Annotated in this window: 113 protein-coding genes and 1 tRNA gene (1 of these 114 running past the window's edge); 59 read left to right on the top strand and 55 right to left on the bottom strand. The window is 55.3% G+C overall.

The annotated features are described in order from the left end of the window. The 6 genes from AK59_RS0101995 to coaD all read left to right on the top strand — a co-directional run. Positions 1-948, top strand: partial view of a glycosyltransferase family 4 protein gene (locus tag AK59_RS0101995; RefSeq protein WP_013094900.1) — the 3' portion only. Its footprint begins 180 nt before the window's first position; only the last 948 of its 1,128 coding nucleotides appear in the window; the start codon falls outside the window, past its left edge; its stop codon occupies positions 946-948. Between the two features lie 2 nt (positions 949-950). Beyond that, complete coding sequence (locus AK59_RS0101990) at positions 951-2,051, top strand: glycosyltransferase (RefSeq protein WP_029881896.1); 1,101 nt, start codon at positions 951-953, stop codon at positions 2,049-2,051. A gap of 11 nt (positions 2,052-2,062) precedes the next feature. Then, positions 2,063-3,052, top strand: coding sequence for a glycosyltransferase (locus tag AK59_RS0101985; protein ID WP_013094898.1), 990 nt, complete (start codon positions 2,063-2,065; stop codon positions 3,050-3,052). 66 nt (positions 3,053-3,118) lie between these two features. Further along, entirely contained in the window at positions 3,119-4,393 is a 1,275-nt protein-coding gene (gene waaA, locus AK59_RS0101980) for a lipid IV(A) 3-deoxy-D-manno-octulosonic acid transferase (protein ID WP_013094897.1), read from the top strand. Beyond that, on the top strand, positions 4,393-5,163 hold the full coding sequence (locus tag AK59_RS0101975; protein WP_029881895.1) for a glycosyltransferase family 2 protein: 771 nt from the start codon (positions 4,393-4,395) through the stop codon (positions 5,161-5,163). Before waaA ends, AK59_RS0101975 begins: the two co-directional genes overlap by 1 nt. Positions 5,164-5,166: 3 nt before the next feature. Continuing rightward, positions 5,167-5,646 carry a pantetheine-phosphate adenylyltransferase gene (coaD, locus tag AK59_RS0101970; RefSeq protein WP_013094895.1) on the top strand — a complete coding sequence of 160 codons (480 nt, stop codon included), beginning with the start codon at positions 5,167-5,169 and terminating at the stop codon, positions 5,644-5,646. A gap of 2 nt (positions 5,647-5,648) precedes the next feature. Here coaD and mutM read toward each other — a convergent pair whose 3' ends face one another. The 4 genes from mutM to radC all read right to left on the bottom strand — a co-directional run bounded on the left by mutM (position 5,649) and on the right by radC (position 7,845). After that, complete coding sequence (mutM, locus tag AK59_RS0101965) at positions 5,649-6,458, bottom strand: bifunctional DNA-formamidopyrimidine glycosylase/DNA-(apurinic or apyrimidinic site) lyase (protein WP_013094894.1); 810 nt, start codon at positions 6,456-6,458, stop codon at positions 5,649-5,651. A gap of 74 nt (positions 6,459-6,532) precedes the next feature. Next, complete coding sequence (rpmG, locus tag AK59_RS0101960; RefSeq protein ID WP_013094893.1) at positions 6,533-6,700, bottom strand: 50S ribosomal protein L33; 168 nt, start codon at positions 6,698-6,700, stop codon at positions 6,533-6,535. A 22-nt stretch (positions 6,701-6,722) separates the two neighbouring features. After that, positions 6,723-6,959, bottom strand: a complete 237-nt coding sequence (gene rpmB, locus AK59_RS0101955; RefSeq protein WP_002436699.1) for a 50S ribosomal protein L28 — start codon at positions 6,957-6,959, stop codon at positions 6,723-6,725. A 217-nt stretch (positions 6,960-7,176) separates the two neighbouring features. Further along, positions 7,177-7,845, bottom strand: coding sequence for a RadC family protein (gene radC / locus AK59_RS0101950; protein ID WP_013094892.1), 669 nt, complete (start codon positions 7,843-7,845; stop codon positions 7,177-7,179). A 172-nt stretch (positions 7,846-8,017) separates the two neighbouring features. On the opposite strand from radC, the gene coaBC reads away from it, so the two are divergent. The 3 genes from coaBC (at position 8,018) to slmA (ending at position 10,382) form a co-directional block, all read left to right on the top strand. Next, positions 8,018-9,229, top strand: a complete 1,212-nt coding sequence (coaBC, locus tag AK59_RS0101945; protein ID WP_029881894.1) for a bifunctional phosphopantothenoylcysteine decarboxylase/phosphopantothenate--cysteine ligase CoaBC — start codon at positions 8,018-8,020, stop codon at positions 9,227-9,229. Then, positions 9,207-9,665 carry a dUTP diphosphatase gene (gene dut, locus AK59_RS0101940; RefSeq protein ID WP_015570042.1) on the top strand — a complete coding sequence of 153 codons (459 nt, stop codon included), beginning with the start codon at positions 9,207-9,209 and terminating at the stop codon, positions 9,663-9,665. Before coaBC ends, dut begins: the two co-directional genes overlap by 23 nt. Positions 9,666-9,785: 120 nt before the next feature. Beyond that, positions 9,786-10,382: a nucleoid occlusion factor SlmA gene (slmA, locus tag AK59_RS0101935; RefSeq protein ID WP_013094890.1), complete on the top strand. Its 597-nt coding sequence runs from the start codon at positions 9,786-9,788 to the stop codon at positions 10,380-10,382. An 83-nt stretch (positions 10,383-10,465) separates the two neighbouring features. On the opposite strand, the gene pyrE is transcribed toward slmA, so the two are convergent. Then, positions 10,466-11,107: an orotate phosphoribosyltransferase gene (pyrE, locus tag AK59_RS0101930; protein WP_013094889.1), complete on the bottom strand. Its 642-nt coding sequence runs from the start codon at positions 11,105-11,107 to the stop codon at positions 10,466-10,468. 67 nt (positions 11,108-11,174) lie between these two features. Further along, a complete protein-coding gene (rph, locus tag AK59_RS0101925) occupies positions 11,175-11,891 on the bottom strand; it encodes a ribonuclease PH (protein WP_013094888.1) in 717 nt (238 codons plus the stop codon). Between the two features lie 125 nt (positions 11,892-12,016). Between rph and AK59_RS0101920 the strand changes: the two genes are divergently transcribed. Together AK59_RS0101920 and AK59_RS0101915 are read left to right on the top strand one after the other, a co-directional pair. Next, complete coding sequence (locus tag AK59_RS0101920) at positions 12,017-12,880, top strand: YicC/YloC family endoribonuclease (RefSeq protein ID WP_013094887.1); 864 nt, start codon at positions 12,017-12,019, stop codon at positions 12,878-12,880. A gap of 205 nt (positions 12,881-13,085) precedes the next feature. Next, on the top strand, positions 13,086-13,703 hold the full coding sequence (locus tag AK59_RS0101915; protein WP_013094886.1) for a trimeric intracellular cation channel family protein: 618 nt from the start codon (positions 13,086-13,088) through the stop codon (positions 13,701-13,703). A 2-nt stretch (positions 13,704-13,705) separates the two neighbouring features. Here AK59_RS0101915 and ligB read toward each other — a convergent pair whose 3' ends face one another. Continuing rightward, positions 13,706-15,376 (bottom strand): NAD-dependent DNA ligase LigB, encoded by a 1,671-nt coding sequence (gene ligB / locus AK59_RS0101910; RefSeq protein WP_029881893.1) that lies wholly within the window; start codon positions 15,374-15,376, stop codon positions 13,706-13,708. A 251-nt stretch (positions 15,377-15,627) separates the two neighbouring features. Here ligB and gmk point away from each other — a divergent pair, with 251 nt between their 5' ends. The 5 genes from gmk to recG are packed head-to-tail and all read left to right on the top strand — an operon-like array spanning position 15,628 to position 21,494. Beyond that, positions 15,628-16,251 (top strand): guanylate kinase, encoded by a 624-nt coding sequence (gene gmk / locus AK59_RS0101905; RefSeq protein WP_013094883.1) that lies wholly within the window; start codon positions 15,628-15,630, stop codon positions 16,249-16,251. Between the two features lie 54 nt (positions 16,252-16,305). Next, positions 16,306-16,581 carry a DNA-directed RNA polymerase subunit omega gene (gene rpoZ / locus AK59_RS0101900; RefSeq protein ID WP_000135058.1) on the top strand — a complete coding sequence of 92 codons (276 nt, stop codon included), beginning with the start codon at positions 16,306-16,308 and terminating at the stop codon, positions 16,579-16,581. A gap of 19 nt (positions 16,582-16,600) precedes the next feature. Continuing rightward, positions 16,601-18,715 (top strand): bifunctional GTP diphosphokinase/guanosine-3',5'-bis pyrophosphate 3'-pyrophosphohydrolase, encoded by a 2,115-nt coding sequence (gene spoT / locus AK59_RS0101895; RefSeq protein ID WP_013094882.1) that lies wholly within the window; start codon positions 16,601-16,603, stop codon positions 18,713-18,715. Between the two features lie 4 nt (positions 18,716-18,719). Next, on the top strand, positions 18,720-19,409 hold the full coding sequence (gene trmH / locus AK59_RS1000000125100; RefSeq protein WP_020686483.1) for a tRNA (guanosine(18)-2'-O)-methyltransferase TrmH: 690 nt from the start codon (positions 18,720-18,722) through the stop codon (positions 19,407-19,409). A 3-nt stretch (positions 19,410-19,412) separates the two neighbouring features. Beyond that, a complete protein-coding gene (gene recG / locus AK59_RS0101885) occupies positions 19,413-21,494 on the top strand; it encodes an ATP-dependent DNA helicase RecG (RefSeq protein ID WP_014830141.1) in 2,082 nt (693 codons plus the stop codon). Positions 21,495-21,496: 2 nt separating this feature from the next. Here the strand turns inward: recG and gltS are convergent, their stop codons facing one another. Then, positions 21,497-22,699, bottom strand: a complete 1,203-nt coding sequence (gene gltS / locus AK59_RS0101880; protein WP_013094878.1) for a sodium/glutamate symporter — start codon at positions 22,697-22,699, stop codon at positions 21,497-21,499. Positions 22,700-22,924: 225 nt separating this feature from the next. On the opposite strand from gltS, the gene xanP reads away from it, so the two are divergent. Continuing rightward, a complete protein-coding gene (gene xanP, locus AK59_RS0101875) occupies positions 22,925-24,316 on the top strand; it encodes a xanthine/proton symporter XanP (protein WP_014830139.1) in 1,392 nt (463 codons plus the stop codon). 119 nt (positions 24,317-24,435) lie between these two features. Then, positions 24,436-26,139: an AsmA family protein gene (locus AK59_RS0101870; RefSeq protein WP_029881892.1), complete on the top strand. Its 1,704-nt coding sequence runs from the start codon at positions 24,436-24,438 to the stop codon at positions 26,137-26,139. Positions 26,140-26,199: 60 nt separating this feature from the next. Here the strand turns inward: AK59_RS0101870 and yicI are convergent, their stop codons facing one another. Beyond that, positions 26,200-28,518, bottom strand: a complete 2,319-nt coding sequence (yicI, locus tag AK59_RS0101865) for an alpha-xylosidase (protein ID WP_029881891.1) — start codon at positions 28,516-28,518, stop codon at positions 26,200-26,202. 328 nt (positions 28,519-28,846) lie between these two features. Between yicI and AK59_RS0101860 the strand changes: the two genes are divergently transcribed. The 6 genes from AK59_RS0101860 to AK59_RS0101830 all read left to right on the top strand — a co-directional run bounded on the left by AK59_RS0101860 (position 28,847) and on the right by AK59_RS0101830 (position 33,786). Further along, positions 28,847-28,941 (top strand) — tRNA-Sec (locus AK59_RS0101860). Positions 28,942-29,094: 153 nt separating this feature from the next. Beyond that, positions 29,095-31,464, top strand: a complete 2,370-nt coding sequence (locus AK59_RS0101855; RefSeq protein ID WP_029881890.1) for an ATP-binding protein — start codon at positions 29,095-29,097, stop codon at positions 31,462-31,464. 299 nt (positions 31,465-31,763) lie between these two features. Beyond that, entirely contained in the window at positions 31,764-32,060 is a 297-nt protein-coding gene (locus tag AK59_RS0101845) for a SymE family type I addiction module toxin (protein WP_029881889.1), read from the top strand. Positions 32,061-32,341: 281 nt separating this feature from the next. Further along, positions 32,342-32,827, top strand: a complete 486-nt coding sequence (locus AK59_RS0101840; protein ID WP_029881888.1) for an Hcp family type VI secretion system effector — start codon at positions 32,342-32,344, stop codon at positions 32,825-32,827. A gap of 9 nt (positions 32,828-32,836) precedes the next feature. Further along, on the top strand, positions 32,837-33,202 hold the full coding sequence (locus AK59_RS0101835) for a tlde1 domain-containing protein (protein WP_072007017.1): 366 nt from the start codon (positions 32,837-32,839) through the stop codon (positions 33,200-33,202). Further along, on the top strand, positions 33,199-33,786 hold the full coding sequence (locus tag AK59_RS0101830; RefSeq protein WP_231501483.1) for a hypothetical protein: 588 nt from the start codon (positions 33,199-33,201) through the stop codon (positions 33,784-33,786). Before AK59_RS0101835 ends, AK59_RS0101830 begins: the two co-directional genes overlap by 4 nt. A gap of 38 nt (positions 33,787-33,824) precedes the next feature. Here the strand turns inward: AK59_RS0101830 and AK59_RS0101825 are convergent, their stop codons facing one another. From AK59_RS0101825 to AK59_RS0101805, 5 genes are all read right to left on the bottom strand, one after another. Continuing rightward, a complete protein-coding gene (locus tag AK59_RS0101825; RefSeq protein ID WP_029881885.1) occupies positions 33,825-34,262 on the bottom strand; it encodes a GNAT family N-acetyltransferase in 438 nt (145 codons plus the stop codon). A gap of 90 nt (positions 34,263-34,352) precedes the next feature. Next, positions 34,353-35,351, bottom strand: a complete 999-nt coding sequence (locus AK59_RS0101820) for a class I SAM-dependent methyltransferase (protein ID WP_029881884.1) — start codon at positions 35,349-35,351, stop codon at positions 34,353-34,355. Between the two features lie 85 nt (positions 35,352-35,436). Then, entirely contained in the window at positions 35,437-36,324 is an 888-nt protein-coding gene (locus tag AK59_RS0101815; protein ID WP_029881883.1) for a GlxA family transcriptional regulator, read from the bottom strand. 238 nt (positions 36,325-36,562) lie between these two features. Beyond that, the gene (locus AK59_RS0101810; RefSeq protein ID WP_013094867.1) at positions 36,563-37,045 is read right to left on the bottom strand and encodes a hypothetical protein; all 483 of its coding nucleotides are present in this window, start codon (positions 37,043-37,045) and stop codon (positions 36,563-36,565) included. Between the two features lies 1 nt (position 37,046). Then, positions 37,047-37,838 carry a winged helix-turn-helix domain-containing protein gene (locus tag AK59_RS0101805; protein WP_029881882.1) on the bottom strand — a complete coding sequence of 264 codons (792 nt, stop codon included), beginning with the start codon at positions 37,836-37,838 and terminating at the stop codon, positions 37,047-37,049. Between the two features lie 710 nt (positions 37,839-38,548). Between AK59_RS0101805 and AK59_RS0101800 the strand changes: the two genes are divergently transcribed. The 6 genes from AK59_RS0101800 to AK59_RS0101775 are packed head-to-tail and all read left to right on the top strand — an operon-like array spanning position 38,549 to position 44,581. Continuing rightward, positions 38,549-39,151, top strand: coding sequence for a LuxR C-terminal-related transcriptional regulator (locus tag AK59_RS0101800; protein WP_029881881.1), 603 nt, complete (start codon positions 38,549-38,551; stop codon positions 39,149-39,151). A gap of 52 nt (positions 39,152-39,203) precedes the next feature. Continuing rightward, on the top strand, positions 39,204-39,788 hold the full coding sequence (locus tag AK59_RS0101795; RefSeq protein ID WP_013094864.1) for a fimbrial protein: 585 nt from the start codon (positions 39,204-39,206) through the stop codon (positions 39,786-39,788). 53 nt (positions 39,789-39,841) lie between these two features. Beyond that, the gene (locus AK59_RS0101790) at positions 39,842-40,519 is read left to right on the top strand and encodes a fimbrial biogenesis chaperone (RefSeq protein WP_023621016.1); all 678 of its coding nucleotides are present in this window, start codon (positions 39,842-39,844) and stop codon (positions 40,517-40,519) included. Positions 40,520-40,542: 23 nt separating this feature from the next. Next, positions 40,543-43,065, top strand: coding sequence for a fimbria/pilus outer membrane usher protein (locus tag AK59_RS0101785; RefSeq protein ID WP_032618349.1), 2,523 nt, complete (start codon positions 40,543-40,545; stop codon positions 43,063-43,065). Then, positions 43,056-43,571 carry a fimbrial protein gene (locus AK59_RS0101780; protein WP_023621018.1) on the top strand — a complete coding sequence of 172 codons (516 nt, stop codon included), beginning with the start codon at positions 43,056-43,058 and terminating at the stop codon, positions 43,569-43,571. The genes AK59_RS0101785 and AK59_RS0101780 overlap by 10 nt, the downstream gene beginning before the upstream one ends. Then, positions 43,571-44,581: a fimbrial protein gene (locus AK59_RS0101775; RefSeq protein ID WP_029881879.1), complete on the top strand. Its 1,011-nt coding sequence runs from the start codon at positions 43,571-43,573 to the stop codon at positions 44,579-44,581. Before AK59_RS0101780 ends, AK59_RS0101775 begins: the two co-directional genes overlap by 1 nt. Positions 44,582-44,584: 3 nt before the next feature. On the opposite strand, the gene AK59_RS0101770 is transcribed toward AK59_RS0101775, so the two are convergent. Then, positions 44,585-45,109 carry a lipocalin family protein gene (locus AK59_RS0101770; RefSeq protein ID WP_029881878.1) on the bottom strand — a complete coding sequence of 175 codons (525 nt, stop codon included), beginning with the start codon at positions 45,107-45,109 and terminating at the stop codon, positions 44,585-44,587. Positions 45,110-45,226: 117 nt separating this feature from the next. On the opposite strand from AK59_RS0101770, the gene AK59_RS0101765 reads away from it, so the two are divergent. The 5 genes from AK59_RS0101765 to AK59_RS0101745 all read left to right on the top strand — a co-directional run bounded on the left by AK59_RS0101765 (position 45,227) and on the right by AK59_RS0101745 (position 49,605). Continuing rightward, the gene (locus AK59_RS0101765) at positions 45,227-45,952 is read left to right on the top strand and encodes a MerR family transcriptional regulator (protein ID WP_020686466.1); all 726 of its coding nucleotides are present in this window, start codon (positions 45,227-45,229) and stop codon (positions 45,950-45,952) included. Between the two features lie 99 nt (positions 45,953-46,051). Further along, entirely contained in the window at positions 46,052-46,462 is a 411-nt protein-coding gene (uraH, locus tag AK59_RS0101760) for a hydroxyisourate hydrolase (RefSeq protein WP_013094857.1), read from the top strand. Between the two features lie 102 nt (positions 46,463-46,564). Further along, positions 46,565-47,524 carry a YbgA family protein gene (locus AK59_RS0101755; RefSeq protein WP_029881877.1) on the top strand — a complete coding sequence of 320 codons (960 nt, stop codon included), beginning with the start codon at positions 46,565-46,567 and terminating at the stop codon, positions 47,522-47,524. A gap of 145 nt (positions 47,525-47,669) precedes the next feature. After that, positions 47,670-48,758 (top strand): AAA family ATPase, encoded by a 1,089-nt coding sequence (locus AK59_RS0101750; protein ID WP_029881876.1) that lies wholly within the window; start codon positions 47,670-47,672, stop codon positions 48,756-48,758. A 115-nt stretch (positions 48,759-48,873) separates the two neighbouring features. Next, positions 48,874-49,605: a carbonic anhydrase gene (locus AK59_RS0101745; RefSeq protein WP_013094853.1), complete on the top strand. Its 732-nt coding sequence runs from the start codon at positions 48,874-48,876 to the stop codon at positions 49,603-49,605. Between the two features lie 60 nt (positions 49,606-49,665). Here AK59_RS0101745 and AK59_RS0101740 read toward each other — a convergent pair whose 3' ends face one another. From AK59_RS0101740 to AK59_RS0101675, 14 genes are all read right to left on the bottom strand, one after another. After that, positions 49,666-50,643, bottom strand: a complete 978-nt coding sequence (locus tag AK59_RS0101740; protein ID WP_029881875.1) for a GlxA family transcriptional regulator — start codon at positions 50,641-50,643, stop codon at positions 49,666-49,668. 25 nt (positions 50,644-50,668) lie between these two features. Continuing rightward, complete coding sequence (locus AK59_RS0101735) at positions 50,669-51,448, bottom strand: MBL fold metallo-hydrolase (RefSeq protein WP_029881874.1); 780 nt, start codon at positions 51,446-51,448, stop codon at positions 50,669-50,671. 89 nt (positions 51,449-51,537) lie between these two features. After that, positions 51,538-52,788: an HlyD family secretion protein gene (locus tag AK59_RS0101730; RefSeq protein ID WP_013094850.1), complete on the bottom strand. Its 1,251-nt coding sequence runs from the start codon at positions 52,786-52,788 to the stop codon at positions 51,538-51,540. A 6-nt stretch (positions 52,789-52,794) separates the two neighbouring features. Beyond that, on the bottom strand, positions 52,795-53,544 hold the full coding sequence (locus tag AK59_RS0101725; RefSeq protein WP_014830094.1) for a hypothetical protein: 750 nt from the start codon (positions 53,542-53,544) through the stop codon (positions 52,795-52,797). Next, the gene (locus AK59_RS0101720) at positions 53,541-55,637 is read right to left on the bottom strand and encodes a peptidase domain-containing ABC transporter (protein WP_020686461.1); all 2,097 of its coding nucleotides are present in this window, start codon (positions 55,635-55,637) and stop codon (positions 53,541-53,543) included. Before AK59_RS0101720 ends, AK59_RS0101725 begins: the two co-directional genes overlap by 4 nt. Positions 55,638-55,701: 64 nt before the next feature. Further along, complete coding sequence (locus AK59_RS0101715) at positions 55,702-55,887, bottom strand: hypothetical protein (RefSeq protein ID WP_013094847.1); 186 nt, start codon at positions 55,885-55,887, stop codon at positions 55,702-55,704. A 22-nt stretch (positions 55,888-55,909) separates the two neighbouring features. Beyond that, positions 55,910-56,104 carry a hypothetical protein gene (locus AK59_RS0101710; protein WP_013094846.1) on the bottom strand — a complete coding sequence of 65 codons (195 nt, stop codon included), beginning with the start codon at positions 56,102-56,104 and terminating at the stop codon, positions 55,910-55,912. Between the two features lie 72 nt (positions 56,105-56,176). Continuing rightward, a complete protein-coding gene (locus tag AK59_RS0101705; protein ID WP_013094845.1) occupies positions 56,177-56,830 on the bottom strand; it encodes a hypothetical protein in 654 nt (217 codons plus the stop codon). A gap of 6 nt (positions 56,831-56,836) precedes the next feature. Continuing rightward, complete coding sequence (locus AK59_RS0101700) at positions 56,837-58,435, bottom strand: hypothetical protein (RefSeq protein WP_029881873.1); 1,599 nt, start codon at positions 58,433-58,435, stop codon at positions 56,837-56,839. Beyond that, the gene (locus AK59_RS0101695) at positions 58,413-61,007 is read right to left on the bottom strand and encodes a CS1-pili formation C-terminal domain-containing protein (RefSeq protein ID WP_029881872.1); all 2,595 of its coding nucleotides are present in this window, start codon (positions 61,005-61,007) and stop codon (positions 58,413-58,415) included. The genes AK59_RS0101700 and AK59_RS0101695 overlap by 23 nt, the downstream gene beginning before the upstream one ends. A 6-nt stretch (positions 61,008-61,013) precedes the next feature. After that, the gene (locus AK59_RS0101690; RefSeq protein WP_020686458.1) at positions 61,014-61,691 is read right to left on the bottom strand and encodes a fimbria/pilus periplasmic chaperone; all 678 of its coding nucleotides are present in this window, start codon (positions 61,689-61,691) and stop codon (positions 61,014-61,016) included. Between the two features lie 45 nt (positions 61,692-61,736). Then, positions 61,737-62,360 carry a common pilus major fimbrillin subunit EcpA gene (locus AK59_RS0101685; protein WP_013094841.1) on the bottom strand — a complete coding sequence of 208 codons (624 nt, stop codon included), beginning with the start codon at positions 62,358-62,360 and terminating at the stop codon, positions 61,737-61,739. A 229-nt stretch (positions 62,361-62,589) separates the two neighbouring features. Further along, positions 62,590-63,075, bottom strand: coding sequence for a hypothetical protein (locus tag AK59_RS0101680; RefSeq protein ID WP_013094840.1), 486 nt, complete (start codon positions 63,073-63,075; stop codon positions 62,590-62,592). Positions 63,076-63,079: 4 nt separating this feature from the next. Beyond that, positions 63,080-63,880, bottom strand: a complete 801-nt coding sequence (locus AK59_RS0101675) for a winged helix-turn-helix domain-containing protein (RefSeq protein WP_023620608.1) — start codon at positions 63,878-63,880, stop codon at positions 63,080-63,082. A gap of 374 nt (positions 63,881-64,254) precedes the next feature. Between AK59_RS0101675 and AK59_RS0101670 the strand changes: the two genes are divergently transcribed. From AK59_RS0101670 to AK59_RS0101655, 4 genes are read left to right on the top strand one after another with little or no spacing between them, the layout of a single operon-like run. Further along, positions 64,255-64,839: a fimbrial protein gene (locus tag AK59_RS0101670; protein ID WP_013094838.1), complete on the top strand. Its 585-nt coding sequence runs from the start codon at positions 64,255-64,257 to the stop codon at positions 64,837-64,839. 52 nt (positions 64,840-64,891) lie between these two features. Further along, a complete protein-coding gene (locus AK59_RS0101665) occupies positions 64,892-65,584 on the top strand; it encodes a fimbrial biogenesis chaperone (RefSeq protein ID WP_029881871.1) in 693 nt (230 codons plus the stop codon). A gap of 15 nt (positions 65,585-65,599) precedes the next feature. Further along, entirely contained in the window at positions 65,600-68,095 is a 2,496-nt protein-coding gene (locus tag AK59_RS0101660; RefSeq protein WP_029881870.1) for a fimbria/pilus outer membrane usher protein, read from the top strand. 12 nt (positions 68,096-68,107) lie between these two features. After that, complete coding sequence (locus tag AK59_RS0101655; protein ID WP_029881869.1) at positions 68,108-69,172, top strand: fimbrial protein; 1,065 nt, start codon at positions 68,108-68,110, stop codon at positions 69,170-69,172. Positions 69,173-69,213: 41 nt separating this feature from the next. Here the strand turns inward: AK59_RS0101655 and AK59_RS0101650 are convergent, their stop codons facing one another. Further along, on the bottom strand, positions 69,214-69,879 hold the full coding sequence (locus tag AK59_RS0101650) for a LuxR C-terminal-related transcriptional regulator (RefSeq protein ID WP_029881868.1): 666 nt from the start codon (positions 69,877-69,879) through the stop codon (positions 69,214-69,216). A gap of 448 nt (positions 69,880-70,327) precedes the next feature. Between AK59_RS0101650 and AK59_RS0101645 the strand changes: the two genes are divergently transcribed. Together AK59_RS0101645 and AK59_RS0101640 are read left to right on the top strand one after the other, a co-directional pair. After that, on the top strand, positions 70,328-70,939 hold the full coding sequence (locus tag AK59_RS0101645) for a helix-turn-helix transcriptional regulator (RefSeq protein WP_080348043.1): 612 nt from the start codon (positions 70,328-70,330) through the stop codon (positions 70,937-70,939). A gap of 69 nt (positions 70,940-71,008) precedes the next feature. Continuing rightward, positions 71,009-71,689 (top strand): EAL domain-containing protein, encoded by a 681-nt coding sequence (locus AK59_RS0101640; protein WP_029881866.1) that lies wholly within the window; start codon positions 71,009-71,011, stop codon positions 71,687-71,689. A gap of 12 nt (positions 71,690-71,701) precedes the next feature. Here the strand turns inward: AK59_RS0101640 and nlpA are convergent, their stop codons facing one another. The 4 genes from nlpA to AK59_RS0101620 all read right to left on the bottom strand — a co-directional run bounded on the left by nlpA (position 71,702) and on the right by AK59_RS0101620 (position 73,852). Next, positions 71,702-72,502 (bottom strand): lipoprotein NlpA, encoded by an 801-nt coding sequence (gene nlpA, locus AK59_RS0101635; RefSeq protein WP_029881865.1) that lies wholly within the window; start codon positions 72,500-72,502, stop codon positions 71,702-71,704. A gap of 140 nt (positions 72,503-72,642) precedes the next feature. Then, positions 72,643-73,041 carry a type II toxin-antitoxin system VapC family toxin gene (locus AK59_RS0101630; protein ID WP_020686448.1) on the bottom strand — a complete coding sequence of 133 codons (399 nt, stop codon included), beginning with the start codon at positions 73,039-73,041 and terminating at the stop codon, positions 72,643-72,645. 3 nt (positions 73,042-73,044) lie between these two features. Further along, positions 73,045-73,305, bottom strand: a complete 261-nt coding sequence (locus tag AK59_RS0101625) for an antitoxin (protein ID WP_020686447.1) — start codon at positions 73,303-73,305, stop codon at positions 73,045-73,047. 127 nt (positions 73,306-73,432) lie between these two features. Further along, the gene (locus AK59_RS0101620; protein ID WP_020686446.1) at positions 73,433-73,852 is read right to left on the bottom strand and encodes a GNAT family N-acetyltransferase; all 420 of its coding nucleotides are present in this window, start codon (positions 73,850-73,852) and stop codon (positions 73,433-73,435) included. Positions 73,853-74,040: 188 nt separating this feature from the next. Between AK59_RS0101620 and AK59_RS0101615 the strand changes: the two genes are divergently transcribed. The 4 genes from AK59_RS0101615 (at position 74,041) to AK59_RS0101600 (ending at position 80,354) form a co-directional block, all read left to right on the top strand. Then, entirely contained in the window at positions 74,041-74,610 is a 570-nt protein-coding gene (locus tag AK59_RS0101615) for a TetR/AcrR family transcriptional regulator (protein ID WP_013094828.1), read from the top strand. 148 nt (positions 74,611-74,758) lie between these two features. Next, the gene (locus AK59_RS0101610; protein WP_029881864.1) at positions 74,759-75,880 is read left to right on the top strand and encodes an efflux RND transporter periplasmic adaptor subunit; all 1,122 of its coding nucleotides are present in this window, start codon (positions 74,759-74,761) and stop codon (positions 75,878-75,880) included. Next, a complete protein-coding gene (locus AK59_RS0101605) occupies positions 75,880-78,990 on the top strand; it encodes an efflux RND transporter permease subunit (RefSeq protein ID WP_029881863.1) in 3,111 nt (1,036 codons plus the stop codon). Before AK59_RS0101610 ends, AK59_RS0101605 begins: the two co-directional genes overlap by 1 nt. Further along, positions 78,990-80,354 (top strand): efflux transporter outer membrane subunit, encoded by a 1,365-nt coding sequence (locus AK59_RS0101600; protein WP_029881862.1) that lies wholly within the window; start codon positions 78,990-78,992, stop codon positions 80,352-80,354. The genes AK59_RS0101605 and AK59_RS0101600 overlap by 1 nt, the downstream gene beginning before the upstream one ends. A 100-nt stretch (positions 80,355-80,454) precedes the next feature. On the opposite strand, the gene AK59_RS0101595 is transcribed toward AK59_RS0101600, so the two are convergent. Further along, positions 80,455-81,405 (bottom strand): LacI family DNA-binding transcriptional regulator, encoded by a 951-nt coding sequence (locus AK59_RS0101595; protein ID WP_013094823.1) that lies wholly within the window; start codon positions 81,403-81,405, stop codon positions 80,455-80,457. Between the two features lie 293 nt (positions 81,406-81,698). Here AK59_RS0101595 and AK59_RS0101590 point away from each other — a divergent pair, with 293 nt between their 5' ends. From AK59_RS0101590 to AK59_RS0101565, 6 genes are all read left to right on the top strand, one after another. Further along, on the top strand, positions 81,699-82,013 hold the full coding sequence (locus AK59_RS0101590; protein WP_013094822.1) for a PTS sugar transporter subunit IIB: 315 nt from the start codon (positions 81,699-81,701) through the stop codon (positions 82,011-82,013). Between the two features lie 11 nt (positions 82,014-82,024). Then, positions 82,025-83,350, top strand: coding sequence for a PTS cellobiose transporter subunit IIC (locus AK59_RS0101585; RefSeq protein WP_013094821.1), 1,326 nt, complete (start codon positions 82,025-82,027; stop codon positions 83,348-83,350). 17 nt (positions 83,351-83,367) lie between these two features. Then, entirely contained in the window at positions 83,368-84,741 is a 1,374-nt protein-coding gene (locus tag AK59_RS0101580) for a glycoside hydrolase family 1 protein (protein ID WP_029881861.1), read from the top strand. A gap of 11 nt (positions 84,742-84,752) precedes the next feature. Then, entirely contained in the window at positions 84,753-85,055 is a 303-nt protein-coding gene (locus AK59_RS0101575; protein ID WP_008500136.1) for a PTS lactose/cellobiose transporter subunit IIA, read from the top strand. A gap of 134 nt (positions 85,056-85,189) precedes the next feature. Then, positions 85,190-86,569 (top strand): carbohydrate porin, encoded by a 1,380-nt coding sequence (locus tag AK59_RS0101570; protein WP_013094819.1) that lies wholly within the window; start codon positions 85,190-85,192, stop codon positions 86,567-86,569. A 135-nt stretch (positions 86,570-86,704) separates the two neighbouring features. Then, entirely contained in the window at positions 86,705-87,610 is a 906-nt protein-coding gene (locus AK59_RS0101565; protein ID WP_023620617.1) for an EamA family transporter, read from the top strand. A 48-nt stretch (positions 87,611-87,658) separates the two neighbouring features. Here the strand turns inward: AK59_RS0101565 and nepI are convergent, their stop codons facing one another. The 3 genes from nepI to AK59_RS0101550 all read right to left on the bottom strand — a co-directional run bounded on the left by nepI (position 87,659) and on the right by AK59_RS0101550 (position 89,990). Beyond that, complete coding sequence (nepI, locus tag AK59_RS0101560; RefSeq protein WP_013094817.1) at positions 87,659-88,849, bottom strand: purine ribonucleoside efflux pump NepI; 1,191 nt, start codon at positions 88,847-88,849, stop codon at positions 87,659-87,661. 64 nt (positions 88,850-88,913) lie between these two features. After that, a complete protein-coding gene (locus tag AK59_RS0101555; protein WP_029881860.1) occupies positions 88,914-89,441 on the bottom strand; it encodes an SRPBCC domain-containing protein in 528 nt (175 codons plus the stop codon). Positions 89,442-89,537: 96 nt separating this feature from the next. Next, positions 89,538-89,990, bottom strand: a complete 453-nt coding sequence (locus AK59_RS0101550) for a DUF1198 domain-containing protein (protein ID WP_014830062.1) — start codon at positions 89,988-89,990, stop codon at positions 89,538-89,540. Positions 89,991-90,089: 99 nt separating this feature from the next. Here AK59_RS0101550 and AK59_RS0101545 point away from each other — a divergent pair, with 99 nt between their 5' ends. Beyond that, on the top strand, positions 90,090-90,992 hold the full coding sequence (locus AK59_RS0101545) for a LysR family transcriptional regulator (RefSeq protein WP_029881859.1): 903 nt from the start codon (positions 90,090-90,092) through the stop codon (positions 90,990-90,992). Here AK59_RS0101545 and AK59_RS0101540 read toward each other — a convergent pair. From AK59_RS0101540 to AK59_RS0101500, 10 genes are all read right to left on the bottom strand, one after another. Continuing rightward, positions 90,980-91,984 carry an alpha/beta fold hydrolase gene (locus AK59_RS0101540; RefSeq protein WP_032618346.1) on the bottom strand — a complete coding sequence of 335 codons (1,005 nt, stop codon included), beginning with the start codon at positions 91,982-91,984 and terminating at the stop codon, positions 90,980-90,982. The genes AK59_RS0101545 and AK59_RS0101540 overlap by 13 nt on opposite strands. Positions 91,985-92,144: 160 nt before the next feature. Next, complete coding sequence (gene uhpT / locus AK59_RS0101535; RefSeq protein ID WP_013094812.1) at positions 92,145-93,536, bottom strand: hexose-6-phosphate:phosphate antiporter; 1,392 nt, start codon at positions 93,534-93,536, stop codon at positions 92,145-92,147. Between the two features lie 140 nt (positions 93,537-93,676). Further along, complete coding sequence (locus tag AK59_RS0101530; RefSeq protein ID WP_013094811.1) at positions 93,677-94,996, bottom strand: MFS transporter; 1,320 nt, start codon at positions 94,994-94,996, stop codon at positions 93,677-93,679. After that, on the bottom strand, positions 94,989-96,494 hold the full coding sequence (gene uhpB / locus AK59_RS0101525) for a signal transduction histidine-protein kinase/phosphatase UhpB (protein ID WP_029881857.1): 1,506 nt from the start codon (positions 96,492-96,494) through the stop codon (positions 94,989-94,991). The genes AK59_RS0101530 and uhpB overlap by 8 nt, the downstream gene beginning before the upstream one ends. Then, positions 96,491-97,084: a transcriptional regulator UhpA gene (gene uhpA / locus AK59_RS0101520; protein WP_029881856.1), complete on the bottom strand. Its 594-nt coding sequence runs from the start codon at positions 97,082-97,084 to the stop codon at positions 96,491-96,493. The genes uhpB and uhpA overlap by 4 nt, the downstream gene beginning before the upstream one ends. A gap of 82 nt (positions 97,085-97,166) precedes the next feature. Then, on the bottom strand, positions 97,167-97,454 hold the full coding sequence (ilvN, locus tag AK59_RS0101515; RefSeq protein WP_001171659.1) for an acetolactate synthase small subunit: 288 nt from the start codon (positions 97,452-97,454) through the stop codon (positions 97,167-97,169). Between the two features lie 3 nt (positions 97,455-97,457). Further along, positions 97,458-99,146, bottom strand: a complete 1,689-nt coding sequence (gene ilvB, locus AK59_RS0101510; protein ID WP_029881855.1) for an acetolactate synthase large subunit — start codon at positions 99,144-99,146, stop codon at positions 97,458-97,460. A 104-nt stretch (positions 99,147-99,250) separates the two neighbouring features. Beyond that, complete coding sequence (gene ivbL / locus AK59_RS1000000124880) at positions 99,251-99,349, bottom strand: ilvB operon leader peptide IvbL (protein WP_071830013.1); 99 nt, start codon at positions 99,347-99,349, stop codon at positions 99,251-99,253. 146 nt (positions 99,350-99,495) lie between these two features. Continuing rightward, positions 99,496-99,912, bottom strand: a complete 417-nt coding sequence (locus AK59_RS0101505; RefSeq protein WP_028027984.1) for a helix-turn-helix domain-containing protein — start codon at positions 99,910-99,912, stop codon at positions 99,496-99,498. Then, positions 99,912-100,226 carry a type II toxin-antitoxin system HigB family toxin gene (locus AK59_RS0101500; protein ID WP_020684666.1) on the bottom strand — a complete coding sequence of 105 codons (315 nt, stop codon included), beginning with the start codon at positions 100,224-100,226 and terminating at the stop codon, positions 99,912-99,914. Before AK59_RS0101500 ends, AK59_RS0101505 begins: the two co-directional genes overlap by 1 nt. 488 nt (positions 100,227-100,714) lie before the next feature. Here AK59_RS0101500 and tisB point away from each other — a divergent pair, with 488 nt between their 5' ends. From tisB to emrD, 4 genes are all read left to right on the top strand, one after another. Next, entirely contained in the window at positions 100,715-100,804 is a 90-nt protein-coding gene (gene tisB / locus AK59_RS1000000124125) for a type I toxin-antitoxin system toxin TisB (RefSeq protein ID WP_020684667.1), read from the top strand. Positions 100,805-100,868: 64 nt separating this feature from the next. Beyond that, positions 100,869-101,315: a GNAT family N-acetyltransferase gene (locus tag AK59_RS0101490; RefSeq protein ID WP_013094803.1), complete on the top strand. Its 447-nt coding sequence runs from the start codon at positions 100,869-100,871 to the stop codon at positions 101,313-101,315. A 62-nt stretch (positions 101,316-101,377) separates the two neighbouring features. Beyond that, the gene (locus tag AK59_RS0101485) at positions 101,378-102,211 is read left to right on the top strand and encodes an EamA family transporter (protein WP_029881854.1); all 834 of its coding nucleotides are present in this window, start codon (positions 101,378-101,380) and stop codon (positions 102,209-102,211) included. Between the two features lie 175 nt (positions 102,212-102,386). Beyond that, positions 102,387-103,571 (top strand): multidrug efflux MFS transporter EmrD, encoded by a 1,185-nt coding sequence (gene emrD, locus AK59_RS0101480; RefSeq protein ID WP_032618354.1) that lies wholly within the window; start codon positions 102,387-102,389, stop codon positions 103,569-103,571. On the opposite strand, the gene AK59_RS01000000123510 is transcribed toward emrD, so the two are convergent. Beyond that, positions 103,474-104,562, bottom strand: a complete 1,089-nt coding sequence (locus AK59_RS01000000123510) for a glycoside hydrolase family 5 protein (RefSeq protein ID WP_032618344.1) — start codon at positions 104,560-104,562, stop codon at positions 103,474-103,476. The two genes, emrD and AK59_RS01000000123510, sit on opposite strands and share 98 nt — an antisense overlap. A gap of 84 nt (positions 104,563-104,646) precedes the next feature. Continuing rightward, the gene (dsdC, locus tag AK59_RS0101470) at positions 104,647-105,573 is read right to left on the bottom strand and encodes a DNA-binding transcriptional regulator DsdC (protein WP_029881851.1); all 927 of its coding nucleotides are present in this window, start codon (positions 105,571-105,573) and stop codon (positions 104,647-104,649) included. Positions 105,574-105,777: 204 nt separating this feature from the next. On the opposite strand from dsdC, the gene dsdX reads away from it, so the two are divergent. Next, on the top strand, positions 105,778-107,115 hold the full coding sequence (gene dsdX / locus AK59_RS0101465) for a D-serine transporter DsdX (protein WP_029881850.1): 1,338 nt from the start codon (positions 105,778-105,780) through the stop codon (positions 107,113-107,115). A gap of 17 nt (positions 107,116-107,132) precedes the next feature. Further along, a complete protein-coding gene (gene dsdA, locus AK59_RS0101460; protein WP_029881849.1) occupies positions 107,133-108,419 on the top strand; it encodes a D-serine ammonia-lyase in 1,287 nt (428 codons plus the stop codon). Between the two features lie 32 nt (positions 108,420-108,451). On the opposite strand, the gene AK59_RS0101455 is transcribed toward dsdA, so the two are convergent. From AK59_RS0101455 to AK59_RS0101440, 4 genes are all read right to left on the bottom strand, one after another. Then, positions 108,452-108,799, bottom strand: a complete 348-nt coding sequence (locus AK59_RS0101455) for a DUF202 domain-containing protein (RefSeq protein WP_029881848.1) — start codon at positions 108,797-108,799, stop codon at positions 108,452-108,454. Next, positions 108,789-109,136: a YidH family protein gene (locus AK59_RS0101450; protein WP_013094795.1), complete on the bottom strand. Its 348-nt coding sequence runs from the start codon at positions 109,134-109,136 to the stop codon at positions 108,789-108,791. Before AK59_RS0101450 ends, AK59_RS0101455 begins: the two co-directional genes overlap by 11 nt. A gap of 92 nt (positions 109,137-109,228) precedes the next feature. Then, entirely contained in the window at positions 109,229-110,551 is a 1,323-nt protein-coding gene (locus AK59_RS0101445; RefSeq protein WP_013094794.1) for a 6-phospho-alpha-glucosidase, read from the bottom strand. Next, on the bottom strand, positions 110,548-112,170 hold the full coding sequence (locus AK59_RS0101440) for an alpha-glucoside-specific PTS transporter subunit IIBC (protein ID WP_013094793.1): 1,623 nt from the start codon (positions 112,168-112,170) through the stop codon (positions 110,548-110,550). Before AK59_RS0101440 ends, AK59_RS0101445 begins: the two co-directional genes overlap by 4 nt. Before the next feature lie 222 nt (positions 112,171-112,392). Between AK59_RS0101440 and AK59_RS0101435 the strand changes: the two genes are divergently transcribed. Beyond that, positions 112,393-113,139 carry a GntR family transcriptional regulator gene (locus tag AK59_RS0101435; RefSeq protein WP_013094792.1) on the top strand — a complete coding sequence of 249 codons (747 nt, stop codon included), beginning with the start codon at positions 112,393-112,395 and terminating at the stop codon, positions 113,137-113,139. Here the strand turns inward: AK59_RS0101435 and AK59_RS0101430 are convergent. After that, on the bottom strand, positions 113,107-114,768 hold the full coding sequence (locus AK59_RS0101430) for a putative transporter (RefSeq protein WP_013094791.1): 1,662 nt from the start codon (positions 114,766-114,768) through the stop codon (positions 113,107-113,109). The genes AK59_RS0101435 and AK59_RS0101430 overlap by 33 nt on opposite strands. Positions 114,769-114,935 lie beyond the last annotated feature (167 nt).

The following is a 114,935-nucleotide window of genomic DNA, read 5'->3' as shown; positions in this document are numbered from 1 at the left end:
AAATGGGGCCGCATCAGCCGCGAGCGCGGATTTGCGCATGCCGCACGTGCGCTCTGGCAGCAGCAGCAGTTTGATATTGTGCAAAGCCACGAGCGCATTCCGGGCTGTGACATTTATCGTGCAGGCGACGGCGTACACCGACGCTGGCTCCTGCAGCGCGCACGCATTCTGCCTGCCTGGCGTGCAAAACTGCTGATGCATGATCGCTATCACCGCTATGTGATGAATGCCGAACGTGAAATGTACCAGGCGCCGGAGTTAAAGGCGGTTATCTGTAATGCGGAGATGATCAAGCGCGAAATCGTCGAAGACTTTGATATTGACGCAAAAAAAATACATGTGATTTATAATTCAATTGATTCCACCCGTTTCGTTCCGGCAGAAGAGGCACAACGTATTGCATTGCGTCAGCAGTTTGGTTTGCCGACCGATGCCGTCATTTTCTGCTTCGTAGGGTCAGGATTTGAACGAAAAGGATTGGCCAGCGCTATACGCGCCGTTGCGGGTACTGCGGCGTGGCTGATTGTGGTTGGGCAGGATAAAGCAGAACGTCGCTATCGCGACCTCGCCCGTTCATTAGGCTGCGAGGGGCAAATCCGTTTTCTGGGGATGCAAAAAGAGACGCTGCCATTTTATCAGCTATCTGATGGTTTACTGCTACCAACGCTGTATGATCCTTTCCCTAACGTCATTCTTGAAGCGATGGCCTGCGGTTTGCCGGTCATTACATCAGAGAGTTGCGGTGGGGCAGAATTTATTCAGCAAGGCCAGAACGGATTTTACTGTGACGCACTTGATATCAGCACCCTGAAGGAGGCGGTAGCGGCCACCCCTTCGCTGGAAAAAAATAACGATATGGGACGAGCGGCACGGGAACGTGTAAAAGACGCCACCCCCGAAAAACTGTCAAGTCAGCTTATTTCGCTTTATCAAAAATTACTGGATTAAAAATGCGCATCCTAATGATTATTGATGGTTTACCCGGTGGAGGAGCTGAAAAAACGGTTCTTACACTCTCCAGCGGATTAACAGAGATGGGGCATCAAGTCTCTCTCTTCTCGCTGCGGAAAGTGTGCGACTACGCCATTCCGGAAGGCATCGATTATCAGGTCGTTCAGGATACCTGCAAAAAACCGTGGCGGAAGCTGACGGAGATCCCACGCCGCGCCAGGCTGCTGGATCAGGCTATCGAGCGGGCGGAGCGCAGCGGCAAATTTGATGTGGTGTTCTCGCATCTGCACAAAACTGACCGCATCGTGGCGCACTGCCGCGCCCTGGAGCGCGATAAAGTCTGGTTCTGCGTGCATGGCATGTTCTCATTCTCCTACCTTCGTCATCGCCGTGGGCTTTCACGCTGGTTTAAACACACTAAAATTCGCCATACCTACGAAAACCGCAACGTGGTCGCCGTCTCAGGCGCCGTGTTGAAAGATCTTTCAGAAACGCTGGCCCTGAATCTCCGACGCACAGCGGTAATCCATAATCCTTTTGATATTCCTGAAATCCAGCGTCTGGCGGACGCCCCCTTTGAGATGCAGGGAAAGGATTACATCATTCACGTCGGCCGCTTCCATGAGCACAAGCGCCACGATCGCCTGCTACGGGCGTTCGCGCTGAGTCAGCTCAATACCACGCTGGTTATGATGGGCAATGGCTCTGAGGCTAAAATTCAAAAGCTTAAGCAGCTTGCCCGCGAACTGGGCATTGAAGACAAAACGGTTTTCCGTCCGTTCGAACCTAATCCTTATCCCTGGATTAAAGGGGCACGCCTTTTAGTGTTAAGTTCTGACTGCGAAGGTTTTGGTAATGTGCTGGTTGAATCCATTATCTGCCAGACGCCACCCGTCAGTACACATTGTCCAGGTGGCCCCGCCGAAATCCTCAAGGGAGACTTATCCCGCGGTCTGGCAGAGATGAATGACGAGTCTCTGGCAAAAACGCTGGCGGATATTTATACCTCTCCACCGGTCGTTGATCGCGCAACCATTGCATCGTTCGGTATCAAGGCCATTTGCCAGCAATATATTGCTTTGGTCGACAATCAAAAATAATCAGGTTTCTTATGCAAAATTCAGCGCCATTATTAAGCGTAGTGGTAGCCGTTTATAACGGTGAAGCGTTCCTGGATCAGTTCTTTACCTGCCTTGTGGATCAACGCATCGACAGCATGGAAGTCATCATCGTCAATGACGGCTCCACAGACCGTTCGATGCAGATCGTCGAAAACTGGCGCGAAAAGCTGCCGCAGATGCAGGTTATTGAGCAGCAAAATCAGGGTGTATCCATCGCGCGTAATACCGGTCTGGCCGTCGCGACGGGCCAATATCTCTCTTTCCCTGATATTGATGATGTCTTTAAACCCGGCATGTATCAGCACCTGCTTGATATGGCTGTTACGCAACGTCTTGATGTCGCTACCTGTAACGGCAACTACGTCTGGGAAAATAATAAGAAGCCTTCACGCCCTATTTTCCCTGAAGACAAACTGGCATCAACGGGCGTCATGTCCGGCCCTGCATGGCTCAAAATGGCGCTCGACTCCCGTAAGTTCCTGCACGTGACCTGGCTGAACATCTATCGTCATGACTTTATTCGCGAGCACGGTTTTCACTTTGAACCGGGGTTGCGCCATCAGGATATTCCGTGGACCACAGAAGTACTGCTGGCGGCGGAGCGGGTGCAGTACACCAGTGAACGTTACTACGACTACTACATTCACTCTGCGTCGGTGTCTCATATGCCGGACAATGACGACACGCTCATTCGCTCGGCGCGTCACTACATGAAAATCCTGCAGATGCTCGATGCCATTAATCAGCGCTACCCCGATAAAGTGAAAGGGATCCCTGCTTGCCACTGGCAAATTGCCAAAGAAGGGCTGGGCATCATTCATACTTTCGACAACATGAAAGATGAGCAGAAAAAGGCATTTATTATCAAAGAGTTTTTCGATAAAGGGATCTGGAAACTCATCTGGAAAAATGCAAAAAGTCCCCGACTGCGCTGGCGACTGGGCCGTCGTTACTTCCGTTTGAAGCGCTATGTGGCATAAGAGATAGCTTTACCTGGCCCAAATGCTTAGAATTTGCCCGCCGAAACTAAAAAGACGGATAATCGCTTGGAATTGTTGTATACCGCCCTGCTCTATATCATTCAGCCACTGGTGTGGCTGAGACTGCTGCTTCGTAGCCGTAAAGCGCCTGCGTACCGAAAACGCTGGGCTGAACGCTATGGCTTCTGTCGCAATAAAGTTGCCCCGGACGGTATTCTGCTGCATTCCGTTTCTGTTGGCGAAACGCTGGCAGCGATCCCGCTGGTTCGCGCCCTGCGTCACCGTTATCCGTCGCTGCCGATCACCGTCACGACCATGACCCCGACCGGCTCTGAGCGCGTGATGTCCGCCTTCGGTAAAGACGTGCATCACGTCTATCTGCCTTACGACCTTCCCTGCGCCATGAACCGTTTTCTGGAAACCGTTCGCCCTAAACTGGTGATCGTGATGGAAACCGAGCTGTGGCCGAATATGATTTCCGCTCTGCATGCCCGTAAGATTCCACTGGTGATCGCGAACGCGCGTCTGTCTGAGCGGTCGGCGAAAGGCTACGGCAAACTGGGGAAATTTATGCGCCGCCTGCTCAGCAAGATCACACTGATTGCTGCGCAAAACGAAGAAGACGCAGCGCGCTTTATCTCGCTTGGCCTGAAACGCAACCAGCTGGCGGTGACAGGCAGCCTGAAATTCGATATCTCCGTCACGCCTGAACTTGCGGCCCGTGCTATCACGCTGCGCCGCCAGTGGGCACCGCGTCGCCAGGTCTGGATTGCGACCAGCACCCATGATGGCGAAGAGGCAATTATCCTGCAGGCACACCGTAAGCTGCTGGAGAAATTCCCCGATTTGCTGCTGATTCTGGTGCCTCGCCATCCCGAGCGTTTTAAAGACGCCCGTGAAATGGTGCAAAAAGGCGGCTTCAGCTTCACCCTGCGCAGCAGCGGTGAGATCCCCTCCACCAGCACGCAGGTGGTTATTGGCGATACCATGGGCGAGCTGATGCTGCTGTATGGCATCGCTGATCTGGCCTTTGTTGGCGGCAGCCTGGTGGAGCGTGGTGGCCATAACCCGCTGGAGCCAGCGGCCCATGCCATTCCCGTGCTGATGGGTCCACATACCTTCAACTTCAAAGATATCTGTGCGAAATTGCAGCAAGCGGAAGGGCTAATTACCGTGACCGATGCGGATTCAGTGGTCAAAGAGGTCTCGACTCTGCTGACCGACGAAGATTACCGCCTGTGGTACGGTCGTCATGCCGTCGAAGTGCTGCATCAGAACCAGGGTGCCCTCACCCGTCTGCTGCAGCTTCTGCAACCTTATCTGCCGCAGCGGAGCCACTAATGTCAACGCGCCTGTCGGTCGTTCTGATCGCCAAAAACGCTGCCGACCTGCTTCCGGATTGCCTGGCCTCCGTTGCCTGGGCTGACGAAATTATCCTGCTCGACTCCGGCAGTGAAGACAACACGGCGGACGTTGCCCGCGCAGCGGGTGCAAAAGTCTATACCAACACCGACTGGCAAGGTTATGGCATCCAGCGCCAACGCGCGCAGGGATATGCCACCGGTGATTATGTACTGATGCTCGACACAGACGAGCGCATCACGCCGGAGCTGCGTCAGGCTATTCAGGCGGTGCTTGCCACACCAACGCCGGGCACGGTCTACAGCATTGCGCGTCGTAACTATTTCCTTGGCCGTTTTATGCGTCACAGCGGCTGGTACCCCGACCGGGTCACGCGCCTCTACGAGCGCGAGCGGTATCAGTACAATGATAATCTGGTCCATGAATCCCTGGCCTGCGACAGTGCGCCAGTCGTCCCTCTGACGGGCGATCTTTTGCACCTGACCTGCCGGGATTTCGCCAGCTTCCAGCGTAAACAGCTCAACTATGCCACCGCCTGGGCACAGGAGCGCCATCAGCGCGGCAAGAAGGCCACGCTGACAGGTATCTTCACCCATACGCTGGGGGCGTTTCTGAAAACGCTGCTGCTGCGTGGCGGCGTGCTGGACGGTAAACAGGGCTGGTTACTGGCCGTGGTAAATGCCCAGTATACTTTCAACAAATACACCGAGCTGTGGGCGCTCAGCCGCGGCTACTCAGAGAAAACGTGAGCCATGAGCACAAAAGCGATTTATCCAGGTACCTTTGATCCGATCACCAATGGTCATCTTGATATCATCACCCGTGCGGCGTGCATGTTCGACAAGGTGATTCTGGCGATTGCTGCCAGCCCCAGTAAAAAACCGATGTTTGACCTGAACGAGCGTGTTGCGCTTGCCACCGAGGCCATTGCGCACCTGCCGAACGTTGAGGTGGTGGGCTTCAGCGATCTGATGGCTAACTTTGCCCGCGCTCAGCAGGCGACGATTCTGATCCGTGGCTTACGCGCGGTGGCAGACTTCGAGTATGAGATGCAGCTGGCGCACATGAATCGTCATTTGATGCCGGAGCTGGAAAGCGTATTTCTGATGCCATCCAAGGAGTGGTCGTTTATCTCTTCCACGCTGGTGAAAGAGGTGGCGCGTCATCACGGGGACGTTACCCATTTCCTGCCGGTTAACGTCCACCAGGCGTTGATGGACAAGCTAAAGTAGCGTTATTTCTGGCACTGACGGCAATAGAATGTGGCGCGCTGGGCATGCTTTGTTGCGATGATCGGCGTTCCACACACCCTGCACGGCTCGCCTTTGCGGCCATACACCTGCAGCTCCTGAGCAAAATAGCCTGGCTTACCATCGCTTTGCAGGAAGTCCTTCAGCGTCGTTCCCCCCTGCTCAATTGAGCGAAGCAGCACCGCTTTAATCACCCGCACCAGCAGCTCACACTCCTGCGCCGACAGCGAAGAGGCCAGCCGATCGGGATGGATCCCGGCTGCAAACAGCGATTCGCTGGCATAGATATTCCCCACGCCGACCACCAGTTTGTTATCCATCAGCCAGGGTTTAATCGGGGTTTTCTTTTTCGCACACTTCGCTTTCAGGTATTCCGCGTTAAACGCTTCTGAAAGCGGCTCTGGCCCCAGATGTGCCAGTACGCTATGTCCTTCCAGTTCTTTGGTCCACAACCATGCGCCAAAGCGGCGGGGATCGGTATAACGCAACACTTTGCCGTTACTCATCACCAGATCGACATGGTCATGCTTTTCCGCAGGCAGCTCTTCAGTGAGGATCCGCAGGCTGCCGGACATGCCAAGATGAATGATGATCCAGCCATCGGGCAGCTCCAGGAGCAGATATTTCGCGCGGCGCTGGACGCTGAGGATCGGTTTATCGCTTAACGCATGGATCTCATCAGAAACCGGCCAACGGAGGCGACCGTTACGCACGGTAGCATGAAGAATAGTCGCGCCGACCAGATGCGGCTCAATACCGCGGCGGCTGGTCTCCACCTCAGGTAATTCAGGCATGATTCCTCCGTAGTAAGATGCAGAATGCAAAAAACCCCGCAGTTGCGGGGTTTTTCAATACAAGGCGGCTAAAATTATTTGATTTTAGCTTCTTTGTACATTACGTGCTGGCGTACAACTGGATCGAATTTTTTCAGTTCCAGTTTTTCCGGCTTAGTACGTTTGTTCTTCGTGGTGGTGTAGAAGTGACCTGTACCAGCAGAAGAAACCAGCTTGATTTTCTCGCGAATACCTTTAGCCATGATTTATTTCCTCTTTAAGTACTTAGTACTTTTCGCCACGGGCACGCAGTTCGGACAGAACTGTATCGATGCCTTTCTTATCAATTACACGCATACCTTTAGCAGATACGCGCAGGGTGACAAAACGCTTCTCGCTCTCAACCCAGAAACGGTGAGAGTGCAGGTTCGGCAGGAAACGGCGTTTAGTCGCGTTCAGTGCGTGGGAACGGTTGTTACCGGTCACCGGACGCTTGCCAGTAACTTGGCAGACTCGGGACATGTCTATTCTCCAAAAATCAAATTAGCTCGAGCTTCGTATGGGGTATCGGCGCCTCGTCAGGCTTTACAGCCCGGTCATCGCATAGTTCTATTGAACTCTCGATTGCCAGGCCCAAATGCCAAACCCGAGATTCTCAAAGGTGGCGTAGTATACGCTGACTCGGCGGTGTGCTCAAGTCCCGAACAGACAAAGATCCCGATGGATCGCGAGAAATAGCCTAAATCCAGCCATGTTCTGCAAAAGAAAGGTACTCTCCGCGGCCAATTATCAGATGGTCCAGCACACGAATGTCCATGAATTGACAGCATTTGACAATGCGGTCGGTGATCTCTTTGTCAGCTCTGCTTGGTTCTGCACAGCCAGAAGGGTGATTATGCGCGAGTATCACGCCGGCTGCATTCAATTTTATTGCTTCGCGCACAATTTCACGCGGATGAACCTCTACATGGCTTAGCGTGCCCGAGAAAAGGTGGCTATGCTTGAGCACCCGGTTCCGGTTGTCGAGAAAGATCACCATAAAGATCTCGCGTTCAATATCGGTTAACTGACTTTGCAGAAACTCGCGCGTCATCGCAGGAGTCAGTATCGGGTCCTCCTCCTGCATACGAACACACTGAAAACGGCGGGCCAGTTCGGCAATCCCCTTGAGCTGGGCATATTTCGCCACACCGATACCCTCCACATGCGCAAACTCCGCCAGTTCCGCCGTCATCAAACCGTAGAGTGAGCCAAAATGGCCTATCAGATCTTTTGCCAGCGTAAAGACCGTTTTGCCCGGCGTACCGGTGCGCAAAAAAAGCGCCAGCAGTTCCTCATCTTTTAGCAAAGTGACGCCATAGCGCAGCAATTTTTCGCGCGGTAAGAGCAGTTCATCCTCGTCTTCCATGCTTTTTCTCCCTGTTTTTTGCCCATCTTGCCATAGGCTACTCAGGTACCTGACTCTCGCGTCTCGTTCTTGCGTAACGCCTCGCAAAGTGACCGAAGGACAAGATCACCCCGTTTTTGGGATTGTGATAAAATGCCCGCTCTCTGGTGAAACCCAACAGGAAAGAATCATGATGAGCCTGGCCGGTAAAAAAATCGTTCTTGGCGTTAGCGGCGGCATTGCAGCCTATAAAACGCCGGAACTGGTGCGCCGTCTGCGCGAGCGCGGGGCCGACGTACGGGTCGCGATAACCGAAGGCGGAAAAGCCTTTATCACTCCTCTGAGCCTGCAGGCCGTTTCAGGATACCCGGTATCTGACAGCCTGCTTGACCCTGCCGCAGAAGCCGCGATGGGCCATATTGAGCTTGGGAAATGGGCAGACCTGGTTATCCTTGCCCCCGCCACGGCCGATTTAATTGCCCGCGTTGCCGCCGGGATGGCGAACGATCTGGTTTCGACCATTTGTCTGGCCACGCCCGCTCCTGTTGCCGTCGTGCCGGCCATGAATCAGCAGATGTATCGCAATGCCGCGACCCAGCATAATCTACAGACGCTGGCCTCGCGCGGCCTGCTGATCTGGGGGCCGGACAGCGGGAGCCAGGCCTGTGGCGATGTCGGCCCAGGCCGTATGCTTGATCCATTGACTATTGTCGATATGGCCGCGGCCCATTTTTCGCCTGTCAACGACCTGCAACATCTCAACATCATGATTACAGCCGGCCCAACGCGCGAGCCGCTGGATCCGGTACGTTACATTACCAACCACAGCTCCGGTAAAATGGGCTTTGCGATTGCGGCCGCAGCGGCGAAACGCGGCGCGAACGTCACGCTGGTCAGTGGCCCGGTCTCGTTACCTACGCCGCCTTTTGTGCAGCGTATTGACGTCACCACCGCGCTGGAAATGGAGGCCGCGGTACAGGCCCATGCGCAAAACCAGCAGATTTTTATCGGTTGTGCTGCCGTCGCGGACTACCGAGCAGAGACCATTTCCGATGCCAAAATCAAAAAGCAAGGCGATGAATTAACACTAAAAATGGTGAAAAACCCGGATATCGTTGCTGGCGTCGCCGCGCTGAAAACCCATCGTCCTTACGTTGTTGGGTTTGCCGCAGAAACAAATAATGTGGAAGAATATGCCCGGCAAAAACGTACCCGCAAAAACCTCGATTTGATTTGCGCGAATGACGTATCGCTGGCCACGCAAGGATTTAACAGCGACAGCAACGCACTGCACCTTTTCTGGCAGGATGGAGATAAAATCTTACCGCTTGAGCGCAAGGAACTCCTGGGCCAACAATTACTGGACGAGATCGTTACCCGTTATGATGAAAAAAATCGACGTTAAGATTCTGGACCCGCGTGTTGGCGAGCAATTCCCGCTGCCAACCTATGCCACCTCCGGCTCTGCCGGTCTTGACCTGCGCGCCTGTCTCGATGACGCCGTAGAACTGGCTCCGGGTGCGACCACCCTGATCCCAACGGGCCTGGCGATTCACATTGCTGACCCTTCACTGGCGGCGGTGATCCTGCCACGTTCAGGCCTGGGTCATAAGCATGGTGTCGTGCTGGGTAACCTGGTCGGCCTGATCGACTCTGACTACCAGGGCCAGCTGATGGTCTCCGTCTGGAACCGAGGTCAGGACAGCTTCACCATTGAACCGGGCGAGCGTATCGCGCAGATGGTCTTTGTACCTGTGGTGCAGGCAGAATTTAACCTGGTGGCAGACTTTGATGCCACCGACCGTGGCGAAGGCGGCTTCGGCCATTCCGGGCGCAAATAACCGCCCGACAGACACGCATCTCACAGCGCCATAATGTCATAACAAACCGCAAACGCCAGTTTGCGGTCGCTGTGTGGATGCCAGCCTGACAAGTGCTTATTTTCAGGGGTATTTTGCAACATGGCAGAAAAACAAACCGCGAAAAGGAACCGTCGCGAAGAAATACTTCAATCTCTGGCTCTGATGCTTGAATCCAGCGATGGCAGTCAACGCATCACCACCGCAAAACTGGCCGCCTCTGTAGGCGTGTCTGAAGCGGCGCTGTACCGTCATTTCCCGAGCAAAACCCGGATGTTCGACAGCCTGATCGAGTTTATCGAAGACAGTCTGATCACGCGCATCAACCTGATTCTGAAAGACGAAAAAGACACCACTGCGCGTCTGCGTCTGATTGTGCAATTGATTCTGGGATTTGGAGAACGTAACCCGGGCCTGACCCGTATTCTGACTGGCCATGCGCTGATGTTTGAGCAGGACAGACTGCAGGGTCGCATCAACCAGCTTTTCGAACGTATTGAAGCGCAGCTGCGCCAGGTACTGCGTGAAAAGAAAATGCGTGAAGGCGAAGGTTACAGCACGGATGAAACGCTGCTGGCAAGCCAGATCCTGGCGTTTTGCGAAGGCATGCTCTCCCGTTTTGTACGCAGTGAGTTCAAATACAGCCCAACGGACGATTTCGACGCCCGTTGGCCGTTAGTGGCGGCGCAGTTGCAGTAACGTCGTTGCCGGATGGCGGCTTCGCCTTATCCGGCCTACGAATTGCGCAGGCCCGGCAAGCGACGCGCCACCGGGCGATTCCGTTACACGCCGAACTCTTCGCGATATGCCCGCACCGCAGCCAGATGATCCGCCATCTCTGGCTTCTCTTCCAGATACGCAATCAGGTCTTTCAGGTTGATGATTGACGTCACTTTGCAGCTGTAATCACGTTCAACTTCCTGAATGGCCGAGATTTCACCACGACCCCGTTCCTGGCGGTCCAGAGAAATCAACACGCCAGCCAGCGTCGCGCCGTTGGCCTGGATAATCTCCATGGATTCGCGAATGGCGGTACCCGCGGTGATGACGTCGTCCACCAGCATCACGCGCCCCTGCAGTGGGCTGCCGACCAGGTTGCCGCCTTCACCGTGGGTTTTGGCCTCTTTACGGTTAAAGCAGTACGGCACGTCGCGGTCATGGTGTTCTGCCAGCGCAACCGCGGTGGTGGTCGCAATCGGAATGCCTTTATAGGCCGGGCCAAACAGCAGGTCGAAATCAATCCCTGAATCCACCAGCGCTTCGGCATAGAAACGGCCTAACAGCGCCAGATCGCGCCCGGTATTGAACAGCCCGGCATTGAAGAAATAGGGGCTCTTGCGCCCGGATTTCAGCGTAAACTCGCCAAACTTGAGGACCTGCTTGTTAAGCGCAAACTCAATAAACTGGCGCTGATACGGTTTCATGGATTCGCTCCTTTGTCTTTTCTGTCTTACAGGCAAAAAAAAGGCGACTCATTGGTCGCCTTTAAAATCAATTTTCTAACGCCGCTTTCTGCGTCGTTACAATAGATTCAATTCCCCCTCGGGCCAGAGCCAGCAAGGTGAGAAGTTCTTCGTGGGTAAACGGTTCGCCTTCTGCGGTGCCCTGCACCTCAATGATACGTCCGTCTTCGGTCATCACCACGTTCATGTCAGTTTCGGCGGCGGAGTCTTCTACGTATTCCAGATCGCAAAGCGCTTCACCGTTAACGATACCAACGGACACCGCGGCAACCATCCCTTTCATTGGGTTTGTTTTCAGCTTACCGGCCGCAACCAGTTTATTCAGGGCATCAGCCAGCGCTACACAGGCGCCGGTAATTGATGCAGTACGCGTGCCACCGTCAGCCTGAATGACGTCGCAGTCCAGGGTAATGGTGAATTCGCCCAGCGTTTTCAGATCAACAGCGGCGCGCAGCGCACGCGCGATGAGGCGCTGAATTTCCATGGTACGGCCGCCCTGCTTACCCTTTGCCGCTTCACGGGCATTACGGGTATGCGTTGCACGCGGCAGCATGCCGTATTCAGCCGTGATCCAGCCCTGGCCCTGACCTTTCAGGAAGCGCGGAACGCCTTCTTCAATGGAAGCCGTGCACAGCACTTTGGTGTCACCAAACTCAACCAGAACGGAGCCTTCAGCGTGTTTTGTATAGTTACGGGTCAGGGTGACGGGACGCACCTGATTGGCGCTACGACCTGCTGGACGCATGATGAATTCTCCGGCTTGAAACGAATGTGGCTGCGCATTATACGGATAAAGGACGCTTATTCCTATCCTGAGAAGCCCCTGAAAGCTATAATCCCCCCATCTCTCCTTTAAAAACGGGAATATCTATGATCCGCAGTATGACCGCCTACGCCCGGCGTGAAATCAAGGGTAGCTGGGGTAGCGCTACCTGGGAAATGCGTTCGGTAAACCAGCGCTATCTGGAAACCTATTTCCGTATGCCGGAGCAGTTCCGCAGCCTTGAGCCTGTGGTGCGTGAGCGTATCCGTACGCGTCTGACGCGCGGCAAAGTGGAATGTAACCTGCGTTTTGAGCCGGATGCCAGCGCGCAGGGCGAACTGATCCTCAACGAAAAACTGGCAAAACAGCTCGTCAATGCGGCGAACTGGGTCAAAATGCAAAGCGACGAAGGCGAAATTAATCCGGTTGATATTCTGCGCTGGCCTGGCGTCATGGCAGCCGGTGAACAGGATCTGGATGCAATTGCCGCTGAAATCCTTGCCGCCCTCGACAGCACGCTGGATGACTTTATCGTTGCTCGCGAAACCGAAGGCCAGGCGCTGAAAGCGATGATTGAACAGCGCCTTGAAGGCGTCAGCGCCGAAGTGGCAAAAGTACGTACCCATATGCCGGAAGTGCTGCAGTGGCAGCGCGAGCGTCTGGTTGCCAAACTGGAAGAAGCGGAAGTTCAGCTGGAAAATAACCGTCTGGAACAAGAGCTGGTGCTGATGGCGCAGCGCGTTGACGTTGCCGAAGAGCTGGACCGTCTGGAAGCACACGTTAAAGAGACCTACAACATTCTGAAGAAGAAAGAAGCCGTTGGTCGTCGTCTCGACTTTATGATGCAGGAATTCAACCGCGAGTCGAATACCCTGGCGTCTAAATCAATCAATGCCGACGTGACGAATTCCGCCATTGAGCTCAAGGTACTGATTGAGCAGATGCGCGAGCAGATCCAGAATATCGAGTAATACCATTCGGGTGGCGTCGACCGACGTCACCCATTATTATTTCTAATCCATTTTAACCCGTCTTTTCTCGCTTTGCCGCCACCAATCAACCTTCTCCGCTATGGGTTGATAAAATTTTATAGGGCAAACCCGCTCACTTTAGAAAATCTCAATCGTGATCGTGCGCACAAAACGTTAACCTTCCCGGCTTCACACCGGAGGTTATATGCTGCTTCACACTCTTTATCTCATTGGCATCACTGCAGAAGCCATGACTGGCGCGCTTGCAGCCGGTCGTCGCCGAATGGATACCTTCGGCGTAATCATTATTGCCACAGCGACCGCGCTGGGCGGAGGTTCCGTGCGCGATATTCTGCTGGGCCATTACCCGCTGGGCTGGGTGAAAAACCCCGAGTACGTGATTATTGTGGCGACCGCCGCCGTAGTAACCACCATTGTCGCGCCCGTTATGACCCATCTGCGTCGCCTGTTTCTGGTGCTTGATGCGCTCGGGCTGATTGTCTTTTCTATCATTGGCGCACAAATCGCGCTCGATATGGGTGAAGGGCCAGTTATCGCCACCATTGCCGCCGTGGTGACCGGGGTGTTTGGAGGCGTGCTGCGCGATATGTTCTGCAAACGTATTCCTCTGGTCTTTCAAAAAGAGCTGTATGCCGGCATCTCCTTCGCCGCAGCGGTGCTCTATATTGCCCTGCAGCATTATGTTTCGAACCATGATGTGGTGGTCATCTCCACGCTGCTGTTCGGCTTTACGGCCCGCATGCTGGCGTTGCGACTGAAGCTCGGCCTGCCGGTGTTTCACTACAAACACAGCGCTCACTAATTTCAGAATCCCTTGATGTGCTGTTCAGCCAGCCACTTTGCCAGCACATCCACCTCCGGCGCGTGGAGCCAGTTAACGATTTGCCGCGCTTTCTCCTCTCCGGTCCCCGGCAAGGTCTGCCAGTCCATAGCGCTACGCTGGTGCATGGTCTGCCATGATAGCTCTCCGGCGGCTTTCAGAGTCGCCTGAGCCAGCGGAACCCCCATCGCCATGATCCAACGAATAAAAGGACGCTCGCGCACCAGATTAAACTGATGCCAGAGCGCCAGTCCGCGTGCAGCCGAAAACCCCGGCGTGGTTTGCAGCTGTGCCTGGGTTAACAACAGCCATGAGAAAATATGTTCAAAGCGATGTGCCTGCCAGAGCGACCGCCAGCCTGACTCGCCTAAACCGGCAATATCCAGCCCCTGCTTAGAACTGAGCCACGTCAGCCGGGCAAAGAACTGCTCCATACATTCCGGTGAAGCGTAAAAACAGCTGAGAGAATGGTACTGCGGGACTGGAGGTTCTGGTTTTTGCCGGTCGGTCCCTCGCCAGACGACTTTGTCGAATCGGGGGATCCCCTGTCCGGCCAGGCTTACCTGGATCTGATCGCCCGGCGCGATATCCAGCCTTTGCCAGCGGCCAACGGACCCCAGGCTAACCCGCTGCACCTGTTTATCATCCAGCCGTACCGGCTCCAGCGCCGCCACAACGGCAATTTTACCCGTACGGCCCACAGTGAAGTGAATATCCCGTACTTCAGCAACCTGCGCGACAGGGGGATATTTCCATGCAACAACCCAACTGCCCTCTCCAGGCAGCCAGTTTTCACCCGGCAGTTCATCCGCCGAGCGAACCACAATGCCGTCCGTGGCAAAGGGTAATGCTGCGGTGTGCCACGCTGAGCGCTGCTTTTCGACGACCTCAATATGCTCTACGGGCAAGGTATAGCGCGCCGTCAGGGTAAACCCCGCGTCAGACAGTTCCGCCAGTGCGGTTTTCATCTCTTTTGGCCCGTCTGGCCAGGCCCAGATGAATACCCCAACCTCTCTCAAAAACGCGTTATCCTGCTGGCGCATCATCGCACCTGCGACTTTTGCGCGTGCATTCATTCCGCCCATCTGCTGCTGAATGTGGTTTTCACGCTGCCAAAAAAGCTCTCCCTGTAACACGCTGTTCGCCAGCGCGCCGGAAAGGTGTTGTGGCACCGACGGTATTAAACGCACCTGCGATGTCCAGTCTTCACCTTTTAGCCCATCGCCACGGCTAATGGCCTGAGCCAATGTTCCCCCCCGATACACCAGCGTTACCGCTACACCGTCAACTTTGGGTTGCATCCAGAGATTGCGCCGGGCATGCATCCACTGGCCAAGCTCTTCTTTACTGCTCACCTTATGAACCCCTGTATGGGCGACAGGGTGTTTGATACGTCCCGTCAGGGCGGGAAGTGCTGCGTCAGGTGATGCATGCCCAAAACAGTGCTGCCACTGTTTTAACCGCCCGTTGAGCTGGTCATACACTTCATCGTTCACTTCGCTGATACCCTGCTGCCAGTAGGCGTCATCCCAGCGTTTGATTTGTGCACTTAACGTCGCAATCTCTTTCTCCGCCCTCGCCTGAGACCACACCGGGCACACCGCCGCCGCAGAACCACACCACAACAGCATGAAGCCGCTTATCCATCGCCACATCGCTACCCCTCCTTTACGTTGCTGGAGGTATAACCCGGCGACGAAAACCACGCTAATGGCAACATTGCGCTTTACGAGGCGCTATCCAGAGTGAATTTATGTTGCTGCAAAACACAGGTAAAACCTGAAAACGACACGCAAAATGCAATAATCCTGGGGAAAAAGTGTGACAAAGGCTACGTCACACAGCGGCGACGTGTATAATAAGCCCGTATGTAGGACTTCTTCGTTAACACATACAAAAGACTCTCATGGCTCAAGGCACGCTTTATATTGTTTCTGCCCCTAGTGGCGCGGGTAAATCCAGCCTTATTCAGGCACTGTTAAAAACCCAACCGTTGTATGACACTCAGGTTTCTGTTTCACACACCACGCGTAAACCGCGTCCGGGTGAAGTGCACGGTGAACACTATTTCTTTGTCGATCACGACGAATTTAAAGCGATGATTGGCCGAGACGCGTTTCTTGAACACGCAGAAGTTTTCGGGAACTACTACGGTACTTCGCGTGAAACCATTGAGCAGGTTCTGGCAACCGGCGTGAATGTGTTCCTGGATATCGACTGGCAGGGCGCACAGCAAATTCGCAAGAAAATGCCTGATTCGCGCAGTATCTTTATTTTACCGCCGTCGAAAGATGAGCTGGATCGCCGCCTGCGTGGCCGCGGTCAGGACAGCGAAGAGGTCATTGCAAAGCGTATGGAACAGGCAGTTGCAGAAATGAGCCATTACGCCGAATATGATTACCTTATTGTGAATGATGATTTTGATGCCGCACTGAGCGATCTCAAAACCATCCTTCGCGCAGAACGTCTGCGTATGAGCCGCCAGAAGCAGCGACATGACGCATTAATCACCAAACTGTTGGCAGACTGAACCCACTTTCAGTATTATGCCCAGTCATTTCTTCACCTGTGGAGCATTTTAAGTATGGCACGCGTAACTGTTCAGGACGCTGTAGAGAAAATTGGTAACCGTTTTGACCTGGTGCTGGTCGCCGCGCGTCGCGCTCGTCAGATGCAGGTAGGCGGAAAAGATCCGCTGGTACCGGAAGAAAACGATAAAACCACCGTTATTGCACTTCGCGAAATCGAAGAAGGTCTGATCAACAACCAGATCCTCGACGTGCGTGAGCGCCAGGAGCAGCAAGAGCAGGAAGCCGCAGAACTGCAGGCCGTAACCGCCATTGCTGAAGGTCGTCGTTAATTAAACCTGCGGGTCGCCCTTGTATCTGTTTGAAAGCCTGAATCAACTGATTCAAACCTACCTGCCTGAAGACCAGATTAAGCGTCTTCAGCAGGCTTATCTCGTTGCACGTGACGCTCACGAGGGCCAGACACGTTCAAGCGGTGAACCCTATATCACGCACCCGGTAGCGGTGGCCTGCATTCTGGCCGAGATGAAACTCGACTATGAAACGCTGATGGCCGCTCTGCTGCACGACGTGATCGAAGATACCCCTGCCACTTACCAGGATATGGAACAGCTGTTTGGCAAAAGCGTTGCCGAACTGGTGGAAGGGGTGTCCAAGCTTGATAAGCTGAACTTCCGCGACAAGAAAGAGGCGCAAGCCGAAAACTTTCGCAAGATGATTATGGCGATGGTGCAGGATATCCGCGTCATTCTCATCAAACTCGCTGACCGTACCCACAACATGCGCACGCTGGGCTCACTCCGCCCGGACAAACGTCGCCGCATTGCCCGTGAAACCCTCGAAATCTACAGTCCGCTGGCGCACCGTTTAGGTATCCATCACATTAAAACCGAGCTGGAAGAGCTGGGTTTTGAAGCGTTGTACCCGAACCGCTATCGCGTCATTAAAGAGGTGGTGAAAGCCGCCCGCGGTAACCGTAAAGAGATGATTCAAAAGATCCTCTCGGAAATTGAAGGACGTTTACAGGAAGCGGGCATTCCCTGCCGCGTGAGCGGTCGCGAAAAACACCTGTATTCTATTTACTGCAAAATGGTGCTCAAAGAGCAGCGTTTTCACTCGATCATGGATATTTACGCGTTCCGCGTGATCGTCCACGATGCCGACACCTGCTATCGCGTGCTGGGGCAGATGCACAGCCTCTACAAGCCGCGTCCAGGGCGCATGAAAGATTACATCGCCATACCAAAAGCGAACGGCTATCAATCTTTGCATACCTCGATGATCGGCCCACACGGCGTCCCTGTTGAAGTGCAGATCCGCACAGAAGACATGGACCAGATGGCGGAGATGGGTGTCGCCGCACACTGGGCCTATAAAGAGCACGGTGGTGAAAGCAGCACCACGGCACAAATCCGCGCCCAGCGCTGGATGCAGAGCCTGCTCGAGCTGCAGCAGAGTGCGGGTAGCTCGTTTGAATTTATCGAGAGCGTAAAATCCGATCTCTTCCCGGATGAGATTTACGTTTTCACGCCTGAAGGGCGTATTGTCGAACTGCCTGCGGGCGCGACCCCGGTCGACTTCGCGTATGCCGTGCATACCGATATCGGCCACGCCTGCGTAGGCGCACGCGTTGACAGACAGCCTTATCCGCTGTCTCAACCGCTCGCCAGCGGCCAGACAGTCGAAATCATCACCGCACCGGGCGCACGTCCAAACGCGGCCTGGCTGAACTTTGTTGTGAGCTCCAAAGCGCGCGCCAAAATCCGTCAGCTGCTGAAAAACCTCAAGCGTGATGACTCCGTCAGCCTTGGGCGTCGTCTGCTCAACCATGCGTTGGGTGGCAGCCGTAAGCTGGCAGAGATCCCACCAGAACATATCCAGCGTGAACTCGACCGGATGAAGCTCACCTCTCTGGACGATCTGCTGGCGGAAATTGGGCTGGGTAACGCCATGAGCGTCGTGGTAGCCAAAAACCTGCAGCAGGGCGAAGCAATACCTTCCGCACCTGGCGCATCCGGCCACGCGCATCTGCCGATCAAAGGCGCGGACGGGGTGCTTATCACCTTTGCGAAGTGTTGCCGTCCAATTCCTGGCGATCCGATTATTGCGCACGTCAGCCCGGGCAAAGGGCTGGTTATCCACCATGAATCTTGTCGTAACATCCGCGGCTATCAAAAAGAGGCGGAGAAGTTTATGGCGGTCGAGTGGGATAAAGAGACGGCGCAGGAATTTATCACCGAAATTAAGGTGGATATGTTCAACCACCAGGGTGCCCTGGCGAACCTGACGGCAGCGATCAACACGGCCTCTTCCAACATTCAGAGCCTGAATACGGAAGAAAAAGATGGCCGCGTGTACAGCGCCTTTATTCGTCTGACCGCCCGCGACCGCGTGCATCTGGCAAATATTATGCGCAAGATCCGCGTCATGCCGGACGTCATTAAAGTCACCCGAAACCGAAACTAGTTTTATGAATGCACAACGTTATGCACGTATCTGCGAAATGCTCGCCAGGCGTCAGCCTGATCTGACGGTCTGCATGGAGCAGGTCCATAAACCTCATAACGTCTCTGCCATTGTCCGTACCGCAGACGCCGTCGGCGTGCATGAAGTGCACGCCGTCTGGCCCGGTGCCCGCATGCGCACCATGGCGTCGACAGCCGCAGGCAGTAACAGCTGGGTGTCCGTCAAAACCCATCAGACCATCGGAGAAGCCGTATCGCACCTGAAAGGTCGCGGTATGCAGATTCTTGCCACCAACCTGTCTGCCAAAGCGGTCGATTTCCGCGAGATCGACTACACCCGCCCGACCTGTATTTTGATGGGTCAGGAGAAAACCGGGATCACTCAGGAAGCGCTGGATCTGGCGGATCAGGACATCATCATCCCCATGATCGGCATGGTGCAGTCCCTGAATGTCTCTGTGGCCTCCGCGCTCATTCTGTATGAAGCCCAGCGCCAGCGTCAGAACGCCGGTATGTACGAGCGCAGCAACAGCATGCTGCCGGAAGACGAACAGCAGCGCCTGCTGTTTGAAGGCGGTTATCCGGTGCTGGCTCGTGTTGCAAAGCAGAAAAAATTGCCCTACCCCCACGTCAATGCGCAGGGCGAAATTGAAGCCGATGCCGGGTGGTGGGCCACCATGCAGTACGCAGGGTAACCGATGAAAGGCCGCCTGCTGGATGCCATCCCGCTCAATAGCCTGACGGGCGTGGGCGCGGCACAAAGCAGTAAACTGGGCAAAATTGGCCTGCACACCGTGCAGGATCTCCTGCTCCACCTCCCCCTGCGTTATGAAGACCGCACGCAACTTTATAAGATTGGCGATCTGCTGCCCGCGATTTACGCCACCGTTGAGGGCGAGGTGCTGAACTGCAACATCACCTTTGGCGGCCGCCGGATGATGACCTGTCAAATCAGCGATGGCACCGGCATTCTCACCATGCGCTTTTTCAACTTCAACGCGGCGATGAAAAACAGCCTTGCGACGGGCCGCCGGGTGCTGGCATATGGCGAAGCCAAACGCGGGAAATATGGCGCAGAGATGATCCACCCGGAGTACCGCGTGCAGGGCGATCTCAGCACGCCGGAGCTGCAGGAGACGCTCACTCCGGTCTACCCGACAACGGAAGGTATCAAGCAGGCGACGCTGCGTAAGCTCACCGACCAGGCCCTGGAGTTACTCGATACCTGCGCCATCACCGAACTGCTACCGCCTGAGCTGGCGCAGGGAATGATGAGCCTGCCGGAAGCGCTGCGTACGCTGCATCGCCCGCCGCCCACGCTGCAGCTCAGCGATTTAGAAAGCGGCAAACACCCCGCCCAACGGCGTCTTATCCTTGAAGAATTACTGGCGCATAACCTGAGCATGCTGGCGCTGCGCGCCGGTGCGCAGCGTTTTCATGCCCAGCCCTTAAGCCCGCGTGATGAGCTCAAGGATAAGCTGCTGGCCTCCCTGCCGTTTAAACCTACCGGTGCCCAGGCGCGCGTCACCGCCGAGATCGAACGCGATATGGCGCTTGATGTGCCCATGATGCGCCTGGTGCAGGGCGATGTAGGCTCTGGTAAAACGCTGGTTGCTGCCCTGGCAGCCCTGCGCGCCATTGCCCACGGCAAGCAGGTGGCGCTGATGGCGCCGACGGAACTGCTGGCGGAGCAGCACGCGAATAACTTCCGCGCCTGGTTCGCCCCGCTGGGCATTGAGGTGGGCTGGCTTGCCGGAAAACAAAAGGGCAAAGCGCGTCTTGCGCAACAGGACGCCATCGCTCGCGGTGAGGTGCAGATGATTGTCGGCACCCATGCCATCTTCCAGGAGCAGGTGCAGTTTAACGGCCTCGCGCTGGTGATCATCGACGAACAGCACCGCTTTGGCGTGCATCAGCGCCTGGCGCTGTGGGAAAAAGGGCTGCAGCAGGGCTTCCATCCGCACCAGCTGATCATGACCGCCACGCCTATTCCGCGAACCCTGGCGATGACCGCCTACGCCGATCTGGACACCTCCACCATTGACGAGCTGCCGCCGGGCCGTACGCCGGTCACGACGGTGGCCATCCCGGATACCCGCCGCAGCGACATCATCGATCGCGTGCGCAACGCCTGCACCCATGAAGGACGTCAGGCGTACTGGGTCTGCACGCTGATTGAGGAGTCTGACCTGCTTGAAGCGCAGGCCGCAGAAGCAACGTGGGAAGAGCTGAAGCTGGCGCTACCGGAACTGAAGGTGGGCCTGGTGCACGGTCGCATGAAGCCCGCCGAAAAACAGGCCGTCATGCAATCCTTCAAACAGGGCGAGCTGCATTTGCTGGTCGCCACAACGGTGATCGAAGTGGGCGTGGATGTGCCAAACTCCAGCCTGATGATCATCGAAAACCCGGAACGTCTGGGGCTTGCGCAGTTACACCAGCTACGTGGCCGCGTGGGCCGTGGTGCGGTGGCCTCACATTGCGTTCTGCTCTACAAAGCCCCGCTCTCAAAAACCGCGCAGATGCGTTTGCAGGTACTGCGTGACAGCAACGACGGATTCGTCATTGCGCAAAAAGACCTGGAGATCCGTGGCCCGGGCGAGCTCCTGGGCACACGTCAGACCGGGAACGCTGAATTCAAAGTGGCAGATTTGCTGCGCGATCAGGCCATGATCCCTGAAGTTCAGCGCCTTGCCCGCCATATTCATGAACGCTACCCCGAACAGGCGGCAGCGTTAATTGAGCGCTGGATGCCGGAAACTGAGCGCTACTCCAACGCCTGATCTCAGGCGAACATCGGCAGCATCAGGTACAGCTTGATCACCAGCGCGTTGACGATATCAATAAAGAATGCCCCAACCATCGGTACCACCAGAAACGCCATGTGCGAAGGCCCGAAACGTTCGGTGATTGCCTGCATATTGGCGATTGCCGTTGGCGTGGCACCCAGACCAAACCCACAGTGCCCCGCCGCCAGCACCGCGGCATCGTAGTTTTTGCCCATCATGCGCCAGGTAACGAACATCGCATAGAGCGCCATAAACAGCGCCTGCACCGCCAGAATGGCTACCATCGGCAGCGCCAGCGACGCCAGTTCCCACAGCTTAAGGCTCATCAGGGCCATCGCCAGGAACAGCGACAGGCAGACGTTACCCAGCACCGAGACCGCACGTTCAAACACGCGATAGAAGCCCATCAGGGCCAGACCATTGCTCAGGATCACCCCGATAAACAGCACACAAACAAAGGTCGGCAGTTCAAAGGCCGTGCCCGCCAGCCATTGCGCAACCACTTTTCCCAGCGTCAGACAGATGGCGATCATGGCGATTGTTTCAATCATCACTAGCGAGGTGATGGTGCGGCCAACGTCCGGCTTTTCGAACGCGGTGGGGACCAGTTCATCGTCCGGTCTGCCGTCCGGCGTGGTGGAGTGCTTCACCAGGTAGCGCGCTACCGGGCCGCCAATCAGACCGCCAAGCACCAGACCAAAGGTCGCGCAGGCCATCGCCACTTCCGTTGCGTTTTCAAAGCCATAGCGCTCGATAAACAGCTTACTCCACGCCGCCCCGGTACCGTGCCCGCCGGACAGAGTGATGGAGCCAGCCAGCAGACCCATCAGCGGATCCAGCCCCAGCAGAGACGCCATACCGATGCCGATGGCGTTTTGCATCAGCAGCAGACCAACCACGACAATCAGAAACACGCCCAGCACCTTACCGCCCGAGCGCAGGCTCGCCAGGTTGGCGTTCAGGCCGATAGTGGCAAAGAAGGCCAGCATCAGCGGATCTTTGAGGGACATATCGAAATCGATTTCCCAGCCCATGCTTTTTTTCAGCACCAGCAGGGCCAGCGCCACCAGCAACCCACCGGCAACAGGTTCAGGAATGGTGTACTTTTTCAGAAAGGAAACACTGTGTACCAGCTTGCGACCAAGCAGAAGAACCAGCGTTGCGGCAACAAGGGTCGACAACGTATCGAGATGAATCATAAGAGGCTCCTGTTATGCGCGTGTTCCATACACACGCGGCGTTATCCTGGGCCGGCTTATGCTCGTCATGAGCTACCGGCGCGAAAAGTGTAATTTTTTTTTCCTCCACGTTGTAGAAAACCTGCTCATACCGGCAGATTTTCTCTCTTTTTTTTGCTGGCAATCGTTTGCTTTTACCAGGTGGTCAGATAAAATGCCCGCTTTTCCACCGTGGGATTACCGTCGATGTCCGTTAACAGCATAGAGTCTCCTGATGCGCAACCGATTGCGCAGAAGCAAAATAGCGAACTGATTTACCGTCTTGAAGACCGCCCACCGCTTCCGCAGACGCTCTTCGCTGCCTGCCAGCATCTTCTGGCCATGTTTGTTGCGGTGATCACCCCGGCGCTGTTGATCTGTCAGGCGCTGGGTTTACCGGCTCAGGATACGCAGCACATCATCAGCATGTCCCTCTTCGCCTCCGGCGTAGCCTCAATTATTCAAATTAAAGCCTGGGGTCCGGTGGGGTCTGGCTTGCTGTCGATTCAGGGTACCAGTTTTAACTTTGTGGCACCGCTGATCATGGGCGGTACGGCGTTAAAAACCGGCGGGGCGGATGTCCCGACCATGATGGCGGCGCTGTTCGGCACGCTGATGCTGGCCAGCTGCACGGAGATGGTGATCTCCCGTGTTCTGCATCTGGCTCGCCGCGTCATCACCCCGCTGGTCTCGGGCGTGGTGGTGATGATTATCGGTCTGTCGCTGATTCAGGTGGGGCTGACCTCCATCGGTGGGGGCTATGCCGCAATGAGCGATCACACCTTTGGCGCACCAAAAAACCTGCTGCTGGCTGGCGTGGTGCTGGCCATCATTATTCTGCTCAACCGTCAGCGTAACCCGTACCTGCGCGTGGCCTCGCTGGTGATCGCCATGGCGGCCGGTTACCTGCTGGCGTGGGCGCTGGGCATGTTGCCGGAAAACACCGCGCCGACCAACAGCGCGCTGATCACCGTTCCAACGCCACTGTACTACGGCCTGGGCATTGACTGGGGTCTGCTGCTGCCGCTGATGCTGGTCTTTATGATCACCTCCCTGGAGACCATCGGCGATATCACCGCCACCTCCGATGTCTCGGAGCAGCCGGTGTCCGGCCCGCTGTACATGAAGCGTCTGAAAGGCGGCGTGCTGGCAAACGGTCTGAACTCCTTTGTCTCCGCCGTGTTTAATACATTCCCGAACTCCTGCTTCGGGCAGAACAACGGCGTGATCCAGCTGACCGGCGTAGCCAGCCGTTATGTCGGGTTTGTGGTGGCGCTGATGCTGATTGTCCTTGGCCTGTTCCCGGCCGTGAGTGGCTTTGTGCAGCACATCCCTGAGCCGGTTCTGGGCGGAGCAACGCTGGTGATGTTCGGAACTATCGCGGCCTCGGGCGTGCGAATCGTCTCCCGCGAGCCACTGAACCGCCGCGCGATCATGATTATTGCCCTGTCGCTGGCCGTGGGTCTGGGCGTTTCTCAGCAGCCGTTGATCCTGCAGTTTGCCCCGGACTGGGTGAAAAACCTGCTCTCTTCCGGCATCGCCGCTGGCGGTATCACCGCTATCGTACTGAACCTCGTTTTCCCGCCAGAGAAAAACTGATTGTCCTCGCGGCAGGCTGTCAATGCCTGCCGTGACATCTCTTTACACCATTCCCGCCTTGAGCATTGCGCATAAATCGTGCATAACTCCTTTATGTACGTTTCGCGGGAAGGAAGACCATGAAATTTATTGGAAAGCTGCTCGTCTATCTTCTGGTAGCCCTGCTCCTTGTGCTGCTGGCACTCTATTTTCTGCTTCAGACCCGCTGGGGTGCGTCACAGGTCAGCAGTTGGGTAACGGTGAACACCGATTACGAACTCAGTTTCGACCTGATGGACCACCGCTTTTCGTCGCCTTCCCACATCCTTCTGGAAAACGTCACCTTTGGCCGCGACGGTCAGCCCGCCACGCTGGTGGCTAAAAAAGTCGATATTGGTCTTGGCAGCCGACAGCTCACCGATCCACTGCATATGGACACCATCACCCTGGTCGATGGCACGCTGAACCTCTCTCCGCAGACCGCGCCGATGCCCTTCCAGGCAGACCGTCTGCAGTTGAACAACATGGCCTTCAACAGCCCCAACACGGAGTGGGATTTAAGCGCGCAAAAAGTGACGGGCGGCGTCAGTCCGTGGCAGCCAGAAGCGGGTAACGTGCTGGGCAAAAATGCGCAGATCCAGATGAGCGCGGGTTCGCTCACCCTGAACGGGGTACCGGCCACTAACGTGCTGATCCAGGGCCAGCTGAACGGCAAGGAGGTGGTGCTAAACACCATCGGCGCCGATATGGCGCGCGGCTCGCTTACCGGCTCCGCCCTGCGCAACGCCGACGGAAGCTGGGTCATCGACACTATGCGCCTGAACGAGATCCGCCTGCAGAGCGATAAATCGCTGCTGGATTTCTTCGCGCCGCTCAATACCATCCCCTCCTTGCAGATTGGCCGCCTTGAGGTCACCGATGCGCGCCTGCAGGGGCCAGACTGGGCCGTAACCGATCTGGATCTCAGCCTGCGCAACCTGACGCTGAGCAAAGGAGACTGGCAGAGCCAGGACGGGCGTTTATCCATGAATGCCAGCGAATTTATTTACGGCTCGCTGCATCTGTTCGACCCGATCCTGAATGCGGAATTCTCTCCGCAGGGCGTGGCGCTGCGCCAGTTCACCTCCCGCTGGGAAGGGGGCATGGTGCGCACCTCCGGCAACTGGCTGCGCGACGGTAAAGCGCTGGTACTGGACGATGTCGCCGTCGCCGGGCTGGAGTACACCCTGCCGCAGAACTGGAAAACGCTGTGGATGGATCCGCTGCCGGAATGGCTGAACAGCGTGACGCTGAAGAAATTCGGCCTGAGCCGCAACCTGGTGATCGACATTGATCCCGCGTTCCCGTGGCAGATCACCTCTCTTGATGGTTATGGGGCTAACCTGCAGCTGGCGCAGGACCACAAATGGGGCGTATGGGGCGGCAGCGCCACGCTAAACGGCGCAGCAGCCACCTTTAACCGCGTGGACGTGCGACGCCCGTCGCTGGCGCTGAACGCTAACGCCGCCACGGTCAATATCACCGATCTGAGCGCCTTTACCGAGAAAGGCATTCTGGAAGCCACCGCGACGGTTTCTCAGCTTGCGCAACGACAGACCACGGTGAGCCTGAACGGGCGCGGCGTGCCGCTCAACATCCTGCAGCAGTGGGGCTGGCCCGCGCTGCCGGTGAGCGGCGACGGCAATATTCAGCTGACTGCCAGCGGGAGTGTGCAGGCGAATGCCCCGCTGAAGCCAACGGTAAATGGCAAGCTGAGCGCGGTAAATATGGATAAACAGCAGGTTCAGCAGACCATGACGGGTGGTGTAGTTTCAACACCACCCTCACCCCAGCCCTCTCCCTGAAAGGGAGAGGGAGTAAACCATTCCCTCGCCCCTTTGGGGAGAGGGTTAGGGTGAGGGGAATTAAAGGTGAACCACCACCTCATCCCCCTCCGCGTTCACCACCACGCCCCACTCGCTTCCCGCGTATGAGCCACCTTTCACACCACTCACCTTCTGCACGTTGCGCAAGCATACCGACCAGTTCCGCGCTTCACCCGCGCCGGTAAGGGTCACAGTGTCGCCCTTGCGTGACGCCTTCAGCGTAAATACCACCGAACCGTCAGCCGCAGGCACCTCGCTCACTGCCGTTGCGCCCTCATCCAGGTTAAACAGCTGGAAGGCCGTGCCCTCATTCCAGGCGTAGTCCGGTTTGTGCTTGTTGTTACCGAGCGCCAGCAAGGTGTTGTCGCGCACATAAACCGGCAGGCTCATGAAATCGTGCTGCTGCTTATGCCAGCGACAGCCCTGAAGCTCATCGTTGTGCCACAAGTGCGTCCAGCGACCTTCCGGCAGGTAAAACTGCACCTCACCCGCCTCGGAGAACACCGGCGCCACCATCAAGGCATCCCCCAGCATGTACTGACGGTCGAGATAGTCACACGCCGGATCGTCCGGGAACTCCAGCATCATCGCCCGCAGCATCGGCGTGCCGCACTCCCGTGCCAGCGCCGCCTGACGATAGAGGTACGGCATCAGCTGGCATTTCAGCTGCGTAAAGTGGCGCACCACGTCGCAGGACTCATCATCGTACGCCCACGGCACCCGGTAGGATTTGCTGCCATGCAGGCGGCTGTGGCTGGAGAACAGCCCGAACGCGCACCAGCGTTTGTAGACGTGCGCCGGGGCGGTGTTTTCGAACCCGCCGATATCGTGGCTCCAGAACCCGAAGCCGGACAGACCAATCGACAGCCCGCCGCGCAGGCTTTCCGCCATGGATTCATAGTTGGCATAGCAGTCGCCGCCCCAGTGCACCGGGAACTGCTGTGCGCCGACGGACGCCGAGCGAGCAAACAGCACCGCCTCCTCCTCGCCTACCGTCTCTTTCAGCACGTTCCACACCAGCGCGTTATAGATGAAGGCGTAATGGTTGTGCATCTTCTGCGGATCGGAACCGTCGAACCACTGCACATCCGTCGGGATACGCTCGCCGAAATCGGTTTTGAAGCAGTCCACGCCAATCTCCACCAGGCCCTTCAGCTTGTCGGCGTACCACCGGCACGCGTCCGGATTAGTGAAGTCGTAAATCGCCAGCCCGGGCTGCCATTTGTCCCACTGCCACACGCTGCCATCCGGGCGCTTCAGCAGATAGCCCTTCTCTTTCAGCTCGTTAAACACTGGTGATTTCTGGCCGATGTACGGGTTGATCCACACGCAGACCTTCAGCCCTTTCTCTTTCAGGCGGCGGATCATCCCTTCTGGGTCCGGGAAGGTCACCGGGTCCCACTCAAAATCACACCACTGGAAGGCCTTCATCCAGAAGCAGTCAAAATGGAAGACGTGTAGCGGCAGGTCACGTTTGGCCATGCCGTCGATGAAGCTGTTCACCGTTGCTTCGTCGTAGTTAGTGGTAAACGAGGTGGTGAGCCACAGGCCGAAGGACCACGCTGGCGGCAGCGCCGGACGACCGGTGAACTGCGTGTAGCGGTCCAGGACCGCTTTTGGCGTCGGGCCGTCGATCACAAAATACTCCAGATATTCGCCCTCGACGCTGAACTGTACTTTGGAGACCTTCTCCGAGCCGATTTCAAACGACACATTTTCCGGATGGTTGACCAGCACGCCGTAGCCGCGGTTGGTGAGATAGAACGGAATATTTTTGTAGGACTGCTCGGTGCTGGTGCCGCCGTCGCGGTTCCAGGTATCGACCTGCTGACCGTTGCGCACCAGGGCGGTAAAGCGCTCACCGAGGCCATAAACTGTTTCCCCGACGCCCAGATCCAGACGTTCGAACAGATAGTTGCGATTCGTGTTGCTGTCCTGCACGTAGCCGTTGTTTTTCAGCTCGCTGCCGGTGATCCGCTGGCCGTTACGCAGAAAATCGAGCGCCCAGAATTCGCCTTTGGTGACGCGCACGCTGAGATTCCCGCTTTTCAGCTCGGCGTATTCGGCGTTATTTACCGTCTCGACCCTTACGTCCTTCAGCACGTTGAGCGGATAGTGCGGGCCTTTGTCCTGCGCCCCCTGGAAGTGCTCGATGCGCACCCCGACAATCCCTTCCTGCGGTGCGAAGAGCCGCAAGGTGAACATCAACGTATCGAGTTGCCACGCGCGTTCCCGGACGTCGCGCGGTGCCACATACACCACCAGGTCATTGCCCTGCTGCTCCACATCGAACACCTGGACCGGATACGTCACGGTCAGGCCAGGTTGAATAAGCCAGTTTCCATCACTGATTTTCATACTTTCGTCCTCCTGGTTCTGTAATCCTTTGCTGGCCGTCAGGTGCCTGCCGTGTGGCGATACGGGCACTGAGACCGGTTACAGAGGTTTTAAACCATTGTTTCAGGAGCGAGTATTGCGTTTTCTGGTTAGCAAATTACGTTTCTTGTTTTTTGTGATCGGGGTAAATGTCGCGGAGCACGAAATGCTAACCTGAGGATTTTCTTAAGAATTAACTGAAATGGGGGTGTTCAGGTCAAAAGAGAGGTGAAAAAAGTGTGTCGGGGTATGTGGTAAATGTCTGAAAGTAGCTATAATGCGCCCCGCCTCCATGTAGCAATGCAGGCGCGGAAGATCGTCATCTCCGGTGAGGTGGCTGGACTTCAAATCCAGTTGGGGACGCCAGCGTTCCCGGGCAGGTTCGACTCCTGTGATCTTCCGCCAAAATTCATATATACCATTTGTAAAATTGCTTCTCTTATCCGTAGAATTCATACACTATCCGGCTGTAGCATTATCAATCAGTATTCATTTTAAAACATAAATGAAGCATCTTTTTCATCCGCAGATGGCCTAAAATTATTATAAGGAATTGTTATGTATATTACTAAAGCTCAGGAAGATAAGCTCCAATGGATCATTAAAAATAGTGAGGTAGCGCTTAGAAGCTTTATATCAGACATCATTATAAGGTCATACCCTACCCCTCTGGAGTTCAAGGCTCAGCTTCAAAAAATAACTATTACTGACGATGTGATATTTTCAAGAAGATTGAATGCCAAAATCAATGACCTCACTAAAAATCATGAATCTATACACAATGAAATATTGACATGCGAAACAAGTTATCGCACAAAAAAATATAACAACAACGTACCTTATGTTTCTTCTTTAATTGATTTAATCATGGTGTTTTTTAACAGGAATTTTTCTAACGAATCATTAATAAAGAAATTCCCTTCTGTCGAAGACTTTCACTATTCATGTTCCTTATACCATAAACTGAGAAATAACTTCTCGCATCCAGCTTCATATCTCACGCCTATTTCTGATGCCAATAAAACTTTGACATTTGTTGAACATATGTTGACGGGGCTAGAGGATAAATATTACTGGTACTGTGCCAAAAATGAAGTCGAAAGACAAATAAAAGAATATAAATCAATAAATTACAACGATGACAGAATCACAAATAATCTTAGCATTGCAAAAGCATCACATAAAGTATTAATAGGTAGAGATGAAGAGTTATCAACATTATATAAATCTATATTAGGTGATGATAATTCAATCCGTTTAGCTGGTTCAGTCGTATTATACGGATATGGAGGAGTGGGTAAAACTGCATTAACGCTTGAATTTTTACAAAAATTATTAAAAGATAAGAAAGATGGTAAATATAATAAAATTGATTTTATTCTTTTTTATTCCAGCAAGGACGAATATTTAAAAAGCAATCATTCAACCGGTGAACTATATATTGACGATAGGAAGCCAGAATTTAAAAGCTTTAATGAATTACAAGATTTAATTAAAAAAGATTTAAAAGTTGATAATTTTAATTTGATTGAAGAACAGTATTCCGGGGGGATAATTGCTATAGATAATATTGAAAACCTTGCAGGAAATGAAAAAGAAGAAATATTTTCTTTCATAAAGAGAATGCCTAGGACTATACAGTTTATTATAACCTCGAGAAATGAGGAACCCTGTGAAGAGAAAATAAATATCCAAGAATTCATTACTAATGATAAAGGAAGAAAATTTATTCATGATATAATTGATAGTGAAATATTAAACGTTTCATTATCTGATTCACAAACGGATAGGTTACTGGACTTATCCAAGGGTAACTCATTAATTATAATACAGGTATTAAACTCACTTCATCGAAGAGTTGTTGAATTCGATACCATAGTAAATAATCTGGCCTCATATAGCTCAAAAGATGCAGAGATTATTTCAAATTTCATGTACAAAAATACATTTGACAGTGCTTTTACAGCACTAGAACAGAAAAGAATGCCAGTCAGGGATGTTGTTATATTAATAAGCCTTTATAATGAAAAAATAGATCTGTACTCCGTAGGTAAACTGGCCAAAATTGATATTCCAGTATCTGAAAAGCTATGTAATTCTTTATGCGAGCGTTTAATCCTCAATAAAACAGGGGAATTTTATGAACTAAATGAATTTGCTAAAAGATTTGTTTTTATTAAATTAATGCCCGATCGTTTCCAACTCGCTGACTTAAAAGATAAAATTAGGACTCATAAAGAAAAAATAAAGCGAACCCTTACTGATGTTGACACTACTTTAAGTGCCAACAAAAGATTAAGAGATAACGTTAATGAATGGCAACCTAAAAATTATATTGACAAAATAATTATAGCCCAAACTTTTGACCTTTATGGTAAAGCAAAAAGTTGTATGCTACGGAACGATAAAACAGGCTATGATAAAGTATTAAAAGAAATGCAAGAGCATTCAATGATAACAAATCATCCTTATGTGCCAATACAGTTCGCACGAATTTTAAAAGATGCATATTTAAAATTTCATAAAAATAATAATGATATCCTTGATATTATTGAAAAAAATTATGAACAAGCTATCGAGTCTATTGAATATGACTACAGATATTTGATAAACACTAATGCATATTACTCACTTTTAATGTTATATGGGATTTTCCTGTGTGAAAGAAGAAATTCATATAGTAGAGCTATTCGTTATTTAGAAGATGCAAGGGATGGATTTGAAAAAACTCAGATAGAACCATGGTTTATATGTTCTAATTATTTATCAAAGTCATACCTCAAATTATTTGAGGAAACTAACAATGGAGCATATCGGGATCAGCTTATTAAAACCTTTAATAATGTAAAATCAATACCATTGCGACGGCCCTCAAAAAAAATGGACCTTTCAAGGTATATAAAACAATATTCAGAATTCGTTATATAACATTACTGACAATTTTGTTAACCTTTCGGAATAATATTTTTTCTTTAGAAAAGCCTTCCTCGCCAGCTCCTTCAACCAACTGGCGAGGCTCACCCCTTCCTCAGCCGCCACGGTATCCAACCGCTCCTTCAATGCCAGATCAATACACATCTTAAATTGCGGGGACTGCTCACCGCTTTTTGGTTTTTTCGCGCGATATGATTGACATGAGGCCACCTAAACCTCCTCTACTAGCAACGCTCCGATGTGCGGGGTCACAACAGGAGCGCCTAACCTCACAAACTATCAAGGAGTTGATTATGGCTGATTCGCATTCTACCCCAGACACCGACCAATCCGGAACCGAGCGTTCGTTAATTGTGGGATACCGCTCGAATGTTTTCGACAAATCCACGCCCAATATCATTCTGTCTGGCAAATGGCCACGCGCGGCAGGGTTTGAAACCGGACATCAGGTGACCGTCAAAGTGATGAAAGGGTGCATTGTTCTGGTGGCATATAACGAGCAGGAGCAGAGGTTGCAGAATGATTACAAACGTACAAAAGCAAAGTTATCCCAGATCGAGAATACGCTAGCGAGTCTGCAATTATCATAACGTTTCCCCTATAACCCATCTGGCTGCGTCAAGGCAGCCAGCATAACAAAATTTATGTAATGCCAGTTATTGCCCACAATATTTAAAAAGGATCTTACCCAACTTGTAACACGGGCTTACAAGTTCTTTATTAAAGGGATTTATACAAAATATTAATACTTAGGAACAATAAGTTCCTCCTACATTATCAATAGTTTATTCATATCTCTTTTTCCGATGAAAATCACATTTTAAGGAAACAATGCAGAGTATTTTGGCTCAATCTATCGAAGGAGATTGAGATGGCTATACCTGTTTACTTATGGCTTGAGGATGATACAGGCCGAAAAATTAAAGGGTCTGTCGACGTAAAAAATCGCGAAGGTTCAATAGAAGTGATTGAGTTTATGCATTCTGTCGAACAACCTATTGATAAATTTTCCGGAAAAATAACAGCAAAACGTATTTGTAGTACCTATGCATTCATGAAAGAAATTGATTCCTCATCCTCTTATCTATACAAAGCCTTGAGCACAGGACAAACGCTAAAAAAGGCAGAATTTATATTTTACAGGATCAACTATAATGGGCTAGAGGAGGCTTACTTTAAGACTATTTTAGAAAATGCAAGAGTGGTACAAATTGAACCTATTATGTTTGATATTAAACACCCACGTAATGAACGCTATACACACCATGAATATGTAGATTTAACATATGAAAAAATAACATGGCACTACATTGATGGAAACATTATACATACTGACACATGGAAAGAGCGCGCTTAGGGAGAAAGTATGTCCTGGGAATATGATGTAAAAGAGCACAAATTTTACCTAAATGGTGTATATCAGTTTGATGCGGATTATGCAGGAGCAAGTGGTTACAAAAACGATCCTTCGCAAGAATGTGTCAAAAACAGCGGACCTCTTCCCAGAGGAACCTACACAATTGGTTCACCCCATAATTCAGCGCATACTGGAAAATATACTCTCAGCCTTACGCCATACTCGACAAATGATATGTGCGGTAGGGATGCATTTAAAATTCATGGTAAAAGCAGTTTGCACCCGGATGATTCTTCAGAAGGTTGCATCATTGCTCCTCTGAGTGCCCGGAGGAGTATCTGGAAAAGCAACGATACGGTACTGATTGTCAAATGAAGCGTTTATTTTGTTTATTACCATTACTGGTTGCAGTCAGTCCGCATGTCTTAGCAACTGAAATGACTGGCTTCGCAACCCAGTATGACGACGAAGACGGAACGCTGACGGAAATTTCAACAACAATGCCCCTATCTCCCACTATCACTATCGGTATGAAAATCGTTCAGATGGAGGTAACTCACCTATCAGATATAGCCAAAACTCCTGTTAAGAAAGGCAGTTCCGCACGCTGGGTCTGCCTTCATGACGATGATGGTACTAATTACTGGTTCATTTCAGATAACGAAATGGGTGCAGGATTGCTGACTGCACTAGCTATTGCCCGGGATGGCGTCCATAAAGAGTGTGCAAAAACAACGGAGCATGTCAGCGTATCAGTCGCTAATGTTCCATTGTTAAATGCGACTCATGAGAATTTGGTCAAAGTGTTCGGCAAGAAAGAGATCGCCAAAAACAACGCGATGCTATTTTATCAGGAGACGCCAGTACAGAATGGATTCACCCAGAGCAATACAGTCTCTTATTACTTCAATGGCGAAAAAGTGCGTGGCGTAATCATCGGGCAAATTACCAGTAACTAGCTTGCAGGCTCCCTCTTCTCAGGAAGAGGGAGTCAAGGCTACTCAGCCAACCGCATATGCAACAGCGGAAACGGATTCCCCTGCCCATCAACCTCTGAGCGGCCGACCTGCACAAACCCCATATGGCGATAAAACGCGACGCCCTGCGGGTTTTGCTCATTCACATCCACTTCGTTTACGCCAAACTTTGCGATGGCATAGTGCAGCAGTAATTTCCCCACGCCCTTTCCCCGGCTCACATCATCAACAAACAGCATTTCAATGCGGTTTTCATCCACGCCTAAAAAGCCGTGGATAATACCTGCATCATCGCTGGCCATCACGACGGTGAGATTTGGCAGATACGCGTTGAGCAATAGCGGGCGCAGAGCCGCGATATCGCTTTCCTGTAAAAAGTGATGGGTGGCGCGAACGGAGGATTCCCAGATTGCGACCAGGCGTTCGAAGTGTGAGGGATGTGCGGTTTCTATTTTCATGAGGGGATCATGTTTGGAAAACCGAACTAATGCAAGTCACTCTGTGCGTGCTGCTCCCCCTCAGCCCACAGGGAGAGGGAACCGATCGCGCTAAACCTTCACCTCCATCACCGCGTACACCCCATCCTTTGGCACCACCACGGTGACATTCTCCACCGGCACGCCCGCCGCGAGGTGGATATCCTGCAATTGCTGCAACGACCTGGGATGGATGTCCTCCCAGCCAATACCGCGCAGCACAAAGTCGATCTGCGGGCTGCTGGTCAGCATATTCGACACAATCACCGCCCCGCCGGGCTGCACCAGCCGCAGCGCGCGCTGCAGGAAAGTCACCGCATCGGTATCGCTGAAGTACTCAAATATGCCCAGCGCGTCGACCAGTTCGGCCTGATGCTCACCCAGCTCCAGCAGTAAATCGTCGTTACGCACCAGCGTATGCAGCAGGTTGCGCCTGAGCAGCGTCAGCTGTTCGCCCACAACCAGCCCCTCCTGCGCGGCCATGGTTTCGGCCCAGCTCAGCGTGACGGGGTCTTTATCTACCAGCGTCAGGTACACCTGTTGGCCGTCGAGCTTTGCGTTGCGCAGCGCCTCAAGCACGGGAATGGCCGCCCCGCTGGCCAGGCTCACCCAGTTGTTCTCGCTCTCGTTATGGATGTACTTCTCTACCAGCGCAGCCAGCACTTTTGCGCGGGAGCGCACGCCGATGGCGTCGTTAGCGTGAATAAACCACTGGCGGCTGTCGCTGTCCATTTTCGTGCCTTCGGGGAGGCGGTCCTCCAGCGGATTTTGCACCACAAACAGCGCCAGCGCGGTGGGAACCAGCCGGGCGCGCCACGCGAGAAGCGCAGGCCGGTTGCGAAAAGCCTGTTCGGAGTAACGGTTCTGCGGGACAAGCACCGCCTGCCCGCCCTCTTCGTATTCAATCAGCGGAGGGCGAAGCGCCGGGTCGGCTTTCAGCGCCTGGTTAAGCGCGTTGATCTCCCGGGCAGTCTCGTCTTTCATCGGCCACTGGTCGCTGACATCAGGAAATGAGGCGCTGAAAATGGTCATATTTCCCGGTGCGCTGCCGCGAAAAGGCTGCCAGTTCATGTCATCGTCCCCCCGTTGGGCTTTTAACGGAAGTGTATCCAGGCAAACCAGTAATACCCTACGAAGAAAGCACGAAATCGGGGCATTAGCTCTGCGACGTGCGCCACACCCCAGGCGTACAGCCGTACTCAAGCTGGAAATGACGGATAAAATGGGCGCAGTCGCTAAAGCCCATCCGCCGCGCAATGTCCGTGACGCTTTGCTGCGAGTTCTTCAACAGCCAGCAGGCATAGCGCAGTCTGGCGCTGCGGATAAATTCACGTGCCGTTTTACCAAACTCGGCGTGAAACAGGCGATTTAGCTGACGCTCGCTCAGCTTGACGTCCTGGGCCAGCCCGGCGGCGCTAAGCGGGCGTGTCAGGTACTGTTCGATGATCATGACCGCTCTGCGCAGCCGCGAGTCCGGGATCAGCGCAATATTGGCAGGCCGCGGGGTAGTAACAGCGTGCGGTGAGAGCGATAAACGCCGTGACGTGGTGGCGGCAATATCGTCGCCCGCATGGGCGCGAATCAGCGCCGTGGTTAGCGTCAGCGTCGAGATCCCGCCCGGGCAGGTCAGCACATCGCCTTCATCGATAAAATCCAGCCCCTGCTCGGCATAAACCTGCGGAAACCGTTGCGTGAAGACGTCATAATGATAAGGATGGATCGAGGCGCGCCGTTCATTGAGGATCCCCTCTTCCGCCAGGATAAAGCTCCCGGTGCCAATACCGATCAGCGGAATGGCGTTGTGATGCGCCTCTGCAAGAAATGCCCGGTCGTCCGGGAGCCCCTTATCCAGATCCTCCAGACTTCCGCCAATCACGGCAATATAGTCGTATTCCCCCGGAGTAAGATGCGCGGCTTCAGGCTGCACGCTAATACCGGAGCTGCTGGTGATGGGCAATTCCGCCCGGGTGCTTATCAGACTGAGTTTGAACGCGACTTTCTGTCTGGATTTTTGTACACAGGACGCCGTACGTAACGCCTCCATTAACCCCGATAGGGCTAATAATGAAAAATGGGGCCACAGAAATAAACCGATATGCAGGGGTTTATTTCGTGCAGAACCACGCCTGCATGAGTCATCAGTTAAAGTTTTCATTACCTTGCCAAAAAATATTAATTACATTATCGCAACATATTGTGTTGCTCTTATATTACTCTAAGATATTTCTTAGCGGTTCAATAAAGTATAAATGATGACCACAAAACAGCAACGCTTTTCCCGTTCAGCCCTCCGTTTTTGAGGGGTGGCACACATAGGTCGGTAACGTCCCCAGAATGAATAAATAATTATCATTCTGCTGTTTCTTAATTCGCATATAAATACTCTCGTTGGGGTAGATGAAAAATAACGGTTCGTACTTCTCCAGCCAGCTGTCGCTCACGTCATCATCGGGGAATTTGATATTGCGGACAGATCGCATGTAATAGACATTATCTTTGCGCTCTACCTGAAAGAATATTTTACGATTAAAGGTTTTACCCGGATCGCTCTTCACCCGACCGTTCATGCTGAGCGTACCGTTGTTACCGTCCACCGTATAATTTAGCCACAAGGTCAGTGTCTCTTCAGGATGGTGCTGAATAAAGTTCACCTGACAGGCAAAAGGATGAATGTAATAACGCTGCCACAGATAATAGCCAGCGGCTAACGCCCCCACCAGCAGGCACAAACAGAGCGTTAACAGCGTTTGACGGTAACGAGCCATATTAATGATCCTGAATAAAGTAATCTGACATACAACGGTTTGGTTCCGTCATTGCCCGGTCGCAGCGGATCACCGAAGCACGCGGCAACAGGCTATATCCACTGATATAGATCCAGGGATAACTGCTGCATTCATCTTTAAATGGCGCAGCATAGGCCAGCGCTTTTTCCCTGTCCTGCGGCGTCTCGATATCGCGGGCAAAATAGAGCCGACACTCTCCCATCATTGTCGTGAAGCGGTAACCGTCCACAAAATAGTTGTCATGCGGCCGGCTATAGCTGATGACGCTCACGCTAATGATTAACAGCAGCGCCAGCAGTGCGCCCACCAGCCAGAAGCGTCGTTTCGCAACCGGAGCAACGGGAGTGACAGGAGCCACGGGCTGCGGTACGCCAGCCTCTTCCTGAACGGTCTGGACCGGTGCTTCTGGCTCTGCCGAGGGCAACTGCGCCTCTTTAATCGTAATTTGCGTATCGCTTGCCAGCGTCAGGCCAATACGGGGGATCGTGACGATTGGATCGGTTTCAAACCCGGCTTTTTTCAGCCCCTTACGCAGAATAGAGATATTCTGGTAATAGGTATTCGGCGACACCATCATTCCCCGACGTTGCCAGACAATGTCCATACACTCCTGTTGAGTGACAATACTCCCGGCTCTTTCAATCAATAACAGCAAACAACGTCCGGCAGGCGAGTTTAATACCACCACCTGTTCAGGATTATTGAGGTCGCGTAATGTGCTGGCCGCAGGATGAAACTCGACGATGCCATTAATGATATAATACTTATGCATAAGACTCGTTAAATACCTCCTGTAAACGCCGGTTTAAGGATTAATGTGACCGATAAACCCCCGTCTGTATATCCTGGCGCCTGGCGAAAAATCTTATTTTTATTTTTTCTTAACCGCTTATCTGAAGTTCTCTTAACCGTCTTTTTGGCCATATGAGATCTGGCAAAGCACCTGAAAATGCCTCATGCTACCTTTCCCCACGCGGACTTGACACTGACAAAACTCGACAAAACGGCGAATTGAACGCTTCGGCCATCCGTGTCTGAATTATTCAGAGACCTTTATTCACTTTTTCCGAGGAAACCAGACAAGACGCGGCCTGTAGGCAATTTCAGTCATCTCAAACTCGTCTAAAAGCCCCGTCATAATTAACAGTTTCACCATGAAATTGTTAGCAGAAGTAAGTAACAAGGCGGAATACCTGACATCACCAGACAATTTCCTTACAAAACATTTAGTAAAGCCAACTTTTCATTAAAAAGTGTCGGTATGATTAATTACAGGCAAATATGAGGCAGCCGGTACGGCAGGGAGATAATGAAGAAATCCGTTTAGCTCAACTTAATACAAATTAAGATTAATTCAGATTACCTGTTTCGCACTATCCGTATAGTGACTCCATACCGTGCAATGCTTAATTGCTTCGAAAATACAGGCATCGTTCTGCCAGACGGGCGAGCCTCATTACAATTATAAATCGAGGGAATAACATGGCGAATAAAACCGGAAATAAACGTCATTTAACAACCGCACTGTTGGGAGGCGATCACTTTTCACGTCAGGGGATCGCCGCGGTATTAAAAAACATAGTTCCTGAAATGCAGATAATAGCATCAAGCGATGATTATTCATTAATGGAAACCGTGTGTTCAACCACCCCCGTTGATGTCATTTTTTTATCCGGCACGGAAAAGTATCACGCGGGATTTGATTGCCTGAAATATATAAAAAACATCAAATCCCGCCAGCCTGACGTCCTTATTTGTATGTATTCCGCGCCAGCCAATTCCTGGCTGTGGATACGCGGCGATATAGATGCCTATATCTCGCTGCAGGAGCCACTTTATCACTGGCGAGCCAGCTTATTAAAAATGGTCGATAGCCGATATCGCCCAAAAAAGAAACCCACGGCGTTATCGCTGACGCCGGGCGAATGGCGAGTATTGAAGGATCTGCGAAAAGGTCTGGATATGCGTTATATCGCCGAAACAGAGCAGCTTTCTTACCGCCGCGTCAGCGCGTTAAAAAGCTCAGCGATAAGAAAACTTGGGCTCAGAAATAAGACAGATTTGCTGGTCTTTTTAACCAGTTAGATCTGTCGACCAAGAGCACAACCCGACATAACGACAACATGGAATCAGGACAATGAAAGCTCAATTTAAAACGAAAACACTGCTTGCCGTCGCCGTTGCGGCAGTACTGCCAGCAGGGTCGGCGTTCGCTGCAACCACCAGCGGCGGTACGGTGAACTTCAGCGGCAAGGTGGTGACCTCAGCCTGCGCCATCAGTGCTGGCAGCGCCAACATTGATGTCGACATGGGCGAAGTGCGTACCGCCACGCTAGCCGCGGCAGGCAGTGAAGCCAGCACCGCGAAAGCCTTCTCCATTACCTTGGAAGATTGCGAAATCGCCGATACCTCCGCCTCAACGGAAGACAACCCGATTGCCGCCACCACCGTGGCCGTGACCTTCACCGGTACGCCGGATGCGGCCGATGCCAACAGCCTGGCCGTTGGCGCAAACGGCGGCGCTAACTCGGCGCAGCACGTTGCGATTCGCCTGTACGACGAGCAGGGCAAAGTGGTGAAGCTGGGTGAACCTGCCGCCGCCATTCCTCTGCGTGCGGGGGCCAACACCCTGAACTTCAGCGCGAAATATTACTCACCGCAGGGCAACGCCACGGCGGGTGATGCCAGCGCGGTTGCAACCTACACCGTTACCTACTCGTAATTTTCAGGCCCGGTTCGCTGGCCGGGCCTGACTCAGCTTTAAGGAGACGCACCATGCGCGCAAAAGCAGGGATCTGTCTGGCTATTTCATTATGTTCATCCGCCGCATATGCAGGCGGCGTAGGGCTGGGCGCCACGCGAATGGTTTACTCCAGCACTACCAACCAGTCCATGCTGCAGGTCAGGAACACGCATCCCGACGCCACGTTCCTGATCCAGTCATGGATGGAAAACGAAAAAGGGCAAAAAACCAACGACTTCGTTATTACGCCGCCGCTGTTCGTCATGAAACCGGCCAGCGAAAGCGCGGTGAAAATCATGTTTAACGGTAAAGCCCTGCCAGAGGATCGCGAAACGCTCTACTGGATGACGGTGAAAGCCATCCCGCAGCAGACCAAAAGCGGTTCCGGCAATTCGCTGCAGTTTGCTTCGGCAAACCGCATCAAGGTGTTTTATCGCCCGGAGAGCCTTGGGCAAGGCGCAGGGGACGCCTGGAAAAGCCTGACCGGAGCCTATCGCGGCGGAAAGGTCACGCTCAGCAACCCAACGCCGTACTACCTCACCACCATCAACCTGAAAATCGATGGCATGCCGGTACAACCGGTGATGGTGCCGCCGAAATCCAGCGTAACGCTGGGCGAAACCTTCAGCCACGCCAGCAGCGTGAGCTACCAGACCATTAACGATTATGGCGCATGGACGCCCGCGACACGCGCGGCATTGTCCCAATAATCCCGACTGTGAGGCGTGACCACGTGAAAAGAAAAATCCTGTGTGCCACGGTGATCTCCCTGGTAATTCGGCAGGCCATGGCGGCTGAAAGCGCGTTGCAATTTAACCCTGCGTTCCTCAACGGTGAGAGCGCCAACAGCGCCGATCTCGCCTGGGTCAACGCCGGGAGCGCATTGCCGCCGGGCGATCACAACCTCAACGTGTATATCAATAACAACTATGCGTTTACCGGCAATGTCACGTTCCGCACCGCTGAAAATACAGGGGAAGCCCTGCCATGTCTCACGCCTGAACAGATCGCGGCGCTGGGCATCAACAGCCAGCAGGCGAAAGGCGGCGCACTGCCGCTCGCGCAGCGCTGCATTTTTCTGACGGAGGCGTTTGCCGATACCCGGTTTGATTTTGACCAGCAGTCGCTCTCCCTCAGCTTCACCGTACCGCAGAGCGCGATGCGCAATTTGCCGCGCGGGTATGTCAGCCCGGAAAGCTGGGAAGCGGGCATTCCTGCCGCGTGGCTGAACTATGTGGTAAACGGCTCGAACAATGACTATCAGGGCGAGACGCGCACGCGCGACCAGCAGCTGTTTGCGAGCCTGAACAGCGGCATCAATCTCGGCGCGTGGCGGCTGCGTGATTTCACCACGTGGACCAAAGATACTAACGAACTCACCCACGTGCAGACCTGGCTGCAGCGGGATATTCCCGCCCTGAACGCGCAGGTTTACGCCGGGGAAACGTATACCTCCGCCCAGGTGTTCGACGCCGTGGGCCTGCGCGGCATTGCCCTGAAAACCGATGACAATATGCTGCCTGCCAGCCTGAGCGGCTATGCGCCGGAAGTGCGCGGCATCGCCCGCAGCAACGCCACGGTGACGGTTCGCCAGAACGGCAACATCATTTATCAAACCTCAGTGCCGCCGGGGGCGTTTGTGCTGAAAGATCTCTACCCGACCTCTTCCGGGGGCGATCTCGCGGTCACAATCCAGGAGAACGACGGCAGCCAGACGCAGTACACGCTTCCGTATGCCAGCGTGCCAAACCTGGTGCGTAACGGACAGCTGAAATATGCCCTGGGAGCAGGAAAATATCGTCCGATGGGCCATCAGGATGCGCCCTCTTTCGCGCAGGGCGAGCTGTTCTACGGCTGGCGTTATGGCCTGACGTTTTACGGTGGGGCGCAGTTTGCCGATCGCTATAACGGTCTGGCCTTCGGGATTGGGCAGAACCTGGGGCGCTTTGGCGCGTATTCCATCGACCTGACCCACGCCCGCAGCCAGCTGGCGGACGACCAGCACTACACCGGCGATTCCGTGCGCCTGCGTTACAGCAAGCTGCTGAATGATATCGGCACGCGGGTTAATTTTTTCTCGCTGCGCTACTCAACGAAAGGGTTTTATACCCTGAGCGATACCACGTACAAGGGCATGGCGGGCGGATCCCCAAAGCAGATTGTGGAAGACGATGGCACCGTCACCACCCACTACGACACGGTATATAACCTGCGCATGTCGCGTAAGGCCAAAAACCAGCTGCTGCTGTCACAGCCGATGGGGCAATACGGTTCGCTGTCGCTGTCGTGGGATCAGCAAACCTACTGGAACACGTCGAAAACCACGCAAAGTTTGCAGTTCGCGTGGAATGCCACGTTTCGTAACGTGTCGCTTGGCGTCAGCGTTCAGCGCAGCTCTAGCCTGTATGACGACAAAAAAGATAACGTGCTGGCGATGTCACTTTCGGTGCCGCTGGGCAACCCGGCGCTGTCGACCCGCGCCCGCTTTACCACCACCCATGCAGATTCAACCGGCACTACGGCCAGTACCGGCGTGAGCGGTTATCTGCCGGGCCAGGAGAACCTGTTTTACAGCGTCAACCAGCGCTATAGCGCGCAGCAGCACTACGGCGGCGACGCCACGCTGCAATACGAAGGCGCAAAAGGAGACTACAACCTAGGCTACAGCTACACCCGCTCATCCCGCAACCTCAGCTACGGGATGAGCGGCGGAGCGGTGCTGCATGAAGATGGTCTGACGCTGAGCCAGCCGCTCGGCAACACCAACATTCTGGTGAAAGCCCCGGGCGCCAGCGACGTTGCCGTGCTTAACCACAAGGGTATCAAAACCGACAGCCGGGGCTACGCGGTGATCCCCTACGCCACGCCGTACCGCGTGAACCAGGTCGCGCTGGATGTCACAACCGCAGGTAATGACGTGGAGCTGGAGAATGCCATCGTCAACAAAACGCCGACCGACGGCGCGCTGGTTCGCGCCACCCTTGTCACACGCCAGGGGAAAAAAGCGATGTTTGTCGTGCGCCGCGGCAACGACGTGCTGCCCTTCGGCACGCTGGTCTCACTGAACGATGACAAAACCAGCGGCATCGTCGGCGACGGCGGCAGCCTGTATCTGTCGGGGTTAACCGAGCAGGGCACGTTGAGTGCCGTATGGGGGCGCAACAGCGACCAGCGCTGCACCATCAACTACGCGTTGAATAAGCAGAGCTATAACGCCCGTACCGGGCTCTATTCACAGGAGGTGGTATGTCAGTAACGCTTCGGACGTTCAGCATCGCTTTGCTGATCTTCACGTTCCCGGTTCGCGGCTATGACGTGCTGGTTTCCGTCACCGGGAATTTGATCGGCAACACCTGCGTTGTTGCGGCGGACTCTAAAGAGCAGGACGTTCCGCTGGGTACCATCGGGATTAAACAATTCCCCCGTGCAGGCGCGGTCAGCAATATCAAAACGCCCTTCACGATCAGGCTTGAAGCGTGCGGGCCAACCTTTGCCGGGGTCAAAATCCGCTTCAGCGGCACGCCGGATAACGACAACCCGCAATTGGTGAAAATTGCCGACGGCGGCGCCACCGGCGTGGCGGTGCAGATCCTCGATAAAGACGGCGGGCTGATCCCCCTCGACACGCAAACCACTGCCCGGGGCACGCCGGGCGATGACAGCGTAGAGATGACCTTCTACGCTCGGCTGGCCGCCACGGGCGCGCCGGTGAATGCCGGAGACGTCTCCGCCTTTGCCACCTGGACCACGGAGTATCAATGATGCGTTTATTCTTGTTTATTAGCGGATTACTGCTCTGCGCCAGCGTACAGGCGATGGAATGGAAATCAGATATCACCCTCTCCCCGCAGCCGATGACCTACAGCGGCCCGGCAGATTCGGTGGTGCCGGGGAGCATTATCGGCTCCACCTGGAGCGCCTCCGTCAGCGTACAGGAAGTGTTCTGGTGCGGCTGGGTCTTTACCTGCTCCAAAGGCACGCTGGAGCCGAGCAGCAGCGCGATCTCCAGCGGCACAACGGTCACCGTCGACGGGGTGAACTACACCATTTTTGAAACCGGCGTGCCGGGGGTGGGGTATATCATCGGGCTAAAAGATTTTAACGGCTCGGCCTGGATACCCCTGCAAAGCGGTATTACCCAAAGCTATCCTGCAGAGGGCACCAATGGTTATGCGACCAGTTTAGGCTGGTCTGCCAAGGTGACCTTTATTAAGACCGCGACAGCACTGAAGTCAGGGGTTTACCAGATCCCCACCCTCGAAGCTGCGGTGGTGACCGCCTATAACAACGAGGTCAAAACGGCAAAGGTCATCATTAACCCCACCACCATCACCGTGACGGCGAGCGGCTGTACGGTGGGCACCAAAAGCGCGAACGTCGATCTGGGTACGATCGATATCCGCACGTTGACCGCCGTGGGCAGTACATCGCCTTCGGGTGCGTTTAACGTCAGCCTGACCTGTGACGCGAACGTCGCGGTGAGCGCGGTGATGACCGATCAGACCACGCCGTCAAACACCTCGTCGGTGGTGACGCTGACCGGCGACTCCACCGCGTCCGGCGTAGGGGTGCAGTTTTTCTATAACGGTACCGGCCCGCTGATGATGGGGCCGGACAGCTCGGCGGCGGGCACAACCAATCAGTTCTTTATCCAGAGCACCACTGCGGCACAAACCCTGTCGCTGCCGTTCCAGGCGCAATACATCCGAACCGGCGAACTGGTCCCCGGCTCGGCGAACGCGCTGGCAAGCATTACGTTCTCGTACCAGTAGGGGTTAATGTTTTACCCACACCAGCTGATCGACCCGGAAGCCCAGACTGCGCGCGGTGTTCAGGTAATCCTGCTTCACCGCGTCCGGCACGGTTGGCGTGCGCGACAAAATCCACAGGTAGTCGCGGTTCGGGCCGCTGACCAGCGCGTACTGGTACTTATCATCCAGCTTGATGACGTTATAGCCGCCGTAGAACGGGCCGAAGAACGAAACCTTCAGCGCGGCGGTGGTTGGCGCGCCGGTAAAGTACGCTTTGCCTTCACTCTCGTTCCATTTGTTCTTCACCGGGTCGTAACCCCGGTTAAGCACGCTGATTCCGCCATCGCTCCGTTGGCCGTAGGTGGCCGTCACCTGCTCCAGCCCGCGTTCAAAGCGGTTCTCCAGGCGGGCGACTTCATACCACTTGCCGAGATAGCGGCTGGCATCAAAACCGGAAATAGGCTGCACGCCTTTCGGCGGCGTGGGGGATTTACAGGCTACAAGGGTCAGCGCAATGGCAACCCCGGTGACAACAGGCCATAGCTTCATGAGAATTCCTTTCATTTGCACGGTTGGATGTTAAGTGTAGTGCACCCTTTCGGCGCTTCATCCCGTTCTGAAAAATTCGTAGTATATTGAGAGTATTCCTCCACTCTGGACATGGACATGGCTTACTCCATCGGCGAATTCGCCAGACTTAGCGGCATCACCGCCACCACGCTGCGGGCGTGGCAGCGTCGTTATGGTTTACTCAAGCCACAGCGCACGGAGGGCGGCCACCGCCAGTACAGCGATGAAGACGTTCAGCAGGCGCTGAAAATCCTCGACTGGGTGAAAAAAGGCGTGCCCATTGGCCAGGTAAAACCCCTGCTTGAGCGCCCTGTACCCCGCCGGACCAACAACTGGCAAACGCTACAGCAGAACATGCTGGAACGCCTGCAGGGGGGCAAAATCGAGTCCCTGCGCCAGATGATTTACGACGCGGGCCGCGAATACCCCAGACCTGAGCTGGTGACCAACGTGCTGCGTCCGCTGCGCAGCCAGGTGTCCGCCAACGTCGCCGCCGCCATGACTCTGCGCGCGATCCTCGACGGCATCCTCATCGCCTACACCTCGTTTTGCCTCGAAGGCGATAAAAAAGCGCCGGGCGATAACATTCTGCTCAGCGGCTGGTATCTGAACGACCCGTGTGAAATCTGGCTCGAAGCCTTGTCGCGGACCGGTCAGGGTCACCGCATCGACGTATTACCCACGCCCCCTGCCACGCTGGCACCGGAGATATTTCCCGATCGCAAATGGCTGCTGGTCACCAGCGGTAAACTGACCGCCGCGCGGAAAAAACAGGTGGCGCAGTGGCAGCAGCAGCTTTCCCTTGAGGTCATTATCCTCTAATGATTTTCTCCTGCGGGAATCTTCACGAAAAGTTGAATATTTTTCCGCGCCGCAGATGCTAACGTTTTCCTGTGACTGACAACTTCACAGGAAAACAACATGAAAAAAACTGCCCCTCTGCTGATCCTGGCCTCCATGGCTTTTGCCCCTGCCGCCTTCAGTGCCCCTGCCGGCACGCTGAGCGTACACGTTCTCGACCAGCAAACCGGCATGCCACCTTCGGATGTCACCGTTACCCTGGAAAAGCAGCAGCAGGACAAATGGATCCCGGTTGCCAGCGGCAAAACCGACCATGACGGACGTATCAAATCGCTCTATCCCCAGGAACAGGACATGCAGCCTGGCGTGTATAAAGTGACCTTCAAAACCGCAGACTATTTCCACGCTAAAAAGCTGGAGACATTCTTCCCGGAAGTACCGGTGCTGTTTACCGTCACCCGGACCAACGAGAAACTGCACATTCCACTTCTGCTGAGTCAGTACGGTTATTCAACCTACAAGGGCAGTTAAAAACTATTGATTTTAAAAGGCAATAAAAAATACCTCCGCCAATACTTGGACAAATAAGCAAGATTGTGTAAGTTTTAAGTATTGGCTCTGGAGGAACATACCATGACAACGAAACCTGTGCTGGGTATTAGCGGCTGCTTGACCGGGTCCGCCGTTCGCTTTGACGGCGGGCATAAGCGTATGGGTTTCGTCATGGATGAGCTGGCCCAGTGGGTGAATTTCCGACCCGTTTGCCCCGAAATGGCCATCGGCTTGCCCACACCACGCCCTGCGCTGCGTTTGATCATGACGACCGGCGGTGACACGCAGATGCGTTTTAGCCATCCGCCGCATGATGATGTCACGCAGAAAATGGCCGACTTTACGGCCAGTTATCTGCCAAAGATCGGCGATCTCGCCGGGTTTATCGTCTGTGCAAAATCCCCCAGCTGTGGCATGGAACGCGTGCGCGTGTACGATGAAAACGGCAACCGGGGCCGCAAGGAGGGCGTCGGGCTGTTCACCGCCGCGCTCCTTGAAACCTGGCCGTGGCTGCCCGTAGAAGAGGATGGCCGTCTGCACGACCCGGTGCTGCGGGAAAACTTCGTCGAGCGCGTTTTTGCGCTGCACGAATTGAACACGCTGCGTAAAAACGGCCTGACGCGCCGCGCGCTGCTGGATTTTCACAGCCGCTACAAACTGCAGCTGCTGGCACACCATCAGGCGGGTTACCGTGAGATTGGCCCATTTGTCGCCTCGCTGCATGAATGGGACGATCTGGACGCGTTCTTCGAGGCGTACCGCGAAAAACTGATGACCATCCTGAAAAAGCCCGCCTCGCGGAAAAATCACACCAACGTGCTGATGCATATTCAGGGCTATTTTCGCAATCAGCTTAACAGCCGCCAGCGGGGTGAGCTTCGTGACGTGATCCTGCATTACCGCGAAGGGCTTCTGCCCATTCTTGCGCCGATCACGCTGCTAAAACATTACCTGGCCGAATACCCGGATCAGTATCTGATGACGCAAAACTACTTTGATCCCTATCCTGATGATTTGGGTCTGCGTCTGGCCGTTAAATAATCAATAAGGCGAAGGCCCCCATTGACCCTCAGGGGCCCGAAGCAGTAGCCCGTTTAGACGACATCCTCACTGTCGTCTCTTTTTTGCATTTCGCCTGAAAGGCTGTAAATATATACAGGTTATAACGCAAAAAAGGGATCGGCCTGTGATTAACACCCTGCACATTCAAAACTACCGCTCAATTCGCGATATGTCGCTGGAGCTGGAACAACTCAACATTGTCTTCGGCCCGAATGGCACCGGAAAATCAAATATTTACAAGGCGATCCACCTGATGCACAGCGCCGCGCAGGGGCAGTTTTCTCAGGCTCTGGCGAATGAAGGCGGGATTTTGAAAGTGTTCTGGGCGGGTAAAACCCGCATCGACCAGCTGCGACGGATGAACCTGGCGGTAGAAACCGAAACCTACGAATACGAGCTGCAGGTAGGCTTTGTTGAGAAGCTGCCCTATCCCTCGCAGTTTCAGCTCGATCCGGTGATCAAGGAAGAGTCGCTCTGGCTGAGCGGGCAGCACCGCCGCCCGTCGGCACAGCTGATGAAGCGCAGAAATCAGGCGGTTTTCCTGAATAACGTCCACCACGAGAAAGTGACCCACAGCGGCACGCTGTACGAGAACGAATCGGTGTTCGGACAGCTCGGCGAACCGCACCTTTACCCGGAAGTGTCGCAGATGCGCGAGTCCCTGCGTAACTGGCGCTTTTATCATGAGTTTTCCGTTGCAAGCGGCTCCATGATGCGTGCCCCGCAGGTGGGTTTCCGCTCTCCGGTGCTGGCGAGCGATGGCGCCAACCTCGCGGCGGCGTTTCAGACCATTGTCGAGATTGGCGATGAACTGCTGCTGATGCGCATTCTTGATCAGGCTTTCCCCGGCTGCGTGTTTTACAGCGACAACACCGGCGGACGTTTTCGCATGATGATGCAGCGCGAGGGCTTAAGCCGCCCGCTGGAACCGGCGGAGTTTTCTGACGGCACGCTGCGCTTTTTATGCCTGGCGGTGGCATTGTTAAGCCCGCGCCCACCGGCGTTTATCGCCCTCAACGAACCGGAAAACAGCCTGCATCCGCAGATGCTGCCCGCGCTGGCAAGCCTGATTGCCGAAGCCAGTCGCTACTCGCAGATCTGGCTCACCAGCCACTCGCCGGAGCTGGCGACATTGATTGAGAAGCACCGATCGTTTTCGCTGTATCAGCTGTCAATGACGGAGGGAGAGACGAAGATGGAGAAGCTGGGGTAAGAAGGGGCTTTCATTTTCTTTAACGCAAATAACCACAATATAAGACGGGTCTTTTGGAAAAGAGTACAATGCCATCAGTATTTTAACGCGCATTTCTTATTCTGAGAGACACAACATGAAACACATTCTGACCGCATCCTTATTCGCCTTATCTGCCTCTGTCTTTGCGGGGTCTGCACCACACTGGACGTATGAAGGCAAGAGTGGTCCGGAAAACTGGGGCGAGCTCAGCGACGAGTTTGCCACCTGCAAGACCGGGAAATTCCAGTCACCCATCGATATCCGTAACGCCTATAACGCCACGCTGCCGCCGCTGGAGATGAATTTCCATACCGCCGCCGAAAAGCTGGTGAACAACGGCCATACCCTGCAGGTGACCGCCAGCGACGAAGATGAATTCCGTCTGGACGATCAGATCTTTACCCTGCGCCAGTACCATTTCCACACCCCGAGCGAAAACCGGATCAACGGCAAATCCTTCCCGCTGGAAGCGCACTTTGTTCATGCCAGCAAAGAGGGCGACGTCGCGGTGCTTGCCGTTATGTTTGAGGTCGGCCCGGAAAACAGCGCACTCAACCCGCTGCTGGCGCGCCTTCCGAAGGAAAAGGACCACGAAATCTCGATTGATAAACACCTCGATCTTCGTCCGCTGTTCCCGGCTGACCTGCACTATTATCGCTTCAGCGGCTCGCTGACCACCCCACCGTGCACCGAAGGGCTGCGCTGGCTGGTGATGAAAAACACCGTCACCCTGTCAGAAAAGCAGCTGGAGATGTTTAAGCAAGCGCTTGAGCACAGCAATAACCGTCCGCTTCAGCCGCTGAATGGCCGCGTGATTGTTCAGTAAGGTGTTGTGAGTTAAAAGCATCCGCAGGCCGGGTCTCCCGGCCTAAAAGACGGTGTTACTTCATGTCGCATCATGCCTGGCTACAGACGGCTGAATACGAAACGTCTTGCGCCACTCCGTCGGGCTGACGCCAAAACGCGCCTTAAACTGTTGTCGCCAGGTCACCGCAGAGTTAAACCCCACCAGCTCGGCCACGCGTTCAACCGGCATATTGCCGGCTTCCAGCAAGATCTGGCTGCGCCGCAGGCGCTCGGCGGTGAGCCAGTCGGCCACGGTCATGCCGGTGGCGTTGACAAAATGGCGGGTCAGCGTGCGGCGGCTCATCGAGACCACCTTCGCCAGCGAGTCGAGATTATGCGGCTCGGTAATGTGTTGCTGCAGGTAGTCGATCAGGCAGTTAATCCGCGCGTCGCGGGTGTCCTTCGGCACCGGCTGGGCAATAAACTGCGCCTGACCGCCTTCGCGGTGCGGCGGCACAATCATCCGACGGGCGATCTGGTTGGCAACCACGCTGCCAAAGCGCTGACGGATGATATACAGGCAGCAGTCCAGCGCGGCGGCGGTCCCGGCGGAGGTAATAATATTGTCGTCATCCACATAGAGGGCGTTGATATCAAGCTGGACGCGCGGAAAAAGCGACTGGAAGTGATGTTCAAACTCCCAGTGGGTGGCCGCGCGCTTGCCGTCGAGAATGCCCGCATACGCCAGCACAAACGACCCCAGACACAGCCCGACGATTTCCGCGCCGTTGTTTCTTGCCTGCACCAGGCTGTCGAGCAGCGCCTGAGGCGGGCGATCCAGCACGTGCTGCCAGTAGGGCACCACCACAATATCCGCCTGCGCGATGGCTGAAAAATCCTGCGTCGCGTTGAGGGCAAAACCCTCTTTAGAGGTGAGAACGCCGGGTTTTTCGGCGCAGATCATCACGTTAAAGCGCTTTTCGCCGGAGACCGCGTCGCCAAACAGAATACAGGGAACGGAGTAGTGGAACGGGCTAAACCCGTCCACCGCGACAATCGCGACGTTGATAAGTGGCATCTGTCTCTCCTTCCCTTTTTGGTGCTCAGAATATAACGGTTTCGCCGTCCTGGGGAATGCTCACCGCATCACCGATCTGGTTCGCTTCCACGTATTCCCGCAGCGCGCGGCGGCTCAGCAGGCAGTGGTTAATGGCTTCCATGTGGACCGCCACAATTTTTGCCTGCGGCAGCAGGAAGTGAACGTTGAGCAGATCCTGTACCCCCATAATGATGGGCCCGAAACCGATCACATGCGCGTATCCGGCATTAAGCACCACCACATCCGGCTGGTGTTTTTGCAGATCGGCCGCCACCGCATCACGCCAGACGGTATCGCCCGCGATGTAGAGCGTTTTCTCGTCGGGGTGGCGCAGAACCACACCGCAGGCTTCGCCCAGACGCTCTGCCAGCTCCGGCACCGCGTACGCGCGATCGGTACCATGCTGGCCGCCGTGGGTTTTCGCGATGCGGATATCACCGAAGGTGGTCTCGTCGGTCATAACCGTCAGGTTATGAAAACCCTGGCTTCGCAGCAGCGCGGCATCACGATCGTTTTGCACATAGATCGGTTTGTCTTTGGCGATCAGTTCCACCGCCGCGCGATCCCAGTGATCGTCATGGGTGTGGGTGACGATCACCGCATCGGCGTCCAGCAGCGTGCTGACGTCAACGGGCAGTTCAACCATTGGGTTACGGATCTCGGCCCGCGCCGTGCCGGGGAAACCGGGATAAGCGTCTTTTGCGGCCAGCATCGGGTCGATCAAAAAGCGTTTACCGGCATACGTGATCAGTTGGGTAGCATTGCGAATATGAGTGATGTTCATGGGCTATTCTCCTGTGCGTGTGATAAGGAGAATAGCCCGCGACCCGGCGTTAGCCTGTGGGCTAATGGGCGATGAACGATGAAATCGGGTCAATCGATAAACCGTTTACGCACCCGCTCCAGCGGCGCAATCAGCAGATTGATAAGCGGTTTGCGATCGATAACGATATCGGCGTTAACCGTCATCCCGCCCATCAGCAGACGCTTTTTGTTGTCCGGATCGGTAAACCAGGAAGGCACCCGCACCTTGGCAAGATAGTAGTTCTGCCCCTCCTGGAGCGGGATAAGCGCCGAATGCGCATCAATATTCACCTCGTAGAAATCAGACAGGGTGGCCTCCACCGAGCCATATTTATCCACCGGCCAGGAGTCAAAGCGCAGCTTCACCTTATCCCCTTTCGCCACCCGGCCCACGCCCGTGGCTGGCACATAGAGGTACCCCTCCATCGACGCGGCGGTGTTTTTACGGATCACCACCACCACCTCGCTGTTTTGCGTAATGGCCCGGCCCGGCGGGAAGTTGATCGCCACCACGTAGCCATCGGCAGGCGCCAGCATGGCCATCGTAGAGCTACCCCGGCTGGAAAGGTTGCGGTCAATTTCGCTGATCCGGTTTTTCACGTACAGCAGCTCCTGGCTCAGGGAGTCGATTTGCGACTGAGTGCTGTCGGTCAGGCTGGTTTTGCGCGCCTCCAGATCGAGGATACTGCTCTCCTCCAGCGTCAGGTTAAGCTGCGCGTTGAGCACGTCGTTGTGGCTTTTATCCAGATCGACCTTCGACACATAGCCTTTCCCGGATATCGCTTTCCACGCCTCATAGGTATCGGTGCTGTTTTTGAGCAACGCACGCAGCTTTTTCACTTTGTCGCGGGATACCACAATCTGCCGGTCGGCAATATCCAGCTGCTGCGCCAGGTTTTTCCGGTACGTAGCGATAGAATCTTCAATGGTCTGCACGCGCTGCTCGCTGCGCTTTTTCTCCGCCTCCATCTGCTGGCGATCGAACTGCACCACCGAGCCCTGCTTGCCGCCGTAGTCCTGCGACACGGTAAAAAGCGGGTCATTCTCTTTCACGTACTGGCCTGGACGTACGGCAAAATCCACGATGGTGCCGGACTCTCTGGCACGCACTTCCACATCCCCCTGGGCCGGGATCAGCACCCCGCGCGCCAGCGTGGTTTCCGAAAAGTTAAAGACGATCGAAAAGACCAGCAGACAGAGAAAAAAGGAGATAAACAGCGTTAACACGCCTTTCAGCCGCGGGGCGTTGATCTCGTAGCTCTTTGAAAAATGGTGCGGGATCAGCGCCCGACGTTGTCGGTTTCGGTTTCTTAATTTCACGACATGTCATCCATGATAAATCACTGAAAGATCGTCCCATGCACTCCAGAGCGTGGGGGTTTTACGCAACGCGTTCAGCGTGGCGGTGGCGGCCTGACGGTACTCCGCAGGGGCATAGGTCTGGCTCTCCAGCGCAAATTCCGCCGAGTGCAGCGAACAGCCGGGCAGTAGCGTACGAATCACGTATCCGTAGCGCGTTAAAAAGCGCGTCGACACGTCCGTTAACCACGCTTTCTGGTCGCCCGCCTGGGTCATGAACAGCGGCGCATCCGGGAGGCGCTCATCCACCAGCAGCACGGTCACCAGCCGGTGCGGGGCGAAAAACGCCCCTGCCCGCCGCTCCTCGTGCGCCGCCATCAGCTTGTGCAGCGCGGGAAGGCGGGTAACAAACTGAAAGCGCACGTCGTCTGGCGCGGTGGCGAGCAGCGCATCCGCGATCAGGCCAAATCCGGCCCAGCGCATGCCCAGCAGCAGGGTGCGGGGCTGAGAATAGAAATCCTGCTCGCGGGTAAATGCCGCCACCCGGGCGTGGAGATCGAAACGCACGTTGCGCCGCCACAGCGCGGGCGGGAAGATCTGCTCGACAAAATGAAAGCCGCTCATCTCCAGGGCGTTCTGGCGCAAAAAATCGGGTGGGACGTCAGCCTCCGGGCAGCGCATAAACTGGCTGTAGTTTTGCGTGATCCGGCTTGCGAGCAGCGTGCGTCCGGCCTGCCGGGCGCAAAGTCGGGCGTAGAGACGGGGCAGAAACATCATTGCTCACTCTCCCGCAGCGTGCCGTTTTCCATGGTGTAGAGCCGTCCGTGACAGCCCACCACCTCCGGCGAGTGGGTGACAAACACCAGACCAATCCCCAGGCCACGCAGGTTCGCCAGCACCTTCTGCGCCGTGGTTTTATCGAGGTTTGCCGTCACTTCATCGCACAGCAGCAGCTTCGGCTGGCTGTACAGGGCGCGCGCCAGCACCAGACGCTGCATCTCGCCGGCGGAGAAAAAGGTATTTCCCGGCAGCAGCTCCGTTTCGTATCCGTGCGGCAGACGCGCAACCACGTGGTCAATCTCCGCCAGGCGGCAGGCAGCAATCACCCGCTCCTTGTCCGGCGCGCTATCAAAGCAGGAAAGGTTATCCAGAATGGAGCCGGTAAAGAGAATATCGTCCGCATGCACAATGCGAATATGCTGGCGCAGAGAGGAGAGATCGCACTCGGTGATCGGGATCGCATTGATCCGCAAACTGCCCGATGTGGAGAGCAACATCCCGGAGATCAGACGCAGCAGTGTGGTTTTCCCGGAGCCGCTCTGGCCGACAATCACCGCCTCTTCGCCCTGCTTGAGCGTCATGTTGATGTGCTGCAGGGTCGCCTCACGTCCCGGATAAGCAAAAGAGACATCCTCAAAGGCCAGACTGACGGGTGAAGTCACAATCTTCCGGCCAAACTGGCTGGCTTCAGAGGGGGCAAACAGCAGGTCGCCCACGCGATCCAGCGGCCCTTTCAGCGCATTTTTGTCCAGCAGCTTTTGCGCCACCTGTACCATCGCGTCGGAGAAATAGCGTTTGTAGCTGATGTAGGCGTAGAGCATCCCGATACTCATCTGCCCTTCCAGGATAAGCCACGCGCCGAAGCAGACCACCAGCAGTTGCTCGGCGTTGATCACCAGCAGCGAGGCAACATCAAAGCGGGCCAGCAGGCGCTCTTTGCGCATCAGCCCGGCGATGTGCTCACGCTGGGATTTATCCATCACCGCGTCCCGGGCCTGCTCCATGTTGTTAGCCTTCAGGGTGATGATCCCCTTCTGCGTCTCCACCAGCAGCGATTCATACTTTGCGGTGCGCTCGATGGAGTCGTCCACCGCGCGCTGGTAAGGGCCGATCAGCGAAAAGCGGATCAGGAAGAACACCCCCATCAGCAGCATCGTCAGCACGGCGATTTTCACGTTATACAGCAGCATAAACAGCAGGCTGGTGAAGGCGATCAAGCTGGAAAAGAGGATCTGCACATAGCCATTGCTGATGAACTCCGCACAGGCATGCAGCGATTTTTCAATCGCCAGCACAATGCCCGGCGGACGGCTGCGGAACCAGCCGGTCTGGGTACGCAGCATATAGCGGCGAACCGACTGGCTGAGGTCGTCATAGGCGATGTTACGCATCAGGATCTCAAGCAGTTGCTTGAGGAACTTACCTATGACTTCAAAAATAAAGACGATAGCGAAAATGGCGGTGAGTAAGATCACCAGATCGTTGTCGTTGCGCGAGATGGCCTCATCCATGATCAGCTGCACGTAAGTGGGGCTGGCCAGCATGGTGATGAGGGTAAAAATCGAGAGCACAAACAGCAGCACCTGCCGCTGAAACAAGCTCGGGGATTTATTGGCCAGCCGCCCCAGCGTGAGCGTCTCGTCAGGGGATTTTTTGTCGAAGCGCGGCGTCGGCTTCAGCTCCAGCACGTAGCCGGAAAAGAGTTTTTGCGCCTCCTTGAGGCTGTAGCGACGCACGCCGCTGGCCGGGTCGTGGACCGTTACGCTGCGCCCGTCAACCTTCACGATCACCACGAAATGATTGCCGCGCCAGAAGGCGATGAGCGGCAGTTCGGCACTTTCAATTTCAGTGATTTCGCCCTTGAGCACCCGGCCCGTCATATTTTTATCGCTGGCGAGGGTCATGAGTTCCGCCATCGAGGTGCCCGCGTCGGCAGAGACGGTAAGCTCCCTGCGCAGCTGGCTGACGGAGACGTGGTGTTCATAGTGCCCCAGCACCATCGCCAGGCAGGCCAGCCCACATTCGGTATATTCATGCTGGCGAATAACGGGTGTCTTACCCTTTTTTTTATACTGAAAAAGCGAAAACATAATTATCCGTGGCTGAAATAAAAAAATGGCCCGGCAAAGCGGGCCATAAGCATAGGTCGATAACTTATGCGCTGAAGAAGCCGCCGATGAAGCCGCCCACCAGGCCAAACACACCACCGATGGTGCCGCCCAGCGCGCCTAACATCTGGCTGCCTGCGTTATAGCCTGCGCTCGCGCCCTGAAGGGCAGCAGCAAACGGATCCCAGCCACCGATGATGGCCTGTGCTTTTTTGAAATCGATAACTTGCATGATTGTCTTCCTGTTCGTTGAATTAGTTGTAGCTGCCAACCAGCGCACCCAGGAAGCCCATTGCGCCACCCAGAATTCCGCCAACCACGCCGCCTACCATGCCCATGATGCTTGCACCGGTGTCATAACCCAGCTGTGCACCTTTAACGAGGCCAGCGAATGGGTTTAATGCACCACCGATAATATCTTTCGCTTCTACGAATGAAATCGCTTTCATTTTATTCTCCTGTAGTTGTAAATCTTCAGCTTGCGCCAAAGGATAATTTCCTTTTATGAAGGAAAGCGGTTGTTACGGGCAGCGCGTAAGCGGGATGATTTTATTTCCATAAATAATCATCCGCCTTGCGGGCTGCGCGTAATTATCTATTTCCAGCCGTTGACCCGGTGGAAGATATTTTGAGTCATTATATTGTGAGCTACATCCCTGAGAAGAGACATATTTAAACCAGGTATTCCCGGTATTACTCACCACCCCGTTACTAAACGTATAATCAAAATGCCTTGTCCATGGTCGGACAATTAAAATAGCCTCAAGCGAAACCACCACATCCGACTGAATGCGTTGGCCTTTGCTCATCACAACCCGCGCCTGAAGCGGCGTCTCGGTGAATTTAACGCGATAATAGCGTTCTTTGCTGTCGTGCGGGCCGGTATAATAAAACTTAAATCCGGCCCGCTCGCCGCTCTCCAGAGTTAACTGTTTTGGCGAGAACATCACCTCGCCATCTTTTATTTCAGTCTCTTTCCCGTGTTCTTTTGGGACATCAACCTGAATAAGCGAAACAGTATAATTCTGTCGTACGCTGGTATCGTTTTTTATTGGCTGAAAAACAACTTCTTTTTCAGGTAGAAAATCAATATTTAGATTTTCAATAATTAAAGCATTTGCGCTTGCGGAAATGAAGCAATTTATTGCGAAAATAGCCAGGAATTTTCCAGTCATACACGTTTAATTCCAGGATGCACTGACATCAATTCGACCCTGAGCCGTCACTTCACCAAACCACGTATTACCGTCATAGGTGGTTTTCGATACCGGGTTGTTCATCACAAACTGCAATACCAGCGGGGTTTTCCACAGCCACATGTCCGTCACGCCTGAGCTTATCTTGTCCCACTCTTCCGCATGGGTGGCGGGTGCGGGAATGGACAGCGCCTCGCCTTTGCAGTTATGCGCCTTCAGCGTTTGGCTTTTGCCCAGCAGCACGTTACCGGGGACAGGCACCGTGAAGCCGTTACCGCTAAAGGCACAGTAGTCCACGCCGTTCAGACTCTGCGTCGGCCCGGTGACCTTCACCGTGACCGCAATCGCGGCATCTTTTTGCGCGCCGCTGTAGGTAATGGTGTAGGGGATCTCTATCGGCCCCTCGCCAATCGTGCCTTTCCCGGAACCGCCCAGGCCGTTAGGGTCGAGCGCGTAATCCGGGTTATCCGGCACGATCGCAAGGCCTGGCTGGATAGGGTCAATCACCAGCCCGCCCCCCGGCTGGAAGCAGAAATCCGCCGCCAGCGAGCTGTTACCCGGCGTCAGGCACAGGCTGACGATATTGCCGATGTTGTTGCCATCCCCCGCCTGCGCCACGCTCAAAATCAGCGCCTTCGGGAGGAAGATTTTCAGGTACGCCTTGCCGCCGTTTTTTTGCGGCGCCGCGAGGAAGGTATTCGCCAGAACGCGCGTGTCGCTCAGGATGCCGCCGGAGATGCTGTACCAGTTGCTCTCATCGAAGGTGATTTCCGCCGCCAGCCCCGTCCCCCCGTTCATGTGCGATTGCAGCACGCCGTTCACGCGGGACGAGGTCAGCGCCAGCCCCGGGTTGTAGCCGGTGATATCTTCCCCGACAAAGGTGTATTCCAGTAGTTCGCAAAGCACACCCGACACCGTATTGCGGGTGTATTTAGTACACGTTGCCCCGGTTGAACCATCCACAATGGTCACCTCGCCGCTGATCGGGTCAATGCCCAGATCCAGCGCCCGCGAGTTGGTCATGGTCAATGTGCCGACCTTATGCAGCGTGTTGGTGGTGGTGACCTTGCCGATAGAGGAGATCTGCGGCGTGGAGGTAATCGTCACCTCGTTGCCAGGTGCAGCATTGAGCAGATAATCAAAGAACGGATCCCCCAGCACCCAGCGGCCATAAGCGGTGCCCGGCTCAATGACCGGCGGTTTCACCACCATGGACGTGTCGGAATAGCTGGTCGTCGCGGTATAGCCCGTGGTACCACAGCTTGACGAACACGCGGTGCCCTTAAAGAACGGCGAGGCGCTGGAGCCTGTGACGCTGAAGTTGATGGTCAGCGGGCTGCCTGCCGGGCCGTTAAAACTGTTGTCCGGAATATAGGTGGCAATCCCGTTGTTGGTTTTGGCACTCAGGGTGGGCCACTCCCGCGAGCCGTGTAAAAACGAGGTGGAGGTGCTGTTCAGACTGAACAGCGCCGCCGTGTTGCCCGTCCCGTTGTTGTCCGGGTTGTTGATCGCGAAATAGGGCATCTGCTGCGCCTGCGCCGCCGCGCTTATCAGCAGCAGATTAAGAGCGAATATCTTTTTCATCGTCACGTTCCCGTGTTCCTTTTGTTTCCTGCCAGACAAAATCGCCTTTATCGCAGGAGATGTCCCCAAGCCACAGCGCGCCACGGTTGGACGCAATATCCAGACGCACCTCGCAGACGCTGTCGTCCGGCGTGGCAATGCTGAGCACCGGATTGTTCTTGTCCACGTCAATCACGAAGCGACCGTCGTTTTCGGTGCGGGTCAGACCCACGTGGTTTTTGATTTGCGTGGCGCTCACCGGATTACCGTTGGCATCAACAAGGCGGCCAAACAGGGTGACGATTTTTTTCACCTGCGGCTTCATCACCACCGTGTTCCCCGGGTAAACCGTGATATGACGACGGGCGTTTGCGCCAATGTCATAGCTTTCGGTGCCGGTTTCACTGTTCATGACCTCCAGGTCATAGGCCTGATAGGCCGGTAACGACAGCCAGGTTTTATCGCCCTTGATGCGCTCCGTGCGGCCGTTGAGCTTCAGCGTGAGCGACTCGTCGGACTTAAGCCCGGTACTGACGATCACCCCTGCGCTGTGGGTGCCTTTACCGGCTGCAACCGCCTCTTTCGACCAGCCCACGCTGCCGTCGCTGGTCAGCGTGGAGTTCCAGCCTTTGCTGGTGCCGCTCTGCACGCTCAGAATGTTGCTGTTCCACGGCGTGTCGAAGCTCACGCTGCCCCCGCCGCTCACGGTGCGATCCTGGTTGCTGCTGAAAGCTCGTGAAACGTTGGCGGTAACCGACTTCAGGTAATCTCCTTCGAACTGGCGGCTGGCACTGACGTTAAGCGCCGTGCCGGTATCGCGGTTATGGGAAACGCCCACCGAGACGGTGTTACCCAGCGGGATCGAGAAATCGAGCATCACGTAGCGGTCTTTCTCTTCGTAATAGCCTTCGTATTTATTGCGCGACATCCCCACCCGCAGGCGCGCCGTACCATAACGACCGGCATACAGCCCCTGGGAGTAGTCAACCTGATAGCGTTTATAGCGGTATACGTCGTCTTCCTGTCGCATCAGGCTCAGGTTGCCGGCGGACGGCAGGCCAAACGACGGCAGGCTGAACGATGCCCCCCACGTGTTGCCTTTGTTTTCATAGATATCAAGGAACTTGCCGCTGGAGAGCTGCTCATGCGAGTACCAGACCGAACCGATATTCCACGGCAGGCTGACGTTAGCCCCGTAGTTGGCGCGGTACGTTCCGTCAGAGGCGGCCATCGTCTGGGTATTCACCGAGAAGTACCCGGTCAGGTTCAGGGAGGCCCACAGTTCACTGACCACGTGTTCGCGCATCATATAGCCGGAGGCGTTCCAGTCGACCATCCCGCTGCGCTTGCTGAAGGAGGCGCCGACCAGCGACATGGTGTCTTTATGTTTGGTGTCGTAATCGTAGTAGTAGCTGTTGTCCTGCTCGTTTTTCCGTTTGGCGTACTTCTTATAGTTGACGACGGATTTGTCGCGGCTATAAATCCCGCCCCACGTCTGCCAGCGCAGCGATTCCGACACGTTGTTAGTGAAAGGTTTGTTCACGGTGTACATGCTCCGTGACACGGTGCGGCTGCCGCTGACCACCTCGACTTCCACGCTGTAAATCCCGTAGGGCAGCGCGCTGGTGTCGATTTCGTGGTTACCCACGTCAAAGCGCTGAATACCAATAAGCTGGCCGTCACGACGAATGCGGGCTTCTCCGGCGGTCGGGAAATAGACCACGATCGGTGTCAGGGAGAGGGTATTGTCCCGCTTACGCGAGTTGGCCTGGTTCCCCACGGAGACGCCGTACACCTCTCCGCCGGAGATCCCGCTGACGCTGGCGAGAGACTGCATCGCCCAGCCGTTCAACATCCCGGCGGCGTAGCGCATGCCCTGATAGTCACGTTCCCACATCACCGCGTTCATCTGGGTGTCGCTGCTGTTCTCGTTAACGTAGCCCGAGCCATCGACCAGCAGGTGATCGACCCCCATCGAGACCCAGCTTTTGGCGTTGAGATAGCCGGAGGACCAGCTGTCGCCGTAGCCGCTCTCGGTGTGATACGCCCCCAGGTTATAGGAGAGCGTGCCGCTCAGATCGTCTGATTCAGGGGCATCGATATCCACCTCACGCGGACGAATATTGACCCCGTAGTCACGTTGGGAGAGGTTCAGCAGCAGGCGCATTTTTTTCTGATCCAGCTCGAACGCCGACCCGGCGCTCACCGGAATACGCATATGGTCGTCAAACTGCTTGCCGTTGATGCTTTGCAGCAGCGTCCGCATCTCTTTTGACAGGCGAATACCGTTGTCTGACTCCTGGACCTGGACATCGCGCAGCCCGAGCTGCCGGTCTTCTGCGTAGATCGTTACGTCGCCAATACGGACATACTCGCTCACGTCACCGGTGCTGCCCGCCTGTTGCGCTGTACCCGGGCGGGTATTGACCAGATAAACGGGGATTTTGATCCCCTGCTCCAGCAGGGCATAGAGCGAGTCGGGAAAACGGTAATTAGCGATAACCACGGAGCTGGAGGCCGCATGCGCATACGCGGGCAAGAGGCCGGATGTGCACGCCATCATCACCGGCAACACTAATTTATTTTTCACCATGCATCCTTACTTAACAGGAATGAACTGTTTCAGGTCCCAAATTCCGAGATGAAAATGGCTGTCCGTTACGTTGATATCGTCGATCGCGCGGGAGGTGCCCGGCATCAGGTAAAAGTTTTTGACGCACGGCGTGGTCGGCGATTCCGGGTTGGGTTTCAGGCAAGTTCCGCTCGCGTTCACGCGAAACGCGGTATTGCCCTTATTGGTGATCTTCCCGGCCACGTAGACGAAATCGACGTTCTTCTTCCGGGGCTGGACCACCAGAATGGTGCTCACCACGGCGCGGGTCATCCCTTTGCCATTCTTTTGCGTGCCGTTGTCGAGATCTTCGCTGACCCCTTCATCAATGAAGGTAATGCGGTAATAGCGCTCCCGATCGTCGGCCTTACCGTGATAGTAAAATTTGACGATATTGCTGGTTCCGGCGGGCATGACCATGCGCGTGGGCGTCAGCAGCAGCTCGTCGGTTTGCTCTGGATTAATCACCACGCCTTCATCCATCGGGCTGCTGATACGCTGGGCGCTGATGGAAATAATGCGCACGCTGTCCGCTTCGTTTTTTAATTCCTTGGCGGTGGAATCCGCATCGGCAGGAATAATGGTGGTGACTTTGCCAACATTAATCGCCAGCGCGGAGGAGGAAATAAATAATAAAGAGAAGAAGATGGGTTTGAGGCTAAACATGATATTTCCCTAAACAGGGGCTTACGCCCCTGTAACTGTCAGCTCTTAGCCCCAGGTTGCGCGGAACGCAACGGAGACAGTACCTTCCCACAGGCTGTTGGTCAGGTCTTTGAACTCTTTCGCCGCACCGGTGCTGTCCTGTGCAGAATCGACGTAGAACACAAACTTGTCCTGGCCGGTCACTTCGGTGTTTGCCGTCGCGCCTGCGCTGGTAGTCAGGTTCCACAGGCCAGAAGAGACGCCGGTGTTGTTTGAAGAGTCAACCAGGGTAGTCCATGCCGTTGACTTCGTACCCACTGTGCCACCGATGGAGCCCAGATCGGTCCCGCCAAAGCGCGCGCCCACTTTCAGTTTGGTTGCTTCGCCGCCAACGCTGAACAGGGTGTTGTCAGAGTCATCAACGATAGCTTCCAGTTTGAAGCTGGTTGCAGAAGAGTGATCGCCACGAATAGCCACATCAAACAGACCGGTGTCGGTGTTAAAGGCTTTCGTGTTTGCGCTATAAACGAAGTTCAGTGCGCGTGTTGGGGTGACAACCAGATCGGAATCGCTGTCTTTCGTTGCAGAAGCTTGCCAGGTTGCAGAAGCGGTAGTTTCCGCTGCATGAGCAACGCTCAGGGCAGAAAGAGACAGCAGTGAGCCCAGAACGATAGCGTTCAGTTTATTCATTTATTTAGTCCTTCAAAAAAGAATCCAGATGTTTAAAAAAGGGGAGCCCCTTTTTCGGGGCGAAGTATAGTCACCCGAAAAATAACGAGGCAATACAGAAAATTTCATTCCCTTTAAAGCAAAAGATGAAAAATATCTGCCTGCTTTTGCATCTTGTTGTTACATAATGAATAAAATTGAGACTTTTTGATGAATAGATAAACATCTATTCTGGTTATTCTGCAGAATATCAGGATGTGGGTACAGCCACGCACATCATTATTGGTAATACCAGCCCTTTAATTAGCCAGGCATGACCTTTAACCCGGGTAACATAAAAGAAGTCGATACTGTCCATTAGCAGCTCATTGACAATTCCATCCGGGGCAATGTCATCATCAGATTTCTGCAGTTTTTTTCCTTTAATATAGTAAATATCACTGCCAGCAACTTTCTCAACGTTAAGGACATAGTTTCGGTCAATCAAATAGCGTTTGTCGCCGCGGGTGAATACCCCTTTATGGATCACCGTGACAATATCGCTGCCATTAAACAGAAACAGCGTAGTTAACGACAGGGCGGTCGACTCTCCCGTGGAATAGTTTTTCCTGGAAACCGTATCAGACTGACAGCCAAATCCCACTTCCTGAGTTCTTTTCGGGTAAAGCACGGCAATGACGATAACGGAAAGCAGCAGTACCACGCCCAATAATATACCCATCTGTCTCTTCGACATGATCTTAACTCCCTGTCAGGCTTCTGTAAGAGATACAATTTTTATAGCTATCGGCGCCATCCTGCAGATAACAGACGGCCAAAAAATCATTTTCCAGCTGTGATTTTTTAAATTTTGAATAATAGGCATCAGCAGCCTGATGTTCGCAGTCGATATGTTGACGGGCGATCGCCTCTTTAGCGCGGTTAAGATAGACCTGCAGCGGCTGATACATGTTCTTATCGATAAGATAAACCGTACAGCGGTCAATTTTGCCCAGCCGATAGATATCGGACTCCTTCGGACGATCGGCGACGCGCATATTTTGATAGAACAGCAGCGCGGCAATACCCATTATTGCCACCAGCGCCATCACGAACAGGGTGGTAAAGCCGCTGTCCCGACGACGCAAACCTTCAGGCGGGTCTCGCTGCTGCGTCACAATATCGACGGTTTCCGCCACCATTTTTTCCGGAGCGGCCACGGGCGGCCTGACAGTGTGATGTTCAATATGCGCGGCCAGACTAAAACCTTTTCCACGAATGGTCTTAATCAGTAGCGGGTCACGTCCTAAACTCCGAAAAGCTTTTCTAATTTCACTTATGGCAACATTAAGACTGACCGAGGAGCCGGAAAAACCCCGGTCTTCCCAGACTTTCTTAATCAGGTCGTCTCTGTCGAGGGTTTTACCATTATTAATGATGAGTTCATATAACAAACGTGCCGCCTGATTTGATAACTTAATGGAAGATTCCTCTTCTCCATTTATCATGATCACACCGGAGTCCACTTCATAAAGCATTGCGAGATCAATAAGATACTTCATATGATTGTTACACCACTGTTATAAATGACTGTATTTCCCTCGCAATAATAGGTCTAAAGAGGGTGTGGTCAAGTCATCAAATATTATTTGAGCACGCCGCATAGAAAACTTCATAAATTAACAATTATTAATTCATTAATTAAGACCTTCGAATGAAGGCATTTAGGTTATAATCCTTAAAAGAACGTTATAGCAAGATTATAATCTCATTATTTTGATCTTAACGGAATAATGTTTTGTTATGTATCTTTTTGATGCAACATAATATCGTCAAGGCTCGTACTCAGGTCGCGATGCGCGTAAGCCTGTCACAGTGTGTTGCGCAGCCGGGAAACATTCTTTCTTTGATAAAACAAAATATTATGGAGTTTATCATGTTCAAAACGATCATGACCGTATCTGTGCTTGGCGCAGCCATTGCCTCTACTCACGCCATTGCCGCAGATAACTCAGCGGGTGGCGTAATTAACTTTACCGGTGCTATTACCGATACCACCTGTACGATTAATGGCGGGAAAAGCGCGGATATGACCGTCGCCCTCTCCCCCATTTCGGTTAAGGATGCCGGAACAACGGTTGGCCTGATTACAAAAAATAAAAAATCCATTTCGTTAACCTTTTCTGGCTGTACGCCAGCAGCAGGTACGACCGGTACGCCGCTGAAAGTGTATTTCTCCAGCGCCGATAATATTTCTACCGACGGCAAATACCTGCTAAATAACAGCGTTAATGAAAACGACGCCAGCGTGGCGCGTAATGTCGGTTTCGCCTTAGTTGAACCAGGTAAATCTACGCCGGTTACGCTGAACCAGGCTTATACCACCAGCATTATGGGTACCTCAGCGGCGCCAGATTCAGAAACGCTGACGCTGGACGTTTATTACTATAAAACCAACGCCGCTGCTGCAACGGTCGGTGCGTTGAGCTCTAACGTGACCTACACCATTTCCTACCTGTAATTTCAGTTAATCAGGCTTCGTCCCGGCGAAGCCTGTATTTAAGGTTACCAATATGCGTAAGATTATTATGCTGGCATCTCTGCTGCTCAGCGCGGGCAACGCATGGGCCAATATTGTGATTAATGGCACGCGTGTTCTTTATCCTGAGAATAACAAAGAGGTCATTGTTCAGTTAATCAATACGGGTGATGCCCCTGCGCTGGTGCAATCCTGGATTGATGACGGCGATATTAACTCCACCCCGGAAACGGCAAACGTTCCTTTTCTGTTATCGCCACCGGTGGTGAAGGTCAGCGAACATAATGGTCAGCAATTGCGGATAAAAAAGTTGCCTGCGAATTTACCGGGCGATCGCGAATCGGTCTTTTTCCTGAACGTGCTCGACATTCCGCCAAAGCCGGAAAATATACAAAACCAGAATACCGTTCAGCTGGCGATTAAATCACGCATCAAAATGTTTTATCGCCCGGCCTCGTTAGCCGGCACGCTGGATAACGCAACGGGGAAACTGACGCTGATTGCCAGCGGTAAACAGTTCCGCATCGTTAATGACAGCCCTTTCCATATTACGGTTGCCAATATTTCCGAGGGCAAAACCAAATTACTGCAGGAATCACCGATGGTCGCGCCATTTGGTCAACTCACCGTCGCAACAAAAAACGCGGTGAAACGCGGCCAAACCTACCAGCTGATGTATGTGGATGATTTGGGTGCGTATAAAACCCGCACGCTCACCAGCCAGTGATCGGAAAGACTCACCATGAAAATGAAACAAAACAGGCTCTGCATGCTGGCTGTCTGCTCGCTTCTGCTTTCGCATAAATCAGGTGCGGTAACGTTTGATACCTCCCTGCTTGCTGGCGCATCCGGTGAGTCCGATCTGTCACGCTTTTACGAAAACAACGCCATGCCAGCCGGTCCCCAGGAGATGGATATTTACGTCAACGGAGACTGGAAGGGGCGCTATACGGTGACCTACGGCGAGCAACAGGATGACGTTCGCCTTGCCTGGAAAGACGCGCTTATGCTGGGGATCAACACCAAAGCGATTCCGGCCCCCGCCATTACTGACGGCCAGGTGCAGCTGCACGATCTGGTTCAGGGCGGCGAGGTAAAAACGGACACCAGCACGCTGAGTCTGGCACTCACCGTGCCACAGGCGGCCGTCTTACGTACCGAAGAGGGCTATGTTGCCCCTCAGTTCTGGGACGAAGGGATCCCGGCGCTGATGCTCTCCTGGAACACCACCTGGTACAACACGCGAACAAAAGGCTCCGCCAAAGAGACCAACGATGATTTTTACGCCGGGCTGGATTCCGGGGCCAACCTGCTCGGCTGGCAGTTTCGCGACAGCAGTACCTGGCGCAAATCCGCCAGCGGTGACAGCAGCTGGCAGAATAACACCCGCTACCTTCGCCGCCCGCTGGCGGCGCTGAAATCCAACCTGACGCTGGGCGACTTTTATATTCCCGGCGATCTGTTTGATTCCCTTCGTGTGCGCGGCGTGTCGCTGGCGTCCGATATGAAAATGCGCCCTAACTCGCAGCAGGGCTTTTCACCGGTGGTACACGGCGTGGCGCGCACTAACGCCCTGGTGAAGGTAATGCAGAACGGTAACGTCATCTATCAGGAGAACGTTCCGCCGGGCCAGTTCACCCTCGACAGCATTCAGCCGACCGGTTCAGCGGGCGACCTGCTGGTGGTCGTGCGCGAAGCGGACGGTTCCCAGCAATCATTCACGGTGCCTTTCTCTGCCGTGCCCGGCATGCTCAAAGAGGGTGTGAGCGAGTACAGCGTGGTGGCGGGAAAGGTTCATCAAAACACCCTTGAGGCGGACCCGGCGTTCCTGCAGGCCACGCTGCGCTATGGCTTTAATAACCTGATGACCGGCTATACGGGCACGATCGTGAGCAATAATTATCAGGCGGGGCTTATCGGCACCGGCTGGAATTTGCCCTTTGGCGCGGTATCCGTGGATGTCACCCACGCCAAAACCACGCTGCAGGACAGAACCGACAGCGGCCAAAGCTTTCGCGTGTCGTACAGTAAATTTATCGATACCACAGCCACCAACTTCACGCTGGCGGCCTACCGCTACTCCACGAAAGGGTATTACAGCTTTAGCGACGCGCTTTACTCCCGGGAAGGGTATCAACGCCTGAAAGCACAGTATGACGAGTATGAAGATCGCTTCGGGGTCGCCCCGGAGATGACGATGAGCACCTGGGATGCCCTGCGCGCCGCACAGCCTAAAAACACCTTCACGCTTAACCTGAACCAGCGTCTGCCCGATAACTGGGGCACGGTGTTTATCTCGGGTACACAGCGCGACTACTGGAATTCCCGCCAAACCTCGCGCGAATATCAGGCCGGCTACTCCAACGCCATCGGCCGGGCCAGCTATACCGTCTCCGCCAGCCGGGTGCGCAACAGCGAGCGTGAAGAAGAGACGCGTTTTTACCTCTCCCTCAGCCTGCCGTTCTCGCTGTTTGATAACAACGCGTGGGTCACCTCCAGCCTGACGGCCAGCGACTCGCATTATGAACAGAGCAATATCAGCATGAGCGGCAACGCGCTGGCGTCGAACCGCCTGAGCTATACGCTCTCCGGCAGCAATGCGCGGGGCGGGAACAACACCGCCAGCGTGAACACCGCATACCGGGCAAACTTCGCAACGCTTGGCGGCTCCTACAGTGAATCCTCCGACTACCGCCAGATGGGGCTGAACGGGCGCGGCAGCCTGGTGGCCGTGCCGTGGCATCTGCTTGCCTCCAACGAAACCGGCTCCACCATGACCATTGTCGATGCGCCGCAGGCGGAAGGGCTGATGGTTAACGGCGACGAAAGTATCGTGACCAACCGTGATGGCGTGGCGCTGGTGCCTTACGCCACGCCGTACCGTAAAAATGCCATCACCCTGTCCGAAACGGCGAACAGCCGCGGGGCAGAAGTGCTGGGCAACATCGCTAACGTCGCCCCTTACGATGGCGCGGTGAACTATATCCGCTTCGATACCGACCAGCGCCAGTCCTGGATGCTGCGCGCCACCCGCCCGGACGGGGCACCGTTGCCGTTTGGTACCGAAGTGCTGAACGAGCGCGGCGAGTCGGTGGGTTATGTCGGCCAGGCCAGCGTGCTCTACATTCGCGCGGAACAACCACCACGTGAGCTTAGCGTTCATTTGCGTGGCGGAAATTGCACTATCGCCGCACCGGCGTGGGGACTGGAAAGCCCGTCCTCTGTTTGCCATTACTAACGGAACATCAACATGATACGGTTACTGACCTTTCTGTTTCTCGCCTGCGTCAGCGGGGCAAGCTATGCCACCTGTTCCGGGGGCAGTATTTCCTATGGCCCGCCAATCAGCGTCGATCTGTCGGATAAGCTGACGCCCGCCACGCCGACCTGGACCGGGAGCTTCAGCACCCAGTACAGCGGCTCGTTTAACTGCTCAACCGGCAACAGCGAGTTTTCTTACACGCCGATCCTCTCGACCGACAGTAAGTACGCCACCATTCTGGGCTTCAGCAATGACAAATACAGGGTGCGGGCGGAGATCACCAGCACGCATCCCAACAAGACGCTGAGCGCGAGCGGTAACCATACGGCTTCAGAACTGAATACACCGTTTACCGTGCGCTTTACGCTGGTTGATCAGAGTGGTACGACCCTCTCGGGGGACACGGCGACCATGAGCGATGTCTTGTTCGTCAGCGATATGAGCGGCATGTCGTTCTGGGAGATCATTACCTGGCCGATCAATCAGCTGGTGAAAATCGTGCAGTGGCTGTTTAACGGCTTTAAGTGGCCATACGATAACCGGGATATGTTTGGCCAGCCGATGACCATCAAATATGCACCAAAGCTGACCACCTGCTCTTTCGACAACGCGGGGCTGACGGTTCATTTACCTACGCTGGGTATCCCACAGTTGAGCGCCTCTGCCCAGCCAGGGCTGACGCCCTTTACACTCAATATGAGCTGTCAGAATCTGGGGACAAACGGGACGTCTGACCGGGCGATTGAGATGTTCCTCTCCAGCACGCAGCTGCTGTCGACCGACAGTTCCGTACTGGTCGACACCAGCAGCGGTGCCGCACAGGGCGTGGGGCTGCGGCTGATTCAGCGGAATAACTCGCAACAGCCGGTCGTCTTCTCGACCTCTACCACCAGCCGCGGAAATGCCACGCTGCTGTTCAACGTGGCGGCGGGCGGGGCACTGAGCAAGACGTTCACCCTGCCCATGGCGGCGTCCTATTATGTCTGGGCACCGGCGAAGGTCAGTCAGGGCAAACTCAATACGACGGCGACGCTGAATATTATCTACCCCTGATGCGCTTATGCCGGGACGCTGTCGTTCCGGCGAATCGACGCTTAACTTCCGATCCGGCCCGCCATCTGCAGGTATTTAATGAGTTCGCTGTGGTTGGTGAGGTTGAGTTTTTTCATCGCATTGTGCTTTTGGGTGGCGATGGTACTGGCCGAGCGGCTTCGCAGCTGGGCAATTTCGGTCACGGTGTAGCCTTCCACCAGAAGATGCAGCACCTCCCACTCCCGGGCGGAAAGCACCGAACGCGAGCGCGCGCCGGCGCGCATCATTCCCTTCAGATACGATGAGACACGCGGCCTGGCCTCTTCTGCTCTGAGCAGCGCCTGTAATTCTCTTTTCAGCTCGCCGGGCTCGTCCTGCAGGGAAAGGGTCAGCTCGTATTTCATCTCCAGCACCCTTTTTAATAATCCGTACTGTAATTCAGGCACAAAAAGTACACGCTTAACGTGGTGCGTATGACATAACATATTGAGCCGGTTACTGGTCTGTACGCTCCACGATTTATGGTTAAACAGATAACTGAACTCGGCCATAACAATATCGACTTGACCGTCGCTAATGGCATCAAAGAGCTGTTCTGTTGATTCCACTATTGATATTTGCAGAGAATATTCAGGCAGTAATTTAAGCAGCGCATCGCTTATCATCTCCTGCAGAATATTGACCCGATAAAACACAATAATCCTGAGAGTGAATTCAGAAAAAATCATATTATTTCATTATTAACACGATAAAAGGAGACTGATAGTAGTGTAATAAGCCCATGCTCACAACTTATTCCCACCAGGATTTTAACGCCCGGGTGGCTAAAATTCCTGGCGAAGCAATACAAGTGGCGAATCAACACCCAAAACGTGCTAAAACCCCGCCTAAAAACCCCCATAAAAAGAGCGTGTTATCCATATCAAACCTTAACAAACGTCATTTCTCAGGATAAAAATCTATCTCTAATATTATAAGAAGATTAAAAATATTAGATCTCACCTTAAAATATTTTTTGAATTTTATCTTTCGATAATAAAAGGGATTGGCTTTACGCAATACATTCTCCTGGCATACATTTTATGCCATGTCTCGCGACAAAGGCATGGGTGACCGCACGATTCAAATTACTGTTTCTCTTACACGGACCGGGTGCCCAACTAAAGGAGAATGACCATGAAAGAAACAATACATGTGGCCGTTATTGATAGTTGTGAGTTCACAATGATTGGCCTGCAATATCTTGGCAACCGTGAACCTGACGCGCATCGGGATGTTATTTTCCATGGGTTCAGCAATATTGAAGATTTTCTCCTCAGCGAACAAACCTGGGACATCGTCATTTATGATCCACTGAATATCGGCAGTTTTATGATTACGCCCAATGAAGATATTCTGCGCATTAAAGAAAAACAGCCAGCGGCGAGGATCTATATCTATTCGTTATCCGTCGGTTTTCTGAAATTTAAGCATGTGGATGGGGTCATCAATAAGCGCGTGTCGCTGGGGGATATCAAGGCGATGTGGCAAATCCTGATGAGCCAGACGCCAAAAGCGTTAAACCATTACAACGTGAGCATTACGACGCGGCAGCGCCCTGCAAGGCTCTCCAACGAGGAAGCGAGCGTGCTGCGGGGCTACTCATGTAACCTGAAAACCAAGCAAATTGCCCGTCAGCTCGGCTGCAACGTCAGGCTGGTTTATTTCTACAAAAACAATGCCATGAATAAGCTGAAGGCCGTGCGGGGCCCCTCGTTCTATCAGAGCATTCGCTGGATCCTGAATTAACTTCCCGACCGTGTGTCGTTTGCCTTTGTTCCCGTGTCCGCGGGAACCTTTTTTTCTGCAGGTCTTGTCATGTACACCGTGCTTCCCTCTCCCCTGCTGCATGCCATCACCGGATTGCGGTTTCAGCCTTTAGTCGATTTGCATTCCGGCCAGGCGGTGGCGCATGAGGTTCTGGTGGAGATCCACAACGTGAATCTTGACGCACTCTTCGCTTCACTGCCCACCCGCAGCGCGCTGCAAATTTTTTTCTGGCAGGCCAATACGCTGCTGCAGATGCCGGACAAAGGCCAGTACTGGCTTAATCTCCCGGCAGACCAGCTGCTTGATGCTAAAGCCATCGACCTGTTGCTTGCGCTACGTCACCAGCAGCGCTTAACGATAGAAATTCAGGATCCGTTAACCGTGACCCGCATGAGTGCCGCAGAGCAACGCGGCATCCATCACGCCCTGCTTCAGCTTAAGGCGGCGGGCTGGAAAATCTGGCTGGATGATCTGACTCAGGAACTGGCAGACGACTATGCGCGTCTTGCTCTGCCGGTAGATGGCATCAAGCTGGACCGCTCAGAGCTGAGCTCTCCCGCCCGCTTTGACACACTGGTTCACTTCGTCAGAGAGAAGATTGCCCGGGCTGTTGTCGTCGAAGGCATTGAAACCGCGCAGGACTTACAGCGAGCCTGCGCCTCAGGAGCACGGTTTGGCCAGGGTTTCCTCTGGCCGGAAAGCCGGATAGATGCCAGCGTGACGGTGTAAATTCCGTGGGCATTACCAGCCCGGCACCGCTCCGCCGTTAAAAATGGTCTCCGCCGCCTTCGCTACCTCCGGTGACTGATAGGACTGGATAAATTCCTTTACGTTCTCTGCGTCTTTATTGTCTTCGCGCGTCACCACGATGTTCACGTACGGCGAGTTTTTATCTTCGATAAAGACGCTGTCATGCACCGGGGAAAGCCCGGTTTGCTGGATATAGGTGGTGCTGATGATGGCAACATCCACTTTCGGGTCATCCAGCACGCGCGGCAGTTGCGCCCCTTCCAGCTCCATAATGTTCAGTTTTTTCGGGTTAGCGGTGATATCCAGCGCGGTTGGCAGCAGGCCCACGTCCGGTTTCAGGGTAATCAGTTTCTCTTTTTGCAGCAGGAGCAGCGCGCGACCGAGGTTGGTGGGGTCATTAGGGATGGCAATGGTCGCCCCGTCTTTCAGGTCAGACACGGATTTGATTTTGCGGGAATAACCGGCCATCGGGAAGACGAAGGTATTCGCTACGGCAACCAGTTTGTAGTTATGCGCCTTGTTATCTTCTGCAAGGAACGGACGATGCTGGAAGACGTTAGCATCCAGTTCTCCCTGGTTGGTGGCATCGTTGGGCAGCAGCGAACCGCTAAACCCGACCAGCTCCACATCCAGACCGTATTTCTCTTTTGCCACTTTTTTGGCGACTTCAGCCACATCCTGCTCCGCGCCGTTGATTACGCCGACTTTAATGTGTTTGGCATCGCTGCCACTTTGATCGCATCCTGCCAGCAGCAGACCCGCGAGAACCAGAGCACCCAATCGAAGTTTCACAAGACCTATCCTTTTGATGAACGTTTCAGTGACTATATCGGCAACGAGGCGGTGAAATAAAAACCGAAAAGGAATCAATAAGAAGGATAGGTTATATGCGGTCTATTGCCGGGTGACGCTGCGCCACCAGGCATCGGCGATCACGACGCTGTTGTCCAGTCCTCAACGGCAAGCGCCTGCACCATTCTGAATGCATGATCGTTGGTCACTATTGTTGTACCCCGACTAAGAGCATGCGCAGCGATCAGTTGATCGAGATCGCCCATCACTCTCCCTCTCTTCTCCATTTCTGCGCGGAGTTCACCGTACGTTGCTGCGGCTTCACTGTCCCAGTCGCAAATAGTGATGGTTTTAAGGAACTCAAGTATTGTTTTTTGTAATCTGTCACTTTGCTTTTTGGCTATTCCATAAAGCAGTTCAGCCTCCGTCACGCTTGAAATACACATTTTTTCTATTGGGGTGCGAGAATAGTGCTTTATCACCCCGGGATGTTGCCTGACGAGGTGGCTTACTATGTTTGTATCCAACATATGCAGCATTTTCTAGAACCCTTCAAATGGATCTCTTGTTGTATAGCTCTGATTGCGTTCCTCTTTACTCAGGAAAGAATCAGGAACATCAGTCTGCTTCAATAAACGTAAAAAATTATCTCTGTGACGCTCCTTTTCCGATCTCGCAGTCAAGATGACGTTCCCTTCCTCATCTCGTCGGATGTAAACACTCTCCGTATCAAACATGAAATCAGCAGGCAACATCACTGCCTGACGTCGCCCCTTTTTGAAGAGTTTTGCTGTACGTTTCATTGCTATCTCCCTGGTTGAATGACCAGGCCGAAGCATGTGCCATCGCCCTCAAGGGAGGCAAGCGAGACGCGTCAATTTCAGAAAGCGACTCGCAATAAATAGCGGAATGACTAATGCAGAACCGGGCCTAAAGCGCTTTCGTCAGATAATGACGCTGCATGCCTGGATACGGGTAATCCTGCAAAGACATCTGCAGCTGGTACCCCTGTTTTTCATAAAACGGACGCGCCTGGAAGCTGACCGTGTCGACCAGGGCATGTGTACAGCCTTTACGTCGGGCTTCTTCTTCCGCCGTTTTGATAAGCTGGCTGCCCACGCCGGTTCCCCGTACGGTATCGCTCACCCAGAGATAATCAATATTCAGCCATTCACCTTTTCGTACGCCGATTAATCCACCCAGCATGACGCCCTTTTCGTCTCGCATGTAAACGCCAATATCACCACTAAAGTTCGTCATATCTAAAAACTGGGCGTTGTAAGCTCTTAATCCCACAAATAACTCTTCTTTTTCTGCGGGTGTGACTTTTTCTGTTATGCTCAGGTGCATATTTTTCTCCTTATTTTCCACGCAATCTGAATATCTCACAGGTTAACCTTCATAAAAACTCCTTATTTCCTCCATTTTTTAAATCCTGAAATATTCATTCAATATGTAAATAAAAAAAGCCTTTCCAATACGCACCCAAAACGTATAATGAGAACGATCATTCTCACTTTTTTACCCGGTAATCGACGATGAGCACAAAACTGGAAGAACGGCAGAAACAACGTCAGGACGAGATCATCACCGCCGCGCGCCGCTGCTTTCGCGCCAGTGGATTTCATGCGGCCAGTATGTCGCAAATCGCCAGCGAGGCGAAACTCAGCGTCGGGCAAATTTACCGTTATTTCAGTAACAAAGATGCGATTATTGAAGAGATGATCCGCCGTATTATCGATTCCCGTATCGAGGGAATGCAGGACAAAACGGTGGTGGAAGGCATGCCGCAGGCGCTCGCCTGGCGTCAGACGATTAACGAAGACGACGATGCGCTGATGCTCGAAATGTCCGCCGAGGCGACGCGTAATCCGCAGGTGGCCGCCATGTTAACCGCAGCCGAGGCCCGTATGTTTAGCAACGCCTGTGCGCACCTGAAAAAGCAGTTTCCTCATTTAAGTGATGAACATATTCGCTGCTGCGTGGAGATTACCGCCGTGATGATCGAAGGCACAATTTACCGTCGGCTTACGCCTTTAAACGTGCCGTCAGAACAATTAGAGCCGATTTATCAGAATATTTTAAATATGCTTTTCACTGCGAAGTAATCACATGTGAATAATTAACGGGAACAGGTAATTTCCCGGTTTACCATTTCTGGTTCTGCCAGAGATACGGTATCGCTGTGCCTTTAAAACGCCCTCCTCCTTGTTAAGCCATTAACAGGGCGGGCATCGTTCACCCTGGAAAAAGATGATGAAAAAGATAACAACCTCCATCGCCGCATTACTCCTCCTGACAGGGTGTGATAATGCGCAAACATCTGCTCCCCAACGTCCTCTTCCGGAAGTGGGGATTGTCACACTCATGAGCCAGCCGGTGTCCGTCGTCAGTGAACTGACCGGGCGTACCACCGCCGCAATGAGCGCCGAGGTTCGCCCACAGGTGGGCGGCATTATTCAGAAGCGGCTGTTCACCGAGGGCGATACCGTGAAAGCCGGACAAGCGCTGTATCAGATCGATCCCTCCAGCTACCGCGCCGCGTTTGATGAAGCCGCCGCGGCGCTGAAACAGGCGCAAGCGCTGGTGCAGGCCGACTGCCAGAAAGCCCGGCGCTATGCGCAGCTGGTGAAAGACGACGGCGTGTCGCGCCAGGACGCGGAAGACGCGAAATCCACCTGCGCGCAGGACAAGGCCAGCGTCGAGTCAAAGAAAGCCGCGCAGGAGAGCGCGCGCATTAACCTCAACTGGACTACCGTCACCGCGCCGATTGCCGGACGCATCGGCATCTCCTCCGTCACGCCCGGCGCGCTGGTGACCGCTCAGCAGGACACCGCGCTGGCCACCATTCGCGGGCTGGACACCATGTATGTCGACTTAACGCGTTCGAGTGCCGATCTGCTGCGATTACGTAAACAAACCCTCGCCTCGAACAGCGATACGCTGAGCGTCACGTTGCAGCTTGAAGACGGCAGCACCTACAGCGAAAAGGGTCGTCTGGCGCTGACCGAAGTGGCGGTGGATGAATCGACCGGCTCGGTCACCCTGCGCGCCGTCTTCCCGAACCCACAGCATCAGCTTTTGCCGGGGATGTTTGTCCGCGCCAGCGTGGACGAGGGCATCATGGATGACGCGATCCTGGCTCCTCAGCAGGGCATTACCCGCGATGCCAAAGGCAAAGCCACCGCGCTGGTGGTGAACGCCAGCAACAAGGTGGAGCAACGTCAGCTGGAAACGGGTGACACCTACGGCGATAAATGGCTGGTGCTGAGCGGTCTGAAGGCGGGTGACAGGCTGATTGTGGAAGGCACTGACAAAGTCACCGCCGGCCAACAGGTGAAGGCCGAAGAGATGAAATCCAGCGGAGGAAATGCCTGATGTTTTCCCGTTTCTTCGTGCGTCGCCCGGTCTTTGCCTGGGTGATCGCCATTCTGATTATGCTCGCCGGGATACTGGCGATCCGCACGCTGCCGGTTGCGCAGTACCCGGACGTCGCCCCGCCGTCGATCAAGATCTCCGCCACCTACACCGGTGCCTCCGCGCAGACGCTGGAAAACAGCGTGACGCAGGTGATTGAGCAGCAGCTCACCGGGCTGGATAACCTGCTCTACTTCACCTCCACCAGCAGTTCGGACGGTTCGGTGAGCATTACCGTCACCTTTGAACAGGGGACCGACCCGGACACCGCGCAGGTCCAGGTGCAGAACAAAGTCCAGCAGGCAGAATCACGCCTGCCGACTGAAGTACAGCAGTCCGGGATCACCGTCGAGAAATCGCAGAGCAACTTCCTGCTGATCATGGGGGTGTACGACAAAACCGACACCGCCAGCAGCTCGGATATCGCCGACTGGCTGGTCAGTAATATGCAGGATCCGCTGGCGCGTGTGGATGGCGTCGGGAGTCTGCAGGTGTTTGGTGCGGAATACGCGATGCGTATCTGGCTCGACCCGGCGAAGCTGGCGTCCTACTCGCTGATGCCTTCAGATGTACAGAGCGCGATTGAAGCGCAGAACGTGCAGGTTTCCGCCGGTAAAATCGGCGCGCTGCCCTCGTCGAACGCCCAGCAGCTGACCGCTACCGTGCGCGCCCAGTCGCGTCTGCAGACGGTGGATCAGTTCAAAAATATCATCGTTAAGAGCCAGTCTAACGGCGCGGTGGTACACATCAGCGATGTTGCACGCGTGGAGATGGGCAGCGAAGATTACACCTCCACCGCGAAGCTGAACGGCCACCCGGCCGCGGGGATGGCGGTGATGCTTTCACCGGGCGCTAACGCGCTCAATACCGCCACGGCGGTGAAAGAGAAAATCGCCGAGTTCAAAAAGTCGATGCCGGAAGGCTACGACGTGGCCTACCCGAAAGACAGCACCGAGTTCATCAAAATCTCCGTTGAGGATGTCATTCAGACTCTGTTCGAAGCCATTATCCTCGTGGTCGTGGTGATGTACCTGTTCCTGCAAAACATCCGCGCCACGCTGATCCCGGCGCTGGCCGTTCCGGTGGTTCTGCTGGGCACCTTTGGCGTACTGGCGCTGTTCGGCTACTCCATCAACACCCTGACCCTGTTTGCGATGGTGCTGGCGATAGGGCTGCTGGTGGATGATGCCATCGTGGTGGTGGAAAACGTCGAACGTATTATGCGCGACGAAGGGCTACCCGCCCGGGAAGCCACGGAAAAATCGATGGGCGAAATCTCCGGTGCGCTGGTAGCGATTGCCCTGGTGCTCTCTGCGGTGTTCCTGCCGATGGCCTTCTTTGGCGGGTCCACCGGGGTGATTTACCGTCAGTTCTCGGTCACCATTATCTCGGCGATGCTCCTTTCCGTGGTGGTGGCATTAACCCTGACGCCTGCGCTGTGCGGCTCGATTCTGAGCCACACCGCCCCACATAAGAAGGGCTTTTTCGGCGCGTTTAACCGCTTCTACAGCAAGACCGAGCATGGCTATCAGAACAAGGTGCTGCGCGCCCTGCGCCGTTCCGGCGGCATGCTGGTCATCTACGCCCTGCTCTGCGGCGCGATGGGGTTCGCGATGCTGAAACTGCCGGGCAGCTTCCTGCCGACGGAAGACCAGGGCGAAATCATGGTGCAGTACACCCTGCCAGCCGGCGCAACATCGACACGCACCGCCGAAGTCAGCCGCCAGGTGCGCGAGTGGTTCCTCACCAAAGAGAAAGCCAACACCAACGTTATCTTCACCATTGAGGGCTTCAGCTTTAGCGGCAGCGGCCAGAACGCCGGGATGGCGTTTGTCTCCCTGAAAAACTGGTCCGAACGTAAGGGGGATGAAAACACCGCTCAGGCCATTGCCCTGCGCGCCACGCAGGAGCTGAGCACCATCCGCGATGCGACCATCTTTGCCATGACGCCACCGGCGGTGGACGGCCTGGGCCAGAGCAATGGCTTTACCTTTGAGCTGATGGCGAGCGGCGGCACCGACCGCGACACGCTGCTCAAGCTGCGTAACCAGCTGATTGGCGAGGCGAATCAGGATGCCTCCCTGCACGCGGTTCGCGCCAACGATCTGCCGCAGATGCCGCAGCTTCAGGTGGATATCGACAACAATAAAGCCGTGTCGCTGGGGCTCTCCCTGAGCGACGTCACCGACACCCTCTCCAGCGCATGGGGCGGCACCTACGTGAATGATTTTATCGATCGCGGCCGCGTGAAGAAGGTCTATATCCAGGGCGACAGCGACTATCGCGCCGTGCCGTCCGATCTCAACAAATGGTATGTACGCGGTAGCGACAGCACCATGACCCCGTTCTCCGCCTTTGCCACCACCCGCTGGGAGTATGGCCCGGAAAGCCTGGTGCGCTACAACGGATCGGCGGCGTATGAAATTCAGGGCGAGAACGCCAGTGGCGCCAGTTCCGGTACGGCGATGAGCAAAATGGAGCAGCTGGCGAATAATTTGCCGTCCGGCAGCACCTGGGCGTGGAGCGGGTTGTCCTTACAGGAAAAACTGGCGAGCGGCCAGGCCATGAGCCTGTATGCCCTCTCGATCCTGGTGGTGTTCCTGTGTCTGGCGGCGTTGTATGAGAGCTGGTCGGTACCGATTTCCGTCATCCTGGTGATCCCGCTTGGGGTGCTGGGCGCGGCGATTGCCGCCTCCCTGCGCGGCCTGAACAATGACGTCTACTTCCAGGTGGCACTGCTGACCACCATCGGCCTGTCGTCGAAGAACGCCATTCTGATTGTTGAATTTGCCGAGGCGAAAGTCGCCGAAGGCTACTCCCTGACACGTGCGGCGCTGCGTGCAGCCCAGACGCGTCTGCGCCCCATCATCATGACCTCGCTGGCGTTTATTGCAGGCGTGACGCCGCTGGCGATTGCCACCGGTGCAGGGGCCAACAGCCGGGTGGCGATCGGTACCGGCATTATTGGTGGGACGCTGGCCGCCACGCTGCTGGCGATCTTCTTCGTTCCGTTATTCTTTGTACTGGTGAAACGTCTGTTCTCCGGTAAACACAGCAACCGGAGGTCATAATGTTTCGTTTATCTGTTTTCGTGTTAGCGCTGATGAGCGCGGGCTGCGTCTCTTTAGATCCCACGTATCAGCGCCCGGCTGCGCCCATCCCGGCGACGTTGCCGGGTGCGCACGGCGAAGCCACCGCCGTGGTGAGCCAGTGGCAACAGGTGATGAACGATGCGCGCCTGAAAGGCGTAATGACGATGGCGCTCAACAGCAACCGCGACCTGCAAAAAGCGATTGCCGATATTGACGCCGCGCGCGCCCAGTACGGCGAAACGCGATCGTCCCTGTTCCCGACGGTGGACGCGGAGCTGAGCCACACCCGCAGCCGCACGCTGGCAAGCGGTGTCGCGACCAGCGATGAGGCCAACGGCACGGTCTCCAGCTTCGAGCTGGATCTGTTTGGCCGCAACCAGAGCCTGTCGCGTGCAGCACGTGAAACCTGGCTTGCCAGTGAATTTACCGCGCAGAACACGCGCCTGACGCTGGTCAGCGAACTGACCACTGCCTGGGTAACCCTGGCGGCCGATAACAGCAACCTGGCGCTGGCAAAATCGACAATGGAGAGCGCCGCCAGCTCGCTCAGGATAGTGAAGCGTCAGCAGCAGGTCGGCGTGGCGGCGGCTACGGACGTCAGCGAGGCGATGGCGGTTTATCAGCAGGCGCGTGCCAGCGTGGCGAGCTATCAAACGCAGGTAATGCAGGACAAAAACGCCCTTAATCTGCTGGCGGGTGACACGGTGCCGGACACTCTGCTGCCGGGTACGCTGGAGAGCCTGAGCGATAACACCATCACGCTGATCCCGGCGGGTGTCAGTTCCAGCGCGCTGCTGCGTCGCCCGGATATTAAGGAGGCGGAGCACAACCTGCTGAGCGCCAACGCCAATATCGGTGCCGCGCGCGCCAACTTCTTCCCCACCATTTCACTGACCGCCAGTGCGGGCGTCGGCAGCGATTCGCTTTCGTCCCTGTTCAGCCACGGGATGAAGGTGTGGTCATTCGCACCGTCCATCACCCTGCCGCTGTTCAGCGGCGGTAACAATCTGGCCCAGCTGCGCTACGCGGAAGCGGAGAAGAAGGGATTGATCGCCACCTACGAGAAAACCATCCAGAGCGCGTTTAAAGACGTGGCCGATGCGCTGGCACGCCGTGAAACGCTCAGCGAGCAGCTTGATGCCCAGCGTGAATACGTTGCGGCCGAGCAAAAAACGCTGGATGTGGCGACCCGCAGCTATCAGGCGGGTGCAGGGGATTATCTGACGGTACTGACCGCGCAGCGGTCGCTGTGGTCGGCGCAGGAATCGCTGATATCGCTGCAGCAAACCGACCTGGAAAACCGCATCACCCTGTGGCAGTCGCTGGGGGGTGGGATTGAATAAAGCGGATATGCGGCGAGTGGATTGTATGGAGGATTATTGAGGGCTGGAAACGGCTTCTCGCCGGGTGGCGGCTGCGCCTTACCCGGCCTGCACAACATTTTTAACGCTTACGCACATCCGGAATGATCAAATCCCCGCGCAGCACGTACGACCCGAGCATCTGTGTTTTTTCCGTCAACCAGCTCACGATGCGCGCCGCCATGGCATCCATGGAATACTCAATGGCCGGGATCACCGGAATGCCTGGCAGATGCAGCGATCCGGCAAGGCTGAAGACCATGATGTCCTCCGGCACCGATTTATTAAACGCCTGCAACTGCGGGATCACCCGCTGCGCTTCCTGCTCGTCCGCAACCAGTAATGCGTTGAAATTCAGCGTGCTGGCGTTATTCAGCAGCTCCTGCAGCGCCACGGACGAGGAGGTCGCGTCCATAAACACGAGGTTGCGGTTGAAGGGCAGGAAATTTTTTTCCAGCGCATGTTTGTAGCCCAGCAGCACCTGATCGGCAAAGCCGCTACCGTGCGGATGGATCAGGGCAATCTGGCGGCGTCCCTGGCTGGTAAGGTAGTTACAGGCGGTTTCGGCGGCGAAGGCGTGATCGAACTGGATGCTGTTGGGATTTTCTGAGCCCATACAGTCAACCAGGATGACATTATCCATGTCGATATCCAGTGGAAAACGCGCGCCAATCACCAGAATGTCATCGCAAAGCCCACAGGAGAGCTCTTCCAGGGCGTGCAGCACGTCCGCTTTGCTATGGGCGAAGCGCAGCAGCAGGTGTTTTTGATGCTGGCTGAGCTGTTTTTCCAGCGCGTACAGATAACCGGTCGTCTGGTTAATATTCTCCTGCGCGCAAATCACCCCGATACACCCCGTCGACTGGCTCAGCAGCGACTGCGCAATCACATTGGGCCGGTAGTTCAGTTCATCTACCGCTTTCAGAACGGCCTGACGGCTGGCTTCCTTTACGCCACGCGACCCACTCAACACTCGCGATACCGTGGCTTTCGACACCCCGGCAAGACGTGATACATCATTGATTGTCGACATCTTTTTCCCCTGACAGGCTTACCTCGCGCCTGCAAATTCCATTACCGCTACGGCTCACATTATAGCCAGTAAGGAGTATATCCGTTTCCGTTTTCCATGGAAACCGATTTTCCGTTTCCACTCAAAATGATGTCAAAACAGCCAAATTCTGTGACGCACATCGGGTTAATTAGCCTCATATATAAGGGATCTTGATGGTTGTCACACTTCTGTCTTTTATAAATGGAAACCGGTTTCCATCTGATATCCAATCATTACCGCAATATCTATTTACATTTTGAGGATGGTTGTCGATGTTCAAGATTATGCTCTGCTGCTCTGCCGGGATGTCCACCAGCCTGCTGGTCAGCAAAATGGTCGATGTGGCGAAAGAACGCGGTTTGGCGGTAAAAATTGATGCGTACGGCGTTTCCGAATTTGATACGCAGTTTCCGCAATATCAGGTGGTGCTTCTCGGACCGCAAGTGAAATACATGTTACAGACACTTTCAGACAAGGCGGCCACAAAAGGCATTCCGGTCCAGCCCATCGATATGATGGACTACGGCATGCAGCGTGGCGATAAAGTACTGGACTATGCTCTGTCGCTCATCGAAGCGGCACACTAAAAGGTGTTCACATGAGTTCGTTATATCAATCCATGGTCGCGGTGATTGAGCAGTCAATTACCCCGCTGGCCGCGAAGCTCGGCCAGCAAAAGTATGTGATTGCCATCCGCGACGGCTTTACCGCCGCGCTGCCGTTTATGATCATCGGCTCGTTTATGCTGGTGTTCATCTTCCCGCCGTTCTCGGCGGATACCACCAACAGCTTTGCCCGCGGCTGGCTGGATTTCTCCCAGACTTATCGCGAACAGCTGATGCTGCCATTTAACCTCAGCATGGGCGTGATGACCTTCTTCATCTCGGTGGGGATCGGGGCGAGCCTGGGGCGTCAGTTTAATCTCGACCCGGTGATGTCCGGCCTGCTGGCCTTTATGGCCTTCCTGCTGGTCGCCGCGCCGTATGCGGACGGTAAGATCTCCACCCAGTACCTGTCTGGTCAGGGGATTTTCACTGCGCTGATCACCGCCATCTACGCCACCCGCGTCTATGCGTGGCTGAAGCAGAACAACGTGACCATTCGTCTGCCGAAGGAAGTCCCGACCGGCGTGGCGCGTTCGTTTGAGATCCTGATCCCGGTGATGGTGGTGATTGGCACCCTGCATCCGCTGAACCTGTTTATCGAGGCGCAGACCGGCATGATCATCCCGCAGGCGATTATGCACCTGCTGGAACCGCTGGTCTCTGCGTCTGACTCGCTGCCCGCCATTCTGCTCTCCGTGCTGCTGTGCCAAATCTTCTGGTTCGCCGGTATCCACGGCTCGCTGATTGTCACCGGCATCATGAACCCGTTCTGGATGGCGAACCTGTCGGCAAACCAGGCGGCTCTGGCGGCCGGTGCGGCACTGCCACACGTCTACCTGCAGGGCTTCTGGGATCACTACCTGCTGATTGGCGGCGTAGGCTCCACGCTGCCGCTGGCCTTCCTGCTGCTGCGTAGCCGGGTAACGCACTTACGCACCATCGGCAAAATGGGCGTTGTGCCAAGCTTCTTTAACATCAACGAACCGATCCTGTTCGGCGCGCCCATTATCATGAACCCGATGCTGTTTATCCCGTTCGTGTGTGTTCCGCTGGTGAATGCGTGCCTGGCGTACGCGGCAACCAAACTGGGCTGGCTGGCACAGGTGGTATCGTTAACGCCGTGGACCACGCCCGCACCAATTGGCGCCTCATGGGCCGCCAACTGGGCGCTGAGCCCGGTGGTGATGTGTCTCATCTGTATGGTGATGTCAGCGCTGATGTACCTGCCGTTCCTGCGTGCTTACGAGCGTACGTTGATGAAAAACGAAGAGCAGAAAGCTCAGGCAACCGTCGGTACCGCTGAGACCGCAAGCAATTAAGTCAAAGAGGAAGCGTCATGAAATATACATTTCCCGATAATTTCTGGTGGGGCAGCGCAAGCTCTGCTCTCCAGACCGAAGGGACACGAGAGGGTGAAACCACATGGGATTACTGGTTTGCCCGCGAGCCGAACCGTTTTCACAACGGCGTGGGGCCGCAGCATACCTCCACGTTTTATCAGCACTGGAAAACGGACATTCAGCTGTTAAAGCAGCTGAACCACAACAGCTTTCGCACTTCTATAAGCTGGGCGCGCCTGATCCCCGACGGTATCGGTGAAGTGAATCCAAAGGCGGTCGAATTTTATAACCAGGTCATTGATGAGCTGATCGAGCAGGGCATTACGCCATTTATCACCCTGTTCCATTTCGACATGCCGATGGCGATGCAGGAGATTGGCGGCTGGGAAAACCGGGAGGTGGTGGACGCTTACGCCCGCTATGCGCAGATTTGCTTCGACCTGTTTGGCGACCGCGTGCTGCACTGGTTTACCTTCAACGAGCCGATTGTCCCGGTTGAAGGCGGTTATCTGTACGATTTCCACTACCCCAACGTGGTGGATTTCCGTCGGGCGGCCACCGTGGCGTATCACACCGTGCTGGCCCACGCGAAGGCTGTCCAGGCCTACCGCGCCGGACATTACGCAGGTGAGATCGGCATCGTGCTCAACCTGACGCCGTCCTACCCGCGCTCGCAAAACCCGGCGGACGTGAAGGCGGCGCACATTGCGGATCTGATGTTCAACCGCAGCTTTCTGGACCCGGTTCTGCGCGGCGAATACCCGGCCGATCTGGTGGCGCTGCTGAAATCTTACGACCAGCTGCCCGCCTGTAAACCGGAGGACAGTTTCCTGATCGCAGAAGGGAAAATCGACCTGCTCGGCATTAACTATTACCAGCCGCGTCGCGTGAAGTGTCGCGACAGCGCGATGAACCCGCAGGCGCCGTTTATGCCGGAGTGGTTCTTTGATAACTACGAAATGCCGGGCCGCAAGATGAACCCGTACCGTGGCTGGGAAATTTACGAGCCGGGTATTTACGATATTCTGGTTAATCTGCGCGACAATTACGGCAACCCACGCTGTTTTATTTCTGAAAACGGAATGGGTGTCGAAAATGAGCAGCGTTTTATTGAAAATGGCCAAATCAACGATCAATACCGCATCGATTTTATTTCCGGACATTTAGCCTGGCTGCATAAAGGTATTAGCGAAGGGTGTCACTGTCTTGGTTACCATATGTGGACGTTTATTGATAACTGGTCGTGGTGTAATGCGTATAAAAACCGCTATGGCTTTATTCAGCTCGATTTAACTACGCAACAGCGCACCATTAAAAAGAGCGGAGAGTGGTTTGCTGCCACCTCTTTACATAATAGTTTCGAGAAATAGAGAGAAAGACGATGATTGCCTTAGAAGAAGCCGTGATGGAAATCATCGTCAATGCGGGTCAGTCGCGCAGCCTGTGCTTTGAAGCACTGCACGCTGCGCGGCAGGGCAACATTGACGAAGCCAAAAGCCTGCTGCGCGAAGCCGATGGCTACGCGCGCCAGGCGCACAAGATGCAGACCAAACTCATTGAGCAGGATGCGGGTGAAGCCCGTCAGCCGATGACGTTAATTATGGTGCACGCGCAAGATCATTTAATGAATTCATTACTGGCGCGTGAATTATCCGAAGAAATTATTCATTTATATCAGAGATAATCTATGGCGAAATAACGAGTAATACCTCTGTACCTTAAATAGAAATCCACTTGTTCTGATGATAGCGACATACTCTGTCAGATCGGAGCGGGATGGTTATTGTCTGAATAAAATTAAACTATATTGAGATAACCATGACTACCCTAAAAAAACTTCCATTAACCATGGCGGTTATCGCCGCGCTTTGCCCAATTTCTGTACTCGCACAGGAATTTACCCAGGAACAAATCGACGCCATTGTGGCAAAAGCGGTGGATAAAGCCCTCGCGGAGCGTCAGGCCAAAATGGATGCCGCGGTCGCGAAAAAAGCCGACGTGGTGACGGAGCCGCAAAGCGCGGCGCAATCCCCGGATATGGCTATTCCGTTCGGCATTAAATTTACCGGTTATGCCCGTTACGGCGCGCACTTCCAGGCCGCTGACCAGAAATACGTGGCGGTGGACGGTTCCTATAACGGGGCATCTGCCATCGGTCGTCTGGGTAACGAAGGCAACGGCGGTGAATTCCAGCTCTCCAAGGCCTTCAAGGGTGACAACGGCGCCATCTGGGACATCAACGTGATGATCGACCACTGGGGCGATGAAGTTAACCTGAAAAAAGCCTACGCGGGGGTGACCAACATTATGGCCTCCAACCCGAACGCCTACTTCTGGGCTGGTCGTGACTTCCACCAGCGTCCGCAGCAGGGCATCAACGATTACTTCTGGATGAACCACGACGGCCAGGGCGCCGGGGTGAAGAACTTCGACATCGGCGGCGTGCAGTTTGACGTGGCCGCGGTGGCGGCGGTGGAATCCTGTAGCCCGGAAGTCATGGAGGATGAAGCCAACCCGTCACGCATCACCTGTACCGGCGGGTCCGGCACGGGCGACAAAGGTAACTACGCGGCCACCTCTAAAATCCACGGCATGAAAGTCGGTCCGCTGGATCTGGAGCTTTACGCCAACTACGGCTTTGATTCAAAAGCGGTGGAGAGCGATGAGCGTCTGAATGCCTGGCAGGGTGGCGTGGTGCTGAGCCACACCAACGACAGCGGCGTGAACAAGGTGATTGCCCGTTACTCTGATAACGCGGATAACAGCGTGTTCAATAAAACCGAGGATCTGACCACGGTCTATGCCAGCTTCGAAGGGCTGTACAAATTCACCCAGGCCACGCAGGTGGAGTACATCCTCGCCTTCCACGACTACGACAACAGCCGTGATAAGACCGATAACCGTAAGAACTACAACGCCATTGTACGTCCGATGCACTGGTGGAACGACGTTCACTCCACCTGGCTGGAAGCAGGCTGGCAGCATGTGGATTACGACAACGGCGGCGACAACAAGGGCTGGAAGCTGACCCTGTCGCAGAACATGTCTATCGCCATGGGGCCGGAGTTCCGTCCGATGCTGCGCTTCTACGTCACCGGCGGCAAAGTGGATAACGAACGTACCGCCCGCGTGAACAATACCAAAGACGAAACGCTGGACGACTTCAACGTCGGCGCAATGTGGGAGGCATGGTTCTAGTAGAGCGTCGTTTGTTTCGCCCGGCGGCGCTGCGCTTGCACGGGCCTACAAGGTTTTGTAGGCCCGTGCAAGCGCAGCGCCACCCGGCAAGATCCCATGTTATGCTACAAAAAAACCAACATCGCAGGGGAGAACATGGGTTCCACACGTAAAGGGATGCTGAACGTCCTGATTGCCGCCGTTTTATGGGGCAGCTCAGGGGTTTGCGCGCAGTACATCATGGAGAAAAGCCAGATCTCGTCACCGTATCTGACCATGGTTCGCCTGCTGTTTACCGGCCTGATCCTGCTGACGCTTTCCTTCGTTCACGGCGACAAAATTTTCTCGGTCATCAAACATCGCAAAGACGCCCTCAGCCTGCTGTTTTTCTCCCTGGCTGGCGCGCTCACAGTGCAGCTCACCTTCCTGGTGACAATCGAGAAATCCAACGCGGCTACGGCCACCGTGCTGCAGTTTCTGTCTCCGACGATTATCGTGGCGTGGTTTGCGCTGGCGCGGAAAAAGCGGCCGGGTCTGTTTGTGCTTTCCGCGATCCTGACCTCACTGGTGGGGACATTTTTGCTGGTCACCCACGGCGATCCCACTTCACTCTCCATCTCGCCTGCGGCTTTGTTCTTTGGCATTGCCTCGGCTTTTGCCGCGGCGTTTTACACGACGTATCCGTCAACCCTGATCGCCCGTTACGGCACCTTGCCGATTGTCGGCTGGAGTATGTTGATCGCCGGCTTAACGCTGACGCCGTTCTACGCCGGACGCGGCACCGCGTTTGTCATTGACGGCAGCCTGCTGCTGGCGTTTTTCTACCTGGTGGTGATCGGCACGGCGCTGACGTTCAGCCTGTACCTGAAAGGCGCGCAGATGATCGGTGGGCCGAAGGCGAGCATTCTGAGCTGCGCCGAGCCGCTGAGCAGCGCGTTACTGTCGGTGATTTTACTGGGCGTGGCGTTTACCCTGCCGGACTGGCTGGGCACGCTGCTGATCGTGTCGTCGGTGGTGTTGATTTCGATGGATTCGAGAAAACGGGTGAAAGCCCCGGCGTAGCCTGTTGCCCTCACCCCAGCCCTCTCCCACGGGAGAGGGAGAAAAGCATTACTTCGCCTTCACTTTCCCAGCCACCAGCAGCGCGGTCAGCAGCATCAGCGTGCCGGAGATGACCAGCGGCGACGTCAGCCCCAGGTGGTCGAGCGCCACGCCGCCCACCGCCGCGCCGCAGGTGTTCGCCAGCTGGATCACCGCCACCTGAATCGACCCGGCTTTTTCAGCCTGATCGGCAAGCGAGCGGGTGATCCACGTCGACCAGCCCACCGGCACCAGCGCAAAGGCAAAGCCCCAGATAATCGCAATCGCCGAGGCAACCCATTTGTCGCTGCCCCACAGAATGAGCACGACGGCACTGACAGCCAGTACCAGCGGGGCGCCAGCAAGCGCCACTTTCAGGGAGCGCTTCAGGAACTGAGACGACAGCGAGGTGCCGACAAAGCTGGCGATACCGAAGCTGAGCAGCACCAGCGTCAGGCCATCCACGTCAAAGCCCGCCATGGTCATAAAGACCGGACGGATATAGGTAAAGAAGGCAAACTGCCCGGCAAAGGCCATGAAGATGGCGGTCATCCCCGCCAGCACGCCGGGGCGCTTAAGCAGACTGAACATGTTCTGTTTGTGGTGCGCCGCTTCTCCCGGCAGGGACGGCAGCGCTTTCCACACCCACAGAATGCAGAGAAAACCCATCACCGCTGCGGCGTTAAAGACGTTACGCCAGCCGATGATTCCCCCAAGGAAACTTCCCAGCGGCGCGGCAATCACCAGCGCGATGGAGACTGCGCCAAAGATAACGGAGAGGGCTTTCGGCACGGTGCGTGCCGGCACCAGACGCATGGTGAGCGAGGCGGACATTGCCCAGAAACCGCCCAACCCCAGCCCCAGACAGGCGCGGCCGAGCAGCAGCAGGGTGAAGCTCTCCGCGAAAGAGACCAGCAGACAGGAGAGCGTCAGGAGCACGCTGAAGAGAATGACCACTTTGCGGCGATCAATCGCGCCAATAACCTGCGTGATAAACAGGCTGGCAAACATCGCCACAAACGCGGTCACGGTAACGGACTGCCCTGCCACGCCTTCGGAAATGCCGAGATCCTGCGCCATCGGCGTCAGCAGGCTGACCGGTAAAAACTCCACGGTAATAAGACAGGCGACACAGAACGCCACGGAAAAAACCGCCGACCAGTTGGGGCGAGAAACCTCTTTGGTCTGCGGTCTGGTCGTGGGCTGGATATGTTCTGTCATGGTGTCACCTGAGATAAAAACGTGCGGGAAAGTCGCGCAGTTTATCATCAAAAGTGTGACGAATTTAACGTTTCGACAACTTTTCTTGCATCGCCGCCTTCGCCAGCCCGACGATCCACTCCTGATGCCCGTTGATCATCGGGTTCGGTAGGGTACGTGCTAATTCCTGTGCCGGAACGCCTTTCTGCGACTCCTGAGTCAAAATACGGACGCGGTTACCCGGTAAGTCTTCAAACAGCCAGGCGTGGATCACATCCAGACGCGCGCTCTCCTCCCCTTCCACCCAGCCGTGCCAGGCGATACGCGCCGCCTCGCCATTGACCGGCGGAACATACTCCGTCACCTGCGCCTCAACCGGAAAGCCAAAGGTCGTGAAGCGGAAGCGGGCGTTGGCGCTCAGTTCCGGACCGCTGCCGTCGTGAAAACGAATATCTTCGGCGTTGCTGTAGTAGTTCGGCCACAGGGTAGTGTCGTTAAGCTGCGCCCAAATCTCTTTTGCGCTCAGCCCGGCGACAATGATTTCGTTGGACGCAAAGTTATCGGTGGTGCCTGGCAGGTAATCGTCTGGCCAGATAATGGCGGATTGTTTCATGGTTCACCTCATCGTTAGTGGATGAGGTGATGGTGCGCCCGTGAGTGGTATAAATCTAATGATGATGCCTTATACTCATCATCACGGTTCGTGATATCAGTGCAGGTAAAACACACCCTCTTCTGGCAGAAAGAGCTGGTTGTAACGCAGCTGGAAAGCGTTCAACTCCTGCGGATCCGGCTCCATCTCGCGCATAAAGCCAAGGGCGAGGCGGATTTGCGCATCGGTGATCGGCGCGGCCAGACGAGCTTTACGCAACATGCGGTGCCAGGTGTGGAGATTCTCTTCGCTACCGTCGACGATACAGACCTGCCAGATGAGCAGCACCTGGGCAGCGTTTTGCAGATGCGCCTCGTCCGGGCGTTCAAGATAGCGGATAAACTCATTGCCGGGCGTTTTACCGAACTGATCGATCATCGATTCTACCGGCATCGGGGTGATACCCAGCCGTTCGCTCAAGCGTTTGATGGCGCGGCGGGAATCCGAGGTCAGGACACGAAACCCAACCACAAACACCACGGCAAGCGTTGCCAGCATTATCCAGACCATGCGTTCTCCTTTGAATAGCCGCTCATCATAGCGGGAAACGCAGGGTATCGACAGCGGGCACGGCCATAATAGTGAACTGAAAAAAGGTAGAATGTCGTCATGAAAACGGATCTGCGCACGCTGGATCTTAACCTGCTGAAAACGCTCGACGCCCTGCTGGATGAACGCAGCGTCACCCGCGCGGCGGCGCGTCTGGCCCTGACCCAGCCGGCGGTCAGCGGCATGCTGAACCGCCTGCGGGATTACTTCGACGACCCGCTGTTTATCCGTGCGCCCCACGGTATCGTACCCACGACGCGTGCGGAAGAGCTGGCCGCGCCGGTGAAGCGCATCCTGGCAGATATCGACCTCCTGCTGCAGCCGGTGGCGTTTGACCCACGACAGGCCACCCTCACCTTCACGCTTGCTGCTACCGATTACGCGCTCCGCGCGATCGCGGTGCCGTTTATCGCGGCACTGAAGGTGCGGGCACCGGCAATACGCGTGCGGGTTATACCTGTCGATTCCGAGCGGATGATGAACCAGCTTGAACGCGGGAACGTTGACGTGGCGCTGATCACGCCCCACACCACGCCAGACGACCTGCACAGCCGGGCGCTTTATGATGAACGGTACGTTTGCATGATGCGTGCCGACCACCCGGACGCGGGCAAACCGCTCTCTCTGGCGCGCTTTTGCGCCCTTGAGCACGTGCTGGTCTCTTATGAGGGTGACAGTTTTCGCGGCGTGACGGATGGCGCGCTGGAAAAAATGGGCCGGACGCGGCACGTGGGGTTATCGGTGAGCAACTTCCTGGTACTGCCGGATGTACTGGCGATAAGCGATATGATCGCCGTGGTACCGTCACGGATAGCGGAAAACCAGACAGGAATGTTTGTCTGCGACACACCGATTCCGGTGCCGGGTTTCACCAAGTGCATGGCCTGGCACGCCAGAACACACCGTAATCCCGCGCAGATGTGGCTGCGCGGGTTGTTGCTGGAAACCAGTCAGCGAGCCTGAAGCCCTTTCAGCAGTGCCTCGTGGAAGCGTGCAGGATCCTGCATCTGCGGCGCGTGCCCCATGTCGTTGAACTCGACCAGCGTCGCGTGCGGGATGCGTTTCGCCGTCTCCTTCCCCAGCACCGCATAGTTGCCGAGCGTTTTGCGGATCTCAGGCGGGGCGAGATCTTTCCCGATGGCGGTGTTGTCCTTCGTGCCGATCATCAATAATACCGGCATCTTCAGTTCACTAAATTCGTAGATCACCGGCTGGGTGTAAATCATGTCGTAGAGCAGCGCCGAGTTCCAGGCCACACGTTCTTTTCCCGGCCCGTTGTTAAGCCCGGCAAGCATGGTGACCCAACGCTCGTACTCCGGCTTCCACGCTCCGGCGTAGTAGGTATTTTTCTCGTACTGACGAATACCGTCGGCGCTGACCTTCAGCTCGCGCTGGTACCACTGGTCGACCGTAATATGCGGCACGCCGCGCGCTTTCCAGTCTTCCAGACCAATTGGGTTGACCATCACCAGCTGCTCCACCTGCTGCGGCCACATCAGGGCGTAGCGGGTCGCCAGCATCCCTCCGGTCGAATGGCCGATAACCGTCACGCGATCGACGCCGAGCGTTTTCAGCAAGGCGTGGGTGTTATCCGCCAGCTGCTGAAAGGTGTACTGATAATGCTCCGGTTTGGTGGATTTACAAAAGCCAATCTGGTCGGGAGCGATCACCCGATAACCGCTGGCTGAGAGCGCACGGATAGTGCCGTCCCAGGTACCGGCGCAGAAGTTTTTGCCGTGCATCAGCACCACGGTGCGGCCGTTGGGTTTTTCCGGCTTCACGTCCAGATAAGCCATATCCAGAGACTGTTCCTGGGAGGTAAACGTAAAGTGTTTTACCGGCCAGCCGTAGTCGAAACCTTCCAGCTTCTCGCCGTAGGTGGGCGCATCCGTAGCCATTGCGGGGGTTGCCAGCGCCATCAACAGCGCCAGGCAGGATAATCGTCGGGTCAACATGCAAGCTCTCCCATAGCAAAAGGAATAAGGCTGCGCGAAAGGCGGCAGCAAAAAAACTGTAGAGCAAGGAGAGGGGCGATTGTGTAAAGCGGGGTAAAAACTGGAATTTAAAACAAAAAAGCCCGGCATCACACACCGGGCAAAGAAGTCACCTGCACACTCAGGCTGCTTTTAATTTCTGCACACGATTTTCACGGCGAATTTTACGTTCTTCGAGCACCGCAACCATCGCCATCAGGACGATACAGCCGATGGCGGCGGCATCCAGCGCCGCAAAGGTGCCTGCCCAGCCAGTGAGGCCGAAAATCGGCGTGCCGTCGGCAATCATCCCCAGACCCAGCTTGGCGAAGCTGTCGCCGATCAGGTAGGCGAAGGTGCCTTTAATCCCATCGGCGGCGCCGATCGCTTTTTTCGGTACAAATCCCACCGCCGCTACGCCGATCAACAACTGCGGACCAAACACCAGGAAGCCGAGCGCAAACAGAGACGCCAGGTAAACGTACTGGTTGCTGGCGTGCTGGTAGACGCCCAGGGTAGCGATAATCAGCGCCAGCGCGACGCAGGCCACCAGCGCACGACGACCGTTGGCGAGGTCAGAGAGCCAGCCCCACAGCAGCGTACCGACCAGCGCACCCACTTCAAACAGGGTAAAGCCCTGAATCGCGACTTCTTTAGAGAGCTTCAGCTCCTGGAAGGCATACACGGTCGACCACTGATCAATACCGATGCGCACCACGTACAGGAAAATGTTGGAGAAGCAGAGCAGCCAGATCACTTTGTTTTTCAGCACGTACTCAACAAAGATCTGCCATTTTGTCATCTCGTTCTCTTCGGTCTCTTTGTCCTCTTCGCTGATCGCCTCGCCGAACAGCTCTTCGGCTTTGCCGAGGCCATAAGATTCCGGAGAGTCGCTGCCGAAACGCAGACCGATAAAGCCGACAATCAGGGCGATAATCGACGGGAAGATAAACATGCCGATGACGTGACCATCAAACAGGTAGTTAGCACCGAACAGCGCCACGCCTGCTGCCCCCGCCCCGCCGAGGTTGTGGGAGATGTTCCACATACCAAGGTATGAACCACGCTTACGGCGCGGGGTCCATTTGGTGATGGTGGAGTAGCTGCACGACCCGCCGGTACTCTGGAAGAAACCGCTCAGGGCGTAGAAGGCGATCATCAGGAACAGGCTGACGGAGCCCGCGCCCATGCTGGCGCTGAAGCCGAGCATACAGATGGCGGAGAGGATCAGCATAAACGGCAGGAATTGCTTGGTGTTTTTGCCGTCTGCATAGTACGAGACAACGGTTTTGCCCACGCCGTAAGTGATGGAGAAGCCCAGGCCAATCATCCCCAGCTGCGTCATGCTCAGCCCGTAGGTGGAGATCATGTCGTTCTGCGCGATGTTAAAGTTCTTGCGGATCAGGTACATGGTCAGGTAGCCGATAAAGACCACCAGATAGGACTGCATGAACGGTTTGAACCACATTTTGCGCCGCACGTCGAGCGGCAGATCCAGGGTCGGCTTGCGCACCTGATTAAGGAAGGCCAGCATGGTTTGCTCCTGAGCTGATTTTTACCTGCGAATGGCAGGCATTGTAAAAATCAGCCAGGAGAGATGCCTGAGACAGCGTCCAGGTAAAACCGGGAAAATTTCTTAGTTTTGCGCCACTCGGGGTGAAAAGGTGAGGCGCATCACATCACACTGGCTTCACGCGGCGCCTGCGCATGCAAAAACGGCAGCAGCAGCAGGGCCGATATCCCCGCCGCGATAGCGATCACGGCAAAGAAACCGCTCCAGTGCCAGATGTCGATCACCCGCGCCAGCGGCCAGCCGGAGAGGGACGCGCCAAGGTAGGCAAACAGCCCGACGAAGCCCGTCGCCGCACCGGCCGCCTCTTTATGCGAGCATTCTGCCGCCGCCATGCCGATCAGCATCTGCGGGCCAAACACGAAGAAGCCGATGGTAAAGAAGCACGCCGCCTGCATCACGTAGCTGGCGAATGGCATCAACCACAGCGAACCGACGGAGAGTAAAATTCCTGCCGCAAAGATGAGGTTCATTGGGCCACGGTTGCCGTTGAAGAGCTTATCCGAGCCCCAGCCTGCCACCAGCGCGCCGATAAACCCGCCCAGCTCGAACATCGTCACCGCCGAGTTGGCGGTCACCAGGTCCACCCCCAGCGTCTCGGACATGTACAGGTTACCCCAGTCGTTGATGGCCGCGCGCACCACGTAGACCAGCACGTAGCAAAGCGACAGCAGCCAGATATACGGGTTTAACAGCACGTATTTGGTGAGGATCTCTTTGCGCGTCAGCCCCGCCCCCTCAAGCTGTTGCGCCACTTCCATTTCATCGTGCCGCCAGTCGCCCACCGCGGGCAGCCCCACGGTTTGTGGCCTGTCGCGCAGCCGCCAGCAGAGGAACAACCCGGCCAGGATCGCCAGACCACCGGCAATCATCATCCCCGCGCGCCAGCCGTAGTGCAGCGCCGCTGCGCCCACCACCATTGGGATCAGCGCGCCACCGACGTTATGCGCGGTGTTCCAGATAGCCCACCAGCCGCCGCGCTCGTTGCGCGAGTACCACGCCGTGAGCAGGCGGGCGCAGACCGGCGCGCCCCAGCCCTGGAAAAAGGCGTTCAACGCCCACAGCAGGGCAAAGGCCCAGAGCGAGGTGGAGAAGCCAAACAGAATGTTCACCACGCCGGTGGCGATTAGTCCAAAACCCATAAAATAGCGGGCGTTGGAGCGGTCGCTGACGATGCCGGAGAAGAACTTCGACAGGCCGTAGGTGATGTAGAACAGCGTCGCCAGCAGGCCGATATCGGTGCGCGTCATCACGCCGCTGGCTAGGATTTCCGGCGCGGCGGCGTTGAAACTTTTGCGGGTAAAGTAGAACAACGCGTAGCCGAGCCAGATAGTGATCAGGATATGACGACGCCAGTAGCGGTAGCGGGCGTCGATCTCCGCTTTGTTGCCTATCGGCGCGGCGTTTGCGGGGGTTTTAAACATGATGGCTCCTTAGCGGCAGGCTGACGCTGACGCGCGTCCCGTGGGTGCAGGAGATATGCAGTGTGCCGCCCAGCGCCTTCACGCGCTCGCGCATGCCCGCCAGGCCAAACCCCTGCTGCCCCGAGCCCGGCGGCAGGCCGCAGCCGTCGTCCTCAATCACCAGCCTGAGGCTTTCATCCTGCTGCCAGCCCTGCAGCGTCACCGCGCTGGCGTTGGCGTGTTTGACGATATTGTTCAGCCCTTCCTGACAGACGCGGAACAGCGTGACGCGCTGGCCTTCACTCAGCAATGATTCATCAATGCGCCAGTCGAGATGGCTGACAATTCCGCGGCTTTCCAGCTCCATCTCGCGCATCAGGGAGCGCACAGCCTGTTCCAGAGAGAGATCGTCCAGCTGGCGCGGACGCAGCCTGCCCAGCAGGCGACGCACCGAATCGTACACGCCAAGAGAAAGCTGTTCGATATGCGCCCCGCCCTGCTTCACTCCGGCGTTATCCGCCGCCAGGCGCTGAACAATGCCCGCCTGGGTGCGAATGGCGGTAATGGTCTGGCCGATGTCGTCATGCAGTTCGCGCGCCACCTCCTGGCGCACGCTCTCTTCGGTCTCCAGCAGGCGTTCTGCCAGGCGGCGATTGCGCGACAGTTCGGTTTGCAGGGACTGGTTCAGCTCACGCAGGCGCTGAATACCTGCCCCGAGCAGCAGCCCGGTCAGGCTCTGCGCCAGCAGAGAGAGCAGTAAATCGACCGGGTGATCGTGCCAGGTCTGGCTGGCAATCAGCGCGATGGCGTTCATCAGCGTGGCGATCAGCGCCCCCTGCCAGCCGTAATGCCAGGCGAGAGCAATGATCGGCAGCGCCAGACAAAACGGGGTAAAACGGGAAAGCTCAGCAGGCAGGCCAAGCTGCAGCCACAGGCTCACCACAAACAGCAGCAGATACCAAATGAGATGCCGGGCGCGCCAGTTAACCGGCTGGGAGACCAGCGATGGCCCGAGCGGCTGCCAGACAGTGCTGGTGAGATAGTGCCAGAAAACCAGACAGGTGGGTGCCAGCGTCAGGCCGCCGGTCAGGGTCAGCAGCAGGGCGTTAAGCATCTCCTTTTCGCCTACCCACGGCAGGGATTGCAGCAGCGCGGCAGCAATCAGCGCCGCCCCCTGGCGCAGCAGCGTGCGCCAGTCGCGCTGGTGACGATAGCGGGAAATCAACGCAACCGGGAGGAGCGTGAGCAGGCTTCCGGTCATCAATAAGGGCAGATGCGCGAGGGCGACCTCCTGCGACAACCAGATCAGCATCAACCACTCTGCGCCCAACAAAACCGGCCAGTAGCTGCGCGGGCATTGCAACATCAGCCCCAGACGCAGGCCAAAGGGAAACAGCAGCACCGCCAGCTCCGGGCGTTCCACCAGATGCAGGCTGATGCTCCACAGGCAGAACCAGGCGGCAGAGAAGATAAAAAAGCTGGCAACAACGGCGATCAGCCGCGAAATCAACGGGTTCATTGCCAGCTATCGAACATACGGCGCACCAGCTCGACGTCGTTGCTGACGCCGAGTTTTTCCATCAGGTTAGCGCGGTGAACGTGCACGGTTTTGGGCGACAAACCCAGTTCGGCGGCAATCTCTTTCACCGCCATCCCCTGAGCGAGTTTTTCTGCCACCTGACGCTCACGCCGGGTAAGCGGATCCTGACGTCCGGCCGCCAGCTTGAGGGCGATATCCGGCGTCAGGTAGCAGCCGCCCGTCGAGACGGTGCGCACGGCGGCAATCAGCTCGTCCGGGCTACAGCGTTTAGAGAGAAATCCGCGCGCCCCCGCGTTGAGCGCCTGCTCCACCAGCGCCGGGCTGTCATGAACCGAGAGCATGATAATCGCCATCCCTTTCGGTAACTGACTTAGCAGCTCCAGCCCGGAGAGATCCGGCATTGAGATGTCACAGATACAGACCTGTACACCACGCCCCGGCAGGCCCGCCAGCGCCTCGCGCCCCGAGCCGAACTCTGCCACCACCTGAAAATCCGGTTCGAGGTTTAAAAGCTGGGCAAAGCCGGAGCGAACGATAAGGTGGTCGTCGATGAGAGCGATGGTGGTCATGTCTGTTCCTGCGGTCTGAAAACGCCGGATGGCGCTGCGCTTATCCGGCCTACAAGAGCGAAAGACGCTTACCTTAAGCGATCTATTCGAAGAACACCGCAATTTTGTTAAACATGGTGGGATCGGACTGGTTGCGCGCCACTCTGGTGACGTCTTCAAGCTTGTCGATCTGGGCCATCATCTGCTCCAGACGCTGATCGTCATTGACCAGTAGCCAGATGCGGCTGTGCTCGCTGCCCTGAATCGGCAGACAGAGAATGCCTTCGACGTTAAACGCGCGACGGGCAAACAGCCCGCAGACGTGGGTCATGACGCCAGGGTGGTTGCGGACGGTGAGTTCCAGAATGACGTTTTCATGTTGTTTCTGCATGGCTTATTCCCCCACCATCTCAGTATTTGCCGCACCCGGCGGCACCATCGGATACACTTTTTGTTCAGGGTCGATACGGACGTGGATCAGCGCCGGGCCCGGACGAGAGATCGCCGCCTGCAGCGCTGCGTGGGCGTCCTCTTCTGCGTTCAGATCGCAGGTATGCAGGCCAAAACCGGCGGCAATTTGCATGAAGTTAATCATCCCCGGATAGGTCGCCGCAAACACCCCCTGCTTGTAGAACAGGCTCTGCTGTTGGTGTACCAGCCCCAGCGCCTCGTTGTTCATCAGGATGATTTTAACGTCTAACTGATTTTCGGCCGCGGTGGCCATCTCCTGAATGTTCATCATCAGGCTGCCGTCACCGGAGAAGCAGATCACCTTGCGGTCCGGGTTCGCCAGCGCCGCACCAACTGCCGCAGGCAGACCAAAGCCCATGGTTCCCAGGCCACCGGAGGTCAGCCACTGACGCGGACGGTTCAGCGGATAGGCCTGGGCGGTCCACATCTGGTGCTGCCCAACGTCGGTGGTAATAATCGCGCTGTCGTCCACGCAGGCGGCCACGGCGTTAATCAGCCCGTAGTGGCTCAGCGGGTCGCCTTCGGTTGGGATCGCGCCCGGGAACTCGCGTTGCAGATCCGCCACCATCTGACGCCAGTCGGCGCGGTCAGTTGCGTCCGTTTGCGGGATCAGCTGTGCCAGCACGTCGGCCACGTCCCCCTGAATCGCCACGTGCGGTTGTTTGATTTTACCCAGCTCGGCGCGGTCGATATCCACGTGAATGATTTTTGCGTTCGGGCAGAACTGCTCGGTTTTACCAATCGCCCGGTCATCAAAACGCGCGCCCATCACAATCAGCAAATCCGCCTCTTGCAGGATGTAGTTAGTGCTGCGCGCGCCGTGCATGCCCAGCATTCCTAATGACAGCGGATGCGCTTTAGGCAGCATACCGAGCGCCATCAGGGTCATGGTGGTAGGCAGGTTGGCTTTTTCAGCGAACTGACGGATTTCATCTGCGGCATTGATTGCCCCGCCGCCCAGATAGAGCACCGGACGCTTAGCGGCGTTGATCATGGCCGCGGCCTCGCGCACGCTCTCAGCGCTGAATTCTGGCGCGGGTGCCCGCTCGCCCGGCTCCGGCAGGACGTCGATCTCAATTTCTGCGGTCTGGACATCCTTAGGAATGTCTATCCACACCGGGCCTGGACGACCGGACTGCGCAATGCGGAACGCATCGCTGATAACCTGAGGAAGCTCGGTAATATCGCGAACTAAATAGTTATGTTTGGTGATGGGGATAGAGATGCCGTAGGTATCCACTTCCTGGAACGCATCGGTACCGATCATTGAGGACGGCACCTGGCCGGTGATGCAAATCAGCGGAATGGAGTCGAGACGCGCGTCGGCGATGGCGGTTACCAGGTTGGTCGCCCCCGGACCGCTACAGGCCATACAGACTGCCGGTTTACCCTGCGTACGCGCCATGCCCTGAGCGATAAAACCCGCTCCCTGCTCGTGACGCGCCAGCACGTGGCGGATCTGCGTGCTTTGGCTTAACGCGTCATACAGCGGCAGCACCGTACCGCCCGGAATACCCGCAACCGTGGTAATGCCCTGTCGTTCCAGTAAATGAACAATCAGCTGCGCGCCTGTAAAACGCGTCTTGGTGGATGTTGTGCCCGAACTTGCCATGCTCCAGTCCTTTTATGGGCCGACTTTCCGGGGAGGGGTCCTAAACGAAAAACCCCGCCCGGTTTGCGCCGGCGGGGTTTTGGATTCGTGTGTTGATCCAGTCCCTACGGCGCATTGCCGACGACCACCACCACACGCACGACGACCACTGCGGCTGGTTGCGCAGTTTTTAGTAGGGTCGCGGTGTTCATGGATGCAGTCATGGGGGACCTGTGTTTGGAATCATTGATTGAATTTATACAAACACAGGTTTTCGGGCGTGACAATGGAAATATTTTCATCTGCGCAAAAATGCGTCAGGGATCACGTTTCGTTTGTTGGGTGATGAAAGCAAAAAAGCCGTTTTGCCTCATTCAATAAATAGTGCTGGTGAAACACCAAATCTGGACGCCAGCTTTTTAATGTGGTTCAGAGTAAGCTGTCGCTGACCATTAAGAACCCTTGAAACCATTGATTTACTACCAATTTCATCCTGAAAATCAGATGTTGTCAATTTATACTGATCCATCAAGGTTCTTAAAACCGCGATACCGACAGGCACGAGTTCCATCTCCTTGCGTAACGCGACGATCTCTGGCCGATTGGCTTCGTAACGGCTGATTCTGGCGCACACGATATCCAGCAATGGGCTATTAGGTTCGTTAATAAGCAGATACTCAACCAACTCCAGTGCATCGTTATAATCTTTCTCGCTCGGCTGCTCTCCCAATAGAGGAACGGCCTCAACAAGGGCATGCGTAGCTTTCATTGCATCAGCGACGATCATCATTTCTTCCCCTTAGTGCGATGTTTTTCCGTAAAACGGTCATATTCCTTATGAGTAAAAACATGGCGCACATAAAACTTTTGGCTTTCAAAGAATATGAGAGCCACTACCCTAAGATTGTTGTTCGCAATATCAATAACATAATGCTTATCCAGATACTTGAAGTTATCCAGCGTCGGAAATAGTTTTTTTAACGCAGCAGGTGTTGGGCAATGACTCTTTTCAAGAGTGCGTCCCAAAACGAGGAGTTCTTCCCTGTGCTGCGGAAACTGGATAACCGCATCCAAAATTGCCTTCATCGAGATTAAATGCATACTGCATGCCTGCCGCGTCCGTTGCCATTATGGCAACAATAGCAGTCATTGCCAATAAGTCAACAAGCATCCCGTTCTGTACAGAAAGCAGAAAACAAAAAACCCCGCCGGAGCGAGGTTTTTTCAGGGTTTTGCGGTTGGTTGCCGCAGAACACACTGTGTTACGTCAACGCACGAAGTATATGCGATCGAAGACGAACGCGCAATTCCGGCACGGATTTTGACGTTTTTGAGTATGGAATGGGTTTCGAATTTTGTCCACAAAATACTGTTCATGCATACAGTATTTATCTATACTGAGGATGTTCGCAGTGAGCGAGGGGGCCGCAGTTCTACCGGCGCAACGAAGTCCTGGCTGAAACGGGTGGTGCCGTCAGTGCCTTAACCCTCTGAAGTGAGCACACTGTGTTACGTCAATCGAGGTGCTGGCAACAGGCGGCGGAAAGGTACGCCAGCATCGTGCTCCTTTTTACCAAAAGGAGACGCGTATGAGCGTAGTGGATATGGTGATACTTATCCTCAAACTCATTGTTGCTGTTCTGCAACTGCTTGATGCTGTCCTGAAATACCTTCGGTGATTCAGGTTCAAGTCGCACCTGAGAGGGGCGGGCAACCGCCCCTCTTTAATAACGAGGGAATGCTATGTCGCGTCTGTTAATTGAACCCATCACGCCGGAAGAGCCCGGGTATATCGCGCTGAAAGCCGAAAGCATCGCGGCGAATTTCAATATGCTGCGCAGGCTGGAAGAGAACTGGCAGCGTGGTGAAAACCGCTTTAACGCGCCGGGTGAAAAGCTGCTGGGTGCCTTTTTAAACGGCAAGCTGGTGGGCGTCTGCGGCCTTAACCGCGATCCGTTCAGCCAGCAGCCGCGTGCCGGACGTATTCGCCATCTTTATGTCAGCGAGAAGTGCCGCGGTCTGGGCATTGGTAAACAGCTGTTAACGGTGGTGATGGCCGATGCCAGCATCTGGTTTGATTTCCTCAATACCCATGCCCCCGATACGGCCTGCGGCTTCTACCGTCGGGCAGGCTTCAGGCTGGTGTCAGACGAGCCACGGGTTACCCATCGTCTCTTTTGCGCGGTGTAGCTGGCTGGCGACATCAGGTCGTGAATGTTACAGTTGAGTGACAATTCACCGCCAAAGACGCCATGACCCTCTCCGTTTTCTGTATTTTGCTGTTCGCCGCACTGCTGCACGCCAGCTGGAACGCCATCGTCAAAGCCGGAACGGATAAGCTTTACTCGGCGATCAGCGTTAGCGGCTCCGCCACACTCATTGCGCTGGTTTTATTGCCATTTTCTCCTCAACCCTCCGTAGCCAGCTGGCCATTTTTAGTGGTCTCCTGCGCGCTGCAGGTGGTGTATACGGTACTGGTGGCGAAGACGTATCAGGTCTCAGACATGAGCCAGACCTATCCGCTGATGCGCGGAACAGCCCCACTGCTGGTGGCGCTGATCAGCGTGCTGGTGCTCGGGGATAGCCTCTCCTGGCTCGCCTGGGCGGGCATCGGAGTAATCTGCCTGTCGATCCTCGCGATGGCGATAAATGGCCGACTGCAGTCCCGCAAAGGGATCTGGCTGGCACTGCTGAACGCCTGCTTTATCGCCGGCTATACGCTGGTGGACGGAACGGGCGTACGTTTATCGGATACCGCGCTGGGCTATACGCTGTGGACCTTCTTTATGAACGGCTTCTGCCTGCTGTGCTGGGCAATGGTGGCGCGACGCCGCGAAGCTTCCAGCTACCTGCGTTTGCACTGGAAAAAGGGGTTGCTCGGCGGGGTGGGAACCATGGGCTCGTATGGCCTGGCCTTATGGGCGATGACGCAGGCTCCGCTGGCGGTTGTCGCTGCGCTGCGTGAAACCTCCATACTCTTCGGTGCGCTGATCGCATTTGTGCTTTTAAAAGAAAAGGTTGCCGGTCTGCGTATCGCTGCCGCGTTGGGTATTGCAGCCGGTGCGATCCTGCTGCGTCTGGCGTAATTCACTGGCAACATTAGTTGCCGTTCTTGTTTACAAAACCTGCCTTAATCCTCTTCTTCATTCATCATGACAATGCTTAATTTGTCATCTCATTGTGGTAGATTCCTCGCGCATTTATGGGAATGCGTAGTCACTTATTCTTCATTTTTCTCTTTTGGCAAAAGTATTCAGCGACATGAAAAAACAAAGGAACGTTAACTTATTGTTGATGCTGGTGTTACTGGTGGCCGTCGGTCAGATGGCGCAAACCATCTACATTCCGGCGATTGCCGACATGGCAAAGGAACTCAACGTCCGCGAGGGCGCGGTACAAAGCGTGATGGCCGCCTACCTGCTGACCTATGGCGTTTCGCAGCTGTTCTACGGGCCATTATCCGACCGCATTGGCCGCCGTCCGGTCATTCTGACCGGCATGTGCATTTTCATGGTCGCGACGGTGGTTGCTATTACCACCCATAGCCTGACCGTACTGATTGCCGCCAGCGCGCTGCAGGGGGTAGGCACGGGCGTCGGTGGGGTGATGGCGCGTACCTTACCGCGCGATATGTATCAGGGCACGCAACTCCGCCATGCCAACAGCCTGTTGAATATGGGTATTCTGGTCAGCCCGCTGCTGGCACCGCTGATTGGCGGCCTGCTGGACACAATGTGGTCCTGGCGCGCCTGCTATGCCTTCCTGCTGGTGCTGTGCGTGATTGTCACCTTCAGTATGGCGCGCTGGATGCCGGAAACCCGTCCCCAGGACGCACCGCGCACGAAGCTTCTCGCCAGTTACAAAACGCTGTTCGGCAACGGGGCTTTTACCTGTTATCTGCTGATGCTGATCGGCGGTCTTGCGGGCATTGCGGTGTTCGAAGCCTGCTCCGGCGTGCTGCTGGGAGCGGGGCTTGGCCTGAGCAGTATGGTGGTGAGTATTCTGTTTATCCTGCCGATCCCGGCGGCGTTCTTTGGGGCCTGGTTCGCCGGACGTCAGAACAAACGCTTCTCAACGCTGATGTGGCAGTCTGTTATCAGCTGCCTGCTGGCTGGCCTGATGATGTGGATCCCGGGTCTGTTTGGCGTAATGACCGTCTGGACGCTGCTGATCCCGGCGGCGCTGTTCTTCTTCGGCGCGGGGATGCTGTTCCCGCTTGCCACCAGCGGCGCCATGGAGCCGTTCCCGTTCCTCGCGGGTACGGCGGGTGCGCTGGTGGGCGGTTTGCAAAACATCGGTTCCGGCGCGCTGGCCTGGCTCTCCGCCATGATGCCGCAAACCGGGCAGGCTAGTTTGGGTTTACTGATGACGCTGATGGGGCTACTGATTTTGCTGTGCTGGCTGCCGCTGGCGTCGCGTGTTCCCCACCACGAGCAGCCTGTTTAACCGCATGATGGCCCGGCTTCTCGCCGGGCTTTTCACACGCCGGGGCAATCATCGCCTCCAGCAGCGGCTCTGGCGCTGGCCGCCAGGCCCCCTCCTCTCCGTCATAAAACTGGAAATCGGCGTTAATCGCGTAGGGTATTTTCGCCTTTTGCAGCTCACAGGCCATAAACGTGGCAAAGGCCATTTGCGACGCGGTGGGTGTAAAGCGGTTTGATTCCCCCACGCCCCAGCCCCCGACCCAGCTGACGTGTCCGGTTTTTTGTTGCCAGCGCAGCGCCGTCGCGATGCGATTGTGAATCGCCGCTTTCTCCGCCGCCGTACCGGAGGTCCACGGGTATTTGCCGTTATTTTTCAGCGGCCCCCACGGAAAGATATGCCACTCCGCCAGCAGGAAGTTTTGGCTGTGCGCAGGCAGCTTGAGGCTGGGGAGATCTTCGGGGGCCGCACGCAGGCGGGGAGCGATGAAGATCATCCGGTCCGCATCAATGCTGTGGATGACCTTGATGGTTTTTTCATACACCCGGTTGAGCGAGGCTGCGTTGTGGTTGAGCTTGTCCGCAGGCTCATAAATCAGGTCAAAGCCCAGCAGCGGCGAACGTTTGCCGAAATAGTGCGCCACGGCAATCCACCAGTCGGTAACCTCTTTTTCGTTATCGGCTTTCGGATCGTTTTTATAGCTGTCCGCCTGATACGCGATAATCGGGATCACGCCGTACTGCTCGCAGGCTTCCACCAGCTTACGCAGGTGGATCAGCCGTGCTTCGGTCGGCTCATCGGCCACGCGAATACGCACATGGCTGATGCCTTTCGCGCGAAAGTCGCGTACCACCAGCGGGTCGAATTCCCGTATCCCGCGCTCGGTGCGCGCCCAGTCCACGTCCATACCCACACCCAGCTTTTGCGCATAAAGCGCAGCCGTCAGCGGCGGCTCGGCGGCTATCGCCCAGCCGGAAGAGAGAAGTAACGCGGTCGCAATAAGAGGCTTTAACACGGTTTACCCTGGATAAATCAAAAGCATTACCTGTATTTAGCACGCTTTCTCGCCTTTGGTGTAGCGTCAAAGCGTAATAATTCTTCAGCCTGCCAGTTCTCTTAGCCAGCCAATAAAGGCGTCAATTTTCGGCCACTGACGGCCGGGAAGCGTTGAGATGTAATAGTGCTGATGGCATTTGAGGGTCTTGTTGCCAAACGGGGCGATAAGCTCGCCCCGCTCAAGGCGCTTTTGCACCAGCCGCTTTCTCCCCATCGCCACGCCCACATGATTCATGGCTGCCACTATCGCTAAATCGGAACGATCGAAGCCAACACCCGATGATGACGGCATATTCATCGCAAAATGCTGCGCCCAGCTGAGCCACTCATCCGTACCGGAATCATTACTCCAGGCCTGACGGTCGTGCAGTAACGTGCAGTGGCTGAGGTTATCGGGGTTTTTCAACAGCGCATGCTCGCGGGCATACGCGGGCGAGCAGACGGGCAAAATCTCCTCGTCCATCAAGAAATGATGAGAAAGGTAGTTTGGCGGCGTATCGTCGAAATAGATGGCCAGATCGATGCCGGTTCGCTGCATATTGACGTACTCATTGCCGGTGAGAATGGTGAGAGATATCGACGGATAACGGCGGGTAAAACCCCCCAGCATGGGGACGAGCCAGCACTGGGCGATTGACGGCCGGGAATACACCGTCAGCGTACCGGACAGCGCCTGGTTTTTAATATCCAGGATCTCCTGATTCAGGGTGTCGAGGGATGATTTTAGGGTCCAGTAAACGCGCTTTCCCTCCTGCGTCAGCTCAACTTTACGGTGCGAGCGGACAAACAGCTGAATGCCCAACTCCTCTTCCAGCAGGTTGATGCGGTGGCTCACCGCGCTGGGGCTGAGCGACAGTTCCGCCGCCGCCAGCGCGAAGGATTCATGCCGGGCAGCCACTTCAAAAGTGTACATCTTTGACAGTTGCCAGCCATTTAGCAGCCGGTTTCTGACTTCATTCGCATCGGTCATCACAATTCTCACACGTTATTTCTGCGCCCAGCATACCGCCCAGGCATGAATTTATGTGAACCAACAGCGAAATAAGTGCGCTTTTTTGAGTTCAGTCACTCATTTGATCCAATCTGGCTCACCTGAACGGCAATTTTTATCGTTTGTCAGCTCACGCCGTTTTTTCGTCCAATACCCACAGATGACATAAGGGTGAGGTGAGATATGGGATCGCCGGTCTGGGTTGTGGTAACGCTGCTTGTCAGCATTGTGTTGATTGTTTTAACCATCGTAAAACTGAAGTTTCACCCGTTCCTTGCGCTGCTGCTGGCGAGCTTTTTCGTCGGCGCGATGATGGGGATGAGCCCGCTGGATATGGTGAATGCCATTGAAAGCGGGATTGGCGGTACGCTGGGCTTCCTGGCAGCAGTCATCGGCCTGGGTACCATTCTGGGTAAGATGATGGAAGTCTCCGGTGCGGCGGAGCGCATCGGGATCACCCTACAGCGCTGCCGCTGGCTGTCAGCGGACGTCATTATGGTGCTGGTGGGTCTTATCTGCGGTATTACGTTGTTCGTGGAAGTGGGCGTGGTACTGCTGATCCCACTGGCGTTTTCCATCGCCAAAAAGACGAATACGTCGCTGCTTAAGCTTGCCATTCCGCTCTGTACTGCACTGATGGCGGTGCACTGCGTGGTACCGCCGCATCCGGCTGCGTTGTTTGTCACCAACAAATTAGGTGCGGACGTCGGAACGGTGATTGTTTACGGCCTGCTGGTGGGTCTGGTGGCATCTCTGGTTGGTGGCCCGCTGTTCCTGAAACTGCTCGGCAACCGTCTGCCGTATAAACCGGTTCCGGCAGAATTTTCCGACCTGAAGGTGCGGGAGGAGCATACCCTGCCGTCGCTGGGGGCAACGCTGTTTACGGTGCTGCTGCCGATTGTTCTGATGCTGGTGAAGACCCTCGCTGAGCTCAATATGGCGAAGGAAGGCACGCTGTATACCCTGCTGGAGTTTATCGGCAACCCGATCACGGCAATGTTTATCGCTGTATTTGTCGCCTACTACCTGCTGGGGATCCGCCAGCATATGGGCATGGGCGCAATGCTGACCCATACGGAGCACGGCTTTGGCTCTATCGCGAACATATTGTTAATTATTGGTGCCGGTGGCGCGTTCAACGCTATTCTCAAAACCAGCGGGCTGGCAGATTCGCTGGCGCATATTCTCTCGAACCTGCACATGCATCCGATCCTGCTCGCCTGGCTGGTGGCGCTGGTGCTGCATGCCGCTGTAGGCTCCGCTACGGTCGCGATGATGGGGGCGACCGCAATAGTGGCGCCGATGCTGCCGCTCTATCCGAACGTAAGCCCGGAGATCATCACCATTGCCATCGGTTCCGGCGCTATTGGCTGCACGATCGTGACCGATTCGCTCTTCTGGCTGGTCAAGCAATACTGCGGCGCGACCCTGAATGAGACCTTCAAATACTATACGACGGCGACGTTTATCGCCTCGGTGCTTGCACTTGGCGGCACATTCCTGCTTTCTTTCATTATCTGAGCGCGACGAGACGTATTATGGAAAACGCAACTATCACTGCTTTAACCGCACAGTTTCCTCTGGTTGAGGATCTGATGGCTCTGAAAGAGACAACGTGGCTTAACCCGCGAACCACTTCGCTTGCAGAAGGGTTGCCCTATGTCGGGCTGACCAAAGCCGACGTGGACGACGCGCATGCGCGCCTCAACCGCTTCGCGCCGTATCTGGCGAAAGCCTTCCCGGAAACCGCGGCAACGGGCGGGATTATCGAATCTGAGCTGGTTGCTATTCCGGCCATGAAAAAACGGCTGGAGAGAGAATCTGGCAAGGCTCTTCCCGGAACGCTGCTGCTGAAAAAAGACAGTCATCTGCCCATCTCCGGCTCGATTAAAGCGCGCGGCGGCATCTACGAGGTGCTGACCCACGCGGAAAAACTGGCGCTGGAAGCGGGATTGCTGAGCACTGAAGATGACTACAGCATCCTGCTGGAACCGCGCTTTAAAGACTTCTTTAGCCAGTACAGCATTGCGGTGGGTTCAACCGGCAACCTGGGAATGTCCATCGGCATCATGAGCGCACGCATCGGCTTTAAGGTGACGGTACATATGTCCGCCGACGCCCGCGAGTGGAAGAAAGCCAAACTGCGCAGCCATGGCGTTACCGTCGTGGAATATGAGCAGGATTATGGCGTGGCGGTGGAACAAGGGCGAAAAGCGGCGGAAAACGACCCGAACTGCTTCTTTATCGACGATGAAAACTCCCGCACCCTGTTCCTGGGCTATGCCGTTGCCGGCGAGCGCCTGAAGGCGCAGTTTGCCGAACAGGGCCGTGTGGTGGATGCAGAGCACCCGCTGTATGTCTATCTGCCGTGCGGCGTTGGCGGGGGTCCTGGCGGTGTGGCGTTTGGTCTGAAGCTGGCGTTTGGCGACAACGTTCACTGCTTCTTTGCCGAGCCCACGCACTCCCCGTGCATGCTGCTGGGGGTTTATACCGGCCTGCACGATGAGATTGCCGTGCAGGATCTGGGTATCGACAACGTGACGGCAGCGGACGGGCTGGCGGTCGGACGCGCGTCGGGCTTCGTCGGCCGCGCGATGGAACGTCTGCTCGACGGGTTCTATACCCTTTCCGATCAAAGCATGTACGACATGCTCGGCTGGCTGGCGCAGGAGGAAGGGATTCGTCTGGAGCCATCGGCGCTGGCGGGCATGGCCGGGCCGCTGCGTGTTCAGGCTGATACCAACGTCACCCATCTGGTGTGGGCGACCGGCGGCGGCATGGTGCCGGAAGACGAGATGGCGAAGTATCTGGCGAAAGGGAAGTAATTATGCCGGGTGGCGGCTGCGCCTTACCCGGCCTACAGGTGCACAATTTGTTGAATGTGGGTTACCGCAAACAGCAGTGATAGCGACAGCACGGCCAGGGCGATGAGGAACTTATCCCGCACCGCCTTCGGCTGCACAAAATCGTCCTGCGCCACGTCCATCACGTTACGGCTGCGGGTATAGCGCCATAAAATGATGGCCACCAGCGCCAGCACAACCAGTGAGATCCAGAAGGGTAGCCCCGTGCGGTGCCAGTTGTGCTTAATCGCCAGGGCAATCAGCGCGCCATACCCCAGCAGCGTACGCAGCCACGCCAGCGACGTCCGCTCCGGCTGCAGGCCGGAGTCCGCTTCGCGCCGCGCTTTGCGACTATCCGCCATACACCACCAGCACCATCACCACGCCCGCCACTGTCAGCAAAATCGCACTGATGATCAGTAACCCACGCGTATAGGGCAGATCCTGCTTCAGGCGCATCGCCTTTTCGTTACGCAGCCAGCGCAGATAGCCGTAAATCGCCAGTACGCCCGCAAACAGGCACAGCAGCAGCGCCAGCACTTCACGAATCAACGGCGTGGCGAAATCGGGCGCGAGCTGATCAAGACCGACGCCGGCGGCCAGAAAGCCCAGCGCGGTACGGATCCACGCCAGATATGTACGTTCATTGGCCAGCGAGAAGCGGTAGTCCGGGGCTTCACCGAGGCGGGAAATTTTCATGAAGGCTCCTTGTCATGCTGCAGGCAGGCTTCAGCATAGCGTAAATCGGCCAGGACAAGGAGACCGGCATCAGGCGATGCCGGTCAGGAGGGTTAATGCAGTTCTGGCCAGTAATCCTTATTGGCCTCGATCAGGTCATCCAGAATCGCTTTCGCGACCGACGCGCTCGGTACGGTTTTTGACAGGGTGATTGCCTGCCAGAGTTTCTGGTACGAGCGTTGCTCCCAGGCATCCACCACCAGTTTTTCCACCGCCACCTGCTGGCTCATCAGCCCTTTCTGGAAGTGCGGGATATCGCCCACGGTGAGAGGCTCCGGCCCGTTATGGCCCACCAGACACGGAATTTCCACCATCGCGTCGGCATCGAAGTTATGAATGGCCCCGTTGTTTGGCACAATCAGCAGCATCCGCTCCTGGGTATTAAAGGCAATCGCCGTCGCCAGATCGACGATGTACGAGGCATGTTCGTCGATCTCCAGCTCCCCGGCAGAGGATTTTCCGGCTTCTATAATCGCCCGGCACGAACTGAATACATGCTTCTCACGGTGATCCATAACTTCATTGGCGCGGGTCCGCTCCGGGTTGGCGTGCGCGACCACGTAGTCCGGGAACAGGTAATACTTCAGATAGGTGTTTGGCATGGTATCTGGATCGAGCGCCTGCACGTCTTTGGCTTTGGCGAAGGTATCGTTCCAGCTCGCTTCGGTATGCGCATCTTCCGAAGGCGGAACATAGCCGTGTTTCGCCACGTATTCGCGCAGTTTCGGCATCAGATCGTTACCGTTCAGATCTTCAATCGATGTCCACCAGCCGAAGTGGTTCAGGCCGTAGTAACGCACGCGCATCTGTTTGCGGTCTTTCAGGCCGACAATCTGCGCCATGCGCCCTTCAATACCGATTGGCATATCGCAGATGTTGAGAATTTTGGCATGTGGACGCAGGCGGCGCGTCGCTTCCGCCACAATCGCCGCCGGGTTGGAGTAGTTCAGCATCCACGCGTTCGGGGAGTACTGCTCCATATAATCCACCAGTTCCAGTACGCCGCCGATGGAGCGCATGCCGTAAGAGATCCCACCCGGGCCGCAGGTTTCCTGACCCAGCACACCGTGACGCAGCGGAATTTTCTCGTCTTTTTCGCGCATCGGGTATTTGCCCACGCGGATGTGCGCCATCACGAAATCCACATCGGTAAACGCCGCTTTTGGATCGGTGGTGTAGCTAAACTCAATCTCCGGTGCCTGTTCCTTAAGGATAATTTTGCACGCCTCGGCGATGGTTTCCTGACGTGCGCCATCGTTGTCATAAAACTTCAGGGCACGCAGCGGGAAACGGTCACGGTTGGCTAACAGCATCAGGACGATACCAGGCGTAAAGGTGCTGCCGCCGCCTGCAATGACAACTGAGAATTTTTTCATGATATAGCCTCTGTCAGGGTGGTTTGTTCATTCGTTAAAGGGGTTTTCATCAGCGATTCCAGCTGGTCGCGCACCTGCGGAACGTGCAGGCCAACGATCACCTGTATGCCGTTGCCGCGTCGCACTACGCCGTGTGCGCCGAGGGCTTTGAACACCTCATCGCTTTGGGTTTGCGCCATGTCGACCAGCGCGATACGCAAGCGGGTGGCGCAGTTGTTGATGCTTTCGATGTTGGCCGCGCCGCCCAGCGCCTGCAGGAATCCGGCGGCTTGGCCGACCTGCTGGCTGGCGGCAGCCGGGGCGGTGGTTTGTCCGCGCGCCGCCTTATAGTCCGCCTTGCTGTAGAGTTTGATTTCACTCTCTTCACGACCCGGGGTTTTGAGGTTCAGACGCTCAATCAGCGTTTTGAAGACCACGAAGTAAAGGCCGGTAAAGCAGACGCCGATGCCGATCTGGGTGAATACCGTTGAAGCGTGGTTATGGAACATGGGGATCCAGTTTTGCGGCAGGAATTGGTCCAGCAGGCCACCGCCCATGTTGCCCACCACGCCAAAGGTGTACATCACCGTCGCCATGGTGGCCGCCAGCACGGCGTGAATGGCAAACAGCAACGGCGAGATAAACAGGAAAGTAAATTCCAGCGGTTCGGTAATCCCCACCAGCACGGCGGTAAGCGTGGCCGGGATCAGCAGGCCCGCGACCTTGACGCGGTTTTCTGGTGAGGCGGTGTACCAGATCGCCAGCGCAATCCCGACCGATCCAAACACCTTAGCGTTACCGTGCAGCGCGAAACCACCTTCCGGGAACAGGGTTTTCAGCGGCAGCGTGCTCTGGCTGAACGCCTGAAGATGCTGCGCCCAGTAGACCTGAATCCCGCCCTCAACGGCGGCCGGGCCAAAGATAAACGGACCGTAGACGAAGTGGTGCAGCCCGGTTGGGATCAGAATGCGTTCCAGGAAGGTATACACCCAGACACCGAGCGCACCGGCGGAGCGTAAGAACGCCTGCAGGGACTCAATGCCCATCTGCACTTTCGGCCAGCCCAGCAGCGTCAGCCAGGCGCAGGGGATCATGACGAAAAACGCGATAATCACCACAAACGAGGTGCCCTGGAAAATGCCCAGGAAAACCGGCAGTGGTTTCTCGAAAAAGCGGTTATGGATCGCAGTGACAATACCGGAAATCGCAATCGCCCCAATAATGCTGGTATCAAGGGTTTTGATCCCGGCAATCATCGCCAGCCCGCTTCCCGCCGTCGGTTCGGCGGAAAAGTCGACGCCAAAGAAGTGGCCCCAGGTCATCCCCATCGCGTTGATGAAGTAGTTCCAGGTCAGGAAGCTGATCAGCACCGCCAGACAGGCGCGGCCCTGCGCCTGTTTCGCCAGACCAATCGGTAAGCCAACGGCAAAAATCAGCGGCATATTGCGGAACACCGCCCAGCCGCCCTCTTCAATGATGTGCACGATCTGCGCGAACAGATTATCAGGAGCCGTTAAGGCTTCGCCCACGAAAAGCGGATTACGAAGCATGATGGCGATTCCCACCACGATCCCGGCAAAGGGAAACAGCAACACCGGGGTAAACATGGCACCACCAAAACGTTGTATTTGACTGAGCATCTTTAAATCCTCACGTAACAACCTGTAGGGGAGAGAGGCCTTTATGGTTTTGTGCTGGCCTGAGGTGAGCATAAGAAGTTACTGATGCGCGAACATGGCGTGCCGCTGCGATTCGTGATCGCATTCATGGTTTTATTTTGACCAATCAGGTCTACTTTTCGCTGTAAATATGGACATGTCAGGATGCAATCCACACCCTGATACGGGCAGAGAGGTCTACTGGTGATCTACAAATCCATTGCCGACCGATTACGGCTACGGCTGAATTCATCGGACTACAACATCGGCAGCCCCATTCCGGGTGAGAAAGCGCTGGCGCAGGAGTTTGGCGTGGCGCGCATGACCATTCGCAAGGCGCTGGATCTGCTGGTGAGCTGGGGGCTGGTTGAGCGGCGACACGGCAGCGGGACGTTTGTAGCACGCAAAGATGTGCACCATGAAACCACCAACCTCACCGGGCTGGTGGAGGTACTGCGTCAGCAGGGCAAAGAGGTACAGAGCAAGGTGTTGCAGTTTGAAGTGATGCCCGCCCCGCCCGCCATCGCCAGCCAGCTGCGGATCCAGGTGGATGAGCGGATCTACTTTTCCCGCCGGGTGCGCTACGTGGACGGAAAACCGCTGATGCTGGAGGACAGCTTTATGCCCGTGAAGCTGTTTCGCAACCTCTCGCTGGCGCATCTGGAAGGGTCAAAGTTTGATTACATCGAGAAGGAGTGCGGAATTACAATCAGCGGCAATTACGAGAGCCTGACGCCGGTACTGGCCGATAAACAACTCGCTGGTTACATGAACCTGCCGGAGCAAACGCCGCTGCTGCGCATTACCTCTCTCTCCTACAGCGACAGCGGCGAGTTCCTTAACTATTCCGTGATGTTCCGAAATACCAGTGATTACCAGGTGGACTACCATCTGCGGCGCATCCACCCGGACGACCTGCTAACTCATCCCCCAGAACAGCACCGCCAGTAGCTGCGGGGTGATGATGCGCAGGAACATGACCAGCGGATAGACCGTAGCGTACGACAGCGCCGCCGCGCCGCTGGTGGCGTGCAGGCTATTGGCAAAGGCCAGCGCCGGTGGATCCGTCATTGACCCCGCCAGCATGCCGCACAGCGTCAGATAGTTCATTTTAGCGAACATTCGCGCCAGTATGCCGACCGTCAGCAGCGGGATCGCGGTGATGAAGATGCCGTAGCCGACCCAACTCATCCCTTCCCCCCTGACCAGCGTATCGACAAAATCGCCACCGGATTTTAGCCCGACGACCGCCAGAAACAGCACAATGCCCAGCTCGCGCAGCGCCAGGTTGGCGCTCGGGGGCATAAACCAGTAGAGCTTACCGACACAGCCGATTCGCCCGAGGATCAGCGCCATAATCAGCGGCCCGCCCGCCAGACCCAGCTTGAGGGCCACCGGGAACCCCGGTATATACAGCGGAATGGAGCCAAGCAGCACGCCCAGCCCGATACCGATAAACACCGGCAGCATTTGGACCTGCTGCAGTTTTTGCTGAGCGTTACCGACCATATCCGCCACGGCGTCAATGGACGACGGACGCCCGACCAGGTTAAGAATATCGCCGAACTGCAGGCTGGCTTCCGGGCTGGCGACCAGTTCAACACCGGCGCGATTGAGACGAGAGATAACCACGTCGTAACGTTCTTTTACCTGCAGATCGCGTATTTTCTTGCCCAGAACGTGCTCGTTAGTTACCACCACACGCTCCACGCGCATGTCGGTGCCGCGGGTAGAGAGCGAGGTATCCACTTCCTGACCAATCACCAGCCGCGCGTTGTTTAAATCCCCGGGCTGCCCGACAAGGTGCAGCAGATCGCCTTGCCGGATAATGGTGCCAGGCGCGGGCACCATCAACATTTCGTCACGTTTAAGGCGCGAGCAGATAATATTGGCGCTGTTCAGGATCGGCACGTCCTGAATCGCCATGTTGTTCAGATTGGGGTTATCGACGCGGATGTTGATGGTTTTGATCGGCATATGGCCGTTGGTGAGCGTGGTTTCGTGGTCCTTCGCCTCTTTGTCGACGTTAATGCGAAAGAGCACCCGAACCAGCCACATGGAGAGCAGAATGCCGCAAATCCCGAACGGATAAGCCATGGCGTAGCTCATCCCCATCTGGTCGACAATGCCGGGTTCGATACCTAAATCGCGCAGAATTTGCTGGCCCGCCCCCAACGCGGGCGTGTTAGTCACGGCCCCGGAGAAAATGCCCAGCACCACGGGCAGCGGAATTGCGAAGAGTTTATGCAGGATAGCGGTGACCAGCCCGCCCATTACGACGATGCCGAGGGCAAACAGATTGAGGCGTAATCCGGAAACCCGCAATGAGGCGAAAAAGCCCGGCCCGACCTGAATGCCGATGGTATAGACGAAGAGGATCAGGCCGAACTCCTGCGTAAAGTGGAGCATATCGGCGCTGAGAACCAGCCCGAGTTTGTCAGCAAAGTGTCCGACAAAAATGCCGCCAAACAGCACCCCACCGATCCCAAACCCGACGCCACGGATTTTGATGTTGCCAATCCATAATCCAACAACAGCGACCAGGGCCAACACGCTGACGGTTAACGCGATATCACTCATGATCCACTTCCTTGCATAACCTTAGTTATGTTAAGGATTCTCTCAGAGGTGAAGGGCGTTGTATGGGTGATGGCGCACAAAAAAGCCCTGCCGGGGCAGGGCTTTAACTTTTCACCCTCTCCCTGTGGGAGAGGGCCGGGGTGAGGGCATCAGCCCGCACAGATTTT

Source organism: Enterobacter sp. T1-1 (assembly GCF_000710795.1).
Taxonomy (GTDB): Bacteria; Pseudomonadota; Gammaproteobacteria; order Enterobacterales; family Enterobacteriaceae; genus Enterobacter; species Enterobacter cloacae.
The sequence above is the reverse complement of the archived record's forward strand: the minus strand, read 5'-3'. Positions and strand labels throughout refer to the sequence as shown.

Coding starts and splice junctions, on each gene's coding strand:
- AK59_RS0101610 (WP_029881864.1), top strand. CDS start 74,759: ATGAAAAAGATAACAACCTCCATCGCCGCATTACTCCTCCTGACAGGG.
- AK59_RS0101745 (WP_013094853.1), top strand. CDS start 48,874: ATGAAACACATTCTGACCGCATCCTTATTCGCCTTATCTGCCTCTGTC.
- AK59_RS0101580 (WP_029881861.1), top strand. CDS start 83,368: ATGAAATATACATTTCCCGATAATTTCTGGTGGGGCAGCGCAAGCTCT.
- AK59_RS0101800 (WP_029881881.1), top strand. CDS start 38,549: ATGGCGAATAAAACCGGAAATAAACGTCATTTAACAACCGCACTGTTG.
- AK59_RS0101670 (WP_013094838.1), top strand. CDS start 64,255: ATGTTCAAAACGATCATGACCGTATCTGTGCTTGGCGCAGCCATTGCC.
- AK59_RS0101775 (WP_029881879.1), top strand. CDS start 43,571: ATGCGTTTATTCTTGTTTATTAGCGGATTACTGCTCTGCGCCAGCGTA.
- radC (WP_013094892.1), bottom strand. CDS start 7,845: ATGGAAGACGAGGATGAACTGCTCTTACCGCGCGAAAAATTGCTGCGC.
- AK59_RS0101630 (WP_020686448.1), bottom strand. CDS start 73,041: ATGCTGCATATGTTGGATACAAACATAGTAAGCCACCTCGTCAGGCAA.
- AK59_RS0101625 (WP_020686447.1), bottom strand. CDS start 73,305: ATGAAACGTACAGCAAAACTCTTCAAAAAGGGGCGACGTCAGGCAGTG.
- AK59_RS0101700 (WP_029881873.1), bottom strand. CDS start 58,435: ATGAAAAAGATATTCGCTCTTAATCTGCTGCTGATAAGCGCGGCGGCG.
- ivbL (WP_071830013.1), bottom strand. CDS start 99,349: ATGACTGCATCCATGAACACCGCGACCCTACTAAAAACTGCGCAACCA.
- rpmG (WP_013094893.1), bottom strand. CDS start 6,700: ATGGCTAAAGGTATTCGCGAGAAAATCAAGCTGGTTTCTTCTGCTGGT.
- slmA (WP_013094890.1), top strand. CDS start 9,786: ATGGCAGAAAAACAAACCGCGAAAAGGAACCGTCGCGAAGAAATACTT.
- AK59_RS0101735 (WP_029881874.1), bottom strand. CDS start 51,448: ATGAACATCACTCATATTCGCAATGCTACCCAACTGATCACGTATGCC.
- AK59_RS0101985 (WP_013094898.1), top strand. CDS start 2,063: ATGCAAAATTCAGCGCCATTATTAAGCGTAGTGGTAGCCGTTTATAAC.
- AK59_RS0101640 (WP_029881866.1), top strand. CDS start 71,009: ATGTACACCGTGCTTCCCTCTCCCCTGCTGCATGCCATCACCGGATTG.
- AK59_RS0101530 (WP_013094811.1), bottom strand. CDS start 94,996: ATGTTTAAAACCCCCGCAAACGCCGCGCCGATAGGCAACAAAGCGGAG.
- AK59_RS0101845 (WP_029881889.1), top strand. CDS start 31,764: ATGGCTGATTCGCATTCTACCCCAGACACCGACCAATCCGGAACCGAG.
- coaD (WP_013094895.1), top strand. CDS start 5,167: ATGAGCACAAAAGCGATTTATCCAGGTACCTTTGATCCGATCACCAAT.
- AK59_RS0101505 (WP_028027984.1), bottom strand. CDS start 99,912: ATGATCGTCGCTGATGCAATGAAAGCTACGCATGCCCTTGTTGAGGCC.
- nepI (WP_013094817.1), bottom strand. CDS start 88,849: ATGACAGAACATATCCAGCCCACGACCAGACCGCAGACCAAAGAGGTT.
- AK59_RS0101835 (WP_072007017.1), top strand. CDS start 32,837: ATGTCCTGGGAATATGATGTAAAAGAGCACAAATTTTACCTAAATGGT.
- AK59_RS0101725 (WP_014830094.1), bottom strand. CDS start 53,544: ATGATGTTTCTGCCCCGTCTCTACGCCCGACTTTGCGCCCGGCAGGCC.
- uhpB (WP_029881857.1), bottom strand. CDS start 96,494: ATGAACCCGTTGATTTCGCGGCTGATCGCCGTTGTTGCCAGCTTTTTT.
- yicI (WP_029881891.1), bottom strand. CDS start 28,518: ATGAAAATCAGTGATGGAAACTGGCTTATTCAACCTGGCCTGACCGTG.
- dsdC (WP_029881851.1), bottom strand. CDS start 105,573: ATGACCGATGCGAATGAAGTCAGAAACCGGCTGCTAAATGGCTGGCAA.
- AK59_RS0101455 (WP_029881848.1), bottom strand. CDS start 108,799: ATGGCGGATAGTCGCAAAGCGCGGCGCGAAGCGGACTCCGGCCTGCAG.
- AK59_RS0101680 (WP_013094840.1), bottom strand. CDS start 63,075: ATGTCGAAGAGACAGATGGGTATATTATTGGGCGTGGTACTGCTGCTT.
- AK59_RS0101650 (WP_029881868.1), bottom strand. CDS start 69,879: ATGATTTTTTCTGAATTCACTCTCAGGATTATTGTGTTTTATCGGGTC.
- AK59_RS0101855 (WP_029881890.1), top strand. CDS start 29,095: ATGTATATTACTAAAGCTCAGGAAGATAAGCTCCAATGGATCATTAAA.
- AK59_RS0101485 (WP_029881854.1), top strand. CDS start 101,378: ATGACCCTCTCCGTTTTCTGTATTTTGCTGTTCGCCGCACTGCTGCAC.
- AK59_RS0101715 (WP_013094847.1), bottom strand. CDS start 55,887: ATGCAAGTTATCGATTTCAAAAAAGCACAGGCCATCATCGGTGGCTGG.
- rpoZ (WP_000135058.1), top strand. CDS start 16,306: ATGGCACGCGTAACTGTTCAGGACGCTGTAGAGAAAATTGGTAACCGT.
- ligB (WP_029881893.1), bottom strand. CDS start 15,376: ATGTGGCGATGGATAAGCGGCTTCATGCTGTTGTGGTGTGGTTCTGCG.
- AK59_RS0101790 (WP_023621016.1), top strand. CDS start 39,842: ATGCGCGCAAAAGCAGGGATCTGTCTGGCTATTTCATTATGTTCATCC.
- AK59_RS0101545 (WP_029881859.1), top strand. CDS start 90,090: ATGAAAACGGATCTGCGCACGCTGGATCTTAACCTGCTGAAAACGCTC.
- AK59_RS0101870 (WP_029881892.1), top strand. CDS start 24,436: ATGAAATTTATTGGAAAGCTGCTCGTCTATCTTCTGGTAGCCCTGCTC.
- rph (WP_013094888.1), bottom strand. CDS start 11,891: ATGCGTCCAGCAGGTCGTAGCGCCAATCAGGTGCGTCCCGTCACCCTG.
- AK59_RS0101990 (WP_029881896.1), top strand. CDS start 951: ATGCGCATCCTAATGATTATTGATGGTTTACCCGGTGGAGGAGCTGAA.
- AK59_RS0101605 (WP_029881863.1), top strand. CDS start 75,880: ATGTTTTCCCGTTTCTTCGTGCGTCGCCCGGTCTTTGCCTGGGTGATC.
- AK59_RS0101565 (WP_023620617.1), top strand. CDS start 86,705: ATGGGTTCCACACGTAAAGGGATGCTGAACGTCCTGATTGCCGCCGTT.
- AK59_RS0101450 (WP_013094795.1), bottom strand. CDS start 109,136: ATGAAAATTTCCCGCCTCGGTGAAGCCCCGGACTACCGCTTCTCGCTG.
- uraH (WP_013094857.1), top strand. CDS start 46,052: ATGAAAAAAACTGCCCCTCTGCTGATCCTGGCCTCCATGGCTTTTGCC.
- AK59_RS0101595 (WP_013094823.1), bottom strand. CDS start 81,405: ATGTCGACAATCAATGATGTATCACGTCTTGCCGGGGTGTCGAAAGCC.
- dsdA (WP_029881849.1), top strand. CDS start 107,133: ATGGAAAACGCAACTATCACTGCTTTAACCGCACAGTTTCCTCTGGTT.
- AK59_RS0101615 (WP_013094828.1), top strand. CDS start 74,041: ATGAGCACAAAACTGGAAGAACGGCAGAAACAACGTCAGGACGAGATC.
- recG (WP_014830141.1), top strand. CDS start 19,413: ATGAAAGGCCGCCTGCTGGATGCCATCCCGCTCAATAGCCTGACGGGC.
- AK59_RS0101915 (WP_013094886.1), top strand. CDS start 13,086: ATGCTGCTTCACACTCTTTATCTCATTGGCATCACTGCAGAAGCCATG.
- rpmB (WP_002436699.1), bottom strand. CDS start 6,959: ATGTCCCGAGTCTGCCAAGTTACTGGCAAGCGTCCGGTGACCGGTAAC.
- AK59_RS0101740 (WP_029881875.1), bottom strand. CDS start 50,643: ATGCCACTTATCAACGTCGCGATTGTCGCGGTGGACGGGTTTAGCCCG.
- gltS (WP_013094878.1), bottom strand. CDS start 22,699: ATGATTCATCTCGATACGTTGTCGACCCTTGTTGCCGCAACGCTGGTT.
- AK59_RS0101825 (WP_029881885.1), bottom strand. CDS start 34,262: ATGAAAATAGAAACCGCACATCCCTCACACTTCGAACGCCTGGTCGCA.
- AK59_RS0101540 (WP_032618346.1), bottom strand. CDS start 91,984: ATGTTGACCCGACGATTATCCTGCCTGGCGCTGTTGATGGCGCTGGCA.
- AK59_RS0101840 (WP_029881888.1), top strand. CDS start 32,342: ATGGCTATACCTGTTTACTTATGGCTTGAGGATGATACAGGCCGAAAA.
- trmH (WP_020686483.1), top strand. CDS start 18,720: ATGAATGCACAACGTTATGCACGTATCTGCGAAATGCTCGCCAGGCGT.
- AK59_RS0101445 (WP_013094794.1), bottom strand. CDS start 110,551: ATGAAAAAATTCTCAGTTGTCATTGCAGGCGGCGGCAGCACCTTTACG.
- ilvB (WP_029881855.1), bottom strand. CDS start 99,146: ATGGCAAGTTCGGGCACAACATCCACCAAGACGCGTTTTACAGGCGCG.
- AK59_RS0101655 (WP_029881869.1), top strand. CDS start 68,108: ATGATACGGTTACTGACCTTTCTGTTTCTCGCCTGCGTCAGCGGGGCA.
- AK59_RS0101820 (WP_029881884.1), bottom strand. CDS start 35,351: ATGAACTGGCAGCCTTTTCGCGGCAGCGCACCGGGAAATATGACCATT.
- AK59_RS0101675 (WP_023620608.1), bottom strand. CDS start 63,880: ATGAAGTATCTTATTGATCTCGCAATGCTTTATGAAGTGGACTCCGGT.
- AK59_RS0101620 (WP_020686446.1), bottom strand. CDS start 73,852: ATGCACCTGAGCATAACAGAAAAAGTCACACCCGCAGAAAAAGAAGAG.
- AK59_RS0101705 (WP_013094845.1), bottom strand. CDS start 56,830: ATGACTGGAAAATTCCTGGCTATTTTCGCAATAAATTGCTTCATTTCC.
- AK59_RS0101430 (WP_013094791.1), bottom strand. CDS start 114,768: ATGAGTGATATCGCGTTAACCGTCAGCGTGTTGGCCCTGGTCGCTGTT.
- AK59_RS0101695 (WP_029881872.1), bottom strand. CDS start 61,007: ATGGTGAAAAATAAATTAGTGTTGCCGGTGATGATGGCGTGCACATCC.
- AK59_RS0101920 (WP_013094887.1), top strand. CDS start 12,017: ATGATCCGCAGTATGACCGCCTACGCCCGGCGTGAAATCAAGGGTAGC.
- AK59_RS0101830 (WP_231501483.1), top strand. CDS start 33,199: ATGAAGCGTTTATTTTGTTTATTACCATTACTGGTTGCAGTCAGTCCG.
- pyrE (WP_013094889.1), bottom strand. CDS start 11,107: ATGAAACCGTATCAGCGCCAGTTTATTGAGTTTGCGCTTAACAAGCAG.
- AK59_RS0101665 (WP_029881871.1), top strand. CDS start 64,892: ATGCGTAAGATTATTATGCTGGCATCTCTGCTGCTCAGCGCGGGCAAC.
- gmk (WP_013094883.1), top strand. CDS start 15,628: ATGGCTCAAGGCACGCTTTATATTGTTTCTGCCCCTAGTGGCGCGGGT.
- AK59_RS0101550 (WP_014830062.1), bottom strand. CDS start 89,990: ATGGTCTGGATAATGCTGGCAACGCTTGCCGTGGTGTTTGTGGTTGGG.
- AK59_RS0101570 (WP_013094819.1), top strand. CDS start 85,190: ATGACTACCCTAAAAAAACTTCCATTAACCATGGCGGTTATCGCCGCG.
- AK59_RS0101585 (WP_013094821.1), top strand. CDS start 82,025: ATGAGTTCGTTATATCAATCCATGGTCGCGGTGATTGAGCAGTCAATT.
- AK59_RS0101770 (WP_029881878.1), bottom strand. CDS start 45,109: ATGAAGCTATGGCCTGTTGTCACCGGGGTTGCCATTGCGCTGACCCTT.
- AK59_RS0101780 (WP_023621018.1), top strand. CDS start 43,056: ATGTCAGTAACGCTTCGGACGTTCAGCATCGCTTTGCTGATCTTCACG.
- dut (WP_015570042.1), top strand. CDS start 9,207: ATGATGAAAAAAATCGACGTTAAGATTCTGGACCCGCGTGTTGGCGAG.
- ilvN (WP_001171659.1), bottom strand. CDS start 97,454: ATGCAGAAACAACATGAAAACGTCATTCTGGAACTCACCGTCCGCAAC.
- AK59_RS0101765 (WP_020686466.1), top strand. CDS start 45,227: ATGGCTTACTCCATCGGCGAATTCGCCAGACTTAGCGGCATCACCGCC.
- AK59_RS0101685 (WP_013094841.1), bottom strand. CDS start 62,360: ATGAATAAACTGAACGCTATCGTTCTGGGCTCACTGCTGTCTCTTTCT.
- dsdX (WP_029881850.1), top strand. CDS start 105,778: ATGGGATCGCCGGTCTGGGTTGTGGTAACGCTGCTTGTCAGCATTGTG.
- AK59_RS0101795 (WP_013094864.1), top strand. CDS start 39,204: ATGAAAGCTCAATTTAAAACGAAAACACTGCTTGCCGTCGCCGTTGCG.
- AK59_RS0101975 (WP_029881895.1), top strand. CDS start 4,393: ATGTCAACGCGCCTGTCGGTCGTTCTGATCGCCAAAAACGCTGCCGAC.
- AK59_RS0101500 (WP_020684666.1), bottom strand. CDS start 100,226: ATGCATTTAATCTCGATGAAGGCAATTTTGGATGCGGTTATCCAGTTT.
- xanP (WP_014830139.1), top strand. CDS start 22,925: ATGTCCGTTAACAGCATAGAGTCTCCTGATGCGCAACCGATTGCGCAG.
- mutM (WP_013094894.1), bottom strand. CDS start 6,458: ATGCCTGAATTACCTGAGGTGGAGACCAGCCGCCGCGGTATTGAGCCG.
- AK59_RS0101815 (WP_029881883.1), bottom strand. CDS start 36,324: ATGGAGGCGTTACGTACGGCGTCCTGTGTACAAAAATCCAGACAGAAA.
- coaBC (WP_029881894.1), top strand. CDS start 8,018: ATGAGCCTGGCCGGTAAAAAAATCGTTCTTGGCGTTAGCGGCGGCATT.
- tisB (WP_020684667.1), top strand. CDS start 100,715: ATGAGCGTAGTGGATATGGTGATACTTATCCTCAAACTCATTGTTGCT.
- AK59_RS0101810 (WP_013094867.1), bottom strand. CDS start 37,045: ATGGCTCGTTACCGTCAAACGCTGTTAACGCTCTGTTTGTGCCTGCTG.
- emrD (WP_032618354.1), top strand. CDS start 102,387: ATGAAAAAACAAAGGAACGTTAACTTATTGTTGATGCTGGTGTTACTG.
- AK59_RS0101805 (WP_029881882.1), bottom strand. CDS start 37,838: ATGCATAAGTATTATATCATTAATGGCATCGTCGAGTTTCATCCTGCG.
- AK59_RS0101660 (WP_029881870.1), top strand. CDS start 65,600: ATGAAAATGAAACAAAACAGGCTCTGCATGCTGGCTGTCTGCTCGCTT.
- AK59_RS0101555 (WP_029881860.1), bottom strand. CDS start 89,441: ATGAAACAATCCGCCATTATCTGGCCAGACGATTACCTGCCAGGCACC.
- AK59_RS0101600 (WP_029881862.1), top strand. CDS start 78,990: ATGTTTCGTTTATCTGTTTTCGTGTTAGCGCTGATGAGCGCGGGCTGC.
- AK59_RS0101690 (WP_020686458.1), bottom strand. CDS start 61,691: ATGTTTAGCCTCAAACCCATCTTCTTCTCTTTATTATTTATTTCCTCC.
- AK59_RS0101755 (WP_029881877.1), top strand. CDS start 46,565: ATGACAACGAAACCTGTGCTGGGTATTAGCGGCTGCTTGACCGGGTCC.
- uhpA (WP_029881856.1), bottom strand. CDS start 97,084: ATGACCACCATCGCTCTCATCGACGACCACCTTATCGTTCGCTCCGGC.
- uhpT (WP_013094812.1), bottom strand. CDS start 93,536: ATGCTGGCCTTCCTTAATCAGGTGCGCAAGCCGACCCTGGATCTGCCG.
- AK59_RS0101645 (WP_080348043.1), top strand. CDS start 70,328: ATGAAAGAAACAATACATGTGGCCGTTATTGATAGTTGTGAGTTCACA.
- AK59_RS0101710 (WP_013094846.1), bottom strand. CDS start 56,104: ATGAAAGCGATTTCATTCGTAGAAGCGAAAGATATTATCGGTGGTGCA.
- AK59_RS0101590 (WP_013094822.1), top strand. CDS start 81,699: ATGTTCAAGATTATGCTCTGCTGCTCTGCCGGGATGTCCACCAGCCTG.
- AK59_RS0101440 (WP_013094793.1), bottom strand. CDS start 112,170: ATGCTCAGTCAAATACAACGTTTTGGTGGTGCCATGTTTACCCCGGTG.
- AK59_RS0101720 (WP_020686461.1), bottom strand. CDS start 55,637: ATGTTTTCGCTTTTTCAGTATAAAAAAAAGGGTAAGACACCCGTTATT.
- AK59_RS0101575 (WP_008500136.1), top strand. CDS start 84,753: ATGATTGCCTTAGAAGAAGCCGTGATGGAAATCATCGTCAATGCGGGT.
- AK59_RS0101490 (WP_013094803.1), top strand. CDS start 100,869: ATGTCGCGTCTGTTAATTGAACCCATCACGCCGGAAGAGCCCGGGTAT.